Raw genomic sequence first — 85,422 nt, forward strand, 5'->3', positions numbered from 1 at the left:
GGTAATCTATTTCACGGAACGCGACCGGTCAAGCCCCGCGAGCGGGGTCACGGCGAAAATCGCCGCGGCGCGCGCATACGCGAACGTGCCCTGCAGGGGCCGAGGATCGTCCCGAGAATGATCGCGTCGCGCAAACCGCCGCGCTCGGCGAGCAGGCGGCGCGCATCGATGCCTGCGCGGCGCGGCGATGCCGTCGGGGTCGTCCCGGCGATCACGCGGGGGCCCGGCACGCCGAACAGGTTCCCGGACGAAGCGGCAGCAGCGACGCCCGACTCGAAACGGGCCTCGTCGAGCTCGGCGGGGAGGGCCGCCGGGGCTTCAAATTCCTCGACGGCGGTCGGCGCCTCGATCTCGTCCTCGAACCACCCGGCGGATTCCTCTTTGGCGACATCCTCGCCGGCATCGCCCCCCGCGTAGGGACGGGCCGCCTCCGTTCCGTCATCCGTTTCCTCGCCGGCGAACTCCTCGCCGAAGATCCGCCGCGTCAATTCGCGTTCGAGGTCGAGGGGACGCACGGCGGGCGTACCGGCCTTCGACTTCCCGCGGGTCTTCTTCTGGCCGGCGCCGACCGCGCGAAGCACCCGCCCGGCGATGTTGATCACCAGGAAGAAGAGGAGAAGCCCGATGAGCTGATCCATCAGACCTCGTCCTTTCCGCCGAAGGGCTTGTCGCTCGGTCCGGCGATCGAGTTTCGCATGCCGGTGTCGGCCTGGATGTTCCTCAGGTTGTAGTAATCCATAACGCCGAGGTTGCCCGAGCGGAACGCCTCGGCGATGGCGCGCGGGATCTCGGCCTCCGCCTCGACGACCTTCGCGCGCATCTCCTGGACCCTGGCCACCATCTCCTGTTCGGCGGCGACGGCCAGGGCGCGGCGCTCCTCGGCCTTCGCCTGGGCGATCCGCTTGTCCGCCTCCGCCTGGTCCGTCTGGAGCTTCGCGCCGATGTTCGCGCCAACGTCGACGTCGGCGATGTCGATCGAGAGGATCTCGAAGGCCGTGCCCGAGTCGAGCCCTTTTTCGAGGACCGTCTTCGATATCCGGTCGGGATTCTCGAGGACGCCCTTGTGCGAGGTGGAGGAACCGATCGTCGTGACGATCCCCTCGCCGACCCTCGCGATGATCGTCTCCTCGCCGGCGCCGCCAACGAGCCGGTCGATGTTGGCGCGTACCGTCACGCGGCTCGTCGCCTTCACCTGGATGCCGTCCATCGCGACCGCGGCGATCATCGGCGTGTTGATCACCTTCGGATTGACGCTCATCTTGACGGCCTCGAAGACGTCGCGGCCGGCGAGGTCGATGGCGGTCGCTCGTTCGAAGGTGAGATTGATGTTCGCCTTGTCGGCCGAGATGAGCGCGTTGATGACGTTCTGCACGTTGCCCCCGGCGAGATAGTGGGCCTCCAGCTTGTCGACGTCGACGGAGATCCCCGCCTTGGTCGCCGCGATCATCGGGCGGATGATCTTCTGCGGCGGCACCTTGCGAAGGCGCATGCCGATCAGGTCGCGGATGATGCGCACGCGCACGCCGGAGAAGTAGGCCGTGATCCACAGGCCGATGGGAACGAAGTAGAAGAAGAGCAGGATCAGGACGAACAGCACGATCACGAGGAAAAACAGCCCTATTCCGGAAAGAGGCATCTTCCACCTTCCTTTCGCCCGGCCGTGACCGGGGCTACGATTTCTTTACGACGATACGGTATCCCTCGACCTCGGTCACGACGATGCGCGAGTCCTTCTCTATGAAATCGCCTTCGGTGACGACGGATACCTTCGTGGCGCCGATCAGCGCCGTGCCGGCAGGGCGGAGCATCGTGACGGCGACGCCTTCCATGCCGAGGAGATCCTCGAGCGAGTCGGGAGACGAGCGGAAGCCTTTCTCGGTCGTTTCCGACGTGCTGAGGACGAGGCGCTGGAATGGTGCGAATTTCGGGAGGAAACGCAGCACGACGAGGATCAGCGCGAAGGAGAGGACGAAGGACAGCGCGAGCACCTTCGCGCCCGAGACGAAATCGGTCACCTCGACGAAACGGCCGACGAGGCTGAGGTAGAAACTGGACACGATGGCGATGATGCCGACCGTGCCGACGATGCCGAATCCGGGGATGAGAAAGATCTCGACGAGCAGCAGGATGACGCCGAACGCGAAGAGGAGCAGTTCTCCCCAGCCGGCGAGATTCACCAGGTAGTGCGATCCGAAGAAGAGGACGAGCGCGATCAACGCGACGATGCCGGCCACGCCGAAGCCGGGCGTGCGGATCTCGATGAAGATGCCGATGATCGCGAGCGTGAGAAGGAGGCTGCTGACGACCGACATCGTCAGGAACCCGGCAAGCCGTTCGGCGGCGTTCGGCGACGTTCGCACGACCGTCGCGCCCGCGATCCCTTCGGCGGAGAGGATATCCTCGATCGATCCGGCCGCGGCGTCGGCCATGCCGAGTTCGATCGCCTGGCTCGCGGTGAGGGTCAGCAGCTTGCCTTCCCCGATGACGCCCTCGATCTCGATCGACTTGTCCGCGAAGGCCTCGGCGATGCGGCCGTCGCGGTCGTTCTTCTCGGCCGTCGATCGCAGTTCGCTCCGCCAGTAGGAGACGACCTTCTCGCTCACCTCGCCGCTCTTGCCGCCGATGCCGATCGAGACCGGTTCGGCGGCGCCGATCGTCGACTGCGGGTGCATGTAGATGCGGTTCGCGGCGAGCGTGACGAGCGCGCCTGCGGAGATCGCCCGCTTGTTGACGAATGCGATTGTTTCGATGTCCGCGTTGATGATGGCGTCGCGGATAACGACGGCGGCGTCGAGCCGTCCCCCGAAGGTGTTGATCTCGTAGATGACGAGATCGAATCCGCCGTCTTCCGCCTCGCGTGTGCTTCGCTCGACGAATGGCGCCAGTCCGAGCTGGATCTCGCCGCTGACCGGCACGACGAGCACGCGCGAGGCCGCCAGGGCGTCGATCGCCGTCGAGAGCGACAGTGCGGCAGCGAGGACGCTGCAGAGAATTAATCGTTTTGCATGCATGAACTTACCCCCTGCCACAGGCTACCGCCGATCTGGCCCCGCGTCAACAGTTGAAATGCCTGCGCGGGGCGCGGAACGCGCCGGGCGAGAGGGGAGGCGGCGGGCCCGGCGGAGAAATCGCTTGACGTGAAGGCGAATTTTGATAATATCCCACTGTTCGCGTGGGGTTGTAGCTCAGCTGGGAGAGCACTTGTCTGGCAGACAAGAGGTCACGGGTTCGATCCCCGTCAACTCCACCACTTTTTTTTGCCCGGGGATACGCGGATACGGCGCGCGGCCCCGCCGCCGCCCGCGGGACAGCCGAGACCATGGATGAAACCGTTCGTACCACGTGTCTCTGCATCTTCGAGGACGATCGATTCCCCAATTTCTTTCCCCTGACCTACGACAAGCCCGTCTTCGACCTCTTCATAGGAACGCAGATACTCCGCGACCGGTTCGTGGCCGAGATCGCGCCGCTGCGTGTCGCGCTCCTCTGCCGGCCCTATCTCGCCCCGGTGCTCGCGGAACGGGCCTGCGGCGGGGAGGAAGGCCCCGAGACGACGGTGAACGGGATGGCGGAGGAGGAGACCGTGTTTCTCAACGGCCGCATCCTCGCCTACGGGGAGGAAATGCGAGCCCTCCTCGACGGTCTCGACACGGATACCATCCGACGCAAGAACGGCGTTCCCGTCGTCGCGCGTCTGTCCGGGGAGAACGCTCTCGCCTTCGCCGAGTACCTGCGTCCGGCGATCGCCGACGAGGCGGTCACGCGCGTCATGGAGGAGATCAAGGCGCCCCCGGGCGACGACAGGGACAACAAGAACGAGGCCGGCGCGCTGGAGGCGTGGGCGGCCGAACACGGCGTCCTGCTCGAGGAGACGGGGCAGCGGCTGCTCTCATACTACTGGCAACTCATCGGAGAGAACGGGGCGTGCATCGTCGACGATTTCCGGAAGATCCCCCTGCGGGGCACGGATCCGGAATCGGAGGTCTACCGCGGCGTCGAGATGATACGCGAGGAGGACATCCTCATCGGGAGCGGGGTCCAGGTCCGCTCCGGGACGGTGCTCGACGCGTCCGACGGACCGATCGTCATAGCCGACGACGTCAACGTCGAACCGAACGCGATCATCCACGGGCCCTGCTTCATCGGCCGGGGCACGATCGTTCGGGGCGGCGCACGCATCGGACACGGAACGTCCATCGGCGAACAGTGCCGGATCGGTGGCGAGGTGGGCGAATCCGTGGTCGCGCCCTTCTCGAACAAGCAGCACGGCGGTTTCCTCGGGCACTCGTACGTCGGTTCATGGGTCAACATCGGGGCCGGAACCTCGAACAGCGACCTCAAGAACAATTACGGCAAGGTGCGTGCCTGGTGCGCCGGACACATGCGGGACACCGGACGCCGTTTTCTCGGCGTGGTGATCGGCGACCATGCGAAGATCGCGATCAACACGGGAATAGACACGGGCACCGTCATCGGGTTCAACACCAACGTCAAGGTGAGCGGCTGGCCGCCGAAGCACATCCCGAGCTTCATGTGGTACGTGTCCCCCGAACCCGGACGATTCGAGATCGGCAAGGCGATCGAGACGGCAAGGATCATGATGGATCGCCGGAACGTGCCATTTTCCGCGGCGAACGACGAACTCTTCACGGCAATCCACCGGTTCATCCGAACGAGCGGGCATCTCGCCTGACGCCGCCCGCCCGCAGGGAGAAGATGATGTCGAGCGCGACCGTCGTCATCGGCGAACGCATCAACAGCTCGAACGCGGCCGTGCGTCGCGTGCTGGCCGACAGGGACGAGGAGGCCCTCCTCGATCTCGCCCGCCGGCAGATCGACGGCGGGGCGACGGGGATCGACATCAACGCCTCGATGCTCATGGAAGGCGAGCGGGATGCGCTCCTCTGGGCGGCGAACGCCGTGGCGGCGGAAACCGGCGCCGTCGTCTCGCTCGACAGCCCGGACCTCGGCATCCTCCTCGACGTTCTCGGTCGGGTCGAGGGAGAGGCGATCGTCAACTCGATCACCTGCGACGACGACGTGCTCGACCGCGCCATGCTCGGAATCGCCGGTATTGGGGCGGGAGTCGTCGTGATGCTGAAGAACAGGGAGGGGATACCGGCGGACGCGGAGGGGCGGTGCCGTCTCGCCGAACGGGCAGCCGGGGCCGCGGAGCGGTCGGGGATCCTGCCGGGTCAAATCTATTTCGATCCCGTCTTCCAGCCGCTCGCGACCGCCGCTTCGGGGCTGGGCGTTCCGCTGGACGCGTTCGCGCTGCTCGGCGAGCGGTTTCCCGATCACCGGCGGATCGGCGGGCTCTCGAACGTCTCCTTCGGCCTGCCGCTCAGGAAACTCGTGAACCGGACATGTCTCGCGATGGCGGTCGGCCGCGGAATGGACGCCGTCATCTGCGATGCGACCGATACGCGTCTCATGGACGCACTCGCCGCGGCCGAGGCCCTCGCCGGGCGGGATGCCGGTTGTCGAGGTCTCATCGCGCGCTACCGCCGGAAACGTCGGGACTGAGCGCCGGGCGCCGGACGTATTCGGCAATGCGGCGGCTCATTTTGCTCTGCCGACACGCAGGCCTTCCGCATCGGGCCAAACGGCGGGTCGCCGCAAGCAGCTTCATAACTCCTATTATACAGGCAAGATACAGAACGGGCGGGCTTGCCGGGCCTCGTGGCACGACTCTTGATCCTGCAGTTGTCCGCACGCGGAAAGTTCCCTGTGGGTTCGTGCCTTGTCCCAGACGAGTTTCTCATCCTCACGTGTTGCAGAAACCCCCGTGCCGGGATACACGTTCCTTACGGGGAACTTTATCATGATACCACAGGCCGTCGGTCCGGCGCAAGCGTGCCTCTCGATCCGCCCGCAAGGCTCGCCGAAAATCTTTCGCAATTGTAAATTTCTTTTTGACAGGCAGATTGCCGTATGGTATCTCTCACCAAGGCACCATGGAAGCGACGGGTGTGGCGAATAACGCGACGGACCGGACCGGCCGGTCCGCATGGGACTCCACAAGCGGGGTGAACGGCATGACGAAAGCGGATCTCGTCGAGGAAATCTCCCGGGACACCGGGCTCAGCAAGAAGGACACGAGCATCATCGTCAATCTCATCATCGATAACATCTGCAAGGCGCTCGCAGAGGGTGACAAGGTCGAACTGCGCGGGTTCGGCTCGTTCAAGGTCAAGAGCCGCAATCCCCGCAAGGCCCGCAACCCGCGGACCGGCGAGTCCGTCGATGTGCCGGCGAAGCTCGTGCCCTACTTCAAGGCCTCGAACGAGTTGAAAACCAAGGTGAATCACTGATCACCGATCCGACTCCGACGACGCAAATACCGTTTGCATCGGCCGGGCGGAGTCGTATATTATGTTGACCTGACACTGATCACACGTTCTCGAAGAAACGGGATGCAACGATGCCGAGCGGCAAGAAAAGAAAAAGAAAGAAGATAGCGACCCACAAGCGGAAGAAGCGTCTCCGCAAGGATCGCCACAAGAAGAAGAAGCGCTAGCGGAATGAGGCCATGAGCTTCGTCGAACGTCGCAAAGCGAAACGAGTAGAAGCCGAGCTCGCCATCACGATATCCGGTGGGGGCGGCGAGGCTGAGGGGCGGACGATCGACATCTCCTCCAACGGCGTCTCCTTCGAATCTCCTCGTCTCATCGATCCGTTGACCAAGGTGCGTCTCGAGATGGCCGTCCCGTTCCCCGCCGGGGAAGGTGAACGACGGATCCTGTTCGACGGTGTCGTCGTGCGCACGGAACCCGAGGTGGAGGATCCATCGGTGGCCCTCTATCGCATCGCCGTCTTCTTCACCTACATGGACGCCGAATCCCAGCATACCCTCGACGAATACATAGAATCCATGCTTTCCGCCTGATCGGGGCCCTTCCGGGAATGAATCCGGTTACGGGATCGCGCCGCCCGTGCGAACGCCCGCCTGCCGACTGACAGACAATCCCTTGCAGGATCGGTCGACCACGATTATAATCCGCGGGATACGCATGTCCCGAGGAGGCGGTGGAGTGGATCCCAGGGGAACAGTTCTCATAATAGACGACGAGGAATCGATCCTCGAGGTGATCGACGAATACCTGTCCGAGCGGGGATTCGCGACGGCGACGGCGGCCACCGGCGAGGCGGCGCGTTCTCTCGTCGCGGAACGCTCGTTCGATGTCGCCCTCGTCGACCTGAAGCTCCCCGACACCGACGGCCTCGATCTCGTCGAGGAGATATCACGGCGCCGGCCGGAGACGAGATGCGTCATCATGACCGGCTTCGCCTCGATGGAAAGCACGATCGAGGCTCTCCGCCTGAACGTCTTCGACTACGTCATCAAGCCCTTCCAGATGGTGAAGATCGCCGAGGTCGTCGAGGCCGCCGTCGACCACGTGGTCATGAAACGCACGGGCGCGAAGCTCATCAGTCAGCTCGAGCAGGCGAACCGGCGGCTCGAGAAGAGCAAGAACGACCTCTCGGTACGGATACTCCGCGCGAACGAGGAGCTCGGGGAGGCGAACGAATCGCTGAAGCGGCACGTCACGCGCCTCAAGATGCTCTACCAGATGGGCCGCGACATCAGTTCGAACGAGGACTGGAGCGATTCGCTCGATCGTTTCCTCATGGCGCTCTGCCGGTACCTCGGCGCCGACGGCGCCGGCCTGCTCCTCTTCAGCGGCGGCGGCTCGTCGTTGAAGGTGCGCGCTTCCTACCAGCTCGAGGTTGAATGGATCGCCGGCGCGGTCGAGACGCTCGCCGGGACGCAGCGCAGCGACGAGCTGATGACCGAGGTGTTCAGCCTCGAGAGTTGCCGCGAGGGGAGCCCGTCGAGCTGCGCCGGAAGGAAGAAGGCCTGGTCCGATACGTCGATACCGCTCCTCTACAAGGGCGTCTGGCTGGGGTTCCTCCTCGTCAGGAAACTGTACCGTTCGCGCAAGGCGTACCTGAACGATTACCATTTCCTCACGACGATACAGACGATACTGACCGAGGAGGTCGCGAACGCGGTCAACATCAGCCGGTTGCGGCACCTCAAGGATTTCAACGAGACGATACTCGAGAACATCAACAGCGGTGTCCTCACCACCGACCGGGACGGCAGGATCGTCTTCCTCAACTCGAGGGCGCGGGAGGTCCTCGGTCGCGACGGCGCGACGGAGCATTTCGACGTCTTCTTCGAGAATCCATACGGGCAGGGCTCCCTCTTCGACCGACTCGCCGGCGGGGAGGAGCGGAACGCAACGATCGAGGGCGCGCTCGTGCGCGAGGGCGGCTGGCGCGTTCCGGTGAGACTCAGCACGACCGTCGTCGAGACCGACGACTACCACGGCCGGACGGTCGTCGCCGTCTTCGAGGATCTCACCGCGCAACGGGCCATGGAGGAGGAGCTCAGGCGCGCCGATCGTCTCCGGTCGCTGGGGGAGCTCTCCGCCGGCGTCGCCCACGAGATCAGGAACCCGCTCACGGGAATCGCCACGACCGCGCAGGTGCTCCGGGAACGCCTCGCCGGCGACGGCGAGAACGTGAAGTACATCACCGTCATACTCGACGAGATCAAGCGGCTCGACGACATCATCCGCAACCTGCTGACATTCGCGAGGCCGACGCAGCCGAGACCGGCCGCGGTCTCGCTCGCCGAGGTGATAGAATCCGCGCTCGCCCTCGTCGCCGACGATGCGGCCGGAAGCGGAGTCGCCGTCAGCTTCGAGAGCGAGATCGAGGACGATTCCTGCCTGCTCGATCGGGACCAGGTCAAGCAGGTCATCCTCAATATCGCGATGAACGGGGTCCAGGCATGCGATCGGGGCGGTGCGCTCAGCGTGCGTCTCGCCGAGGCGCCGGATCGCGCGTTCGTCGCCGTCACCGTCGCCGATACGGGAGAGGGGATCGGCCCGGAAGCGGCCGACAAGCTCTACAACCCCTTCTTCACGACGAGGCCGGAGGGGACGGGGCTCGGACTCTCGATATCCCGGAAGATCGTCGAGGCGCACGGCGGTCGCCTCTTCCACGAGAGCGAACAGGGACGCGGAACGACCTTCTACATCGAACTCCCCAGGCGGCTCGCGGTCTCCGCGGCCGCGGGAAACGGCTGAAAGGATCCTCATGGCGGGAAAGATACTCATCATCGACGACGAGAAGGCGATCCGGTGGTCGCTCGGCGAAGCGGTCCGCAACATGGGATTCGACGTGGAGGAAGCGGAGAACGGAACGAAGGGCGTCAAGGCGTTCATCGACGACCCGGCGGATCTCGTCATCCTCGATCTCAAGCTCCCCGATATGACCGGGCTGGACGTCCTGAAGACGATTAAGGATGCCGATCCGACGACGCCGGTCGTCATGATGACCGCATACGGCGAAGTCGAGACCGCCGTCGAGGCGATCAGGGGCGGCGCGTACGATTTCCTGCTGAAGCCGTTCCAGCTCGAAAAGATGAAAGTCTCGATCCACAACGCGATCGAGACGCAGCGCTTGCGCATCGAACTCGACGGCATCAAGCGGAAGGAAAGCCGGGACCACGATTTCAAGGACTTCATCGGCACGAGCGACGTCATGAAGGAAGTCTTCCGCAAGGTCAAGAAGATCGGGGAAAGCAGGGCGAGCACGATATTGATCAACGGCGAGAGCGGCACGGGCAAGGAACTCGTGGCGCGAGCGATTCACGCGAGCAGCGGCGAGGTCGGCACGCGGCCGTTCCTCGAGATCAACTGCGCGGCGCTTCCCGAGGGGATTCTCGAGAGCGAACTCTTCGGACACGAGAAGGGCGCATTCACCGACGCGAAGACCCGCAAGAAGGGGCTCTTCGAACTCGCCGAAGGCGGAACGATCTTCCTGGACGAGATCGGCGAGATGGGGATCACGCTCCAGAGCAGGCTGCTCCGTGTCATCGAGAACAAGACCTTCCGGCGCGTCGGCGGAGTCAAGGATCTGCAGGTCAACACGCGCATCGTCGCCGCGACGAACCGCGATCTCAAGAAGGCCATCGCGGACGGATCCTTTCGGAACGATCTCTACTACCGTCTCCAGGTCATTCCGATAGAGCTGCCGCCGCTCCGCGACCGGCTCGAGGACGTGCCACTGATCGCCGATCACTTCATCGCGATGTTCAACCGGGAGTTCAAGAAGCGCGTCGAGCCGGTCGACGCCGAGATCGCCGGTCTTCTCCAGGGGTATTCCTGGCCGGGGAACGTGCGGGAACTCCGGAACGTCATCGAGCGGGCGATCCTCCTCGAAGCCGATGAGAAACTGCTTCCCGAGCACCTGCCCTCCGAGATCAGGTCCGGCGAGGCCGCCGAACGGGCAATCGAGGCGGACGAGACGGCCATCCGGCCGATGAGCATCAAGGAGATGGAGCAGAAGCTGATCGTCAGGACCCTTCAGGAGACGGGGGGGAACAAGTCGAAGGCGGCCCGCATCCTCGGCATCAGCCGCCAGACGCTCCGCGAGAAGACCAAGCTGTACGAGATCGCCGGGGAAAACTGAACAAATTCCGGCCGATCTCCGCGTAAAGCAGATGAATGCACGCCGATGATACCGCTCCGGCCCCCGGCGGCGGCGGGAAATCCCGTATTGACAAGGGGGAACCTCCGAATTACAGTGCCTTCGGGATGAAGCGCATCGAACCGGAAGTCTGGTTTCTCGCCGGAGACGGCGCTCTCGGACGGACCATCGCGCAGGCCGCCGAGGAGCAGGGCGTCGTCGTGCGCTTCTTTCGCGACGTGTCGCAGGCCCTCGATACCCCCGAGCCGGAAGGCGGCGTCGTCCTCGTCATCGACGCCGACTCGGGTTATCCGAACTATCTCACGATCATCAGGCGGTTCGGGCGGAAGATCCTCGAGCTCGAGACGGCGGTCTTCGGGCCCGCGCGCGGGGAGGAGGTCGTCGAGGGGGAGTACGACAGGGGAGTCGATCGTTACGTCGCGACGCCCGTCTCCGATGACGATTGTCTCGCGCGGATCACGCACATGATCGCCGTCAGGCGGGTGAAGAGCAGCGCGGGCATCATCGGCCGGTCCCGGCAGGTCGCCTCGATGATCGAGACGATCCTCCAGGTGGCGCCGACGGAGGTCTCCGTTTTGATCGAGGGAGAGAGCGGATCCGGCAAGGAACTGGCCGCGAGGGCGATCCACCTGATGAGCCGGCGGTCCGGGGCGTCCTTCGAGGCGATCAACTGCGGGTCCCTCGCGGAGGGCATCCTCGAAAGCGAACTCTTCGGCCACGAACGGGGCTCGTTCACCGGCGCCGTCTCGCAGCATCTCGGCCTCTTCGAGCGGGCGGACCGGGGGACGCTCTTCCTCGACGAGGTGGGGGAGACCTCGCTCAACATGCAGGTACGCCTGCTGCGCGTCATCGAGACGGGGGATTTCGTGCGGGTCGGCGGCACGAAGAAGATACACACCGACGTCAGGCTGATCGCGGCGACGAACCGTTCTCTCGAGACGGCGGTAGAACGGGGGGATTTCCGCGAGGACCTGTTCTACCGGCTCAAGGTCGTTCTCCTCCGGGTTCCGCCGCTGCGCTCGAGAGAGGGAGATATCCCGCTTCTCGTCGATCGCTTCATGCGCCTTTCGGCAAGAAAGCACGGCAAGACGGTCAAGGGGATCGAGGAGCAGGGGATGGAGATGCTCAATCGGTACGCGTGGCCGGGAAACGTGCGGGAACTGCACAACACGATCGACAACCTGGTCGTCCTGAGCAGGGACGATCTGATCAGGGCGGCCGATGTCCGCACCCGGCTCGAGGAGCGGATGTCGACGCAGAGCGTTCCCGATCTCCCCGTCCGCGTCGAGAAGAGCCGGGAGGAGATGGAACGTGAGCTGATCATCAACTCCCTTCTCTCCCTGCACAACGGCGTTCGCGAGATCCTCGGGATCCTGCGCGGCGACGCGGCTCCACGCCGCGCGTGGGGCCGCTGGACGGAAGTGCCCGACGCCCGCGATGAGCAGGCGCGCGATCTCGAGACACTCGAACGCGAGGCGATCCGCGAGGCGCTCGACGCGAACCGCGGCAATCGCCGCAAGACGGCGAAACAACTGGGGATATCCGAGAGGACCCTCTACCGGCGGCTCAAGGACTACGGCCTGGCCTGATCGCGCGTGAATTGGATTTGTCCTGAAACAGGCCGTTTGCTATAATGAGGGGGATGCCAAAATCGAAGGCGACCGGTGTCGCGGCTGTCCCGGAACCGGCGCGATGATCCCCTGGGAAAACGGAGCATCGATGCACAAGCTGACGGTTGGTTTCTGCCTGCTTCTCCTCGTACTGCCAGGCGCGGCATCGGCCGGCAAGTACGCGGGAGAGTTCATGGCGCTCGGCGGCGGGGCGCGGGCCATGGGGCTCGGCGGCGCGTTCGTGGCCGTGGCGGACGACGCGACGGCATCCTACTGGAATCCCGCCGGTCTCGCCGCGTTCGGAGCGTTCGCGGCGGAACCCGCGGACTGGCAGGCGAGCCTCATGCACTCCGAACGGTTCGGCGACCTCATCGACTACAATTTCGCGTCGGTCGCCTTTCCCCTCGTGCCGGGAGAATCGGCATGGGGGCTCACGTTCGTGCACATGGGGATCAGGGACATTCCCGTCATCCCGTGGTCGCCCGGCATGATCGGCAATTCGGACGGCGACCAGGTCTACGAGCCGGAACTCGGCGAATTCCTCAATTTCGACACCGGCGGAATTCCCACGGAGAGCGTTAACGATTTCGCCTTATTCGTGTCCTATGCCCGGCGGACGGCATTCGGGGACGCGGGCGCGTCGGTCAAGCTCATCCGCAACGACCAGGTGACCGGCGTCACGAGCCTCGGCATCGGGATCGACGTCGGGTTCATCAAGCGGGATCTCTGGCGCGACCTGATCGTCGGCATGAAACTCCAGGACGCGACGGGCACCTATATCAGCTGGAGCACGGGGACGCGGGAGTTCATATACCCGGCCCTCAAGCTGGGGCTCGCGTATCCCCTGGAGATCGAGGGGATGAACAGCCGGATCCTGCTCGCCGTCGACGGCGATTTCCGCTACGAGGATCGGCGGGACGCAGCGCAATTCTGGGTGGGCGACGCGAGCGCGGATTTCCATGTCGGCGCCGAGATCGTCATCCGCGAGATGGTCGCGCTGCGAGGCGGCTACGACATGGGGCGGCCGACTGCCGGGGCCGGATTCCTGCTCGACGATTTCGGTCCATGGAAGGTATCCGTCGGGATCGATTACGCGTTGCTCGTTCACGACGAGCTCGACACGACGCACCGCATCTCGCTGCTGATGGCGCACTAGGAGCCCGAACGGCCGGGGGGGACGATCGACGGGGGAAGCGGCGAAGCGTGAAGACCCTTGCCATGATACTCGCCGGCGGTACGGGGCGCGAGCTTTCCGTCCTGACGCGGCACCGGGCGAAGACGGCACTCCCGTTCGGGGGACGTTACCGCATCATCGACTTCTGCCTGAGCAACTGCGTCCGTTCCGGGGTAAACGATATCGCCGTCCTGGCGCAGTACAAGCCGAAATCCCTCATCGACCATATCAGGATGGGAAAGCCGTGGGATCTCGACCGCCGTACCGGCGGGGTCTTCATTCACCAGCCCACGTACTACGGCGAGGCCACCCAGTGGTATCTCGGCACGGCCGACGCCCTCTTCCAGAATATCGAGACGATCTACGAATCGGACGCCGACGTCATTCTCGTCCTCTCCGGCGACCAGGTCTACCTCATGGATTACGGGGATCTCGTCGAGAGCCATCGGCGATCGGGACGGCCGGCCACTCTCGTCTGCAAGAAGATCAGCCCGAGCCAGGGAGGCCGATTCGGGATGGTGCGGCGATCGGGCCACGGATTGATCACCGAGTTCCGCGAGAAGCCGCGCTCGGCGAGCTTCCGGTACGCCTCGCTCGGCATCTACGCGTTCGACCGGCGGTTCCTGCTCGATGCGCTCGGCCCCGACAAGACCGACATCGTATTCGACATACTCATGCCCCTCGTCGACCAGGGAGGCGTCACGGGGCACGATTTCGACGGATACTGGGAGGACGTCGGATCGGTGGGGAGCTATTACCGGGCATCGATGCGCCTGCTCGGCGATCGTTCGATGCTCTTCGAGACCGGACGGGACGTCTTCACGAGAGTGGAGGATCTGCCTCCCGCCCGCTTCGCCAGGTCGTCGGCGGTGGCCGGTTCGATCATGGCGAACGGGTGCGACATCAAGGGAGCGGTCAGGAACAGCATCCTCTTTCCGGGCGCCCGCATCGGTCGCAACGCCGTGGTCGAGGACAGCATCGTCTTTTCCTTCGCCAGCATCGGTGTCGGCGCGGTGGTGAAGCGGTCGATCATCGACAAGCACGTGCGCATCGGGACGGGGGCGAGCGTTGGAGTCGTGGCGGAATCGGCGCCGGGCGCCGTTTCCCTCGAGACGACGGGAACGGAGAAATCGCCGGCGAAGGGGATCGCACTGATCGGCAAATCGGCGCGCATCGCCGCGGGCGTCCGTATCCCCGCCGGCTTCGCAGTCGAGCCGCGGGTGAACATCCGGGAGAGGAAACGATGAGCGGGACGGCGGCCTTCATCCTCGCGGGCGGCGTCGGCAAGCGGCTGAGTCTCCTCACCCGGTTCCGCGCGAAACCGGCCGTTCCCTTCGCGGGGCGCTACCGCATCATCGATTTCACCCTGACGAACTGCGTGCACTCGGGAATCACTGATGTCTACGTCCTCACGCAGTACATCTCCCGATCCCTGGTCCGGCACCTCGGGATCGGGCGTCCATGGGACCTCGACCGGCTCACCGGCGGCCTGCACGTCCTGCACCCGCACCTGGGACCGCAGGCGGCCGACTGGTACCAGGGAACGGCGGACGCCATCTTCCAGAATCTCGCGGTCCTCGATGACATCGCGAGCGACCAGATACTCATACTCTCAGGGGATCACGTCTACCGTTCGGATTATGGCGATTTCATCCGTTTCCACCGCGAGTCGGGAAAGCCGGCCTCCGTCGGCGTCGTGGAAGTCGAACCGGCCCTCTGCAGGGAATTCGGCATCGCGACAGTCGACGGAGGAGGGCTGATCACCCGTTTCGAGGAGAAACCGGAGAAGACGGAGGGGAATCTCGCGTCGATGGGCATCTACGTCTTCGACCGCCGTTTCCTCGTGCAGACCCTCCGCGAACTCAAGAAGCGGTTCGACAATCTCGATTTCGGGAAGCACGTCGTTCCGCATCTCGTCAGGCGCAGGCTCGTCTCGGCATGGCGGTACGGCGGGTACTGGCTCGACATCGGCACGCTCGGCGCGTACTACCGGGCGAGCCTGGACCTTCTCGGAAACCGGTCACGGCTCGGCCTGTACAGGGATCGCAGGCCCGTTCTCACCGTCTCGGACGACCGGCCGCCGCTCCTCGTGCACCGGAGCGCGCGCGTGTCGCGTTCGCTCGTCTGCAACGGGTGCGTCGTCAGGGGGGAGGTCGAGAATTCGATTCTCTCGCCGGGGGTCGTCGTCGAGAAGGGGGCGCGCGTGAGCAACTCGATCCTCTTCCACGGCACGACGATCCGCGGCGGCGCGGAGATCCGGAACGCGATCGTCGACAAGCACTGCGTCGTCGGACGGGGAGCGAAGGTCGGCGCTGGCGATCACTCCGTTCCCAACGAGCTCCAGCCGGAATACCTGGATTTCGGCCTGACGATCGTCGGGAGGAAGACGATCATCCCCGGCGGGTCGACGATCGGCACGAACTGCCTCGTGTGCGGTCCGATGAGGGGTGGCGCGGTTCCGCGTCTCGCGCTCGACGACGGCAATTGCCACATGGACGGCGAGGCGTGATCAGTCGACGTCGGTCCAGATGGTTATCCGGTCCCCCGGATAGATGCGGTTCTTCCTGATATTCGTATTCCACGCGAGGATATCGGATATGCGCGCGCGGTAGCGGCGGCAGATCGAGGTAAGCGTCTCGCCGCTCGCCACGACGTGCACGACGCGTTTCTTTCCCGAGACGGGGGGGGGAGCGTCGCCGTCCTCGGCCGCGCCGGGAGGAAGCGCCGCGTCGGGCGCTACGTAGACGACGAGCCGGTCGCCCGGATGGATCGTCGAGGACCACCGGAGATCGTTCCACGAGCGGAGACGGCTCAAACCCACGTGGAATCGTTCGGCGATCTCGCTGAGCGTGTCATGATCGCGGACGGTGTAGACGATTTTCCGCCGGCCCTCGGGGGCCGCGTACCGTTTCACCCGGATACGGTCGGGAAGGTCGGGGGCGCTGCGCCAGGCCGGCTCCTCGCTTGACGAAACGGCGGGTTCGGCGTCGCGCACGGGGATGAGAAGGACCGAGCCCTCCCGGATGCGGTGCACGTTCGTGATCCCGTTCAGCTTCTTCAGCTCGCGGATGGAGATCTCGTACGTCGCCGCGATGCGCGAGAGCGCCTCTCCGCGCTTCACGCGGTGCCGGTGCCAGGATACTCGCTCGCCGGGGGGAATGCCGGCGAGGGCCGCGGCGACGTCGGGTCCGGAACCGCGGGGCACCTTCAGGTCGATAACCGAATTGGGCGGCGTGGCCCAGCGCTTGAGCGCCGGGTTGAGGTTCTTGATGCGCATCACGGTGCACCCGGCCGCCTTCGCGATGAGCCGGAGGTCGGTGGACTGGTCGACCGTGACGAGATCGAACTCGAGCGGTTCGCCCGAGGGCTCGTCGAAGCCGTAGGCCGACGGGTTGCGCCCGATCGCGAGAGCGGCCATGTACTTCGGCACGAACCAGCGCGTCTGGCTGGGAAGGCGGAGCTTCCAGTAATCTTCCGTCTTCTGCCGCGATACGGCATGGGCGACGCGGTATTCGCCCGCGTTGTAGGAGGCGAGGGCGAGTTGCCACGAGCCGAAGAGGCCGTGGAGGTGTTTCAGGTAATGGGCCGCCGCGTAGGTGGAGGCCACGATGTCCATGCGCTCGTCGATCCACCAGTCGACCCGCAGGCCGAAGAGGCGCGCCGTACCGGACATGAATTGCCAGGGACCGGTCGCCTTGACGTTGGAACGGGCGGAGAGGTTGAGGCCGCTCTCGATCACGGCGAGGTAGAGGAGGTCGCGCGGGACCCCGACCTCGACGAGGATCGGCTCGATGATGTCCCGGTAGACCGCCGTCCGATCGAGCCAGAGACGGAAATGCCGACGGCCCCTGCCCTGGAAGTACTTCAGCATCTGCTCGGTGCGCCAGTTGAGGACGATCTCTATCTCGTCCTCGACGACGTGCCGGCTCGCGATGGAATCGAGTGCCGCGAGGGTGTGGTTGCGCCATTCGCGGTCGAGTTCCTCCTGCCTGACACGCTGCAGCAAACACTTCGTCCAGTCGGACAGCGTATCGAGATGATCGCAGACGAAGGCATCCGGGGCGGTCGATTTCATGTCGTCGATGGAGACGACGAGCTCCTCGCCGAGGAGGATCGACGATTCGAGGTCCCCGAGGTAATAGTAGGCAGCCGTCTCGTCGTACCGTTCGTGGAGGTGGAGCAGCTGCGGGTACAGCATGTACATCTCCGCCTCGCTCCCGGGGACGCCGTCGACGGCGGGATCGGGGATCCGACCCGTTCCGGCGACGCATCCCATGAGGAGAGCGGCGGCGACGACGGCCGGCAGGAGACGTGTCGATATGAAATTCGCGTACCGCATCAAGAGGCAATATATGCGAAATCCATGCCCGGTTCAAGTGCGCCGAGGAAGAGGACGCAGGCTTTTGGTGGAAACGGACGGCTCGGATGAGGTATAATGAAACTGGTACGTTACATACGGACACGCCGTGGGCGGAATCCCCACGCCGCTGGGAAGAAGGACATGCATCCTGGGTTTGCGAAAGATTACTCGTACCTTCTTTCACGGATCATACCCAGACATCTCCTCTCCTCGAAACGCCTGGACGGGGTCCTCAGGGTCCTTTCCGGGGGCGGGAGGACGGAGATGCTCAGGGAGGCCTTCCTCTCGATGGAGGAGCTCTCCCGGAAGGGCGTGTTTCGTCGAAAGGACTTCGATCGCCGTCCAAACGGCGTGAGCATCACCTACCGGCAGGTCGGGAAACCGGCCGGCGTGACGCTCGAGATGACCGGGCGTGAATGGGAGGAGATCAGCGGGGAGCGGCGCGTCGCCGAGGGGATACTGCCTTCCGTCCTCGCGGGGATCATCTCCTCGCTGTCGATCGACAGCGCGCCCGGGAGCATCGCGATCCGGCTCGAGGAGCTGATCGCGCTCGCCGGGCACGTGCATCGCGGAGCCACCGGGCATCTCGTCCTCGTTACCGAGGAGGAGGTTCCGCCGGAGCGCGACAGCGTCGGCGTCCGCTGGGCGACGCCGGGAGACCTGTCGAAGAGCGGGCTCTACGGGCCGGTCATGCGGACCGGCAAGCGGCACCGGCTCCACCGCTTCTCGCGGGAGGCGGAAGCCTTTCCCGGCCCGAGCCTGTTCCGCGTCCTTCCCGGCACGGAATCGATCATCCTCGTCCCCCTCTACGAGGAGACCCGCATGCGGGGGATCCTCGAGGTGCATCTTCCCGACCGCGACACGCCGGGGAACGACACGATATTCAATCTCGCCATCCTCGGACGCGGCGTTCTCGCGGTCCTCGCCAACCACGATTCGCTCGAGAAGATGGTCTCGATCGACTCCCTCACCCGCGTGCACAACCGCAATTCGTACGAGGCGCAGGTGAGGCTCGAGATAGAGCGTGCCCAGCGGGACAGGAAGGAACTCGCCTTCCTCATGATCGACATAGACGATTTCAAGCGGGTCAACGACGTGCACGGCCACGAGGCGGGAGACCGGATCCTTCGCCTCGTCGCGCAGGCGATGAAACGGCACCTGCGGAAGATCGATCTCCTCTTCCGGTACGGGGGCGAGGAGTTCATCGCCCTGCTGCCGGGGGCGGGCAGGGAACCGGCGGCGAGGACCGCCGAACGCGTCCGCGAGGTCGTCGCCGAACTCGGCGTCGATCTCGACGAAGGAGAACGCGTGTCGGTCACGATCAGCGTCGGCGGTTGCATCTACCCGGTGGATGCGCAGGACGAGTCGGAACTGTTCCGCAAGGCCGACAAGGCGATGTACATATCGAAGAGCGGCGGCAAGGACCGCGTGACGTTCTACGACGGCGGGGGGGAAGCGAACGACATGACCGGCTGAGACGGCGCGACGGGACGGTCCGGGGTGGTGGCGGATGACGACGATGTGGTGGACCGTTTTTCTGTGTCTGGGGCTCTTGCGCCCGCAGGGCGGCGGCGCCGTACTCGCGGGGATACTCGCCTTCATCGTCGCGGCGGGCTGGTGTCTCCGGTTCGCCGGCACCGCTCGGGCGGGCGGTCGGCCGGGAACGGACGTCGCCCGTCGGCGATGGCGGCGAGCCGCGACGACGGCTGCGGCGGGCATCGTTCTCATGGGGGCGGGCGCCTCGATCCGCGGAGAGGTCGAAGAGGGTTCCGCGGGGCAGCACGTCGCCATCGTCGATCGCATCGCCGCTCGCGCACGGGCGCGATGCGATCGGGGCGTTCTGTCGCCGACCGCCCGGGCCTTTATCCGGGCGCTGCTGCTCGCCGATCGCGGCGCCCTGCCGCCGGAAACGATCGAACGATACCGGTATCTCGGCCTGTCGCACCTTCTGGCCCTGAGCGGACTTCATCTCGGCGTCGTCCTGATCGGTGTCGGGGCCGCGTTCGCCGCATCGGGGATCTCGCGGCGATCGAGAGAGGCGGCGACGGCCTCCGCGGCGCTCATCTACGCCGCCGCCGCTCGATTTCCGCCATCGCTCGTCCGTGCGCTCCTTCTCGGCGGTGTCGCGATTCTCCGGCGAAGCGCGGGACTCGCGCCGTCGCTCGAAAACTCCCTGTGGCTCTGCGTGCTCGCGGCGGCCGTCGTCGTTCCCCGGAGCCTCGCGACCCTCTCCTTCGCATTGTCGGCATCGGCCGTGGCGGCGATCGCCTTCCTGGCGATTCCCGCCATGAACCGGTTCGGGGGACGGCGGGGAGGGGCGAGGGGTGTCGCCCGAGCCATCGTCTGCGCCCTCACGCTCTCGGCGTCCATTCTCGCCGGGACGCTACCCGTGATTGCCCTGATATTCGGGCGCGTCCCGCTCGTATCGCCGCTGGCGACCCTGGTCGCGATGATACCGGTGACGCTCTATCTGTATGTAGGAATGGCGTATATACTGTTTCCTTCGAGTTGTCTGCCAGCGTTGGCAGCCCTCGCCGAACCGCTCGCGTTCCTGCTCGAAAAGCTGCCGGCCGCAATGTGCCGCCTTCCCTGCCCGGCCATCTACCGGGGGACATTCGCCCTGCCGGCATACGTCGCCGGACTCGGGCTTCTCTGCGTTTCCCTCGGCTCGCCGGGGCGGCGCGGCCGGCTGTCGACGGCGGCGGCGCTTCTCGCCGTCTCCTTCCTGTGCGGAGGGGGGGACGCAGTTCGCGGACCATCGGTCGAACGTATCGACGGGCGGGCGTGTCTCGTCGAGGACGGAGAAAGGATCCTCATCGTCGAGACGGTATTCCGGGCGAACGACGCGCAACGGATCGTCTCGGGACTGTGGCGACGCGGCGTCGGAGCGGTCGATCTGCTCGTCGTGCTCCAGGGCGACGGGCGTGGAGCGGCGGCGGCCGGGCGTATCGCGTCGCGTCTCGGCGTCGGCCGTATCGTGCTCAGTCCGTACGCACTCGTCGGCGCCGAGAGCGATCGATGGCGAGCGACGGTCATCGCGGACGGCCGGGCCGCGACCATCGTCGTCGGCGACCTCGAGGCGCTGATCGGCGCCGTTCCGTTCCCGCCCCGTCCGGGTTGTCCCGTCGGTGAGGCCCGCGCCCGTCTCACCCTCTCGGTGCGGTCCGTCGGGGAGGGGCGCATCGTCTATCCCGCGGAACGGGAGCGCTGAAAGCCGCTTGACGCACCCGGTCCATGACGGTACAATCGCCTCGTACCGGAGTCGCGAATCTCCACCGCACAACGCCGGATCGTCGAGCGGGGGCGGTCGCACCGGTCTTTGGACCGATGCCCGCGCCGGCGCGATCGATGGAAGGAGCCGCATGAAGCCCATACGAATCGCCGTTTTGGCATCCGGCCGCGGGAGCAATTTCGAGGCGCTCGCGCTTGCGGCGGACGGCGAGAACGTTCCTGCAGGAATCCATCTTCTCGTCGTCGACAATCCCGAAGCGGAGGCGCTCCGCATTGCCGGGGAACGGGGCATCGAGGCGGCGGTCGTCGATTGCGGCCCGCGGAAGGGCTCGATGTCGCCCGAGTCCAGCGAGAAGATCTTCGAACTCTGCCGGGCGCAGGAGATCGATCTCGTCTGCCTCGCCGGGTTCATGCGCGTCGTGAAGGGACGGCTCCTCGATGAGTACGCGGGGAGGATGATGAACATCCACCCGGCGCTTCTCCCGAGTTTCCCGGGATTGAACGGACAGCGGCAGGCGCTCGAATACGGCGTCAGGTATTCGGGTTGCACGGTCCACTTCGTCGACTCGGGCGTCGATACCGGTCCGGTCATCGTCCAGCGCGTCGTGCCCGTACTCGATTCGGACGACGAGGAGAGGCTCAGCGCCCGCATCCTCGTCGAGGAACACGCGGCCTACCCGGAAGCGGTGAGATTGTACGCGACGGGAAGACTCCGCGTCGACGGAAGGAGAGTGAAGATACTCGATGAAGAATGAGGGTGACCGGGAGAGGTACGCCGATCTGCCAGGCGTTCGTCCGTCGTACCGCGGCAAAGTACGGGACGTCTACGGGATCGGCGACACGCTGATCGTCGTGGCGACCGACAGGATCTCGGCCTACGATTCCGTCCTTCCCACGCCGATCACGGGAAAGGGGATCATTTTGAACATGATCTCCGCCGCATGGTTCCGGCATTTCGCCGACGTGCCCAACCATCTCCTCTCGACCGAGCCTGCGGATTTCCCGCCCCCGTTCGACCGGTTCGCCGGGGAGCTGGGAGGCAGGTCGATGCTCGTCCGGAAGGCGGAACGGATCGATCTCGAGTGCATCGTCCGAGGATACATCACGGGATCGGGGTGGAGGGAATATTCCGCGACCGGTGCAATCTGCGGCATCGATCTTCCCCCGGGGCTCCTTCTCTCGCAGAAGCTCGATGAGCCGATATTCACGCCGTCGACGAAGGCGGACGAGGGGCATGACGAGAACATCTCGGTTGAACGGGCGGCCGACATCGTCGGGAGGGAGACGGTCGACCGCATCCGCGACCTCAGCCTGTCGCTCTACGCGCGCGCGGCCGATCACGCCGCGACGCGGGGGATCATCATCGCCGACACGAAGTTCGAATTCGGCGTGATCGACGGCGAGATCGCGCTGATCGACGAGGCCCTCACGCCGGACTCGTCTCGGTTCTGGCTCGCGGAGGAATACGGAGAGGGCCGTCCGCAGGAGAGCCTCGACAAGCAGTTCGTCCGCGACTGGCTGGATGAAAGCGGTTGGGACCATACGCCGCCGGCGCCCGAGTTGCCGGACGAGATAGTCGCGAAAACGGCGGACAGGTACCGCATGGCCGCCGAACGGCTCTTTCCTGGCATCGATATCGAAAGGTACCTATGAACAGAAGGATCGAACGGGCGTTGATGAGCGTCACGGACAAGACCGGCGTCGTCGAGTTCGCGCGAGAGCTCGCCTCGCGGGGCGTCGAGATCGTCGCATCGGGCGGCACGGCGCGGGCGATCGCCGGAGCGGGGATCGCCGTCACGGAGATCAGCGATCTCACCGGATTCCCCGAATGCATGGACGGGCGTGTCAAGACCCTCCATCCGAAGGTGCACGGCGGGATCCTCGCGGACCGCGACAGGGAAGCGCACCTCGAACAGGCCGCCGAACTGGGGATCGCACTGATCGACCTCGTGGCCGTCAACCTCTACCGGTTCCGGGAGGCCTCGTCCGATCCGACGCTCTCGGAGCGGGAGATCGTGGAACAGATCGATATCGGGGGCCCCACGCTCATCCGTTCCGCCGCGAAGAATTTCCACTCCGTCGCCGTCGTCGTCGACCCCGGGGATTACGGGGCCGTCATCGCGGAGATGGACGGGAACGGCGATTCGCTCACCCTCGAGACGCGGCGTCGTTTCTCCTCGAAGGCGTTCCATCACACCGCATCCTATGACGCGGCGATCTCGCGCTGGTACGACGAGCGCGAAGAGGACGGGGATCTTCCCGGACAGCTCGTCACGGTCTACACGAAGATCCGCCCGCTGCGGTACGGCGAGAATCCGCACCAGGCGGCCGCGCTCTACCGGCAGGACCCGCCGGTCGGCCGGTTCCACGAGTTCGTGCAATACCAGGGCAAGGAATTGTCCTACAACAACATCCAGGACACCTGGGCCGCCTTCAGGCTTGCCAGGGATCTCGGCCCCGGGGGTTGCGCCGTGATGAAACACGCGAATCCGTGCGGCGCGGCAGTGTGCGCGACGCCGTGGGAGAGCTTCGTCAGGGCCAGGAAGACCGATCCGGTGTCGGCGTTCGGGTCGATCGTCGCGGTGAACGGCGAGATCGACGGCCGTCTCGCCGATGCGTCGAAGGAGGGGTTCGTCGAGGTCCTCATCGCCCGCGGCTATACCGACGAGGCGCGGGAATCCCTGCGGAAGAAGAAGAATCTCCGCCTGCTGGCGCTTTGCGACGAGGAATGGGAGCGCGATCTCGCCGGGCTCGTCACGAGCGAGGCGGGCCCCCTTCTCCTCGTGCAGGAACGGGACGAGGGGTTCCCGGAACTCGACGACTGGCGGCTGGCGACCTCGCGCGCGCCCTCTCCGGACGAAACGAAGGCGATGCGGCTCGCGTGGGTCGTCGCGAAGCACGTGAAGTCGAACGCCATAGTCATCTGCGACCGCGAAGGCACGGTGGGCGTCGGCGCGGGGCAGATGAGCAGGGTCGATTCATGCATGATCGCCGTGGACAAGGCCCGCCGGGAGGGATTGGAGATCGAGGGGTGCTCTGCGGGCTCGGATGCCTTCTTCCCCTTCCCCGACGGACCCGAGACGCTCGCCCGCGCGGGAGTCAGGTGCATCGTCCAGCCGGGCGGCTCGATGCGCGACGAGGAGGTCGTCGCCGCGGCCGAAAAGCTCGGCCTCACGATGGTCATGACGGGAAGACGGCACTTCAGACACTAGGAGAGGGACGTGAAGGAACGCGACTGGGACGGCGCATCGATCGTCATTCTCGATTTCGGATCGCAGTACACGCAACTGATCGCGCGGCGGATACGCGCGGCGCACGTCTTCTCCGTGATCCTCCCCAACGACGCGTCGATCGAGGAGATCCGCGCCGAGAAACCGGTCGGGATCGTCCTCTCGGGCGGGCCGGCAAGCGTCATCGCGGACGGGTCCCCCGGTCTCGAAGCGGACATCTTCTCGCTCGGCCTTCCCGTCCTGGGCATCTGCTACGGCATGCAGCTCATCTCCCGCGACCGGGGCTCGACGATCGAGCGCGCCGAGCACCGCGAATACGGACACACGATGATCGAGGCCGAGACGTCCAACGACCTCTTCCACGGCACGCCCGCGTCCCAGCGCGTCTGGATGAGCCACGGCGACCGGGTGAAGACCCTTCCACGCGGGTTCCGCGCGATCGCCTCGTCGGAGGGGTGTCCCCTCGCCGCCGTCGTCGACGACCGCGGCGGTATCTACGGGCTGCAGTTCCATCCCGAGGTCTTCCACACCGAGCACGGCGACCGGATCCTCGGGAATTTCCTCTTCCGCATCTGCGGCGCCGAACCGTCCTGGTCGTCGGCGAGCTTCGTCGAGCGCGAAATCGAGAAGATCCGCGAGAAGGTCGGAACGGGGCGCGTCCTCTGCGCGGTGAGCGGCGGGGTCGACAGCTCGGTGATGGCCGTGCTCGTCGACCGGGCGATCGGGGCGGGACTCTGCCCCGTCTTCGTCGACAACGGTCTTCTCAGGGAGGGGGAGGTCGACGAGGTGCGCGAGCTGTTTTCGCATTACATCACCGGAGAGGCCGTGATCGTCGACGCGGCAGACGAATTCCTCTCCCGTCTCGACGGCCTGACCGACGCCGAGGAGAAGCGGAAGGCGATCGGCAAGTGCTTCATCGACGTCTTCGAGGAGCAGAGCAGGATCCACGGGCCCTTCGATTTCCTGGCCCAGGGCACCCTCTACCCGGACGTGATCGAGAGCTGTTCGACCGTCGGACCGTCGGCGACGATCAAGTCGCACCACAACGTCGGTGGGCTTCCCGAGGAGCTCGGTTTCGAGCTCGTCGAGCCGCTCGCCCTCCTCTTCAAGGACGAGGTGAGGGAGGTGGGACGTTTTCTCGGCCTTCCGGAGAAGCAGATCGGCAGGCATCCCTTCCCGGGACCGGGGCTCGGCGTCCGCGTGCCGGGGGCGGTCTGCCGCGAAGACCTCGACCTGCTGAGAAAAGTCGACCGGATCTTCATCGACGCCCTCAAGCGCGAAAAGCTCTACGACGAGGTCTGGCAGGCGTTCGCCGTTCTTCTGCCCGTCAAGAGCGTCGGGGTGATGGGAGACGAACGCACCTACCAGCGGGCCGCCGCGCTGCGTGCCGTCACCAGTACCGACGGCATGACGGCCGACTGGGCGAGGCTGCCGTACGATTTCCTGCAGAACGTCGCCAGCGAGATCATCAACCGCGTCGACGGCGTCAACCGTGTCGTCTACGATATCAGCTCGAAACCGCCGAGCACGATCGAGTGGGAATGACACGCCCCTGTTTCCCGGGCGGGGCGGCGTCGCGGCGCATCGTTTCCCCATGAGAAGACGAATCGGCATTCCGGCGCTCATCTGCGCGGCCTTCTGCTGCGCCTCGGCCGTCATGGCGTTCCCGCCGGCGGAGGGCCGCCGAAACGAGCGCGTCTGGAATGCCGAATACCGCGAGGCGGCGACGGCGATGCCGTCCGATGATCCCGGCCGTGCGGCGATGCTGATGATGGCGGGGGAGTACGCGGAGGCGATCGCCGCGGGAGCGGGCATCGATCCCCTCGCCCGGGCCGTGGCGCTGGCGAAGCTCGAACGCTGGCGCGAGGCGCTCGACGCCCTCGAAAAACCGCGAAACAATCCCCTCCTCGAGCGGTATCGGCTCTACTGGCGGGCCCGCGCGTGCGGGGCGCTCGGATTGCGCTCCGAGGCGGCAGCGGCGTGCGCAACCTACACCGCCGTCGAGGGCGTCTCCTCGCCGTGGCTCGACGGCCGGTTGCTCGACGTCGTCTCCGAGGTCCTGCCCGGCTCATGGGACCGTCTTGCCGGCCGCCTCCCGCTGGCGGCCCCGTCGGCGCGCACGCTGGCCCACGTGGCGGCCGCGCTTCTCGACGGGAGGGATCTCGCGGGAAGCGCCGATCTGGCGGCGGCGGCGGGGCGAGCCGGCATGCCTCCGGCCGATCGGGAAACCGCCGGGATGCTCTGCGTCGATTCCCTCCTCCTTCGACTCGATCTCGATGACCTCGGATCGCTCGTCGAACTCGCCCTCGGCGCCCGAAACGAGGAGGCCGCCTTCGCGGCGGCCGGGATGGCCCGGGACCGGTTCGGCGCGCAGGGGCGGCTCCTCGAAGCCCGCGTATTCGAGCGCACGGGATCGCCGAAGACGGCACGGCGCATCTATGCGCGCCTCCACCATTCGCGCGAGGCGGTGGCGGTGAAGCGGGACGCGCTGATCCGGATGGCCGCGATCGCGCTGAGACTCGGCGATCACGATGCGGCGTCCCTCTACCGGACATTCGGCATGTATTACCCGGACGATCCTCGAAGCGCCGGGGCGCTCGACACGTCAGCACGGATCGAGATCGCGCGCAACCGTCCGCTCCGCGCGATCCGACTCTTCGCCGAGCTCCGGGGTCGGGCGCCCGGATCGTACACGGCCGGGGAGGCCGCGATCGCCGAAGCGGTCCTGCTGGCAGGCCGGGGTGACGGAAAGGAGGCGGAGCGGGTCCTGCTCGACGTGCTCGAACGCGGCGACCGCAGGCTCGAAGCTCCCGCACTCTACTGGCTCGGACGAGCGGCCGGGAGCGATCGGGGGGCGGAATGGAGGCGCCGCCTGGTGGAGCGCCACCCCTCCTCCGCGTACGCCCTGCTCGCCGCCGGGCAGCCAGGCATGCTCATCGTGCCGGAAGAGCCTTCCGACCCCGCTGAGCGCATCGCATCGATCGCGTCGGCGGAGCACGAGGCATTCGAGGTCTTCGCCGCGTCGGCCGGGCCGACGGAGGAGATGCTCGCCGATCCGGTCTACGGCGCGTGGAGATTTGCGCTGAACGAGGGTCTCGCGGACGAGGCGGCGGAGATCGGCGAGGCGCTCCTCGAGGCGCACGGCGGCGACGAGGCGGCGCGTATCGTGATCTACCGGGAAGCGCGTTCCGCCGGACTCGTTCCGCTCGCGCTCCGGGCCGCGGCTGGGATCGACGCCCGGCGGCGGGGAAGAAACGGCGTCCTTTGGCCCGTCGCGTACGCGGAGGCGGTGACGGAAGCGGCGGCGGCCTTCAACTTGCCGCCGGAGCTGATTCTCGCCGTCGCGCGGGAGGAGAGCCTTTTCGACCGGAACGCCGTCTCCTCCGCCGGCGCGATGGGTCTCATGCAGCTCATGCCCGCGACGGCCGCGTGGATCGGCGGAAAGACGGGGGCGGGGGAGTCGGGCGGGGAACGATTGGTCGACCCGGTCTTCTCTCTTCGTGCCGGGGCGTGGTACCTCCGGTTCCTTCTCGACCGGGGCGACGATTCGATCGTCTCCGCGGCAGCCGCCTACAACGCGGGACACGGAAAAATGCGGGATTGGCGTAAAACTTTCATTCCCTCTCATGACCCCATGGCCGCCGTCGAGATGATCGGCGTCGCCGAGACGCGCCGGTACGTGCGCCGCGTGCTCGACGCATGGGCGGCATACCGGGGCGCTTCGGCCGGAAAGAGAGACGGATGAAGGTCAGACAGCTCCTGTTCCTCTTCATGGCGAGTCTTTTCCTGTTCCCCCTGGCGATCGGCGGGGAGCGGGAGAAGACGCTCGTCGAGCCCCCGTGGAACCATTGTCTCGGAATCGATCGCGTCGGGCAATTCCTTCTCGGCGTCTATACGGGGACGCGCGAGCGCTTCGACGACCCGCGCGGAATCCACTGCGTCAAGCTGATCTCGGAGGACGATACCTCCTCCGGGCGGGACGATGACGAATTGACGGTCTTCGGCTGCGATCGCGGGCAAAACAGTATCATATTCAACCGGGGCATGCGGTCGATAGGGATCGCCGGGGCCGCGGGGGAGACACGGTTCTCGCGACCGACGGACGTCGCCGGAAGCGACAGCGGCGACGTCTTCGTCGCCGATACGGGAAACGACCGCATCGTTCGTTTCCGGTACGAGGACGGGCAGCTCCGCCTGTCGCGCGTGTACACCGGCGCGGGAGGGGTGCCGTTCCGCGGACCCGAGGGAATCGCCTACAGCGGAGGGGCGGTATGGGTTGCCGACACGGGAAACGACCGCGTGTCGGTCTTCCTGCCCGACGGCACCGATATCGCGACGATCGGCCCGGCGCTCGATCGGGGGAGGCTCGACGGCCCGACCGGCATCGACGTGCTTTCCGAGGGCGATCCGTGGGTCTATTATGCCGACTATTTCGCGGCGGTCATCGACAGCTCCGGCCGTCGTCTCCGGCTCGTCGCCGCGGACGGACGGGTAGGCGCGATCTCGATGTACGGCGATCTTCCACGGGGCGACGGTCGTTTCGAGGACCTGGCGATCGACTACTACGGAAACGTCTGGGTGACGGACCCGCCCGCCGGTGTCCTGAGGAAGTTCGACCGGCACCTCGGATACATCGTCGCGGTCGGCGGATCGCGCAAGGGGCGCATCCACTTCGACGAACCGCGCGGCATAGCCATAAACCGCCGCTTCGGACAGGTGTTCGTCTCCGAGCGCGGCGGCGCGAGGTACCGGTGGATCGGCGTGGACGTGTTCGATCTCCGGGCCGACGGCCCCGCGTTCGCCGCGGACTCGAACCGCTTCGCCGTGAACGTCTCCTTCCTGTTGACCGAGCACGCTTCGATCGACTGCCGTGTCGAGGATGAACGGGGACGGCTCGTCGCGACCCTCCTCGACGGGCATCTTCTTCCCGGCGGACGTTTCACGAGACGGATCGAGGCCAACTGCGCATCGGACGGTCCGCGTGCAAAATGCATGATGCGCGTGGTCGTCGAAGCGCGACCCACCTATGCCTCGGCCGGGTTTCTCGTCGTCGAACGCACCGCGGTCGTCTCCGAAACGGCGCGGGGAATCGGCGAAACCCTTTCCGAGAAAGCCGGTTGCACTTCCGCGGCTCCCCGCTGAACCATTCCGAACGATTGGCCCCTTCCTTGCATGAACGGTCTCGGGGTGTCCGCCGTATCGACATATCCGGGCAACAAAGACGGAAGGCAGCACGCATGTTCATCGATCGCTTCGTCAGGCTGTTACCGAGGACGGGCTTGAAGAAAGCCGTCGAGAATCTCAACAAGGGAGATTACCGGAAGGCCTGCAGGGCCTTCGAGGATTACCTCGAGAGGCAGGGCGGGGTACGGAAGGATACTGACCACGAGATGGTCAGGATGTACCTCGTCGAGGCGTATATCGAGTACGCGAAGCAGCTCGAGGAGGGGGGGCGCGAGGAGCGCGCCGCCGAGATCCTCGAAAAGGCGATACGGATCGAGCCCCGGTACGCCGACGTGCACTACACGCTCGCGCGCGTGTACGAGCAGTCGGGTAAACGGCTCGACGCGCGGGAACGTCTGCGCAAGGCCCTCGAAATAAACCCCAATTTCTTCAGGGCGAGGATCATGCTCTCCCGCTCATGCGCGGTGGACGGCGAGATCGGCGAGGCGATCGAGCAGCTCGACGCATGCCTCCAGGTGGCGCCGAGCTTTCTCGCCGAACAGGTCGCGGAGGTCCTGAGCGAGTTGAAGAACGGGGCGTCGCCCTCCTCCCTCGCCGCGGAGTTCAGGCGGCTGCTCGAGGAGAAGCCCTCATCCTCGCAGGTCAGCAAGCAGATCGCTCTCGAGGCGATACAGAACGGGGATTACGATTTCGCGCTCGCGGAGCTCAAGAAGTGCCTGTCGATGAACCCGAACTACCCCGACCTGCACAATCTTCTCGGTATCGCATACGCGAACAAGGGCATGACGGACGATGCCGTCATGGAATTCGAGACGGCCCTGAAGATACATCCCGAATACCTGAAAGCGCGCGTCAATCTCGCGTTGACGCTCTTCGAGAAGGGGGCACGCGACGAAGCGGTCACGCATCTCGAGAAGGTCCTCGTGCTCGATCCGGAAAACGAACTGGCGCGCAATCTCATGGACGAAGTCAAGCCCGTGCACAAGGGGTAACCCGTGTCGAAAACGGAACTGAAACAGGATTACTACTCGATGCTCGAGGCATGGCCGACCTCGTCGAACGAGGACATCAAGAAGAACTATTTCCGCCTCGCGAAGCTCTACCATCCGGATGTCGCGGGGGAGAGCGTCGAGAGCCGGGAAAAGTTCAAGATGATCAACGAGGCGTACTCCGTCCTGAGCAATCCGCAGAAGAGGCACGATTACGACGAGTTCCTGCGGAAGGGCAAGGTCCATTCCCATCACGGAATCGCGATGCAGGAGAAGGATCGCCGCTCGGCCCAGCTGTCGTTCACCCAGGCGAAAGAGGCGATCAGGGCCGGGAGATTCGACAAGGCGGTTCTTCTCATCAAGGCGGCCCGCAAGTACGATCCCACGAACCCGGCCTACAACAGCTGGTACGGCTTCTCCCTGGCGATGCTCGGCACGCGGCTTCACGAGGCGAGGGATTCCTGCAAGCAGGCGATCCAGATGGAGTTCTACAACCCCGACTACCACGCGAATCTCGGTGTGGTCTATTTCAAGGCGGGATTGAAGAGCCTCGCGATCAAGCACTTCCGTGAATCGTTGAAGTGGGACAAGGAACATCGTGTCGCCCGCAAATATATGGACCTGGTCGGCGGGTCGTACGACCGCGGCGAGGGTCCAATCGATCGCATTGCCGGCACCGTACGCAGGCTCTTCAGGCGCTGACCGGCGCCCCGGCCGGCCCGCGGCGATTTCCTGTTGATTTTTTCCACCCCGGCGACTACCCTCCGCAATCGAGGTGGTCGCAATGAAAAAAACAGCTTTCGTGTGCCTCGGTTCCGACGGTTACGACAACGCATTCGTCTATCAGGAGCTGCCTCGCCGGTCCGACGGCGAGGAGTTCTTCGTTTTCGTCTCCCCGGGGGACCCCTCGCGCGGTCCGGCGCTGAGGCGGCTCTTCCGTGACGCGATCTCCGATTCACGGCTCGGATCGCCCTCGGTTTTCTTCGCGCGTCTCGTCGAACGGCTCGAAACCGCGGCGGGCGGAACGCCGGTCGACGAGCTGATGGCCGGTATCCTGTTCGTCGCGATGATCAGGCGTGGAGAGGAGATACACCTCCTCCGCGGGAAGGATTGCGTCGCGATCCACCGGAACGCGGTGACGGGGGAGGAGGGGCCGCTCGCATCGGCCTGCGCGGTCGCCGAGGTTCCCCTCCGGGCGGAACGGGAGCAGAAGGATCTCTTCTCGACCTTCGCCGAGGACCTCTTCGTCCTCGAGCGGTTCCGACTCCCCGCGGGACGCCACGCCCTCGTCTTCGTTCCATCGCGCGAGTTCATCGAACGGAACCGCCGGGTCCTGGGCGACTCGGTATTCTTCCCGTCCTTCGAGGCGCCCGACGGACGCGGCGTCGATATCAAAGCGGAACGGACCTTCCCGGCCCTGTGCTGGGATCTTCACCGGGCAAGCGCCGGTACGCGATCGCGCGCGGGGCTGCTCCGCCGCATCCCCCTGCCCGCCGCGGTCGGGGCGATCGCGGCCGTCGTGGCCGTCCTGCTCATCTTCGGCCCCTGGTTTCGCGGGGGAGGAGAGACGCCGGCGGGAACGAACGTGCTTCTTTCCGCGGCGGACGATCCCGCCGGAACGATTCCCTCGCCGGAGGCGGAAGAACCCGCCGACGATCCTCCAACGGAGGAGACGGTTGCTCCGGCAGCGGTCGCGCCCGCGATCGATCTCGGAGAATCGTGGAAAAAGAAGTTTCCCGCTCCCGTCACGTCGTCGCCCGTCGTCGACGGCGATCGAATCTATTTCGGATGCCGTGACGGTAATCTCTACGCCTACAATCCCAACGGCACCTTCGCCTGGAAGCACGAGTCCGGAGAGGGGATCGGCGCGATCCCCGTTCTCGCCGGCGGCCGCGTGATCGGCGCGAACTACGCGGGGAGGGTCTTCTGTCTCGATGCGGAGACCGGTGCGCCGCGATGGACCTTCGAGGCTGGTGCCCGCGTGGTCAGCAGGCCATACGTGACCGAGGGTCTCGTGATCGTCGGCACGATGACGGGACGCCTGACCGCGCTGCAAATCGACGACGGCTCGGAGGCGTGGAGCCAATCGATCGGCACCGAGATCTGGGCGGGCGTCGCCGGTTGCGGGAACGCCGTCCTCGCCGCGACGACCGACGGTGCGCTCGTGAAACTCACGTCGGCGGGAGAGATCGTCTGGCGCGCGAAGCCGGGCGGGGGCATTCGAACGACGCCCCTCTGCATGGAGGAGGACGGCATCGTCGTCTTCGGCACGTCGAGCGGCTACATCTACGGCTACACGATCGACTCGGGGGATCTGATGTGGCGGTTCGGCGCGGGGCACCCCGTGAACGGGTCGCCGACCGCCGGCGGCAGGACGATCGTTGTCGGGGCGGATGACGGGACGGTCTTCGCGCTCGACCGGAGCGGCAGGCTCCTGTGGAAGAAGGACGCCGGCGGCGCGATCAAGTCAACGCCGGCCGTGGGCGGAGGCGCGGTGTTCGTCACGACGTACGGGTCGCGTCTCGTCGCGATCGATCTGGCGACCGGAAAGGCCATCGACGAATACACGACCGCATCGCCCGTCTACTCCTCGCCGGCGATCGGGGGCGAACGGATCTTTTTCGGCTCGAACGGAGGCGTCCTGTACGCCCTCTCGCTCCACGGGAGCGGCTGAACGAAACAGGGTACCGCCGCCGCTGCGCCGGTTCGCCGGCAACCGGTCCGGGCGGGACCGGGTTGCCAGTGGACCGGCGATTGTGTATCTTGACGGGCGGAACCGGAGGTAATCGGCGTGTTCAAGGCAATCACGAAACGGCTGTTCGGCGACCGGCAGGGCCGCCTCGTCAAGAAACTCGGCCCCGTCGTCGCGGAGATCAGGTCGCGGGCGGAAAGCTACCGATCGCTGGAGGACGGGGATTTCCCCCGGAAGACGGCAGAGTTCCGCGACCGTCTCGCCGCCGGCGAGACGGTCGACGACATCCTCGTCGAGGCCTTCGCGCTCGTTCACGAGGCGTGCAGACGTCACGTCGGCCGCTCGTGGCCCGTCGTCGGAAACGAGACGAGCTGGGAGATGGTGCCATACGACGTGCAGTTGATGGGCGCGATCGTGCTTCACAACGGGTCGATCGCCGAGATGGCCACCGGCGAGGGGAAGACCCTCGTCGCGACGATGCCCCTCTACCTGAACGCGCTCCCCGGAAAGGGCGCGCATCTCGTTACCGTCAACGATTACCTCGCCCGACGCGATGCCGAGTGGATGGGCGAGATCTACCGGTTCCTCGGTCTCTCCGTCGGCTACCTGCTCAACGACATGAGCCCCGCCCAGCGGAGGGAGATCTACGCCTGCGACATCACCTACGGCACGAACAACGAATTCGGATTCGATTATCTCCGCGACAACATGAAGCTCCGCGCCGACGACCAGGTGCAGCGCGGCTACCACTACGCGATCGTCGACGAGGTCGACAGCGTCCTCGTCGACGAGGCGAGAACGCCGCTCATCATCTCGGGCCCGGTGCAGGGATCGTCGCGCGACGAGCATTTCATCAGGCTCCGCGGCAAGGTCGAGAGTCTCGTGAAGAACCAGAAGCGCATGATCAACGAACTGATGACCCGGGCGGGCCGTATCGACCCGGAGAGCGGGGAAGCGGAAGACGACGACGGCTTCTCGCTCGACGAGGCGCTGCTTCTGGCGAAACACGGGGACCCGAAGAACAAGCAGTTCACGAAGCTGCGCAAGAAGCCGGGATACGGGAAGCTCATGCTCGCGCTCGAGAACAGCCTGATGCGGGACAAGACGCTCCACGATTTCGACGAGCAGCTCTACTTCGTCATCGACGAGAAGGCCAACTCGATCGATCTCACCGAGAAGGGTCGCCAGACGCTCTCCGCCGAGGACCGGGAGATGTTCGTGCTTCCCGACCTGAGCCTCGAAATCAAGGAGATCGAGTCGGACGATTCCCTCGACGTCAAGGAGAAGGTCCGCAGGAAGGACGCCGCGTACCGGAACTACGCCGAGAAGAGCGAGATCATCCACTCCTTCTCGCAGCTCTTCAAGGCCTACACCCTCTTCGAGAAGGACCACGAGTACGTCGTCCAGGACGGCCGCGTGATGATCGTCGACGAGTTCACCGGGCGGATGATGCCCGGGCGGCGGTTCAGCGACGGGCTCCACCAGGCGCTCGAGGCGAAGGAGCGCGTGCAGATCGAGGGAGAGACGCAGACGCTCGCGACGATCACCCTCCAGAACTACTTCAGGATGTACGACAAGCTCGCCGGCATGACCGGCACGGCGGAGACCGAGGAAGAGGAGTTCCACAAGATCTACGGGCTCGAGGTCCATGTCCTGCCGACGAACAAGCCGATCCGGCGGGTCGATTACGACGACGTCATCTTCCGCACGAAGCGCGAGAAGTACCAGGCGATCGCCGAGGAGATCGCTCGTCTCCACCGCAAGGGGCTCCCCGTCCTCGTCGGCACGGTGAGCGTCGAGGTCTCCGAGACCCTGAGCCGCATGCTGAAACGCGACGGGATCCCCCACAACGTCCTCAACGCGAAGTACCACCAGCGCGAGGCGGAGATCGTCGCGGAGGCGGGCCGTGCCGGGGGCGTGACGATCGCCACGAACATGGCCGGGCGCGGCACGGACATCAAGCTCGAGGCATCGGTCGTGAAATGCGACGATTGCGTGATCCGCGCGGAGAACGGTTCCGCCGCCGACCGGAAGAAGGCCGACGAGTGCTTCGAGGACGTTCCCTGCGGGCTCCACATCATCGGCACGGAGCGCCACGAGAGCCGCCGCATCGACCGCCAGCTGCGGGGAAGGGCGGGCCGCCAGGGCGACCCGGGGGCGTCGCGGTTCTTCATCTCGCTCGAGGACGACCTGATGAGGCTCTTCGGATCGGAACGCATCTCCGGCGTGATGGATCGCCTGGGCGTGGAGGAGGGAGAGGTCATCACGCACTCCTTCATCACGGGAGCGATCTCGCGAGCCCAGAAGAAAGTGGAGATGTACAACTTCGGCATCCGGAAGCGGCTCCTCGAGTACGACGACGTGATGAACAAGCAGCGCGAGGTGATCTACGGCCGGCGGAACGACATCCTGGGCAGCGAGGATCTCGACGGCACGGTCCTCGAACTGGTCGACGGCGTCGTCGCCGACATCGTCGACGCGGTCACGCCGCACGAGACGCCCTACGAGGAATGGGATCTCGACGCGGCGTCGGTCGATCTCGAGAGCATCTTCATCTTTCCCTTCGACACCGCCAAACTCGACGACGCGGTCCGCCGGGACAGCGATCGCCTCGGCGAATTCTTCAGGGATCGGGCGAGGGAGGCGTACGAGCTCCGGAAATCGACGATCCCCCCCGATGTCATGCAGCAGCTCGTCAAGATGATCATGCTGCAGAGCATCGACGAGAAGTGGATGGACCATCTCTACGAACTCGATTCGCTCCGGGAGGGCATCCATTTCAGGTCATACGCGCAGAAGGATCCTCTCGTCGAGTACAAGCAGGAGGCCTTCTCGATGTTCGCGGAGATGGTCGAGCAGATCGACCGGGCCATCATCCGGGGGCTTTTCCACGCACGCCTCGACATCGAGCAGGAGGGACGCAGGCGCACGATCGAACCCGGCGTGGCGGTGCATCACGTCGCGAGCGCGTACGGGGGACAGGCCCAGCGGCGGATGCCGGCGACTCCTGCCGGCGGAGGCGCGGTCGGTCCCTCCGGCCCGGCTCCCGCGGCGCCGCAGGAGCCCGTGCGGGCGGAGCCGAAGGTCGGCCGGAACGATCCCTGTCCCTGCGGGAGCGGGAAAAAGTACAAAAAATGTTGCGGACGAACGTCGGGCTGAGCATTATACACCTTTCGCGCAGACAGGGCGGATGGAGCCCGAGGGTGGAAATGAACGAACGCATCAAGCAGATCATCGCGTACATCATGGATCCCGAGTCGATCGAGCTCAAGGATCCGGCGATGCTTCAGAGCGAACTGGAGGATCTCGGGTACTCCCACGACGAGATCGACCAGGCCATGACGCTGATAGACATCGATTCCCTCCGCGTCAGCGGCGGGCAGGAGCCGGAGTTTCCGGCGCGGGCCCGCGTGTTCGGCGAGGCTGAGCGCATGATCCTCTCGACGGATGCGCAGGGGTACCTGCTGCGACTCTACCGGCTCGGATGGCTGTCCGAGGCGAACATGAGCCTCGTCATCGAGAACGCCGGGATGGAGTACTCCGCGCCCGTCACCGTGTCCGAAGTCAGGGAGGTCGCCACGCGGTACGTCGCCGACCTTCCCGAGGAGTCCGAAGAGACGCCGTCCCGGCGCGGCGGACAAGTGCATTGACGCAAGGAGCGATCGTGGACCACGTGCTCGTCGTCGTCGAATCACCGGCCAAGGCGCGGACCATCAAGAAGTACCTCGGAAAGGGGTACACGGTGAAGGCCTCGGTGGGCCATATCCGGGATCTGCCGAAGCGCGAGCTGGGGATCGACGTCGAGGACGGCTTCAAGCCGAAGTACGTGAACGTCCGGGGCAAGTCGAAGGTCATCAAGGAGCTCCGGGACGAGGCGAAGAAGAGCGACCGCGTCCTCCTCGCCACCGACATGGACCGGGAGGGGGAGGCGATCGCGTGGCATCTCAGCGAGATCCTCACCCGGACCGACGTGCCGATAAAGCGCATCATCTTCAACGAGATCACGAAGAACGCCCTCCGCGAGGCCGTCGAGGAACCCCGCGACATCGATATCGACAAGGTGAACGCGCAGCAGGCGAGGAGGATACTCGACCGGCTCGTCGGCTACATGGTGAGCCCGGTGCTCTGGAAGGTCTTCTACCGCGGGTTGAGCGCGGGGCGGGTGCAGAGCGTCGGGTTGCGCCTCGTCATCGAGCGCGAGAACGCGATCCGCGCCTTCGTCCCGGAGGAGTACTGGTCGATAGAGGGGACGCTTCGCTCGGCCGGCGGGGAATCCTTTCCCGCCCGGCTGCTCAAGGTCGACGGCGAGAAGCCCGCGATCGGAGACGCCGGGGAGGCCGAGAAGGTCCTCGCGGAGATCCGCGCCTCCGAACCCGTCGTCGAGGACGTCAGGGTGAAGGAGAAGAGCCGCAATCCCCTGCCTCCCTTCATCACGAGCACGATGCAGCGCGAGGCCGCGGCGCGCCTCGGGTTCTCGGCGAAGAAGACGATGGTCCTCGCGCAGCAGCTGTACGAAGGCGTCGAGCTCGGCCCGGAGGGGGCCGTCGGGCTCATTTCCTACATGAGAACGGATTCGACACGCGTCAGCGACGAGGCCCACGAGCAGGGAAAACGATGCCTCGCCGAGCTCTACGGCCCCGAAAGCGTCTTCCCGGGCCGCCGGGGATTCAAGAAGGGGACGCGGACGCAGGATGCGCACGAGGCCGTCCGGCCGACCGAGTGCGGTCGTACGCCGGAGAGCGTGAAACCGTTCCTTTCCCGTGACCAGCTCGCGCTGTATACGCTGGTTTGGAAGCGCTTCCTCGCATCGATCGCCTCGCCGGCGGTCTTCGAGGTGCAGGAAGTGGACATCCGCGCGGGAAAGCGGTACATGCTCCGCGCGAACGGACGCCGGCTCGTCAAGCCCGGGTTCCTCGCCGTCATGGAGGACGGCAAGGCCGAGGAGGAGAGCTGGCTGCCGCCCGTCGCGAAGGAGGAGCGGGCCTCGATCGAATCGATGGACGCGACGCAGCATTTCACCGAACCGCCGGCGCGATACAACGAGGCGTCCCTCATAAAGGAACTCGAGGAGCGTGGCATCGGCCGTCCGAGCACCTACGCGAGCATTCTCAGCATCATCCAGGACCGGGATTACGTCGAGAAGGTGAAGGGATCCTTTCATCCGACCGAGCTCGGCGAGCATGTCTGGCGCATTCTCGACGAACACTTCCAGGACATATTCGAGGTCGATTTCACCTCCCGGATGGAGACGGAGCTCGACAAGGTCGAGGAGGCCGTCGACGACTGGCGCGACGTCATACGGTTCTTCTACGAGCCGCTCACCATCGATCTCGAGAAGTTCAAGGGCCGCGACACGCGCGAGCTCAAGAAGCTCGTCCAGGAGGAGACGGACGAACCCTGCCCGACCTGCGGAAAGATGCTCGTGCGGAAATGGAGCAGGAACGGCCCCTTTCTCGCATGCCCGGGATATCCGGAGTGCAAGTTCACGAAGTCCCTCGAGGAGACCGAGGAGCTCGATCGCGCGTGCCCGAAGTGCGGCGGGCGTCTCGTGTACAAGAGCGGCAGGTTCGGCAGGTTCATCGCGTGCAGCAACTACCCCGACTGCCGGTACACGGAGGCGGTGACGCTGGGCATCCCGTGCCCGCGCGAGGGATGCGACGGCCAGATCGTCGAGAAGCGCTCCCGACGGGGGAAGGTCTTCTACGGCTGCAACCGGTACCCGAAGTGCGATTTCGCCTCGTGGGACAAGCCGACCGACCGGAAGTGCCCGAGTTGCGGCGATGCGTATCTCGTCGAGAAGGATTCGAAGCGGAAAGGCCATTTCCTCCGCTGTCCCGCTTGCAAGCACGAGGAAACCTCCTGAGATGGAAACGACGGTCGTCGGCGGCGGACTCGCCGGTTCCGAGGCGGCCCTGCAACTCGCAGCCAGGGGAATCACCGTCCGGCTCCTGGAGATGCGGCCGGTCGCGACGACGCCCGCGCATCGGACAGGCGATCTCGCCGAGCTGGTCTGCAGCAACTCCCTGAAATCCGAGGATCCCTCGACGGCCTCCGGGCTTTTGAAGGCGGAACTGCGCCTGCTCGGATGCCGCCTCCTCGACGCGGCCGCGTCGGCGCGTGTTCCCGCCGGGCATGCGCTCGCGGTCGATCGGGAGGTTTTCTCGCGCGCGGTGACGGAGATGCTGGAAACCGAGCCGCTCGTCACCGTCGAACGGCTCGAGCAGACCGACCTCGACCTGCCGCCGGGCAGCATCGTCGCGACGGGGCCGTTGACCTCGCCGGCCATGGCCGATGCGATCGGCGAGGCGGTCGGTCGATCGGGACTGTTCTTCTACGACGCGATATCGATCTCGGTGAGCGCCGATTCGATCGACCGGTCGGTCGCCTGGGCAGGCTCGCGCTACGACAGGGGCGGCGACGACTACCTGAACCTGCCCTTCGAGGAGGAGGAATACGAGCGTCTCGTCCGGCATCTCCGGGAGGCGCCGAAGACCACGCCACGCGGCTTCGAGGAAGGGGCCTGCTTCGACGCCTGCCTCCCGGTCGAGACGATCGCATCGAGAGGGGAGGACGCGCTGCGGTTCGGGCCGCTGAAGCCGCGGGGGCTCGCCGACCCGCGCACGGGGCAAGAGCCGTTCGCCGTGCTCCAGCTTCGCAGGGAGACCCTCGACGGCTCGATGCTCGGGCTCGTCGGCTTCCAGACGAGGCTCACGCGCCCGGCGCAACGGGAACTGCTCGAATTGATACCCGGCCTCGCCGGGGCCGAGATCCTGCGTTGGGGAGCGATGCACCGGAACACCTACCTCGATTCCCCGCGCCTTCTCGACGACACGCAGGCCGCGCCGGGCCGCGATCTTTTCTTCGCCGGACAGCTCGCGGGGGTCGAGGGCTACGTGGAATCGATCGCGCACGGGCTCGTAGCCGCGATGAACGCCTCGCGCCGCCTGGCAGGACGGGGTCCGTTCATCCTGCCCCCCGAGACGATCACCGGCGCGCTCCAGCGGCATCTCGCCGCGCCGAGCTCCTTTTTCCAGCCGATGAACGCCAATTTCGGGCTCCTGCAACCCGTCAGGGGTCCCCGGCGGGAACGCCGGCGCCGCAAATCCGAGCGGAGCCTCGAGGCGCTCAAACGATTCCTTTCAGAGGGTGTTTGAATTGTCGGGCGCTTCCTGTCATACTCTCGGGCGATGATGACCGCAGACGTGAAGAGGTTCCTGCTCCATCTCGGCATGGAGAAGCGCGTATCTGACGCCACGATAAAGGCATATCGCGGTGATATCGCCCAATTCCTCGATTTCCTCGCCGTCTCGCTCGACCGCCGGCCACGTCCCGACGACCTCGACACGCTCGCCGTCCGTTCCTTTATCGCGTATCTCTCGCGAGAGGGATACACCTCGCGATCCATCGCCAGGAAGACGGCGTCCATGAAATCCTTCCTCTCGTGGTGCGCGCGGGACGGGATCATCGGCAAGGATCCGTCCGTGGCCGTCTCGCCCCCGAAGCGGAGACGGGACCTTCCCGTCATCGCCGGCGCGCGGGCGATCGAGCGCATGATGGGACTCCCCGACGCCTCGTCACGCGGGATCCGCGATCGAGCCGTCCTCGAGCTCCTCTACGGAACGGGAATGCGGCTCGCCGAGCTCGTCGGTTGCCGTCTCGGCGACTGGGACGTCGAATCCGGGACTGTCCGGGTGATAGGCAAACGCGACAAGGAGCGGATCCTTCCCGTCGGGGGAGAGGCCGCGGAGGCCTGCGAACGATACCTCAGGGATCGGACCGGCGCACCGGCGGTTGTCTTCTCGTCGAGGCGAAACTACCGGAGCCACTTCGAGGGCGCTCTCGGAACGCCCCTCGTCACCGGGAGGGGCGGCCTGGCGATCAGCCGGCGGACAATCCAGCGGATCGCGCGCAGGTACCTCGAACAGGTCGCAACGCTCACCCGCATGAGCCCGCACGTGCTCCGCCATACCTTCGCCACGCATCTCCTCGACGCAGGGGCGGATTTGCGGGCCGTACAGGAGCTGCTCGGGCACGCGAGCCTCGAGACGACGCAGATCTACACGCACGTGACGACCGAGCGGCTTCGCGAGGTCTTCGACAAGGCGCATCCGCGCGCCTGAAAACGAAAGGACAAGCGAAATGTTCAGGGGAACCACGATCATCGGAGTGCGGGTCGGCGACGTGTTCGCCATGGGGGGGGACGGGCAGGTCTCTCTCGGCGACACGATCGTCAAGCACGGCGCCCGGAAGATCCGGACGATCCCCGAGCGCGGCGTGATCGCCGGTTTCGCCGGTTCGACGGCCGATGCATTGACGCTCTACACGAAATTCGAGGGCAAACTCGACGAGTTCGGCGGCAACTGCCTCAAGGCGGCTGTCGAGCTCGCCCGCGAATGGCGGACCGACAAGGTGCTCAGGCACCTCGAGGCCCTGCTGGCGGTGATGGACGCGGGACACTCGATCACGATCTCCGGGAGGGGGGACGTGATCGAACCGGACGACGGGATCGTCGCCATCGGATCGGGCGGTTCGTACGCGCTCGCGGCGGCCCGAGCGTTCGTCGCGGAGACGGACCTGTCCGCGCCCGAGATCGTCCGGAAATCCCTTGAGATAGCATCGGGGATCTGTGTATATACCAACGGTGAGATCTCGTTGGAGTCATTCGGAGGATGATGGCGATGCGGGAATTGACGCCCACGCAGATAGTGAATGAGCTCGACAAGTACATCATCGGCCAGGACGACGCGAAGCGGTCTGTCGCCATCGCGCTGCGGAACCGATGGCGGAGGAGGCGGGTGGAAGGGCCGATCCGGGACGAGATCCTGCCGGCGAACATCATCATGCACGGTCCGACCGGTGTCGGGAAGACCGAGGTGGCCCGCCGACTGGCCCGGCTCGCGCAGGCGCCCTTCATCAAGGTCGAGGCGACGAAGTACACGGAGGTCGGCTACGTCGGCCGGGATGTCGAGTCGATGATACGGGATCTCGTCGAGATCGCGATAAACATGGAGAAGGAGGGCGCCTACGCTGAAGTGGAGGCCCGCGCCAGGCGAAACGCGGACGACCGCCTGCTCGAGATGCTCCTTCCCCGCGCGAGCGCCACGACGGACGGGGAGGATGCGGATACCCTCGAGGAGCGACGAGGCCGCACGAAGGAGAAGCTCCGGCAGAAGCTCGAGGCGGGCGCGCTCGATGCCCGCGAGGTGACGATCGAGACGACGGACCGCCCCAAGCCGTTCATCGAGATCTTCTCGAGCTCGGGGCTCGAGGAGATGGGCGTGTCGTTGCCGCCGGGTCTCGAGAAGATGATGCCGACGACGAAAAAGGGGCGGAAGGTCACCGTCGACGAGGCGCGTCGGCTCCTCGTCGAGGAGGAGAAGGAGAAGCTCGTCGACATGGACCGGGTCGTCTCGCGGGCCGTGAAAACGGTCGAGGAATCGGGGATCGTCTTCATCGACGAGATCGACAAGATCGCCGGCGCCGGCTCCGGACACGGACCGGATGTCTCGCGCGAGGGCGTGCAGAGGGACATCCTGCCCGTCGTGGAAGGGTGCAACGTGAACACAAAGCACGGCGTCGTGAAGACCGACCACATCCTCTTCATAGCCGCGGGCGCGTTCCACACGAGCAAGCCCTCGGACCTCGTCCCCGAGTTGCAGGGCCGGTTTCCGATACGCGTCGAATTCAAGGCCCTGACGGCGGAGGATTTCGAGCGGATCCTCCTCGAGCCCGAGAACGCGCTGATCAAGCAGTATGCCGCGCTCGTCGCAGCCGACGGGTGCGAAATCGAGTTCACCGCCGGTGCCGTGCGCGAGATCGCGCAAACGGCCTTCCTCGTGAACAGGAAGATGGAGAACATCGGGGCGAGACGCCTCCATACGATCATGACCACGCTGCTCGAGGACATCCTCTTCGAGTTGCCCGAATCGCACGCGGGACGCCTCTCGATCGACGAGACGACGGTCCGCGAGAAACTGGAACGCATCGTGAAGGACGACGACCTCGCGCGGTTCGTGCTCTAGCGCGCCGCCCGCCGTCGAAAGGAGAAGGAATGGCACTGGGCAAGAAGGACTTCCTCTGCATCCGCGACTTCCCGAGGACCGAGCTCGACGAGATACTCGCGCTGGCGCGCAGGCAGAAGCCGCTCGCCAGGCGGTTCGAACTCGAGCCGACCCATCCAGGCAGGGTCCTCGCCTGCATCTTCCACAAGCCGAGCCTCCGGACACGTATCAGTTTCGAGGTCGCCATACGCCAGCTCGGCGGCACGAGTCTCTACGTCACGGAGCGGGAGATCGGGATCGGCAGCCGCGAGGCGCCGAAGGACGTGGGGGCCGTGCTTTCGCGCTTCGTCGACGGCATCATGATCCGCACCTTCGACCAGGGATTGGTGGACACCCTCGCGTTGAATTCGACCGTTCCCGTGATCAACGGCCTCACCGACCTGCTGCACCCCTGCCAGGTGATGGGCGACGTCCTCACGGTCATCGAACGGTACGGGATGATCGACGGGAAGAAGGTCGTCTTCGTCGGCGACGGCAACAACGTCGCCCGGAGCTGGCTCAACGCCGCCGCGAGATTCCCGTTCAAGCTCGTGCTCACGTCGCCGGACGGGTACCAGCTCGACGGCGAATCGGTCGAGGCGGCCCGAAAGGACGGCGACCCGGATTACGAGTGGATCGAGGATCCCGCCGAGGCCGTCGAGGACGCGGACGTCGTCTACACGGACGTCTGGACGAGCATGGGGCAGGAGGAAGAGGCGGCCGAACGGCGGAGGAAGTTCGAGTTGTACCGCGTCGACGCGGCCTTGATGGGACGGGCGAACACCGATTGCATCTTCATGCACTGCCTGCCGGCTCATCGAGGAGACGAAGTGACCGATGAGGTCATCGATTCGCCCAACTCGGTGGTATACGACGAGGCGGAGAACCGGCTGCACATCCAGCGGGCGATCATCGGATTGCTCATGAAGTGACGATCGGGGAGGCCGTGAGAAAGACGATTTTTCCGTTCATCCTGCTCGCGGCGTCCGCGTGCGCCGTGCAGAAGCCGCCCACCGGCGGTCCGGAGGACCGGACGCCGCCGCAACTCGTCTCCTCGGTGCCGGCGCGCGATTCCACGGGCGTCGGCCGCGAGACCGGGGTGCGCCTCTTCTTCAGCGAGCGGATCGACGGCGAGAGCTTCAAGAGCCGCATACGCTCCTATCCGCCGCTCGAGTTCGAATCGGTCCGGGCGGACGACGACCAGCTCGAGATCCGCTTCCGGGAGGCGCTTCCGGAAACGACGATTGTTCTCGCCGTCTCGGGAGGATATCTCGACTACCACGGCGTCCGTTCGAAGCAGCCGATACTGCTCCGGTTCGCGACGGTCGATTCGATGGCGCGCGGGCGGATCGAGGGACGGATACGTTTCAAGGGGATCCCCGATTCGACCGGGGTCGCCCGGCTCTTCGTCGTCCGGCCGGATACAACGATCGACGTCGTCCGCGATCGGGAGGATCTCGTCGCGTTCGCCGATTGGCAGGGGCGCTACCGGTTCGACGGCCTGCCCGCCGATTCGTCGAGATATCTCGTTCAGGCCTTCCTCGACGCCGACGGCGACGGGAAGCCGTCCGGCGAGAAGGAATTCGCGCAGTTCCCCGCCGACACGCTGCTTCTCACGGCGAAGTTCCCGATCGTTCCGCACTTCGTCTTCGACATCATCGACCCGAACGAACCGGGCGGTGTCGAGGGGCGAATCATCGACGAAACCGGGCTCGGACGACTGCCGATCGTCGTTTTGCGGGCGGTCACCCCGGAGACAGGCCCCATCGTCGCCCTCGTCGACACGACCGGCGCCTTCGTGCTGCCGCGCATCCCGCCCGGTGGCTACCTCTTCACCGTGCTGGTCGACATGAGGCCCGATTCCCTGTGCGGCGACTACCCCTCGCCGGCCGACTCCTCGATCCTCCTGCCTGAACCGTGCTTCACCGCGCCGGAGACCCTCTTCGTCATGCCGGGGGAGACCGTATCGCTCGATCCGGTCACGCTCGGTCCGGGAGGCGCTCGATGAGCGGGGAACGCGCGTTCGTCAAGATGCACGGCGCGGGGAACGATTTCGTCGTCATCGGCGACCTCGACGGTGCCTTCCCGGCGACACCGGGCGTCGTCGCGGCGCTCTGCGCCGCGCACACGGGGATCGGGGCGGACGGCCTGATCCTCGTGGGACGCTCGTCGAAAGCCGATTTCCGGATGCGGTACTTCAACCGCGACGGCGGCGAGGCCGGCATGTGCGGTAACGGCGCGCGATGCGCCGCCCGGTTCGCGTTCGACGAGGAAATCGCCGGCGAGAGCATGGCCTTCGAGACGAACGCGGGAATCGTCAAGGCCGAGATCCTCGCGGGAGGGAAGGTGCGGATCGGGCTGGGGCCGGTGCGCGGCCTCCGCATCGGCCTGCGGCCGGGGAACGGATGGGAGGAAGCGCACGCCGCGGACTCGGGGGTGCCCCACGCGATCGTCTTCGCCCGGGACGCGAGAGAGCTCGCGGATCCGGACTTTCCCGCGCTCGCGGGGATACTCCGCGGCGATCCGATCTTCGGCGAGGCTGGCGCGAACGTCGACCTCGTCTTCGCGCAGGATCGCCACACGATCCGGTTCAGGACGTACGAACGGGGCGTCGAGGCGGAAACCCTGGCCTGCGGAACCGGCGCGGTCGCCTCTGCCGTCGTCGCAGCCGCTCTCGATCTCGTCGAGCCCCCGGTCGCGTGCGCAACGGCGGGGGGGGACATCCTCACGGTCGATTTCGTTCCGACGGGGGAGGGGGCGGAAGACGTATTCCTGACCGGACCGGCCGTCGTTTCCTTCCGCGGAGAGATCGGCGCGGAGCTTCTCCGATAGCCGACCGGCGCAGATACGCCTTGCCTCGACGCGTTCCCCGCTGCACATTACGGGAAGAGAGGTGATGAATCGCGCCATGCGCACCCCCCTCCTTGCATGCCTGATCGCCGCCGCCGTGGCGCTGCCCGCCGCGGAAGCGCACGCACAGTACCCCTTCGGGAAGAACAAGATCCAGTACACGGCGAAGGACTGGAAGGTCATGGAGACCGAGCATGTCGACATCTTCTACTATCCAGACGAGGAGGTGCTCGCCGGGTTCGTCGCCGGTTTCGTCGAGGGGGTCTACGACGAGTACTCCGCGTACTTCCGTGTCGATTTCGAATCGCGCATTCCCGTCATCCTCTACGGCACCCATCACGACTTCAAGGAAACGAACGTCATCCCCTACATCCTCAGCGAGGCGACGCTGGGCTTCACCGAGTTCATCAAGGGACGCGTCGCGCTTCCGTTCACGGGGTCCTACTACGATCTCGAGCGGGTGTGCCGGCACGAACTCGTCCACGCCTTCATGCTCGAGAAACTGCGCGTGGTGATGCAGTCGCACCGGCGGTACACCTACCAGCATCCGCCCCTCTGGTTCACCGAGGGGCTCGCCGAGTTTCTCGGGAAACGCGAACAGGACAACGAGGCGCACATGTTCCTGCGCGACGCGGTCACGGGAAACCGTCTCGTTTCGCTCCCGGAGATGTGGCGCATCGATGGATCGTTCCTGATGTACAAGGAGGGCGAAAGCGCGCTGCACTACCTGGCGACGCGATTCGGGCGTGAATCCATCGTCGTCCTCCTGGAGAACTGGTGGAAGAGCGACCGCTTCGACATCCTTCTCCGCAAGACCATCGGCATCGGCCAGGCGGAGCTCAGCGAGGACTGGGAGGAGTATCTCAGGCGGCGGTACTTTCCCGCCGTGCTCACGCGGCGCCGCGCGGACGAAGCCGGCACGATGCTCTCCGAACCCGAACGCTCCTTCGACAGCCATCCGGCGGTCCTCCTCGACGACGAGGGGCACGAGCGGTATTTCTGCCTCGGTTTCGGGCTCGGCACGATCGATCTGAAGGAGCTCCGGCTCCGCGAACGGGGAAGACGGCGGGGAGAGGGAAAGTCGAGGACGATCATCCGGGGCGGCGGCTCGACGGCCTTCGAATCGATACCGATCCTTCGCAGCCACGTCTCCGGGCGCGGAGACACCCTGCTCTTCGTCGCGAAGACGGGCGAACGGGACGCGATCTATCTCTACGACCCCTTCGAGCGGAAGACGATCGAACGTATCGAGGTTCCCGACGCGCGGATGCTGAATTCGCCATCGCTGTCGCGCGACGGGAGATCGGTGGCCTTCTCGGCGATCGACGACCACGGACGCACCGATCTCTACGTTTATGACCGCCCCTCGGGCAGAACCAGGCGCCTCACCGACGACGTGTACGACGATCTCCATCCAGACTGGCATCCCGACGGCCGCTCGCTCGTCTTCTGTTCCGACCGGTGCGACGGCGGAATGCGCGGCTCGTCGGCGCTCTTCACGATCGAGGTCGAGACGGGCAGGATCGAGCAGATCACGGACGGCTCGTATCGCGACACCGATCCGCGATGGCTCGACGACGGCCGCGGCATGCTCTTTTCCTCCGACCGCACGGGGGTCGCCGACATCTGGCTGCTCGAGGACGGCGTCCTCTCACGGCAGACGGGAACGATCGGGGGGCTCTTCAATCCCGTGCCCTGCCCGGACGGCGCCCATTTCCTCGCCTCCGGATTCTCCGGGGGGAGCTACCGGATCTATCAAATGGCCTTCGCCGAGACCGCGAGGGAATCGAAGCGGAACGAGCCGGGCATCTGCGGGATCGGCTGGACGCCGGTTTTGGCGGACTCGTCCATCGAGCGGGGACGGCGCGATTACCGCGCGCAGTTCGGGGTCGATTTCATCGGCGCCGCCTTCGCCGTCGATCCCGATTACGGCTACATGGGGAACGGCGCCCAGATCTACATGACGGACATCCTCGGCGACCACCAGTTGATGTTCCTCTTCGGCAGCGCCTCGGACGATTTCGACGACTTCTGGACCCGCCTGAACGTCGCCGCGACCTACTACAACCAGTCCGACCGGCTCAACTGGGCCGTCGGCGCCTTCCACCTGGCGAGCTACATGGGAACGTTCTACGACCTGCTCCGCTTCGAGCGGAGATACGGGGTGGTCGCGGCCGTCTCCTATCCCGTCTCGAAGTTCACGAGGATCGAGCTCTCCGGCGTGTTCAAGGGGATGGAGCGGGACGACGACATCACCTTCCTCGGCCTGGAGAACGGGAAATCATGGCTCGTATCGAGTTTCCTCTCGCTCACGACCGACAACATCGTCTGGTACGTCGGCGGTCCCCTCAAGGGGCACCGGATGAACGTCGCGCTGGGAAACACGATCGATCTCGAGGGGCGGGGGTACGAGAGCACGACCCTGAACGTCGACCTGCGCAACTACCAGAACATCGGGAGGCGCATCGTCTTCGCACAGCGTTTCGTGAGCAGGAGCGCATGGGGGAGCGACCTCCAGCTCTTCTACCTCGGGGGCTCGTGGGATCTGAGGGGATACGAGTTCCGCGATTTCGCCGGAAAGAAGACGATGCTCTTCAACAACGAGATCCGTTTCCCGCTCCTCGATCGCCTGCTCGTGCGCCTGCCCTTCGGGCACATCGATTTCCCGCTCTTCAGGGGCGCCCTCTTCTTCGACACGGGACGGGCGTGGGACTGGATCGAGGACACCGGCTGGATCGGAAGCGTCGGCGCCGGAGTGGAGATGAACCTTGGCTACCTGCCCGTCATCCGCCTGAATTTCAGCCGGCGAACCGATTTCAGGGAGATCGAGAAGAAGTACCGGATCGGGTTCTTCCTCGGATTCAACTTCTAGGCGACGCCAAATCCTCCCCGAGCCCGCGCGCGATCACCTCGAGGGCGATCGAGTGCCGGTTGAAGGGAGCGCTGACCTGGACGCCGGCGACGAGCGGACGGATCTCACGCAGTATCCCGGACGCGATGCTCACGCCCTCGGCGACGGCCGCGTCGCCGCTGCCCGCCTCGCGCATGCGGGCGAGTATCTCGCCGGGCACGCTCACTCCAGGCAGCTCGTTGTTCATGAATTCGGCGTTCCGGTAGCTCACGAGGGGCCAGACGCCGGCGATCACCGGCAGGGCGCGCGGCGCCATCGCGTCGATGAACCGCCGGAGCTGCATGACGTCGAAGATCGGCTGCGTAACGACGAACTCCGCCCCGGCCTTCACCTTCCAGGAGAACCGATGCATCTCCTCCTCGGCGTTCACCGCGCCGGGATTGGCGCCGACGCCGATGTGGAAGGCGGTTGGCGAGCGGAGCCGACGCCCGCCGATGTCGCGGCCCTGGTTCAGCCCGTGCACGACGTTCGTCAGGCCGATCGAGTCGATGTCGAAGACCGATGTCGCGTCGGGGTAGTCCTCCGTGCGGATGGGATCCCCCGTGATGAGGAGGATGTTCCGGAGGCCGAGTGCGTGGGCGCCGAGAAGGTCGCTCTGCATCCCGAGGATGTTCCGGTCGCGGCAGCAGTAGTGGAGAACCGTCTCGATCCCGGCCTCGCGCTCGACGAGGACGGCGAGAGCGAGCGGGCTCATGCGGCTCGTGGCCCGCGGGCTGTCGGGGATGTTGATCGCATCGATCCCCGCCGAGCGCAACTCGGCGGCGGCGGCGATGACGCCGGAGGGGTCGCTGCCGACCGGGGGGACCAGCTCGACGAGACGAACGAATTCGCCCGCGGCGACGCGGGCCGCCAGCGCGGATTTCTCCTGGATGGGGACGGGGGACAGGTCGGCCTCGTCGGTCAGGGACGGCCGGTCGACGTGATAGGAGGTCTTCGACGGCCTGACCGTCTTCAGCGCCTCCCGGATCGCCCGGATATGCGCGGGGGTCGTCCCGCAACAGCCCCCGATGACACGCACGCCGACCCGGGCGAACCGGCGCGCGTATTCGCCGAGGTACTCGGGGGAGGTCATGTAGATGTTCCGCCCCTCGACGTTCTGCGGAATACCCGCGTTGGGCTGCGCCGCGATCCACGTGTCGACGGCGCGGGACATCTTCTCGACAGCGTCGAGCATGATCTTCGGTCCGACCGAGCAGTTGACCCCGACGACGTCCGCGCCCCATTCCACGAGCCTGACGGCGAACTCGTCCGGTTCCGTGCCGTACAGGCCGAGGCCGTCCCGCTGCAGGGTCATCAGCGCGACGACGGGGACGTCGGCGACGCGCCTGACGCCGCGGATCGCCTGGTGGATCTCGTTCAGGTCCGCGAAGGTCTCGAGGACGAAAAGGTCGACGCCGACGGACATGATCGCCTCGGCCTGCTCGGCGAAGGTGGCGGCGGCCTCGTCGTTCGACGTCGGTCCCCAGGGCTCGATCCTGATGCCGAGGGGGCCGATCGATCCCGCCACGAGCGCCTCCCCGCCGGTCGCTTCTCGCGCGATCTCCACGCCCCGCCGGTTGATCTCGGCGAGGCGGTCGTCGAGACCGTGGAGGGAGAGCTTGCATCGGTTCGCCCCGAAGGTGTTCGTTTCGACGACCTCGGCTCCCGCCTCGACGTACTCCCGGTGGATTCTCTCGACGAGGCGGGGATTGGACAGATTGATTTCGTCGAAGGAACGGTTGATGAAGACGCCGCGCTCGTACAGCATCGTTCCCATCGCGCCGTCGAACAGGACGATCCCTTCTTCGAGCAGTTCGAGAAAACCGGCCGGCATTGTCGCCCCCCGCGTGTGGCGGGCCGACGGGGCCCGCTTTTGAAATTGACCGGGACTCGGAGAGTATACTATCTTGAATTCCCGGGAGACAACCCACTTTGCCGCGCCGTAACGGAAAGAAACGAAAAGGAGTGCGATGCGCTGGTCGAAGAGCTGCATACCGACGCTCAAGGAGACGCCCCACGAAGCGGAGATCGCGAGTCACATACTCATGGTGAGGGCCGGCCTCATCAAGAAGCTGACGTCGGGGGTCTACACCTTCCTGCCGATCGGGCTCCGCGTTCTCAGGAACGTCGAACGCATCGTGCGCGAGGAGATGGACGCGATCGGGTGCCAGGAGGTCGCGATGCCGATCCTCCACCCGACGGAGATCTACGAGGAGAGCGGCCGCCTCGCCACTTTCGGCCCCGAGCTCTTCAAGGTCAGCGACCGCAAGAAGCGCGTCTTCGCGCTCGGTCCGACCCACGAGGAGGTCGTCACGCTGATCGCGCGCGACGAGATGAAGAGCTATCGCGATCTTCCGCAGACCATCTACCAGATCCTGGTGAAGTTCCGCGACGAGATCCGTCCCCGCTTCGGCGTGATGCGGGCCCGCGAATTCGTGATGAAGGACGCCTACAGCTTCAACGCCGACGACGAGTCCCTCGACGAGACCTACCGCGCGATGGAAGGCGCCTACCGGCGGATCATCGAGCGGTGCGGTCTCCGGTACGCGATGGTCGAGGCCGATTCCGGGTACATCGGCGGGAACGAATCGCACGAGTTCATGGTCCTCGCCGAGACGGGGGAGGACGTCATCCTGAGCTGCGAATGCGGTTACGGCGTGAACATCGAGCGCGCCGCGCCGCCGGCGCCCGCGGATGCGGCCGACGCCGGCCTCGATCCCTTCCGCGAGGTAGAGACGCCCGGCGCCGCGACGATCGACGAGGTCTCCGGTTTCCTCGGGGTCGAACCGTCATCGCTCGTCAAGACGCTCCTCTACCGGACGAACGAGAAGAACGTCGCCGTCCTCGTTCCGGGGGACAGGGACGTGAACGACCTGAAGCTGGGCCGGGTTTTCGACGACCCGGAGATCCGCTTTCTCGAACCGGGAGAGATAGCCGAACTGACCGGCGCGCGCGTGGGATTCTCCGGCCCCGTCGGGCTGCCCGGGGGAACCGAGATCGTCGCGGACCGGCTCGTCGCGGGATATCCGTCGATGATCGTCGGCGCGAACCGGGACGATCGGCATCTCGTCGGCGTCGTCGCGGGGAGGGATTTCAGCGTCGATCGATACGAGGATCTCGCCGGGGCGCGCGAGGGGGACGCCTGCCCGCGGTGCGGCAGGCCGATGACGGAAAGCAACGGTGTCGAGGTCGGGCACATCTTCAAGCTCGGCACGAAATACTCGGCCGCGATGAACGCGACGTTCCTCGACGAACAGGGAAAGGCACGCCCGTTCATCATGGGATGCTACGGATTCGGCATCTCGCGGATGGTCGCGGCGATCATCGAACAGCACCACGACGACGACGGGATCGTCTGGCCGGAGGCCGTCGCGCCCTTCCAGGTCATGATCCTGCCGGTGAACGCGCGTGACGAGGCGGTGATGGAGGCGGCGTCGAGAATCGAGAGCGAGCTCGCGGAGGCGGGGATCGAGGCGCTCGTGGACGACCGGGATCTCAGCCCGGGCGTGAAGTTCAAGGATTCGGAGCTCGTCGGCATACCGCTGCGCATCACGATCGGCAGGAAACTGCGCGACGGCGTCGTCGAACTCTTCCACAGGGACACGAGACAGGTCGAGGACCTGCCCGTGGAAGAGGCCGCGAGAACGGCGATCAGACAAATCGGGTGATCTGCGTCAGGCGACGTTCCGGGAGAGCCTCGACTTGATCCGCGCGGCGGTACGGTGATGGATGATCCCCTTCTTCACCGACTTGTCGATGACGGAGGAGACTCGCGGGTACTGCTCCTTCTTCGCGTCGGCGCTCTCGAGGGACCTGAAGTCCTTGATCGCCTTGCGGAGCTGGGAGCGGTGGTTCCTGTTTCTCAGGCGCCGGATCTCGTTCTGGCGCATCCGTTTCCATGCTGACTTGTGGTTCGGCATCGTTTCCTCTCACCTCCGATTGGAAGCCCTAACATACAACAGGGGGAGGGAGTTGTCAAGCGCGCGCATCGATAATCTCAGGAAAACGGCGAAGCGCCTTCCGGCCTCCCCGGGCGTCTACCTGATGAAGAACGCCGCCGGGCGGGTCGTGTACGTCGGCAAGGCCGGGAAGCTCTCGAACAGGGTGCAGAGCTACCTCCAGGACGAGGCGGGGCTAGACCCCAAGACGCGCGCGCTGATGCGGACGGTCGAGACGATCGATTTCATCGCCACCGGCAACGAGGTCGAGGCGCTCGTCCTCGAGTACAATCTCATCCAGGAACATCGCCCTCGATACAACATCAGGCTGAAGGACGACAAGCGGTATCCCTATCTCAGGCTGTCGGTGAAGGATCCCTTTCCCCGTCTCGAACTCACGCGCGAGATCGCTTCCGACGGCGCCGAATATTTCGGCCCCTACACGGACGTCAGGGCCGTCCGGCGCACGATGGATCTGATCGGACGCCTCTTCCCGCTCCGGAAATGCCACACGGCGACCTTCTCGACGGCGAGAAAGCGCGAATGCCTCAATTTCCGGATAGAACGGTGCCTCGGGCCCTGCACGGGCAGGGTCGACGAAAAGGAGTACGGACGGCTCGTGCGTTCGGTCCGGCTGTTTCTCCGCGGACGGAACACCGAGCTCCTCGAAACCCTCGGGAAGAGGATGAAGACCCTCGCCGCGGCCATGCGATACGAGGAGGCCGCGGTCGTACGCAACCAGATACGCGGCATCGAGCGTATCACCGAGCGCCAGTACGTTTCCCTGCCGTCGGGAGGCGACGAGGACGTCATCGCGATCAGGAGGGAGGGGAACAGGGCCTGCGGCGTCGTGATGAAGGTGCGCGAGGGCCGGTTGCTCGGATCGGAGGCCTTCCTGTTCTCCGCTGATGCCGCGGCCGGGGACGCCGAGGTGCGCGAGGCGTTCGTGACGCACTACTACCGCCGGTCGACTGACATTCCGCCGCGGATCCTCGTCGACGGCGACCTGGCCGACGGCGGGATCGTCGAACGGTTCCTCTCCAAACGGGTGGAGAGACGGGTCGTCGTGCATACGCCGAAGCGCGGCGGGTCCGCCCGCCTCGTCGGCCTCGCCGCGAGCAATGCGGCCCTGAAGCTGCTGCCGCCCGCGAGAACGGAATCGGCCGCGCTCCTTCGCGAGGTCCGCACCGCGCTCGGCCTGCCCCGTGAACCCGAGCGCATCGAGGCCTTCGACATCTCGACGATCCAGGGCAGCGACGCGGTCGGTTCGATGGTGACCTTCGTGAAGGGGCGCGCGAGCCGTTCGGGATACCGCCGCTTCCGGATCAGGACGGTCGAGGCGAGCGACGATCTCGCGATGATGGAGGAGGTCGTCTACCGGCGTCTCCACCGGCTGAAGGAGACGAGGGACCGCACGCCCGACCTGCTGCTCGTCGACGGAGGAACGGGACAGCTCGCCGCGGCGAGACGGGGGATGGACCGGGCGGAGGTGACGAACATCCCCGTCGTCTCGCTCGCGAAGAAGCGCGAGGAGATCTTCCTGGAGGGGGAAAAGAAGCCGATCAGGCTGTCGCGGCGCTCGCCCGTGCTGCGCCTGCTTCAGCGGGCGCGCGACGAAGCCCACCGGTTCGCGGTGGAATACCACCGTCGTCTCCGCGGCAAGCGCCTGGTGACGAGCGAGATCGACGGGATCCCCGGTATCGGCGAAACGCGAAGGATCCAGCTTCTCATCGCCTTCGGGAGCGTCGAGCGGCTCCGCGAGGCGACGGTCGAGGAGATCGCAGCGGTGCCCGGCATCGGACCGCGAACGGCGAGGAGGGTCCATGAGCACCTCTCCTGAGGGAGGCGGCGCGCCGATCGCCCGCCTCGTCGATCTCTACCTCGATCATCTCGCCGCGGAGCGGGGACTGAGTTGCCTGACCGTCGAGGCCTACGGCGGCGATCTCGCCCGGTACGCGGCCTACATGAGGTCACGCGGCCTCGACGGCCCGTCCGGTATCGATCTCGATTCGACCCTCCGGTACATCGCCGGGCTCGACGCGGCGCTCAGCGGCGCGACGAAATCGAGGATCATCTCGGCGATCCGGGGATTTCACCGGTTCCTCTACGTCGAGGGCGTCATCGACCGTCTCGAGACGGCGGAAATCGCGTCGCCGAGGGGCCGGCGGCGCATCCCATTCGTTCTCACGCAGGAAGAGACGGCGCAGCTGCTCGATCGGCCGGGAGAGGACGTTCTCGGCCTGCGTGACCGCGCGCTCCTCGAGACCGATTACTCGACGGGGATGCGGGTGTCAGAGCTCTGCGGCCTCACCCTCGAACGCATCGACACCGAGCAGCGTCTCGTACGCATCCGGGGCAAGGGGGGACGGGAGCGGATCGTGCCGGTCGGCCGCCGGGCGTTCGAGGCCCTCGGGCGATACCTCGCCGAATCCCGGCCGTCGTTGCTGCGCACGCCGACGCCGTACGTCTTCCTCAACTACCGAGGCGGCCGCCTCTCCCGCGTCTCCTTCTGGAAGATGCTGAAGAAATACGCCGTCGAGGCGGGGTTGCCGGCCGAGACGACGCCGCACACCCTTCGGCATTCATTCGCCACGCATCTCATCGAAGGCGGGGCGGATCTCCGGGCCGTCCAGGAACTGCTCGGCCATGCGAGCATCGCGACGACGCAGATATACACGCGACTCGACATGGACTACCTGCTCGAGGTCCACCGCACCTTCCATCCGCGGGGATAGGACGGCGTCCCGGGGACCGAAAGAGTTGACATGAAACCCCGTTTTTCGTAGCATAATGCGTCCGTGCGGCGTCGAGGCAGCCGGCCCACGAAAAACGCCTGGAAGGTATATATTCGTAATGAGTTACCACGTTCGCCTCACCCAGTTCGAAGGGCCGCTCGATCTGCTCCTGCACCTGATCCGCAGGGACAAGATCAATGTGTACGACATCAATATCTCGCACATTACGCGCGAGTATCTCTCCTATATCGAGATCATGCAGGAACTCCAGCTCGAGGTGGCGGGGGAGTTCTTCGTGATGGCGGCCACCCTGATGCGCATCAAGGCGCAGATGCTGCTTCCCCGCCGGCCGGTCGGCGAGGAGGAGGAAGAGGACCCGCGGGAGGAACTCGTCAGGAATCTCCTGGAATACAAGAGATTCAAGGAGGCCGCGAAAAATTTCAAGGAGATGGAGGAGGACCGGCGACTCGTCTTCACGCGCCCGCCGGCGGATCCGCCCGAGGATGTCTCGGGGGAACCGCCGGAACTCTCCGTCTCCCTCTTCGACCTGATCGAGGCCTTCCGGAAGGTCATGGACGATCTGCGGAAGCAGACCCCGTTCAGGATCGAGAAGGAGAGCTGGACGATCGAGGAAAAGCGCGAGGCGATCGGACGCCGGATCCGGGAAGGATCGGAGCTTCTCTTCAGCGAGCTCTTCGGGCGCGGAACGACGCGGATCGAGATCATCGTGACCTTCCTCGCCCTGCTCGAGATGGTTCGTCTCGGCGAGGTCGTCGCGCGGCAGATGGATCGGGGCGGCGGCATCTGGTTGTATCGGCCCGGCGATGCGCCTCGGCCAGGCCCCGGGGAGGAGACACGGGATGACGAGGGATAACACCGGCGATCCGATGCCGACCAGCCGTCTCGAACGCGATATCGAGGCGCTGCTCTTCGCCTCGGACGCGCCGCTTCCGGCGGCGCGGATTTCCGCCATCACGGGCGATACCCCGACGAAGGATATCCGGGAGGCCATCGGCGCGCTCGAGCGCTGGTACCGGGGCAGCTCCCGCAGCTTCGGAATCGTCGAGGTCGCGGGGGGATACCAGCTCACGACGCTTCCCGAGTACGCCGGGATCGTCGGCAATCTCTTCCGCGCAAGGCGCAAGATGCGCCTTTCGCAGCCGGCGCTCGAGACGCTCGCGATCGTCGCGTACAAGCAGCCGTTGAGCAGGGTGCAGATCGAGGAGATCCGGGGAGTGAACTGCGACGGCGTGATATCGACTCTCGTCGAGCGCGAGTTGATCACGATCACCGGACGGGGCGAGGGCGTCGGCCGTCCCTACCTCTATTCGACGACGAGGAAGTTCCTCGAGTATCTCGGGCTCAAGGATTTCAGGGATCTGCCGGCCCTCGAGGAACTGGAGAAGGAGATCGAGAGGATCGATCTCATCCCGGCGCCAGAGGCGGAGGGTGCCGCGCCGGAAGGCGAGGAAAACGATCCGGCGGACGCCGACCGCGGCGCACCCCGGGGAGGTGGCGGAGAGACGGAGACGGCATGAGTGGACCTGTCAGGATCAACCGCTTTCTCGCATCGGCGGGACTCGGCTCCCGCCGCTCCTGCGAGGAGCTGATCAGGCACGGACGGGTCACCGTGAACGGCCGTGCGGTCGAGGGACTCGGAGACACGGTCGATCCGGAACGGGACCTCGTCACCGTCGACGGCACGCGAGTCGAAATCGGGGAATCGACGGTCGTCCTCGTCCTCAACAAGCCGACAGGCGTCCTCAGCACCGTCGAGGACACGCACGGGCGCGCGACCGTGATCGATATCGCGCGCGAGGCCGGATGGACGGCGCGCGTCTTTCCCGTCGGGCGGCTCGACAAGGAGACCTCGGGCGTCATCCTGTTGACCAACGACGGGGAGTTGACGCACCGGCTCACCCACCCGCGATACAAGGTCGAGAAGACCTACCGCGTGGTCGTCGAGGGCGACATAAACGACGAATCGGTCGCTTCCGTCGCCGCGGGCGTCAGAACGAGAGAGCTCGTGACGATGCCGTGCCGGGTGACGGTGATCTCGCGCGGCGGCGGCGAAAGCGAGCTGGAAGTGACGATCAGCGAAGGAAAGAAGCGCCAGGTGAGACGGATGTTCGCCGCCGTCGGACACGCCGTGAAGAGGCTGCACCGGTCGACGATCGCCGATCTCGCGTTCGAGGACGTGGCCTCGGGTGCGATCAGGCCGCTGACCGCCGAGGAGGAGAAGAAACTCAGGGACCTCACCGGCCTGCGGTGAGGAGGAGGAGATGACCGCATGGATTTCAGGGATCTGCTGCTGCCGCACCTGAGGAACGTCAGGCCCTACATCCCCGGCAAGCCGGTCGAGGAGCTCAGACGCGAACGGAATATCGAAGGAGAGATCCTCAAGCTCGCGTCGAACGAGAACCCGAACGAGCCGATCGAGGCGATCCGCCTGGCGATCGTCGAGGAGATCGCCCAGCTCAACCGGTACCCGAACTCGGGGTCCTATTACCTCGTCCACGACATCGCCGCCCATCTCGGCGTCGAACCGGAGCGTATCTTCGTCGGCAACGGCTCGAACGAGATCCTCGACCTGATGGCCCGGGCATTCGTGGGACCAGGGGACGAGATCGTCTATCCCTACCCGAGTTTCCTCGTCTACCCGATCGTCGCCCAGCTCTCGGCGGCGAAAGCCGTCGAGGTGCCCCTCGAGAACCACACGATCGATCTCCAGGCCGTTCGAGAGGCGATGACCCAGAATACGCGGATGGTCTTCATCTGCAATCCCAACAACCCCACGTCGACCTACATCGGCCGGAACGACGTCGAGCGCTTCATGAACACCGTCCGGGAGGAGACGATCATCGTTTTCGACGAGGCCTACTTCGAATACGTCACGGCCGACGACTACCCCGACACGATCGCCATGATAACCGACCATCCGAACATCGTCGTCACGAGAACCTTCTCGAAGATATACTCGCTCTCGGGTCTCCGTATCGGGTATGCGGTCGCCGACCCGGGCTTCGTGGAATGCATGCATCGCATCAGGCAGCCCTTCAACGTCAACAGGATCGCGCAGGCGGCCGCGCGTGCGGCGATCGCGAACGCCGACAAGGTGCGCGAGATCGTCGAGGAGAACAGGCGCGAACTCGAATTCCTCACCGCGGAGATGGAGAAGCTCGGATTCGAGGTGCCGCCGTCGCAGACGAATTTCATCCTCGCGTTCCCTCCGGCGGGCACGTCCGGTCTCGCCGACGCGCTCCTCGACCGCGGCATCATCGTCCGGCCGATGAAACCCTACGGCCTCGGCGAGGAGACGATCCGCGTCTCCGTCGGCACTCCCTACGAGAACCGGCGCTTCGTCGACGTTCTCCGCGAGGTCCTCTGAACGCGGGCGGGATACTACCACCGGCGGGCGAAGGGTCGCCGGCCGATGGAGGCAGGACGACGATGCGGGAAGACGGCAACGGCATCATCCGGCGCATGATCATCACCCTCGACGGCCCGGCCGGTTCGGGGAAGAGCACGACGGCGCGCCTTCTCGCCAAACGGCTCGGACTCGTCTATCTCGACACGGGAGCGATGTACCGGGCGGTCACGCTCGCCCTCGAGAGGCGCGGCGGCGATCCCGGAGACGCGGACGCGGCGACCGCCGCCGCGCGGGAATCGACGATCGAGTTCAGGACCGTCGACGGCGCCCCGGCATGCCACCTCGACGGGGAGAACGTCGAGAAGGCGATCCGCGGACCGGCGGTTTCCCGGAACGTCTCGCCGGTGAGCCGTCATGCGGGCGTCAGGCGCGAAATGGTCCGTCTGCAACGCGCGATCGGCAGGCGGGGAGGCGTCGTGGCAGAGGGACGCGACACCGGGTCGACCGTGTTCCCGTGGGCGCACCTCAAGGTCTACCTCGTTGCCGACATGGACGCCAGGGCGAGCAGGCGGCTCAATCAGAACCGGTACCTCGGGCTGGATGGCGATCTCGATTCCGTGCGGGAGAACCTCGCGTCTCGCGACCGCATCGACTCGGGACGGGAGCACAGTCCGCTCGTGCAGCCGGCGGGCGCGATCGTCGTGGACACCTCCCGGGTGACGATCGACGAACAGGTCGCGATGATCGAGGAGGAGGCCCGGATGGAGGCGGAGCGGCTCGATGCCCTGGCCGTTCCTTCAGGCAAACGCAACCGGAACGCCCGCATGCGGGTGTACTTCCGCCTCTCGCAGATGCTCGTCAGGACGATCGCCAGAGTTCTCTTCGGACTCCGCATCGTCGGCGCGGAGAACCTGCGGTGGCGTGAACACTACCTGTTCGCATGCAATCACATCTCGTACGCCGATCCGCCCGTCGTCGGGTGCGCGCTCGACCGGGAAACGTGGTTCGTCGCGAAGAAGGAGCTGTTCAGCAACCGTCTGTTCGCCTGGCTTATCCGCACGTACCACGCCATCGAGATCGATCGCGACGGGTTCGACAGGCGGGCGCTCCAGCGCATCCTCGAACTCCTCGCTTCGGGGGAATCCGCCCTGATGTTTCCCGAGGGAACGCGCTCGCGCACGGGACGGCTCGGCACGGTGAAGAGCGGCCTCGGCATGATCGCCATCAAGTCGCGCGTTCCGGTCGTGCCGGTCTACGTGACCGGGACGAACGCCCTCCGAGCGTGCATCGCCCGCCGGCGACGGCTCGAGGTGCGCATCGGCCCGCCCGTGCGCATTCCGCCAGGCTGGGAACCGGAAGACCGCAAGCAGGCGTACGCCACCTTCGCGAGAATGGTGCAGGAGGAGATCGGGATGTTGCGAGATGACGCGACGGCTTGAGATCATACGCTCCGAGCATACCGGGTACTGCTTCGGCGTGAAGCGCGCGATGAGGCTGATCGACGAGGGCCTCGAGGCCGGAGGCGGGGAGATCTGCACGATCGGCGACGTCATCCACAATCCCCAGGCCGTCGAGCGGCTGCGGAACCGGGGGCTCGTTCCGGTCCGTTCGCTCGACGAGGTGGGGGAGGACGGCGTGCTCGTCATCCGGGCGCACGGCGTCGATCCGGCTCTCGTCGAGGAAGCCGGACGCCGTGGAATCGGGCTCATCGACACCACCTGCCCCTTCGTCCTCCGGAGCCAGAACTACGTCCGCCGCCTGCACGAGGAGGGCGTACCGGTCATCATCATCGGCGACGCGCGTCACCCCGAGGTCCAGGGGATCGCGGGACGGGCGGGTGAAGACGCCGTGATCCTCGACGACGAATCCGCCGCCGCGGACGTCGGTCCCTACGAGCGGGCGGGAGTGGTCATCCAGACGACATTCGCACGCGAGAAGGCGATGGCGATCACGGAGGCCCTCCGCGAACGGGTGCGGGATCTGCGCGTCTACGACACGATCTGCCAGGCGACCGTCCTCCGTCGCGAGGCCACGAAGCGCCTCGCGGGCAAGGTCGACCTGATGCTGGTCGTCGGCGGTCGAAGCAGTTCGAATACCAAGCGGCTCTATCGCATGTGCGTCGATCTCGGTGTGCCCACTGAATTTATCGAGACGGCGGACGAGATCGATCCCTCCTGGTTCGCGGGCCGGCGGATCGTCGGCCTCGCCACCGGCACCTCCACTCCGGACTGGATCATCGAGGAGGTCCTCGACCGTCTTTCGCGCCTTTCCGGCGAGTGACGGAACGAGGGGATTTCCCTTGCGGTAAAACCGCTGACGTCATATCATAATAGACCGTTTTACATTCCTTTCAGAAAGGGGAGAACGTCAGATGACGGACGAAACATTCTCAACGCAGGAACAGGGCCCCGAGGATCTCGGGAAAACAGGCGAAAGCGAGGGCAGCACGTCGACGAAAGCCGGCACGTCCGGCTCGTACCTCGACATGTTCGAACCGGTCCCGGCCGAGGAACTCGACGAAGACGGCAGGATGGACGAGGACTGGGAGACGATGTACAAGGAGATCACCGAGAAGGCCGATACGCTTCGCGAAGGCAAGATCGTCAGCGGCACCGTCTACGCCGTGAACGACAAGGAAGTCATCCTCGACGTCGGATTCAAGAGCGAGGGGACGATTCCCTACAACGAGTTCGTGAATTGCGAGGAAGTCAAGCCCGGTGACGTCTTCGACGTGTTCCTCGAGAAGATGGAGAACCAGGACGGCCTGATCGTGCTCTCCAAGGAGAAGGCCGACTTCCTGAAGGCGTGGGATACGATCAAGGAATCCTACGACCAGATGCGGGTCGTCACCACGAAGGTCGACCGCCGCATCAAGGGCGGGCTCGTCGTCAAGCTGCTCGGCGTCGACGCCTTCCTGCCCGGTTCGCAGATCGCTCTCAGGCAGGTTCCGAACCTCGACGAGCTGATCGGCGAGGAACTCGAGGCCAAGATCATCAAGCTGAACAAGCGGCGCCGCAACATCGTCGTATCGCGCCGCGTGGTCCTCGAGGAGGAGCGGGAGAAGAAGAAGAAGAAGCTGCTGGCCGAGCTGCAGGTGGGCGAGACGCGCGAGGGCGTCGTGAAGAACATTACCGACTTCGGCGCATTCGTCGATCTCGGCGGCATCGACGGCCTGCTGCACCTCACCGACCTCACCTGGGGCCGCGTGAGCCATCCCTCCGAGGTCGTGGCGATCGGCGACAAGCTGAGCGTCAAGATCCTCGATTTCGATCCGGAACGCGAGCGGATCTCGCTGGGCCTCAAGCAGCTTACCCCGTACCCGTGGGAGGGCGTCGACGAGCGCTACCCGGTCGGCAACACGATCCGGGGCAAGGTCGTCTCGATCACCGATTACGGCGCCTTCGTCGAGCTGGAGAAGGGCGTCGAGGGACTCATCCACATCTCGGAGATGTCCTGGACGCGCCACGTCAAGCACCCGTCGAAGATCGTCGCGATCGGCGACACGGTCGAGGCGGTCGTCTTGAACGTGGACAAGGAGCACGAGAAGATCTCCCTCGGACTCAAGCAGCTCGAGCCCGATCCGTGGAAGCAGCTCGAGGGCAAGTACCCTCCCGGCACACGCCTGAAGGGCAAGGTCCGGAACCTCACCAATTTCGGCGCCTTCGTCGAGATCGAGGACGGCATAGACGGCCTCGTGCACATCTCGGACATGTCCTGGGCCAAGCGCATCCGCCACCCGTCGGAAATGGTGCGCAAGGGTGACGACATCGAGGTCGTCGTTCTCGATATCGACAGCGACAAGCGGCGTATCAGCCTCGGCATGAAGCAGACCCGCGAGAATCCGTGGTCGGCCCTGGCCAAGGAGTACGGCATCGGCACCGAGGTCGACGGGACGATCTCCCGCATCCTCGACCGCGGCTGCGTCGTGGAGCTCCGCAACGACGTCGAGGGTTTCGTGCCCCTGTCGCATCTCGGCATCGACAACCTGAAGAAGCCGACGGAACACTTCGAGCCGGGGGCGAAGCTTCCGCTCAAGGTCATCAAGATGGATCCGCAGAACAAGCGGATCGTCCTCAGCGTCAACGCGTGGCTCGAGTCGCGCGGACCCGAGGAGGCCGCCGAATTCGCCGGCCGGTTCCCGAAACGGGAACTCCCGCCGGAGGAGGAGGCCCCCGCCGGGGGTGGCGTCGCCTCGGAGGACGACGACATCGACTTCGACGACGATTACGATGTTGAGGAGTCGAACGTCGAGGCCGCATCCGACGAGGAGATCGTCGACGAGGACGAGGAAGCGGACGCGGAAGACGGAGCCGGGGAGGACGACGACAAGTCCTGACGGACCGTCGCGATCGCACAGTCATCTGCCGGAGTGAGGGTGGGGGTTCCACCCTCATTCCTTATCGGGAAGCCATGAGCGAACGAAGATCGCGAACATTCGCTGTCGCGACGCTCGGTTGCAAGCTCAACCAGTACGAGACGGAGTGCGTCCGGGAGTCGCTCGAGAAGGCGGGGTGGGTGTTCCGCAGGTTCGAGGAGGGCGCCGAGTTCTACATCATCAATTCATGCACCGTCACCGGGAAGACGGATGCGCGAACGAGGAATCTTGTCCGTCGGGCGCGCCGCGTCTCGCCGGGAGCCTTCATCATCGCCACCGGGTGCCTCGCGGAGACCGAACCCGAATCGCTCGAGCGTCTCGACGAGGTCGATCTCGTCGTCGGCAACGCCGGCAAGGCGTCGCTCCACCTCGTCATGGAGCGCATCGTCGAGGCGGGCGACGACGCGGACATACGCGAGACGGTCGACCGGTCGGCGGGCCTCGAACCGGTGTTCATCACGAGATTCCACGGCCACTCGCGAGCGTTCGTCAAGATCCAGGAGGGGTGCGACGCCTCCTGCTCCTACTGCATCATCCCGCGGGCGCGCGGCCCGCATCGCAGCGTCGGCCAGGCCGCCGTGCTCGAGCAGGTCCGATTGCTCGCGGACGGCGGCTACGGCGAGATCGTGCTCACCGGAATACACATCGGCCGGTACGGCACGGATCTCCCGGAGCAAACCGATCTCGCTCGTCTGCTCCGACGGTTGCTAGACCGCGTCCCATGCGTGAGATTCCGCCTGAGCAGCATCGAGCCGACCGAGGTCACGCCGGACCTTCTCGACATCGTCGCCGGTTCCGACCGGATCGCCTCGCATCTGCACATCCCCCTTCAGAGCGGCGACGACCGGATACTCGAGGCGATGAAACGCACCTACGATACCGGGCGCTTCCGCCGGGGGATCGAGGCGATCAAGGAACGAAACGCATCGATCGCCGTCGGCACGGACGTGATCGTCGGATTCCCCGGCGAGACGGACGAGAGCTTCCGGCGCACGTACGCCTTCCTTTCAGACCTGCCCGTCGACTACTTCCACGTCTTCGGATATTCGCGGCGCCCGGGGACGCCGGCGGCGTCGATGCCCGGACAGGTCGACCCGGCGATACGGAAATCCCGGAGCGGAAAGCTCATCCGTCTCGGCGGGCGGAAACGCCTCTCCTTCATGCGCGAACGGGTCGGCACCGTCGAATCGGCGCTCGTGCAGGGGCCGGCGCACCGTTTCTCGCGCTTCGCGAGGGCGGTTACCGGCAACTACGTCGAGATCTCCGTCCCGCGCGACCGGGGACGGATCGGAGCGCTCGCGCCGGTTCTCGTCACCCACTATTCCAGGGGAAGGCTCTACGGGCGCATTCTCGGCGGGCAGGCCGAGGCGGGCATCGGCGGGAAGGAACGGAGGCGATGAGCGCGCCCGAGGTCTGGTACGAGAGCTACGGCTGCCAGATGAACGCCTACGACACCGAGGTGATCGAGGCGATCTTCTCGGGCAGGGGCTGGAAGCGCGCGGCCGGGCCGGAATCCGCCGATGTGATCGTCGTCAACACATGCAGCGTGCGCGAACATGCCGAGACGAGGGCGATCGGACGGCTGCACGATCTCGCGAGGCACGGGAACGCCGTGATCGCGGTCTGCGGCTGCATGGCCCGGCGCATCGGCACGGAACTCTTCGAGATCGAACCGCGCATCCGCATCGTCGCCGGACCGGACGCCTACGACCGTCTCGCGGGGGCGGTCGAGGAGGCGCTGTCCGGCGGCGGGACCTTCGCGCTCCTCGAACGTGACCACGGCGTCACCTACAGGCTGCCCGGGTCCACCGGGGAGGAGCGCGTCACGCGCTATCTCTCGATCACGCGGGGTTGCGAGAACTTCTGCACCTACTGCATCGTGCCCTATCTCCGGGGGCCCGTCCGCAGCAAGAGCCCGGAAACGGTCGTCCACGAGGTCGTCTCGCTCGCGCAAAGCGGGGCGCGCGAGGTGACGCTGCTCGGCCAGAACGTCATGGCGTACGACAGGGACGGCGTCGATTTCCCGGGCCTCATCGCCCGGATCCTGCGGGAAACCGACGTTCCGCGCATCAGGTTCCTCACGACGCATCCGCGTGACGTCGATCGGCGGATCTTCGAGCTGATGGCGAACGATCCGCGCGTCTGTCCGCACCTGCATCTTCCCTTCCAGGCGGGAAGCGACAGGCTGCTCGAACTCATGAATCGGGGGTACCGGCGAAGCGACTACCTCGCCATCGTCGAGGAGGGCCGGCGCATCCGTCCCGACATCGCCTTCACCACCGACGTCATCGTCGGTTTCCCGACGGAGACGCGCGGCGATTTCGAGGAGACCCTCGATATCGTCGAACAGGTCAGGTTCGACGCCGCCTTCACGTTCCGGTATTCCCCGCGTGCGGGGACGGCGGCGGCCGACATGGTCGACGACGTTCCAGACGGCGAGAAACGCGAGCGTCTCGCCGAGCTCAACGAATCCGTCCGGCGCATCCGGGGCGAGATCCTCGCCGGACTCGTCGGGACGGAGACCGAAATCCTTCTTGACGCTTCGGTGGAAAAAGGCGAAACTCGATATCTCAAAGGAAGAACGGTGCATTTCCGAAACGTCCTCGTTCCCGCGGAAGGGCTGCGCGTCGGGGACTTCGCCAGGGTGAAACCGGGCAGGCTTCGCAACTTCACGCTGATCGGCGAGGTTGCGGCCGGGAGGTAGCAGGCCATGTGGATCTTCCGCGGTGTCGTCGTGCTGATCGGCGCGATCGTCCTGATGTCATTCTTCATGGCGAACGCGCACAAACCGATCGACTTCAAGTTCCAGATCTGGCCTCTCGTCGACAAGGAATATTCCGTCGAGGTCAATTTCGTCATGTTCGTCTCCTTCGTGAGCGGAATGATCGTCTGGGCGATCGGCGCCTGGGTGCGAGAGGCGCAGTTGCTCGTCCGGCTGGGACAGTCGAAGCGGGCGATCGCTCGTCTCGAGGAGGAGATCGCGGATCTCAGGAACATACCGATCGAGGAGGCGGCCGGGCCGGAAGACGACGGCGTGATGTAGGCCGCGGAAAGACGGGCTCGAGATGACCCTGCAACAGATACTCTTCGTCATGTTGTGCGCGGCGACGGTCGTTCTCGCGACCGTTCTGTTCGTCCAGGGGCGACGGAGACGCACAAAGCGCCGATCGCCCTACGTCGAGGCGCTCTACGCCCTCATCGACGGCCGGCGGGGCGATGCGCTGAATCTTCTGACGCGGGCGGTCAGGAACGGCGAGACCGATCCGGACGCGTATCTCCAGCTCGGAAATCTCTTGAGGGAGCGCCGTCAGCCCGACAAGGCGCTGCAGATACATCGCGGGCTGGCCGTGCGCCGCGATCTCGTCTTCGAGGAGGAGAAGGCGGTGCAGATCGCGATCGCCGAGGACCTCGCCGCGCTCGGGAAACTCGATCGGGCGGTCCAGACGCTCGAGGCCGTCATGAAGCGCCGGAAGGATCCGGAGATCGTCAGGGCGCTCCATGCCGCCTGCCACCGCGCGGGAAACCACGACCGGGCATTCGCCATGTTGCGAGAGCTCGCGAAGACCGACCCGTCGATCGACCGGAAGGCGCGCGCGGGATACCTCGCGGCCGTCGCGTCGGAGAGAGCGGCGGCCGGAGACGCCGACGAGGCCCGCCGCCTCGTGGACCGTGCTCGCCGCGAGTTCGGCGAGAGCGTTCCGGCGCTCTGGATCGCCGGCCGTATCGCGCTCGAGGCAGGGGACACGAGAGGCGCGATCGACGCCTGGAAGATCCTTCTCCGCGTCGACCCGGGATCCTTCCGCGAGATTCTCCCCCTCCTCGAGAAGGCGCTCTTCGATTCGGGACGGTTCGAGGAGTTCGGAAAGGTCCTCCAGGATCTCGTGTCGAGACATCCGGGACATCCGGGGATCGTCGCGGCTCTCGCGGCCTTCAGGGAGAAGAAGGGGGAGGCCGACGAGGCGATCCGCATCATCGAGGACGATCCCGATGTCGCCAGGGATCCCGTCGCGGGCACGCGTCTCGCCCTTCTCTATCTCGACTCGGGCAGAACGTCGGATCTCCGCGCGCTGCTCGCCGGCCTGAACGGCGCGGTGCGGTCTCCGATCGAATGGCGTTGCGCGTCCTGCGGTGCCTTCGCGAGCGTCCCCCACACGTATTGCACCGCCTGTTCCGGCATCGGCACCTTCGTGAGACATGAAGACGACGACATGGCATAGACGGGTCGCGGCGGCGGCGGCGATTCTCGCGTTCCTGGCCGCGATGGACGCCGATGCGAGCGTCAGGCGCATCAGGCAACTCGTCGCCGGGAAGCGATACGAGCAGGCACGCATGGAGCTCCTCGACGAGATCGGCGGGCTCGGCGGAAACTCGCGCTCCGAGGGATTGCTGCTTCTCGCCGATCTCGAGACCGATCCGGCCCGGACGATCGCGCTCTACGAGCGTGTCATCGAGGAGGGACGCCCTCGCGAGGCGCTCCGGGCTCGAGTCGCGATCGGCAAGATCAGGTACGCGTCGGGAGAATACCGCGAGGCGGCGAGGATCCTCTCGGAGCTTCCGGCGGGCGGAAACGGCGGCGACAGACTCGAAGGCGTCTATTTCCGCGCGCTCTGCTGGAAACGTCTCGGCGATCTCTCGCGTGCTCGGAGGGATCTCGAAACGATCGACCGGGGCCCGTTTCTCTACTGGAGCTATCTCACCCGCGCCGAGATCGACATGCTGGAAGGCCGTATCGCCGATGCCGTCGAACGGTACGAGACGGTTGCGAGCAGCAGATCCTACCCCTTCGCGGGCTTCCGTCTCGGGGAGTGCTACGAGATACTCGGCGAACGCGAGAAGGCGCTCGACGTGTACAACACGATACTGACGCAGTTCCCCAGGTCGCTCGAGGCCCCGAAGGCGAGGGAGAAGATACAGATGATCGGTTACGCCGGATCCGGGGGCGAACGGGCCGGCCGGCGTGAAAAGACGACCACCAACGCGTTTTCCGACGGTTCAGAGGATCTCCCGGGCGTCGGATTCACCATACAGCTCGGGGCGTTCTCCGAGCAGGAGAACGCGGAACGGTTCGCCGCCGAACTCCGCGATCTCATCGACGGGTTGCGCATCGAACGGATCGAGCGCGGCGGAAGGACCTGGCACCGGATCCGTGTCGGCCGATACGGGACGCGGGAAGAGGCCGAGGCCGCCGCAGCGCGCATAAAGAACGAGACCGGTTACTCGAGCAAGATTCTACCGCTGGGATAGATGGCATCCAGGCAGACACCGCTGATGGTCCAGTACCGGGAGGTGAAGAAACGCCACCCGGACGCGATCCTGTTCTTCCAGGTCGGGGACTTCTACGAGACGTTCGAAGACGACGCCCGCGAGATATCCCGCATCCTCAACATAGCCTTGACCTCCCGCGACCGAGACAGCGAGAATCCCGTCCCCCTCGCCGGCGTTCCCGTACACGCCGCGGAGACGTACATCTCGCGCCTTCTCGGCGCGGGCAAAACGGTCGTCGTCTGCGACCAGGTCGAACAGCCCACGGCCGGAAAGAAGCTCGTCAGGCGCGAGGTGGTCGACGTCGTCACGCCGGGCACCACGCTCTCGCCGTCGACGCTCGACGAGCGCGAGAACAACTTCGTCGCCGCCGCCGTCGTCGTGCGCGAGCGATGCGGGTTCGCCATGCTCGACCTCTCGACGGGGGAATTCGACGCGGGCGAAAACACCCTGGCGGCCGCGGAGAACATCCTCGCGGGCTACCGGTTCCGGGAGGCGGTCGTGCCCCGGGGCGGGGAGGAGGCGAAGCGCCTTCTCTCGACGGGCGACGGAGACTGCTCGTTCCGCGAGATCGACGACTGGCGTTTCGGCGCCGAGGAGGGGAGACGGGTCCTCCTCGAGCATTTCGCCGTGGAAAACCTCGTCTGCTTCGGCATCGACGACGAACCGCTCGCCGCCGCGGCGGCAGGAGCGCTCCTCGGATGGGTGGGCGAGCTGCGCGGCTCGGGGTTGAAGCATATCACGGGTCTCCGCCGGTTCGCGACGAGCGACACCCTCTTCCTCGACGCGGAGACGCTCCGCAACCTCGAGCTCTTCGATCCGATCCGCGGCGGCGCGGTCGAATCGACTCTCGTTTACCACGTCGACCGGACGCTGACAGCCCCCGGGGCGCGGGTCCTCAGATCCTGGCTCAGGCACCCATCCCGGGCGATCGCGGCGATCGAGGCCCGTCTCGCGGGCATCGACGCGCTCGTCTCCGACCAGATCGCCCTCCGCGCGCTCCGCGGCGCGCTGGGCGGGTTTCCCGACGTCGAGCGGCTTCTCGCGCGCATCAGCGCTGAAAAGGCAGGGCCCCGCGAGCTGCTCGCGCTCTCCGACGCGCTCGGCCGGGCACCGCAGATCGCCGATGCCGTTCGCGGTATCGACACGGCGATCGTCCTCGACGCCGCCTCCGACCTGCGTCTCGAGACCGGCTCATACGAATTGATCCGGCGATCGATCGAGCCCGGCTCACCGCCCCACCTGCGCGACGGCGGCGTCGTCAGGCGCGGGTTCGACGAACGGCTCGACCGTCTCATCGACGACTCGGAGGGCGGAAAACGATGGGTCGCCGCGCTCCAGGAATCCGAGCGAAAGCGGACGGGGATCTCCTCCCTCAAGGTCGGCTTCAACAGGGTCTTCGGATACTATATCGAGGTCTCCCGCGCCCATGCCGACAAGGTGCCCGGAAACTACGCGGCGCGCCAGACGCTCGTCGCCTCGCAGCGATACGTCACGGCCGAGCTCAAGGAGCGGGAGCAGTCCATCCTCTTGGCGGAAGCCAGGCGCGTCGAGCTGGAGAAAACGATCTTCGCCGGGATCTGCCGCCGGATCGCGGCGGAATCGGCGACCCTGCAACGGATCGCCGCCGCGTCCGCGAAACTCGACGTCCTCGCCGGACTGGCGGATCTCGCGATCGAACGGCACTGGTGCCGCCCCGCCGTCGACGACTCGAACGACCTCGTCATCGTCGGGGGTCGTCATCCGGTCGTCGAGGCGCTCGTCGATCGCGAATTCATCCCGAACGACCTCGTTCTCAGGCCTGACGAACGCCAGGTCATCGTCATCACCGGACCGAACATGGGCGGGAAATCGACCTTCATACGTCAGGCGGCAATCATCTCCATCCTCGCCCACGCCGGATCCTTCGTTCCGGCCGACCGGGCCGAGATCGGCTTGATGGACCGCGTCTTCACCCGTGTGGGCTCGAGCGACAACCTCGCGAAGGGACAGAGCACCTTCCTCGTCGAGATGGGGGAGACGGCGAAGATCCTCCACAACTGCACGTCGCGGAGCCTCGTCCTTCTCGACGAGGTCGGGCGGGGTACGAGCACGCTCGACGGACTCAGCCTCGCGTGGGCCGTCACGGAATTCCTGATCGAAAACGAACGCCGACGGCCAAAGACCCTCTTCGCCACGCACTACCACGAGCTCACCCGCCTGGCGGACCTTTACCCCGGGGTCCACAACATGCGGGTCGACGTGAAGGAGTGGGGAAACCGGATCATCTTCCTCTACCGCATCGTTCCAGGCGCCTGCGACAGGAGTTACGGCATCCACGTCGCGCAACTCGCCGGCCTTCCCGCATCGGTCATCCGCCGCGCGGGGGCTATCCTCGATTCCCTCGAGGAGGGAGAGCAGCTCCCCGGCGACGCCCCGGCCGCGGCGAGACAGCCGTCCCTCTTCGATGCCCCCGACCCCCTCAGGGACCGTCTCCTGGCGCTCGATACCGACCGGGTGACCCCGATCGACGCGCTCCGCCTCCTCGACGAACTGCGGCGTCTCGCCCTCGAGACGCGTCGTTGAGGCTCTTTGTTCCGGCGATCTGGCTCGACTCTTGCTTGATATGTCTCCGTACAGTGCTGCGAATGCGTTCCTGCAGGGCGGGTGAGAGACGTGGACGGCAAGACGACAATCGCCATACTGGGCGGCGGTCTGGACGAACTGAACATCATCGGCGAGTTCCACCGCAACCCCGAGTACCGGATCATCGCCGTGTACGACGGCGATCCGCGCGCCGTCGCGATAGAGATCGCCGAGATCCTCGGCATTCCCACCTTTTCGGACGACCGTTTCATCGAGACGTTCCGCGCGGCGGACTACATAATCGTCTCCGAGAACCGAAGGAAATACGCGGCGGAGATCGAGGCGCTTCGAGACGACAGGCGGAAGATCGTCAATCCGAGCGAAGCGGCAAACTATCTCGCCACCGGCGGCGCGTCGGGGGAGAGGAAGGAATCCGGCCAGGAGGCCTCCTCCGAGGAGACGCCGTGGCCGATGCACCTCGAACAGGCGCTCGAGTATCTCAACAGGATCACCGACCGGGAACGTCTCCTGAAGTGGCTTCTCGAGATCGCCGTCAGGGCGGCGGGAGCGTCGAGCGGCTCGATCATGCTCCATTCGGACCGCACCGGCGAGCTCTACATCGGCTACGCGAGCGGACTGAGTCCCGACGTGATCAAGAACACGCGGCAGAAGATCGGCGAGGGGATCGCCGGAAAAACCGCGGAGATCGGGACGAGCAGGCTCATCGATGACGTCGAGGATTCGGTGCTCTACCACGACGGCCGCGAGCGTCCCAACATCCTGAGCGCGATCAGTTGTCCGCTCGATCACGAGGGACGGCTTCTCGGCGTCATGAACGTCAACACCGTGGCGGGGGAGAAGGTGCTGGGGACGGACGATCTCCGCGTGATCGAGACACTCGCCGGCAAGATCGCGCCGATCCTCGATCAGCATCTCCGATTCGACAACGAACGGATCAGGGAGGTCGAATACCTGATCCGCAACTACCTGGAGACACTCTTCCACCAGGAGCGGGATTTCCACGAGAAATTCACCCTGCTGTGCCGGTTCCTCGCCGACACGCTGGGGGCCGATACGGCGACGGTGTACACGGCGACCGACGAGGGAGACTGGCTCATACTGGGCGGAAGCGACCAGCAGGTCGCCGTCGGCGCCGGCCATCCGCGTGTCCATGTCGTCAAGGGGAGCCTCGCCAAGGCCTTCGCGGCCGACGAGGAGATCATCATGACCGAGGCGCACCGGGGCGACGCGAACGAGTTGACGCCCCTCGACGGCGGGATCACGACGATCTATCTCCCCCTCAGGCACAACGAGCCGCTCGGCGTCATCGTTCTCGAATTCTCGACGCTGGACACGCTGCAGGTCTTCCTGCGCATCAAGGACACCCTCCGGTTCCAGGTCGGTTTCTTCGTTTATTCCCAGCTCCACGAGGTGCGCCAGACGCGGAGGATGAAAAGCCTCGAGCGGCTCGCGATGCTTCCGCCCGAACTGATGCACGCGACCGATCTCCGCGCCCGCGTCAGGCGGCTGCCGGAGATACTCTGCTCCCTGATCGGGGCCAGGGAAGGATCTCTCCATTACGCCGGGCCGGAAGGCACCGAGAAGGCCAGGCACAATTTCCCCGAGAAGGAATCCGAGCGGAAACGACGGGAAGAGTACGACAACGAGGTGCTCAAGCACGTTCGCGCAACGTGGAAACCCGCATGCATCTCCTTTCTTCCGACCGACGTCGACATGTACCAGAAACCGCCCCTGTACCGTTCTCTCATCGGTTTCCCGCTCTTCAGGACGCCGGAGCGCATGGCGGTCTTCATCGCCTATGACAAGATGCCGACGAACCCCCTCGATTCGTCCATCTTCGGCGGCCATGACATCGACATCCTCGGCCGGGCAGGGGAGATGATCGCGCCGATCGTGGCCGGGGACACCCTCGTCGACGAGGAAACGCCCCTCGTCGGATTCGGCGACCTGCTTCGCAGCAACCAGAAGCTTTTCCTCTCCCGCATCGGCGAGGAGATCGAGCGCGCCGCGCGATATCATCATGGCTTTGTCGTAACCGTCTTCAATATCAGCGGTATGCGCGATCTGTTCAATGTCGATTATCAAGGCGCCCTCGGCGTGGTGAACGAGATCAGCGTCGGCGTGCGCCAGCACATACGGAAGACGGATTTCTTTTCCTGGATAGAGAACGACCTCTTCGGGATCCTCTCGATCGAGAGCTACCAGCGGATGGGCTATCTCGAGGAACGCATAAAGAATTTCATCGTCTCGTCGCTTTCCGCGAAGGGCCTCTTCGACCCCGCCCATTTCGCCCCGTCGAGCGGATACGCCCTCTTCCCCGGCCCGGCCGAGACGCCGGCCGACCTGATCAACGAGGCGCGCAAGCGCCTGTAGTGTGCGCGCGCCCGTTCCCCGTCGATTCACCGTTGCCGCGACAGGTGCCGTATGGTATCCTCGCTTCCTGCGCGCGCCGACGCGGCGCGCGCGGCGCGACACGGTAACGCATTAATATAGAACATTTTGGAGTGTGCGCAGTGCCTGCGATCAGGAAGCTACGTCCAGACGTCTCGAGCCGCATCGCGGCCGGGGAAGCGATCGAGAGACCGGCGAGCGTCGTCAAGGAGCTGGTGGAGAACGCCCTCGACGCCGGGGCGACGCGCATCCGGATCGACATCGAGGAGGGCGGGCGATCGAGGATACGCGTCGAGGATGACGGCGCCGGCATCGCCTCGGCGGATCTGCCCCTGGCCATCGAGAGCTTCGCGACGAGCAAGATCTCGACTGTCGAGGACATCGAGGAACTCGAGACGCTCGGGTTCCGCGGCGAGGCCCTGGCGAGCATCTGCGCCGTCAGCCTGCTGACCATCCGTTCGCGGAGCGGGGAGGAGGAGGTCGGCCGCGAGAGGCGATGGCGCGCTGGCGTCCCGGAGCGCGACGAGCCATTCGTCAGGAACCGGGGAACCACGGTGGAGGTGCGGGACCTCTTCTTCAACCTGCCCGCCAGGCGGACCTTCATGTCGAGCGGGCAGGCAGAGACGCGACGAATCTCCTCGCTGGTGCAGGCCTTCGCCCTCGCCTCGCCGGAGACTGCCTTCTCCTTGTCGGACGGCGGCAGGGAGATCCTCTCGTATCCCGCCTCCTCGCCGGACGAGCGTGTCGAACTGGTCTTCGGGGCCTCCGTCTTCGAGCAGTTGCGATCGTTCGGGAAATCCTCCGGACGGATGTTTGCTCGCGGATACACGTCGCTGCCGGCCTTCACGCGCGGCAACCGCACCGCGCAGCACCTCTTCGTCAACGGCCGCTACGTGCGCGACCGGATGCTGAGCCACGCGATCCGGCAGGCCTACGAATCGCTCGTCCCCGCGGGACGATTCCCCGTCACGCTCCTTTTTCTCGACCTTCCCGGAAGCGATGTGGACGTCAACGTCCACCCGACGAAGGCCGAGATCCGTTTCCGCGACGAAAGAAGCGCTCACCGTCTCGTGGTGTCAGCGATCCGCGAGGCAGTCGGCGGCGGGGATTCCCTTTCCGAGCGCATCGATTCCGTCTACCGGGGCATCATCCCCGGCGAAATCGACGAGTTTCATCGCGACGCGGGTGGAAACGGGACCGCACAGAACGTTTTCGCATTCCCCACCACCCCCGCCCGCGAGGAGGGCAGGGACTACGGCGGCCCGGCCTCCCTCTTCGGCGAGGGGGACGCTGGCGATCCGGCGCCGCATCTCTACTGGCAGCTGCACCGCAGTTTCATCTTGATCCAGATACGGGGAGGGATGGTCGTCATCGATCAGCACGCCGCGCACGAACGCATCCTCTACAACAACGCGAAACGGAACATCTCGGGAAACCGCCCCGTCGTCCAGTCGTTGCTGTTTCCAGCGACAATCGACCTGACCCCCGGGGAATTCGAGCGTTTCGAGGAACTCGCGGACGTTCTCCCGTCGCTCGGCTTCGAAGCCGAATCCTTCGGCGGACGATCGATCATCGTCCGCGGCATCCCCGCCGGCGTGCGGAACTGGGACGAGGGACGGCTGCTCCGCGATATCTTCTCCGAGCGCTCGTCGGGCGTGGAGGGATTCCTCCGGACCTACGCGTGCAAGGCCGCCGTCAAGGCCGGCGACGCCCTCGCGCCCGAAGAGATGCAGAGCCTCGCCGACCGTCTCTTCGCGACGGACGCTCCATACACCTGTCCGCACGGACGACCGACGATGCTCCGCGTGACGCTATCCGATCTCGAAAAGCGTTTTCTTCGCACCCCGAAGGGGGACTGATGCCGAACGCGGCGGTCATAGCGGGCGCGACCGCAACGGGGAAGACCGCCCTCGCCGTTTCACTCGCCGCGACGCTCGATGGCGAGATCGTCTCGATCGATTCACGGCAGGTCTATCGCTCGATCGACATCGGCACGGCCAAGCCCGACGCGGCGGAGCGTTCCGCTGCCATTCACCACATGCTGGACCTGATCGGGCTCGAAGAGACGATCGACGCCGAGCGTTTCGCCTCCTCAGCCGCGGCGGCCGTCAGGGACATCATCGCACGCGGGAAGATCCCGATCCTCGCCGGGGGATCGGGCATGTACCTGCGGGCCCTCCTCGACGGCTTCTTCCGCGTCGATCTGGACGCGAGCGAACGGGCGCGATTCGCCGACGACGTGTCCGAACGGACGTCGGCCGTACTTCACGAACAACTCCGGGAGATCGACCCGGCGAGCGCCGACCGGATCCATCCGAACGACCGCTATCGCATCGTGAGGGCCCTCGAGGTCCACGCGCTCACCGGCGTGCCCCTCAGCGAGCATTTCGCCAGGCAGGGGGGGAGGGGCCGTCTCGAAGACGTCTCCGTCGTGAAGATCGGTCTCCGGATGCCGCGAAAGGAATTGCACCGGCGGATCGGGCGCCGGACGGAACGGATGTTCTCGGAGGGGCTCGTCGAAGAGGTCTCCCGCCTTCTCGACGGCGGCGCCGATCCCTCCTGGCCGGGGCTCCAGACGCTCGGGTATCCCGAGGCGATCGCCTGCGCGAGGGGCACGATAACCGTCGGGGAAGCGATCGAACGCGTGGCGGCCCGCACGCGGCAATACGCGAAACGGCAGGAGACGTGGTTCCGGAAGGAGCCGGACGTCGTCTGGCTCGACGCGCTGCGGCCGGACCTCCTGGAACTGGCCCTCGGCATCATCCGCGAGAGGTCGTTTCCCGCTTGACAGGAACTCCTTCGGTTGGTAGCTTGTAGCGCGGATACATCGGAAACACGCAACGAAGCGGGCATAACTCAGCTGGTAGAGTATCAGCTTCCCAAGCTGAGAGTCGCGGGTTCGAATCCCGTTGCCCGCTCCACTTTTATCCAACAATGCCAGTCAAGATCCATGCAATCGGGGGCACGAGCGGTTTCTTCCGGGCCGGCGACGAGATCCTCTCGATCGACGGCAGGCCGGTCGAGGATCAGCTCGATGTCCTGTTCCTTCCGGCGGGGGAGGAGAGCGCCGAATACGCGGTCAGGCGGGTCGACGGGCGCACGGCGCGCCGGCGCCTGCGCGCTGAGACCGTTGCGGCGGCGGACCTGCGTCTCGAGGAGTTGCGTTTCAGGAGCTGCCGGAGCCGGTGCGTCTTCTGCTTCGTCGACCAGATGCCCGGCGGCCTGCGGCAGTCCCTCTACGCGAAGGACGACGACTACCGGCTCTCCTTCCTCTTCGGCAATTACGTGACCCTCGCCGACGTCTCCGGGGAAGACATCGATCGGATCGTCGAATACGGACTCTCGCCGGTCTACGTCTCCGTCCACGCCCTCGACCGCGACGTTCGAGAACGTCTCTTCGGCCGGCCGATGCGATCGGACATCTTACGCACCATGAGGCGGCTCGCGCGCGGCGGCGTCACGATGCACGCGCAGATCGTTCTCGTTCCGGGATACAACGACGGCGAAGTTCTCGAACGCACCGTCGAGGGCCTGTTCTCGCTCTGGCCGAACGTCGCGTCGACATCGATCGTCCCCGTCGGGCTCACCCGGCACCGTCGGGGGCTAGCGCGTCTCGCGCGTCCCGGCGCCGCGATGTCAGGCGAGCTCGTCCGTGTCGCCGAATCGATGCGCGGGAGGTTCGCCGAGCGAACCGGAGGCGATCCCTTCCTCTATCTCGCCGACGAGATCCTTCTCGCCGCCAACCGGCGGATCCCGCCGGCCGAATGGTACGGCGACTTCCCGCAGCTCTCGAACGGCGTGGGCATGGCGCGCGTCTTCATCGACGAGACGGCCAGGCGCGCGGCGCGGCTCTCTCGCTGGCGGGGGAACGCTCGGCTCCTGCTGGTCACGGGGAAACTGGGAGGCCGCCTGTTCCGGCGCCACATCGAGCCGATCCTCGCGCCGCTCGGTCCGCGCATCGACGTCGCGCCGCTCGTAGTGACGAACCGCCTCTTCGGATCGTGCGTGACGGTGTCGGGTCTGCTGGCGGGAGCGGACATCGCGGCCGCGGCGAGAGAGGCCGATGCCGACCGCTGCCTCGTGCTGCCGCCGAACGTCCTCAACCACGAGGGTCGGTTTCTCGACGAATCGACGCCGGCATCGCTGGCGCGCGAGCTCGGCCGCCGCGTGATCGCCGCGCGGCAACATTTCCTCGAGCCCGGGGTCATCGGCCGCTGCGGACCCCGGAAGGGATCGCGATGAAACGTCCACCGGTCGTCGCCATCGTCGGCAAGCCCAACTCGGGCAAATCGACCCTCTTCAACCGCATCGTGGGATCGCGGCTCGCGATCGTCCACGAGACGCCGGGGGTAACGCGTGACACGATGCAGGTGCGGGCCGACTGGAACGGCCGCGCGTTCGACCTCGTCGACACGGGAGGCTTCGCCGAGGCGCACGAGGATCCCCTGCAGCCGCAGATCTCCGACCGCATCGTCAGGACGGCCGGGCGCGCCGACGTCATCCTTTTCGTGGCCGACGTCGACACCGGCCCGACCGCCGAGGACGGACGCCTCCTCAAGGCGCTCCGCGAATTCCGCGACCGGATGATCCTCGCCGTGAACAAGGTCGAGGCGGACGCCGACCGATGGAACGTGCACGAGTTCCATTCGCTCGGCATCGAACCCGTTTTCGAGGTGAGCGCGCTGCACGGCGGGGGAGTGGGGGACCTTCTCGACGCGATCGTTGAGCGATTTCCGGAAGGAGAAGTCGCCGCCGAGGATCCGGCCCTCCGGGTCACGATCGTCGGCAAGCCGAACGTCGGCAAGAGTTCTCTCGTGAACTCCCTGCTCGGCGAGGACCGACACATCGTCTCCGAGGAACCGGGCACCACGAGGGACAGCATCGACATCCGCATCCGGTGGCACGACCGGGAGATACTGATCGTCGACACGGCCGGCGTCAAGCGGAAGGCCAGGACGGAGCCGGGACTCGACGTGATCAGCTCCCTCAAGAGCCTGCGGAGCGTCCGCTTCGCGGACATCGTGCTCGTGATGCTCGACGCGACGGCGGGGATCTCCCGCCAGGACGTCCGTGTCGCCGCCGAGGGACATCGCGCCCGCAAGGGGGTCGCCGTGCTCGTCAACAAGTGGGACCTCGTCGAGAAGAACAATTCGACGGCCGCACGCTTCACGAGGGCGGTCCGGGAGGAGATGGCCTTCCTCTCGTACGCGCCGGTGCTCACCATCTCGGCCCTCACCGGCCAGCGCCTCGACCGGATCTTCCCCCTCTGCGTCCGCATCCAGGAGGCGCGGAACGCGCGGATATCCACCTCCGAGCTGAACCGCGTCCTCGAGACGATCACCGGTTCGAATCCGCCGAAGTTCTACCGCACCGGCACGGGAAAGATCTATTACGGCACCCAGACGGGCGTGGAACCGCCGACTTTCACCCTCTTTGTGAACAAAGCAGCGTATTTTCCTCGCTCCTATATACGTTATTTGAACAACAGCCTGAGAAACCTGTTTACCTTCGAGGGGACAGCCATTACAATCTCGCTGAAATCGAAGGAGAGGTGAGGATGGATCTGCTCCTGCGTATCGCAATGGTCGTTGTGCCGAGCTATTTGATCGGGGCGATCCCGTCGAGTTTCGTGGTGGGGAAACTCGTCCGCGGAATCGACCTCCGGGAGCACGGAAGCGGTAACCTCGGCGCGGCCAACACCTTCCGCGTGCTCGGACCCGGCGCCGCCGTTCCGGTGCTCGCCTTCGACATCATCAAGGGCTTCATCGCGGTCAGGTATTTCTCGACATTCGGGGGCCCGGGGATCTGGTACGGGATGCTCGCCGTCCTCGTCGTCGTCATCGGGCACAACTACTCCGTATTCATCGGTTTTTCCGGCGGCAAGGGCGTGGGGACGACGGCCGGCGCGTTCCTTGCCCTCGCGCCCTGGGCGGTCGCGTTCTGCATCGGCGTATGGATCGTCGTCCTGCTTCTGTCCCGCATCGTCTCGATCGCCAGCATGATCGCGTCCGCACTGCTCCCGTTCGCGGTGCTCTTCGAGAACAGGTATCTCGACAGGGAGGGGCACGTCGCAGTGCAATTACTGGCAGTCGCCGTGACGCTGCTGATTTTGTTTACCCACCGGGGAAACATCAGGCGGCTCGCTCGCGGCGAAGAGAAACGGATATTCTGATGAGTGCCTCGAAACGAACGAAAAAGGAACGGGTCGCGGTCATCGGCGCCGGCTCGTGGGGAACGACGCTTGCGCTCCTGCTGGACGGCAAGGGCATCGAGACACGTCTCTGGGAATTCTATCCCGAGCAGGCCGACCGTCTCCGCCGGGACGGGGAGAACGCGCGCTTCCTGCCGGGACTGCCGATTCCGCGAACGATCGCGATCACTTCCTCGATCGACGAGGCGATCGGCGGCGCGACGCACCTGCTCTTCGTCACGCCAAGCCACACGATGCGGGCCGTCGCCCGTCTCGTGGCCGCGTCGCCGGCCTTCGATCCGGACGTCACCGTCGTGAACGCATCCAAGGGGCTCGAAGAGGAAACGCTCAATCGAATGAGCGAGGTCCTCGGCCAGGAACTCCCCCTGCCAACAGCGCGCATCGTCGGGCTCCTCGGTCCCAGCCACGCCGAGGAAGTGAGCCGGAGGATGCCCACGTCGATCGTCGTCGCCGGCCCGGACAGCGCCGTCCTCAAGGATGTGCAGGATCTCTTCATGACCGAGTTCTTCCGCGTCTACACGAACACCGATCTCGTCGGGGTCGAACTCGGCGTCTCCCTGAAGAACACCATCGCGATCGCGGCGGGGATCTGCGACGGGCTCGGCCTGGGGGACAACACGAAGGCGGCCCTCATCACGCGGGGGCTGGCCGAGACGAGACGCCTGTCCATCAAGCTCGGCGCCCGGGAGGAGACGCTGATCGGTCTGGCGGGCGTGGGCGATCTCGTCGTCACCTGCATGAGCAGGCACAGCAGGAACCGTCACGTCGGCGAGGAGATCGGCAAGGGCCGGACGCTCCGGGAGATCCTCGACGAGATGGTCATGGTCGCGGAGGGGGTCAAGACGACGCGCGCCGCGAAGGAGCTCTCGAAACGCGCGGGCGTCGAGCTGCCCATAACCGAACAGGTCTACGAGGTCCTCTTTCACGACAAGGATCCGATGGAAGCCATCCGGGACCTCATGATGCGCAAGGCGAAGCGAGAGATGTGGACGTAGAGTCGAAACGAGTCACGATGAAGCGGACCGAACAGAAGCTGTACTACTCGATCGGCGAGGTCAGCGGCCTTCTCGACGTCAAGCCGCACGTCCTGCGGTACTGGGAAACGCAATTCCCCGCGCTCAAGCCGAGGAAGAACCGCGCGGGGAACCGGACCTACCGCGTCAGGGACATCAAGTACCTCCTGACCATCAGGAGCCTTCTCTACGACAAGGGCTTCACGATCCAGGGGGCGCGGCAGAAGCTCCGGGAGAGCAACAACAACCCGGACGTGCTCATCGAGCAGCTCGCGATACCGTTCGCCGATCCCGAGAAGCGGAGCGTTTTGATCTCGATCAGGAACGACCTGGTCGAGCTCAGGGAACTCGTCGAGCGCCTGTAGAGACGGCGGCGAGCGAGCTTTTCCGCTTGTTTCGGGCGGCCCCCGGTGATACATTATGCCGTGGTCGGGGCGTGGCGCAGTCCGGTAGCGCACTTGCATGGGGGGCAAGTGGTCGCTGGTTCAAATCCAGTCGCCCCGACCAGTTTCTGTCTCCACCGTATGCTGGCATACCTCTCATACCGGTTCTCCGCCTTCATCGTCCGGCGGGCCCCCCGTCGCGTTTCCTCGGCCTTCGAATCCATGATAGCCCGCCTGTTCCACTTCTTCCGCCCCCGCGTGCGCGGAAACACGAGGCGGAATCTCGACGCCGCGGGATCGGGCGCGTCGACGATCGAGGTGTTCCGGTTCTTCGCTCGTTCGACGGGGGATTTCCTGATGCTCGGCTCCGATCGCGGCAAGGCTCTCCTGGCTTCCTGCCGCTTCGAGGGCCGCGGGCGCCTCGACGAAGCGCTCGCCCGGGGAGGGGGCGCGATCCTCTTCCTTCCGCATCTCGGGCCCTGGGAGGCCGCGGGGGCGTACATCTCGTCGCTCGGATACCAACTCAACACCGTCGCGCTCGAACACCAGTCCCCGGCGGTGACCCGCTTCTTCGGCGAGCGGCGCCGCTCGTGGGGGATCGCCGAGCACGCGCCGGGGGAAAGCACGACGCGGCTTCTCGATGCCCTGCACCGGGGCGAGATCGTCGTCCTCCTCGTCGACCGGAACCTCGCGGGCAGGGGGGTGGAAACGACGTTCCTCGGACGCCGCGCCATGCTCCCCGACGGTCACGTCGTGCTTGCCGCCAGGGCGGGAGCCCCGCTCTTCCCGTGCCGATGCCGGTACGGAGTCGACGGCGCGATAGAGATCCTCGTTGACGATCCAATCGATTCGACGGGGGATACCGCGTCGATCGTCGAGGCGTGCGTCCGGCGCCTCGAGGTTTTCGTCCGTGAGAATCCCGAGCAGTGGTTCGCCTTCGATCACGTCTGGCTGGAGGGGGATTGAGATGCTCGACCGGATCGGCGCCGTCATTCCCGCGTTCGAGGAGGAGAAGCGGATCGGCGATGTCGTGCGCGCGGTGACGTCGCATCTCGATCCGTCGCTCGTCGTCGTCGTCGACGACGGTTCCCTCGACGGCACGGCCCGCAATGCCGCCGCGGAAGGGGCGCGCGTCGTCCGACACGCAGCGAACCGCGGCAAGGGCGCGGCTCTCAGGAGCGGCTTCGATCTGCTCGTCTCGGAGGGAGTCGCCCGGGCCGTCTTCACCGTCGATGCGGACGGGCAGCACGACACGTCCCTGATGCCCCGGTTCGTCGAGGAGATGGACGCGCGTGCGCTCGACATCGTTATCGGCAGCCGCATGGGGGAGACGACGGGCATGCCGGCTCTCCGGCGCCTGACGAATCGCGTCACCTCCGCCGTCGTCACCGCGCGGGCGGGGGTCCGGATCGCCGACTCCCAGTCCGGTTTCCGCCTCGTCCGCACGGAACTCCTGCGGCGCGTCCGTCTCGTCACGAGCCACTTCGAGACGGAAAGCGAGCTGCTCATCAAGGGGGCGCGGGCGGGGGCCTCATTCGGCTCGGTTTCCATTCCCACCATCTACGGCGCCGAGCAAAGCAAGATCCGCCCCGGCAGGGACACCTGGCGCTTTTTGGTGCTGGTCGTACGGTCCCTCTTCTGGTAGGATTCCCATTCCCGGAGACGCGAGAGAGAGGTAGCGATCTGTCTGGACGGAAACTCATACTCGTCACCAACGACGACGGTGTCGGCGCCGACGGGATCGTCGCCCTGGCCGAAGCCCTCGCCGGCATCGGCGAGACCGTCATCGTCGCCCCGGCGCTCGAGCAGAGCGCGACGAGCCACGCGATCACGCTCGACAAGCCGTTGCGCATGGAGGAGATCGCGCCGGGAAGGTACGCGGTGAGCGGAACGCCCACGGACAGCGTCCTGCTCGCCGTCAAGAGTCTCCTGAAGGGGAAACCGGACCTCCTCGTATCGGGGATCAACCGGGGGCCGAACATGGGGGAGGACGTCAACTACTCGGGGACCGTGGCCGCGGCGATCGAGGGGCACATGCTCGGGATCCCGTCGATCGCCATCTCGCTCGCTTCGTGGGAACCCGCCCCGCTCGGCCCGGCTGCCGAGGCCGCCCGGTACCTCGCCGTCCGCATGCTCGAGGAGAGCGGAACCCTTCCCGGGCTGTGGAACGTGAACGTCCCGGCGATTCCCGCCGAGGAGATCGCGGGCTACCGCGTCACGAAACTCGGCTCCCGGGTCTACGACGACATGATCGTTCCGAAAAAGGACCCGCGCGGCAGGGACTACTTCTGGATCGGGGGAGGACACCCGGGCTGGAGCAGCGAGGCGAAGGACGACATCACGGCCGTCCGCGACGGCTGCATCTCGGTCACGCCCCTGCGGATCGACCTGACCGACTTCAAGGAGATCTTCAACCTGGAGAGACGGAAGCTGGCATGGGGAACGCCCTAGACTACCGCATCGCCCGTCGTCGCATGGTGACCGAGCAGCTCCTCGCGCGCGGCATCGCGTCGAAGCCCGTCCTCGACGCCTTCATGCGCGTGCCGCGGCATCTCTTCGTCGATCCCGCGCTCGGCGCGCGTGCATACGACGACTGCTCCTTCCCGATCGGGTTCCAACAGACGATCTCGCAGCCCTACACGATCGCCTTCATGGTCCAGACCCTGGATCCGGACCGGACGCACAAGGTGCTCGAGATCGGGACCGGGTCGGGTTACCAGACGGCGATCCTCTCCCTGCTCGCGAGGGACGTCTTCTCGATCGAGCGTGTCAAACGGCTCTCGGAGAAGGCCGAGACGGCACTCAAGGAAATCGAGACCGGCCGCATCAGGCTGAAAACGGGGGACGGCTGGCACGGTTGGGATTACTACGCGCCCTTCGACCGGATCATCGTCTCGGCGGCCGTCAAGGGCCGCCCGGATCTCCTGCTCGGACAACTCGCCGAGGGGGGACTCCTCATCGCGCCGATCGCCGACCAGTCCGAACAGATCGTCCTCTACCGTCGCCGCGACGGGGCCATCGACGAGCAACGACTGCAGGAATGCGCATTCGTTCCGCTGAAGAAGGGAATCTGCTGACCATGCCGCTGCTTCTCGCACTGAACGCCGCGTCTGCGCGGATCATGACGGTCCTGATCGCCATGTTGCCCATCTTCGAGCTCCGCGGGGCGATCCCGATCGCGATCGCCTCCTACGGCCTTGGATGGCGCGAAGCGTATCTCTTCGCCGTCATCGGGAATTTCCTTCCCGTGATCCCGATCCTCCTTCTCCTCGAGCCGGTATCCACGCGGCTGCGCAGATGGCCCTCGTGGGATCGCTTCTTCACCTGGCTCTTCGAGCGCGCTCGTCGACGGGGAAGGATGATCGAGCGTTTCGAGATACTCGGCCTCGTCCTCTTCGTCGGCATTCCGCTCCCCGTGACGGGGGCGTGGACGGGATGCGCGGCCGCCTATCTCTTCCGTCTCCCGCTCAGGAAATCGATCCCCGCCGTCTTCGCCGGTATCCTGGTCGCTGGAATCGTCGTCACCCTCGCCAGCCTCGGCGTCATCTCCTTCTGGGGGCTGTCACGTGTCCGGTGAGGGGAAACGCGGAGGATCGGCCGCCTCGCGCGGCGTCAGGCCACCCGCCGGCCGGTCGAAATCGATTGTTTTTGACTTTCGGGCGTGTTATGTTTGCCGATGTGTCGGGGCGTAGCGCAGTTCGGTTAGCGCGCCTGCTTCGGGAGCAGGAGGTCGCTGGTTCAAATCCAGTCGCCCCGACCATTTATCTAATGCATGAACGGATCGTTCATTCGTTTTCTTTCGTGATGCTGCTTGTGCTTCTCCCTCTGGCACTAGGCTGCACCCCATCACCCAAGTATCGTGGGAGCACATCCAGTGGGCAGCGGCGGACCGAGGAGCGGTCTTCCGGCACCGCGAACGATTCCAAGATTGGGATAGCCTTTTCGGCCCCGCTGCGGAATTACAAAGAATCCAGGATTACGAGCAGATTCGGATTGCGCCGTGATCCCCGATACAACAGGGAGGAATTTCACTACGGGGTTGATATCAAGGCGCGGGCGGGGGAGGAGGTTCTCGCGGCAGCCGCGGGTACGGTGACATTCGCGGGGCGACAGCGCGGATTCGGTAAGCTCATCATTATCGACCACGGCGGGCGTGTGAGCACCGTATACGGACATCTCTCGAATGTTGCCGTGAAAATGGGAGAATCGGTCAAGGTGGGGACCGTCATCGGGACGGTCGGGAGGACAGGGAATGCAACCGGCGTTCACCTCCACTTCGAGATTCGAAAAGAGGGTAAAGCGCTCGATCCTCTCGATTACATTTGACGATTGGGTGAATAGTGTAGTTAACTGTGTACGTGCGCAGTGAAGGAACCATGAAAAGCGAAATCGACGAGATCCA

At 65.6% G+C, this 85,422-nt stretch carries 68 protein-coding genes and 4 tRNA genes; 66 read left to right on the forward strand and 6 right to left on the reverse strand.

Annotation, left to right across the window (positions count from 1 at the left end; translation table 11 throughout):
* Nucleotides 1-47 precede the first annotated feature (47 nt).
* From JW876_08760 to JW876_08770, 3 genes are read right to left on the reverse strand one after another with little or no spacing between them, the layout of a single operon-like run.
* On the reverse strand, nt 48-638 hold the full coding sequence (locus JW876_08760; GenBank protein ID MBN1885598.1) for a hypothetical protein: 591 nt from the start codon (nt 636-638) through the stop codon (nt 48-50).
* Nucleotides 638-1,636: a flotillin-like protein FloA gene (floA, locus tag JW876_08765; GenBank protein ID MBN1885599.1), complete on the reverse strand. Its 999-nt coding sequence runs from the start codon at nt 1,634-1,636 to the stop codon at nt 638-640. The genes JW876_08760 and floA overlap by 1 nt, the downstream gene beginning before the upstream one ends.
* A 34-nt stretch (nt 1,637-1,670) precedes the next feature.
* The gene (locus JW876_08770; GenBank protein MBN1885600.1) at nt 1,671-3,011 is read right to left on the reverse strand and encodes a nodulation protein NfeD; all 1,341 of its coding nucleotides are present in this window, start codon (nt 3,009-3,011) and stop codon (nt 1,671-1,673) included.
* A 163-nt stretch (nt 3,012-3,174) separates the two neighbouring features.
* On the opposite strand from JW876_08770, the gene JW876_08775 reads away from it, so the two are divergent.
* From JW876_08775 to JW876_08825, 11 genes are all read left to right on the forward strand, one after another.
* Nucleotides 3,175-3,250, forward strand: a tRNA-Ala gene (locus JW876_08775).
* 69 nt (nt 3,251-3,319) lie between these two features.
* Nucleotides 3,320-4,693, forward strand: coding sequence for a hypothetical protein (locus tag JW876_08780; protein MBN1885601.1), 1,374 nt, complete (start codon nt 3,320-3,322; stop codon nt 4,691-4,693).
* A 26-nt stretch (nt 4,694-4,719) separates the two neighbouring features.
* Nucleotides 4,720-5,526 carry a dihydropteroate synthase gene (locus JW876_08785; GenBank protein MBN1885602.1) on the forward strand — a complete coding sequence of 269 codons (807 nt, stop codon included), beginning with the start codon at nt 4,720-4,722 and terminating at the stop codon, nt 5,524-5,526.
* Nucleotides 5,527-6,038: 512 nt separating this feature from the next.
* Nucleotides 6,039-6,314, forward strand: coding sequence for an integration host factor subunit beta (locus tag JW876_08790; GenBank protein MBN1885603.1), 276 nt, complete (start codon nt 6,039-6,041; stop codon nt 6,312-6,314).
* 218 nt (nt 6,315-6,532) lie between these two features.
* Nucleotides 6,533-6,889: a PilZ domain-containing protein gene (locus JW876_08795; protein ID MBN1885604.1), complete on the forward strand. Its 357-nt coding sequence runs from the start codon at nt 6,533-6,535 to the stop codon at nt 6,887-6,889.
* Between the two features lie 145 nt (nt 6,890-7,034).
* Nucleotides 7,035-9,101, forward strand: a complete 2,067-nt coding sequence (locus JW876_08800) for a response regulator (GenBank protein ID MBN1885605.1) — start codon at nt 7,035-7,037, stop codon at nt 9,099-9,101.
* A 10-nt stretch (nt 9,102-9,111) separates the two neighbouring features.
* Nucleotides 9,112-10,488, forward strand: coding sequence for a sigma-54-dependent Fis family transcriptional regulator (locus JW876_08805; protein ID MBN1885606.1), 1,377 nt, complete (start codon nt 9,112-9,114; stop codon nt 10,486-10,488).
* A 125-nt stretch (nt 10,489-10,613) separates the two neighbouring features.
* The gene (locus tag JW876_08810) at nt 10,614-12,095 is read left to right on the forward strand and encodes a sigma-54-dependent Fis family transcriptional regulator (protein MBN1885607.1); all 1,482 of its coding nucleotides are present in this window, start codon (nt 10,614-10,616) and stop codon (nt 12,093-12,095) included.
* 130 nt (nt 12,096-12,225) lie between these two features.
* Entirely contained in the window at nt 12,226-13,272 is a 1,047-nt protein-coding gene (locus tag JW876_08815; GenBank protein MBN1885608.1) for a PorV/PorQ family protein, read from the forward strand.
* A gap of 47 nt (nt 13,273-13,319) precedes the next feature.
* On the forward strand, nt 13,320-14,537 hold the full coding sequence (locus tag JW876_08820) for a glucose-1-phosphate adenylyltransferase (protein MBN1885609.1): 1,218 nt from the start codon (nt 13,320-13,322) through the stop codon (nt 14,535-14,537).
* Nucleotides 14,534-15,799 (forward strand): glucose-1-phosphate adenylyltransferase, encoded by a 1,266-nt coding sequence (locus tag JW876_08825; GenBank protein ID MBN1885610.1) that lies wholly within the window; start codon nt 14,534-14,536, stop codon nt 15,797-15,799. The genes JW876_08820 and JW876_08825 overlap by 4 nt, the downstream gene beginning before the upstream one ends.
* Here the strand turns inward: JW876_08825 and JW876_08830 are convergent, their stop codons facing one another.
* On the reverse strand, nt 15,800-17,632 hold the full coding sequence (locus JW876_08830; GenBank protein MBN1885611.1) for a LysM peptidoglycan-binding domain-containing protein: 1,833 nt from the start codon (nt 17,630-17,632) through the stop codon (nt 15,800-15,802). It lies immediately after the preceding gene.
* Between the two features lie 159 nt (nt 17,633-17,791).
* Here JW876_08830 and JW876_08835 point away from each other — a divergent pair, with 159 nt between their 5' ends.
* From JW876_08835 to JW876_08940, 22 genes are all read left to right on the forward strand, one after another.
* The gene (locus JW876_08835; GenBank protein MBN1885612.1) at nt 17,792-19,126 is read left to right on the forward strand and encodes a GGDEF domain-containing protein; all 1,335 of its coding nucleotides are present in this window, start codon (nt 17,792-17,794) and stop codon (nt 19,124-19,126) included.
* 34 nt (nt 19,127-19,160) lie between these two features.
* Nucleotides 19,161-20,861 carry a ComEC/Rec2 family competence protein gene (locus JW876_08840; GenBank protein MBN1885613.1) on the forward strand — a complete coding sequence of 567 codons (1,701 nt, stop codon included), beginning with the start codon at nt 19,161-19,163 and terminating at the stop codon, nt 20,859-20,861.
* A gap of 151 nt (nt 20,862-21,012) precedes the next feature.
* Entirely contained in the window at nt 21,013-21,636 is a 624-nt protein-coding gene (locus JW876_08845) for a phosphoribosylglycinamide formyltransferase (GenBank protein ID MBN1885614.1), read from the forward strand.
* Entirely contained in the window at nt 21,626-22,534 is a 909-nt protein-coding gene (locus JW876_08850; protein ID MBN1885615.1) for a phosphoribosylaminoimidazolesuccinocarboxamide synthase, read from the forward strand. Before JW876_08845 ends, JW876_08850 begins: the two co-directional genes overlap by 11 nt.
* Nucleotides 22,531-24,093, forward strand: a complete 1,563-nt coding sequence (gene purH / locus JW876_08855; GenBank protein MBN1885616.1) for a bifunctional phosphoribosylaminoimidazolecarboxamide formyltransferase/IMP cyclohydrolase — start codon at nt 22,531-22,533, stop codon at nt 24,091-24,093. The genes JW876_08850 and purH overlap by 4 nt, the downstream gene beginning before the upstream one ends.
* A 9-nt stretch (nt 24,094-24,102) precedes the next feature.
* Nucleotides 24,103-25,656 carry a glutamine-hydrolyzing GMP synthase gene (gene guaA, locus JW876_08860; protein MBN1885617.1) on the forward strand — a complete coding sequence of 518 codons (1,554 nt, stop codon included), beginning with the start codon at nt 24,103-24,105 and terminating at the stop codon, nt 25,654-25,656.
* A 49-nt stretch (nt 25,657-25,705) separates the two neighbouring features.
* On the forward strand, nt 25,706-27,856 hold the full coding sequence (locus tag JW876_08865; GenBank protein MBN1885618.1) for a lytic transglycosylase domain-containing protein: 2,151 nt from the start codon (nt 25,706-25,708) through the stop codon (nt 27,854-27,856).
* Nucleotides 27,853-29,253, forward strand: a complete 1,401-nt coding sequence (locus tag JW876_08870; GenBank protein MBN1885619.1) for an NHL repeat-containing protein — start codon at nt 27,853-27,855, stop codon at nt 29,251-29,253. The genes JW876_08865 and JW876_08870 overlap by 4 nt, the downstream gene beginning before the upstream one ends.
* 95 nt (nt 29,254-29,348) lie before the next feature.
* The gene (locus JW876_08875; protein MBN1885620.1) at nt 29,349-30,287 is read left to right on the forward strand and encodes a tetratricopeptide repeat protein; all 939 of its coding nucleotides are present in this window, start codon (nt 29,349-29,351) and stop codon (nt 30,285-30,287) included.
* Between the two features lie 3 nt (nt 30,288-30,290).
* Complete coding sequence (locus JW876_08880) at nt 30,291-30,986, forward strand: DnaJ domain-containing protein (protein MBN1885621.1); 696 nt, start codon at nt 30,291-30,293, stop codon at nt 30,984-30,986.
* An 82-nt stretch (nt 30,987-31,068) separates the two neighbouring features.
* Nucleotides 31,069-32,958: a PQQ-binding-like beta-propeller repeat protein gene (locus JW876_08885; protein MBN1885622.1), complete on the forward strand. Its 1,890-nt coding sequence runs from the start codon at nt 31,069-31,071 to the stop codon at nt 32,956-32,958.
* Nucleotides 32,959-33,075: 117 nt separating this feature from the next.
* Entirely contained in the window at nt 33,076-36,135 is a 3,060-nt protein-coding gene (gene secA, locus JW876_08890) for a preprotein translocase subunit SecA (GenBank protein MBN1885623.1), read from the forward strand.
* 50 nt (nt 36,136-36,185) lie between these two features.
* Nucleotides 36,186-36,626: a DUF494 family protein gene (locus JW876_08895; protein ID MBN1885624.1), complete on the forward strand. Its 441-nt coding sequence runs from the start codon at nt 36,186-36,188 to the stop codon at nt 36,624-36,626.
* A 14-nt stretch (nt 36,627-36,640) separates the two neighbouring features.
* Nucleotides 36,641-38,839 (forward strand): type I DNA topoisomerase, encoded by a 2,199-nt coding sequence (gene topA / locus JW876_08900; protein ID MBN1885625.1) that lies wholly within the window; start codon nt 36,641-36,643, stop codon nt 38,837-38,839.
* A gap of 1 nt (nt 38,840) precedes the next feature.
* The gene (trmFO, locus tag JW876_08905) at nt 38,841-40,130 is read left to right on the forward strand and encodes a methylenetetrahydrofolate--tRNA-(uracil(54)-C(5))-methyltransferase (FADH(2)-oxidizing) TrmFO (GenBank protein MBN1885626.1); all 1,290 of its coding nucleotides are present in this window, start codon (nt 38,841-38,843) and stop codon (nt 40,128-40,130) included.
* 48 nt (nt 40,131-40,178) lie between these two features.
* Nucleotides 40,179-41,096, forward strand: a complete 918-nt coding sequence (locus tag JW876_08910) for a tyrosine-type recombinase/integrase (protein ID MBN1885627.1) — start codon at nt 40,179-40,181, stop codon at nt 41,094-41,096.
* Nucleotides 41,097-41,115: 19 nt separating this feature from the next.
* Nucleotides 41,116-41,649 (forward strand): ATP-dependent protease subunit HslV, encoded by a 534-nt coding sequence (hslV, locus tag JW876_08915; GenBank protein MBN1885628.1) that lies wholly within the window; start codon nt 41,116-41,118, stop codon nt 41,647-41,649.
* 5 nt (nt 41,650-41,654) lie between these two features.
* Nucleotides 41,655-42,998: an ATP-dependent protease ATPase subunit HslU gene (hslU, locus tag JW876_08920; GenBank protein MBN1885629.1), complete on the forward strand. Its 1,344-nt coding sequence runs from the start codon at nt 41,655-41,657 to the stop codon at nt 42,996-42,998.
* A gap of 29 nt (nt 42,999-43,027) precedes the next feature.
* Nucleotides 43,028-43,948 carry an ornithine carbamoyltransferase gene (argF, locus tag JW876_08925; GenBank protein ID MBN1885630.1) on the forward strand — a complete coding sequence of 307 codons (921 nt, stop codon included), beginning with the start codon at nt 43,028-43,030 and terminating at the stop codon, nt 43,946-43,948.
* A gap of 14 nt (nt 43,949-43,962) precedes the next feature.
* Entirely contained in the window at nt 43,963-45,024 is a 1,062-nt protein-coding gene (locus tag JW876_08930) for an Ig-like domain-containing protein (protein MBN1885631.1), read from the forward strand.
* Nucleotides 45,021-45,848: a diaminopimelate epimerase gene (locus JW876_08935; protein MBN1885632.1), complete on the forward strand. Its 828-nt coding sequence runs from the start codon at nt 45,021-45,023 to the stop codon at nt 45,846-45,848. The genes JW876_08930 and JW876_08935 overlap by 4 nt, the downstream gene beginning before the upstream one ends.
* Before the next feature lie 64 nt (nt 45,849-45,912).
* Entirely contained in the window at nt 45,913-48,738 is a 2,826-nt protein-coding gene (locus tag JW876_08940; protein ID MBN1885633.1) for a PD40 domain-containing protein, read from the forward strand.
* Here the strand turns inward: JW876_08940 and JW876_08945 are convergent.
* Nucleotides 48,728-50,590, reverse strand: a complete 1,863-nt coding sequence (locus tag JW876_08945) for a bifunctional homocysteine S-methyltransferase/methylenetetrahydrofolate reductase (GenBank protein MBN1885634.1) — start codon at nt 50,588-50,590, stop codon at nt 48,728-48,730. The two genes, JW876_08940 and JW876_08945, sit on opposite strands and share 11 nt — an antisense overlap.
* A 136-nt stretch (nt 50,591-50,726) precedes the next feature.
* Here JW876_08945 and JW876_08950 point away from each other — a divergent pair, with 136 nt between their 5' ends.
* Complete coding sequence (locus JW876_08950; protein MBN1885635.1) at nt 50,727-52,424, forward strand: proline--tRNA ligase; 1,698 nt, start codon at nt 50,727-50,729, stop codon at nt 52,422-52,424.
* A 6-nt stretch (nt 52,425-52,430) separates the two neighbouring features.
* Here JW876_08950 and rpsT read toward each other — a convergent pair whose 3' ends face one another.
* Nucleotides 52,431-52,676 (reverse strand): 30S ribosomal protein S20, encoded by a 246-nt coding sequence (gene rpsT / locus JW876_08955; protein MBN1885636.1) that lies wholly within the window; start codon nt 52,674-52,676, stop codon nt 52,431-52,433.
* Nucleotides 52,677-52,728: 52 nt separating this feature from the next.
* On the opposite strand from rpsT, the gene uvrC reads away from it, so the two are divergent.
* From uvrC to JW876_09115, 32 genes are all read left to right on the forward strand, one after another.
* Nucleotides 52,729-54,534: an excinuclease ABC subunit UvrC gene (uvrC, locus tag JW876_08960; GenBank protein MBN1885637.1), complete on the forward strand. Its 1,806-nt coding sequence runs from the start codon at nt 52,729-52,731 to the stop codon at nt 54,532-54,534.
* Entirely contained in the window at nt 54,518-55,429 is a 912-nt protein-coding gene (locus JW876_08965) for a tyrosine recombinase XerD (GenBank protein MBN1885638.1), read from the forward strand. The genes uvrC and JW876_08965 overlap by 17 nt, the downstream gene beginning before the upstream one ends.
* Before the next feature lie 118 nt (nt 55,430-55,547).
* Entirely contained in the window at nt 55,548-56,303 is a 756-nt protein-coding gene (locus tag JW876_08970; protein ID MBN1885639.1) for a segregation/condensation protein A, read from the forward strand.
* On the forward strand, nt 56,290-56,967 hold the full coding sequence (gene scpB, locus JW876_08975) for an SMC-Scp complex subunit ScpB (GenBank protein ID MBN1885640.1): 678 nt from the start codon (nt 56,290-56,292) through the stop codon (nt 56,965-56,967). The genes JW876_08970 and scpB overlap by 14 nt, the downstream gene beginning before the upstream one ends.
* Complete coding sequence (locus tag JW876_08980) at nt 56,964-57,701, forward strand: rRNA pseudouridine synthase (protein ID MBN1885641.1); 738 nt, start codon at nt 56,964-56,966, stop codon at nt 57,699-57,701. The genes scpB and JW876_08980 overlap by 4 nt, the downstream gene beginning before the upstream one ends.
* Before the next feature lie 18 nt (nt 57,702-57,719).
* Nucleotides 57,720-58,817: a histidinol-phosphate transaminase gene (locus tag JW876_08985; GenBank protein MBN1885642.1), complete on the forward strand. Its 1,098-nt coding sequence runs from the start codon at nt 57,720-57,722 to the stop codon at nt 58,815-58,817.
* A gap of 62 nt (nt 58,818-58,879) precedes the next feature.
* Nucleotides 58,880-60,238, forward strand: a complete 1,359-nt coding sequence (locus tag JW876_08990; protein MBN1885643.1) for a (d)CMP kinase — start codon at nt 58,880-58,882, stop codon at nt 60,236-60,238.
* A complete protein-coding gene (ispH, locus tag JW876_08995) occupies nt 60,222-61,079 on the forward strand; it encodes a 4-hydroxy-3-methylbut-2-enyl diphosphate reductase (protein MBN1885644.1) in 858 nt (285 codons plus the stop codon). Before JW876_08990 ends, ispH begins: the two co-directional genes overlap by 17 nt.
* Before the next feature lie 91 nt (nt 61,080-61,170).
* On the forward strand, nt 61,171-63,135 hold the full coding sequence (locus tag JW876_09000) for a 30S ribosomal protein S1 (GenBank protein MBN1885645.1): 1,965 nt from the start codon (nt 61,171-61,173) through the stop codon (nt 63,133-63,135).
* A 74-nt stretch (nt 63,136-63,209) separates the two neighbouring features.
* Nucleotides 63,210-64,574 (forward strand): tRNA (N(6)-L-threonylcarbamoyladenosine(37)-C(2))-methylthiotransferase MtaB, encoded by a 1,365-nt coding sequence (mtaB, locus tag JW876_09005; protein MBN1885646.1) that lies wholly within the window; start codon nt 63,210-63,212, stop codon nt 64,572-64,574.
* Nucleotides 64,571-65,878: a tRNA (N6-isopentenyl adenosine(37)-C2)-methylthiotransferase MiaB gene (miaB, locus tag JW876_09010; protein MBN1885647.1), complete on the forward strand. Its 1,308-nt coding sequence runs from the start codon at nt 64,571-64,573 to the stop codon at nt 65,876-65,878. The genes mtaB and miaB overlap by 4 nt, the downstream gene beginning before the upstream one ends.
* Before the next feature lie 6 nt (nt 65,879-65,884).
* Nucleotides 65,885-66,217, forward strand: a complete 333-nt coding sequence (locus JW876_09015) for a hypothetical protein (protein ID MBN1885648.1) — start codon at nt 65,885-65,887, stop codon at nt 66,215-66,217.
* 22 nt (nt 66,218-66,239) lie between these two features.
* Nucleotides 66,240-67,391 carry a tetratricopeptide repeat protein gene (locus JW876_09020; GenBank protein ID MBN1885649.1) on the forward strand — a complete coding sequence of 384 codons (1,152 nt, stop codon included), beginning with the start codon at nt 66,240-66,242 and terminating at the stop codon, nt 67,389-67,391.
* Nucleotides 67,369-68,418 carry an SPOR domain-containing protein gene (locus JW876_09025; protein ID MBN1885650.1) on the forward strand — a complete coding sequence of 350 codons (1,050 nt, stop codon included), beginning with the start codon at nt 67,369-67,371 and terminating at the stop codon, nt 68,416-68,418. The genes JW876_09020 and JW876_09025 overlap by 23 nt, the downstream gene beginning before the upstream one ends.
* A complete protein-coding gene (mutS, locus tag JW876_09030; protein ID MBN1885651.1) occupies nt 68,419-71,001 on the forward strand; it encodes a DNA mismatch repair protein MutS in 2,583 nt (860 codons plus the stop codon).
* A gap of 90 nt (nt 71,002-71,091) precedes the next feature.
* Nucleotides 71,092-73,395 carry a GAF domain-containing protein gene (locus JW876_09035; protein MBN1885652.1) on the forward strand — a complete coding sequence of 768 codons (2,304 nt, stop codon included), beginning with the start codon at nt 71,092-71,094 and terminating at the stop codon, nt 73,393-73,395.
* Between the two features lie 131 nt (nt 73,396-73,526).
* Entirely contained in the window at nt 73,527-75,272 is a 1,746-nt protein-coding gene (gene mutL, locus JW876_09040) for a DNA mismatch repair endonuclease MutL (protein MBN1885653.1), read from the forward strand.
* The gene (gene miaA / locus JW876_09045) at nt 75,272-76,201 is read left to right on the forward strand and encodes a tRNA (adenosine(37)-N6)-dimethylallyltransferase MiaA (protein MBN1885654.1); all 930 of its coding nucleotides are present in this window, start codon (nt 75,272-75,274) and stop codon (nt 76,199-76,201) included. The genes mutL and miaA overlap by 1 nt, the downstream gene beginning before the upstream one ends.
* Nucleotides 76,202-76,258: 57 nt before the next feature.
* Nucleotides 76,259-76,334 (forward strand) — tRNA-Gly (locus JW876_09050).
* A gap of 13 nt (nt 76,335-76,347) precedes the next feature.
* The gene (locus JW876_09055) at nt 76,348-77,655 is read left to right on the forward strand and encodes a DUF512 domain-containing protein (protein MBN1885655.1); all 1,308 of its coding nucleotides are present in this window, start codon (nt 76,348-76,350) and stop codon (nt 77,653-77,655) included.
* Nucleotides 77,652-78,968, forward strand: coding sequence for a ribosome biogenesis GTPase Der (der, locus tag JW876_09060; GenBank protein ID MBN1885656.1), 1,317 nt, complete (start codon nt 77,652-77,654; stop codon nt 78,966-78,968). Before JW876_09055 ends, der begins: the two co-directional genes overlap by 4 nt.
* Before the next feature lie 2 nt (nt 78,969-78,970).
* Nucleotides 78,971-79,585 (forward strand): glycerol-3-phosphate 1-O-acyltransferase PlsY, encoded by a 615-nt coding sequence (gene plsY, locus JW876_09065; protein ID MBN1885657.1) that lies wholly within the window; start codon nt 78,971-78,973, stop codon nt 79,583-79,585.
* Entirely contained in the window at nt 79,585-80,619 is a 1,035-nt protein-coding gene (locus tag JW876_09070) for an NAD(P)-dependent glycerol-3-phosphate dehydrogenase (protein ID MBN1885658.1), read from the forward strand. The genes plsY and JW876_09070 overlap by 1 nt, the downstream gene beginning before the upstream one ends.
* A 17-nt stretch (nt 80,620-80,636) precedes the next feature.
* Nucleotides 80,637-81,002 carry a MerR family transcriptional regulator gene (locus JW876_09075; protein MBN1885659.1) on the forward strand — a complete coding sequence of 122 codons (366 nt, stop codon included), beginning with the start codon at nt 80,637-80,639 and terminating at the stop codon, nt 81,000-81,002.
* Between the two features lie 65 nt (nt 81,003-81,067).
* A tRNA-Pro gene (locus tag JW876_09080) sits at nt 81,068-81,144 on the forward strand.
* The gene (locus tag JW876_09085; protein ID MBN1885660.1) at nt 81,111-81,986 is read left to right on the forward strand and encodes a lysophospholipid acyltransferase family protein; all 876 of its coding nucleotides are present in this window, start codon (nt 81,111-81,113) and stop codon (nt 81,984-81,986) included. The genes JW876_09080 and JW876_09085 overlap by 34 nt, the downstream gene beginning before the upstream one ends.
* Nucleotide 81,987: 1 nt before the next feature.
* The gene (locus tag JW876_09090) at nt 81,988-82,665 is read left to right on the forward strand and encodes a glycosyltransferase family 2 protein (protein MBN1885661.1); all 678 of its coding nucleotides are present in this window, start codon (nt 81,988-81,990) and stop codon (nt 82,663-82,665) included.
* 56 nt (nt 82,666-82,721) lie between these two features.
* The gene (surE, locus tag JW876_09095) at nt 82,722-83,471 is read left to right on the forward strand and encodes a 5'/3'-nucleotidase SurE (GenBank protein ID MBN1885662.1); all 750 of its coding nucleotides are present in this window, start codon (nt 82,722-82,724) and stop codon (nt 83,469-83,471) included.
* Nucleotides 83,472-83,494: 23 nt separating this feature from the next.
* Nucleotides 83,495-84,097 carry a protein-L-isoaspartate(D-aspartate) O-methyltransferase gene (locus JW876_09100; protein ID MBN1885663.1) on the forward strand — a complete coding sequence of 201 codons (603 nt, stop codon included), beginning with the start codon at nt 83,495-83,497 and terminating at the stop codon, nt 84,095-84,097.
* Nucleotides 84,098-84,099: 2 nt separating this feature from the next.
* Nucleotides 84,100-84,597, forward strand: a complete 498-nt coding sequence (locus JW876_09105) for a small multi-drug export protein (GenBank protein MBN1885664.1) — start codon at nt 84,100-84,102, stop codon at nt 84,595-84,597.
* Between the two features lie 105 nt (nt 84,598-84,702).
* A tRNA-Pro gene (locus JW876_09110) sits at nt 84,703-84,780 on the forward strand.
* 8 nt (nt 84,781-84,788) lie between these two features.
* On the forward strand, nt 84,789-85,346 hold the full coding sequence (locus JW876_09115) for a M23 family metallopeptidase (GenBank protein MBN1885665.1): 558 nt from the start codon (nt 84,789-84,791) through the stop codon (nt 85,344-85,346).
* The last annotated feature ends 76 nt before the right edge of the window (nt 85,347-85,422 follow it).

The organism is Candidatus Krumholzibacteriota bacterium (assembly GCA_016931295.1).
Lineage (GTDB): Bacteria > Krumholzibacteriota > Krumholzibacteriia > Krumholzibacteriales > Krumholzibacteriaceae > JAFGEZ01.

Excerpts from the sequence above, each read along its gene's own strand:
- scpB (MBN1885640.1), top strand. The coding sequence starts at position 56,290 with ATGACGAGGGATAACACCGGCGATCCGATGCCGACCAGCCGTCTCGAA.
- JW876_08835 (MBN1885612.1), top strand. The coding sequence starts at position 17,792 with ATGCATCCTGGGTTTGCGAAAGATTACTCGTACCTTCTTTCACGGATC.
- ispH (MBN1885644.1), top strand. The coding sequence starts at position 60,222 with ATGACGCGACGGCTTGAGATCATACGCTCCGAGCATACCGGGTACTGC.
- mutS (MBN1885651.1), top strand. The coding sequence starts at position 68,419 with ATGGCATCCAGGCAGACACCGCTGATGGTCCAGTACCGGGAGGTGAAG.
- JW876_09100 (MBN1885663.1), top strand. The coding sequence starts at position 83,495 with ATGGTGACCGAGCAGCTCCTCGCGCGCGGCATCGCGTCGAAGCCCGTC.
- JW876_08810 (MBN1885607.1), top strand. The coding sequence starts at position 10,614 with ATGAAGCGCATCGAACCGGAAGTCTGGTTTCTCGCCGGAGACGGCGCT.
- JW876_09115 (MBN1885665.1), top strand. The coding sequence starts at position 84,789 with ATGCATGAACGGATCGTTCATTCGTTTTCTTTCGTGATGCTGCTTGTG.
- JW876_08795 (MBN1885604.1), top strand. The coding sequence starts at position 6,533 with ATGAGCTTCGTCGAACGTCGCAAAGCGAAACGAGTAGAAGCCGAGCTC.
- JW876_08865 (MBN1885618.1), top strand. The coding sequence starts at position 25,706 with ATGAGAAGACGAATCGGCATTCCGGCGCTCATCTGCGCGGCCTTCTGC.
- JW876_09020 (MBN1885649.1), top strand. The coding sequence starts at position 66,240 with ATGACCCTGCAACAGATACTCTTCGTCATGTTGTGCGCGGCGACGGTC.
- JW876_08990 (MBN1885643.1), top strand. The coding sequence starts at position 58,880 with ATGCGGGAAGACGGCAACGGCATCATCCGGCGCATGATCATCACCCTC.
- JW876_08845 (MBN1885614.1), top strand. The coding sequence starts at position 21,013 with ATGAAGCCCATACGAATCGCCGTTTTGGCATCCGGCCGCGGGAGCAAT.
- JW876_08850 (MBN1885615.1), top strand. The coding sequence starts at position 21,626 with ATGAAGAATGAGGGTGACCGGGAGAGGTACGCCGATCTGCCAGGCGTT.
- miaA (MBN1885654.1), top strand. The coding sequence starts at position 75,272 with ATGCCGAACGCGGCGGTCATAGCGGGCGCGACCGCAACGGGGAAGACC.
- JW876_08985 (MBN1885642.1), top strand. The coding sequence starts at position 57,720 with ATGGATTTCAGGGATCTGCTGCTGCCGCACCTGAGGAACGTCAGGCCC.
- JW876_08895 (MBN1885624.1), top strand. The coding sequence starts at position 36,186 with ATGAACGAACGCATCAAGCAGATCATCGCGTACATCATGGATCCCGAG.
- plsY (MBN1885657.1), top strand. The coding sequence starts at position 78,971 with ATGGATCTGCTCCTGCGTATCGCAATGGTCGTTGTGCCGAGCTATTTG.
- JW876_08840 (MBN1885613.1), top strand. The coding sequence starts at position 19,161 with ATGACGACGATGTGGTGGACCGTTTTTCTGTGTCTGGGGCTCTTGCGC.
- hslV (MBN1885628.1), top strand. The coding sequence starts at position 41,116 with ATGTTCAGGGGAACCACGATCATCGGAGTGCGGGTCGGCGACGTGTTC.
- JW876_09105 (MBN1885664.1), top strand. The coding sequence starts at position 84,100 with ATGCCGCTGCTTCTCGCACTGAACGCCGCGTCTGCGCGGATCATGACG.
- JW876_09015 (MBN1885648.1), top strand. The coding sequence starts at position 65,885 with ATGTGGATCTTCCGCGGTGTCGTCGTGCTGATCGGCGCGATCGTCCTG.
- JW876_09090 (MBN1885661.1), top strand. The coding sequence starts at position 81,988 with ATGCTCGACCGGATCGGCGCCGTCATTCCCGCGTTCGAGGAGGAGAAG.
- JW876_08950 (MBN1885635.1), top strand. The coding sequence starts at position 50,727 with ATGCGCTGGTCGAAGAGCTGCATACCGACGCTCAAGGAGACGCCCCAC.
- JW876_08760 (MBN1885598.1), bottom strand. The coding sequence starts at position 638 with ATGGATCAGCTCATCGGGCTTCTCCTCTTCTTCCTGGTGATCAACATC.
- JW876_09000 (MBN1885645.1), top strand. The coding sequence starts at position 61,171 with ATGACGGACGAAACATTCTCAACGCAGGAACAGGGCCCCGAGGATCTC.
- JW876_08770 (MBN1885600.1), bottom strand. The coding sequence starts at position 3,011 with ATGCATGCAAAACGATTAATTCTCTGCAGCGTCCTCGCTGCCGCACTG.
- JW876_09055 (MBN1885655.1), top strand. The coding sequence starts at position 76,348 with ATGCCAGTCAAGATCCATGCAATCGGGGGCACGAGCGGTTTCTTCCGG.
- JW876_08965 (MBN1885638.1), top strand. The coding sequence starts at position 54,518 with ATGAGCACCTCTCCTGAGGGAGGCGGCGCGCCGATCGCCCGCCTCGTC.
- JW876_08825 (MBN1885610.1), top strand. The coding sequence starts at position 14,534 with ATGAGCGGGACGGCGGCCTTCATCCTCGCGGGCGGCGTCGGCAAGCGG.
- mtaB (MBN1885646.1), top strand. The coding sequence starts at position 63,210 with ATGAGCGAACGAAGATCGCGAACATTCGCTGTCGCGACGCTCGGTTGC.
- rpsT (MBN1885636.1), bottom strand. The coding sequence starts at position 52,676 with ATGCCGAACCACAAGTCAGCATGGAAACGGATGCGCCAGAACGAGATC.
- JW876_08805 (MBN1885606.1), top strand. The coding sequence starts at position 9,112 with ATGGCGGGAAAGATACTCATCATCGACGACGAGAAGGCGATCCGGTGG.
- JW876_08940 (MBN1885633.1), top strand. The coding sequence starts at position 45,913 with ATGAATCGCGCCATGCGCACCCCCCTCCTTGCATGCCTGATCGCCGCC.
- JW876_09075 (MBN1885659.1), top strand. The coding sequence starts at position 80,637 with ATGAAGCGGACCGAACAGAAGCTGTACTACTCGATCGGCGAGGTCAGC.
- JW876_08815 (MBN1885608.1), top strand. The coding sequence starts at position 12,226 with ATGCACAAGCTGACGGTTGGTTTCTGCCTGCTTCTCCTCGTACTGCCA.
- JW876_08885 (MBN1885622.1), top strand. The coding sequence starts at position 31,069 with ATGAAAAAAACAGCTTTCGTGTGCCTCGGTTCCGACGGTTACGACAAC.
- JW876_08935 (MBN1885632.1), top strand. The coding sequence starts at position 45,021 with ATGAGCGGGGAACGCGCGTTCGTCAAGATGCACGGCGCGGGGAACGAT.
- argF (MBN1885630.1), top strand. The coding sequence starts at position 43,028 with ATGGCACTGGGCAAGAAGGACTTCCTCTGCATCCGCGACTTCCCGAGG.
- hslU (MBN1885629.1), top strand. The coding sequence starts at position 41,655 with ATGCGGGAATTGACGCCCACGCAGATAGTGAATGAGCTCGACAAGTAC.
- floA (MBN1885599.1), bottom strand. The coding sequence starts at position 1,636 with ATGCCTCTTTCCGGAATAGGGCTGTTTTTCCTCGTGATCGTGCTGTTC.
- JW876_09025 (MBN1885650.1), top strand. The coding sequence starts at position 67,369 with ATGAAGACGACGACATGGCATAGACGGGTCGCGGCGGCGGCGGCGATT.
- miaB (MBN1885647.1), top strand. The coding sequence starts at position 64,571 with ATGAGCGCGCCCGAGGTCTGGTACGAGAGCTACGGCTGCCAGATGAAC.
- der (MBN1885656.1), top strand. The coding sequence starts at position 77,652 with ATGAAACGTCCACCGGTCGTCGCCATCGTCGGCAAGCCCAACTCGGGC.
- JW876_08875 (MBN1885620.1), top strand. The coding sequence starts at position 29,349 with ATGTTCATCGATCGCTTCGTCAGGCTGTTACCGAGGACGGGCTTGAAG.
- purH (MBN1885616.1), top strand. The coding sequence starts at position 22,531 with ATGAACAGAAGGATCGAACGGGCGTTGATGAGCGTCACGGACAAGACC.
- trmFO (MBN1885626.1), top strand. The coding sequence starts at position 38,841 with ATGGAAACGACGGTCGTCGGCGGCGGACTCGCCGGTTCCGAGGCGGCC.
- JW876_08970 (MBN1885639.1), top strand. The coding sequence starts at position 55,548 with ATGAGTTACCACGTTCGCCTCACCCAGTTCGAAGGGCCGCTCGATCTG.
- JW876_08785 (MBN1885602.1), top strand. The coding sequence starts at position 4,720 with ATGTCGAGCGCGACCGTCGTCATCGGCGAACGCATCAACAGCTCGAAC.
- JW876_08780 (MBN1885601.1), top strand. The coding sequence starts at position 3,320 with ATGGATGAAACCGTTCGTACCACGTGTCTCTGCATCTTCGAGGACGAT.
- JW876_08945 (MBN1885634.1), bottom strand. The coding sequence starts at position 50,590 with ATGCCGGCCGGTTTTCTCGAACTGCTCGAAGAAGGGATCGTCCTGTTC.
- JW876_08790 (MBN1885603.1), top strand. The coding sequence starts at position 6,039 with ATGACGAAAGCGGATCTCGTCGAGGAAATCTCCCGGGACACCGGGCTC.
- JW876_08980 (MBN1885641.1), top strand. The coding sequence starts at position 56,964 with ATGAGTGGACCTGTCAGGATCAACCGCTTTCTCGCATCGGCGGGACTC.
- JW876_09070 (MBN1885658.1), top strand. The coding sequence starts at position 79,585 with ATGAGTGCCTCGAAACGAACGAAAAAGGAACGGGTCGCGGTCATCGGC.
- JW876_08870 (MBN1885619.1), top strand. The coding sequence starts at position 27,853 with ATGAAGGTCAGACAGCTCCTGTTCCTCTTCATGGCGAGTCTTTTCCTG.